Annotated in this window: 101 protein-coding genes, 10 tRNA genes and 1 other RNA gene (2 of these 112 cut by a window edge); 56 read left to right on the top strand and 56 right to left on the bottom strand. The window is 52.3% G+C overall.

What is annotated here, in order from left to right; genetic code table 11:
* Positions 1-2,566 carry the 3' portion of a two-component sensor histidine kinase BarA gene (gene barA, locus L6J37_RS07565; RefSeq protein WP_218384241.1) on the top strand. 203 nt of this gene lie to the left of the window's left edge, so the window shows 2,566 of its 2,769 coding nt (coding positions 204-2,769); its start codon lies off the left edge, out of view; the stop codon is at positions 2,564-2,566.
* Between the two features lie 193 nt (positions 2,567-2,759).
* On the opposite strand, the gene acpS is transcribed toward barA, so the two are convergent.
* The 11 genes from acpS to rpoE all read right to left on the bottom strand — a co-directional run bounded on the left by acpS (position 2,760) and on the right by rpoE (position 11,784).
* Positions 2,760-3,143 (bottom strand): holo-ACP synthase, encoded by a 384-nt coding sequence (gene acpS, locus L6J37_RS07560; protein ID WP_218384243.1) that lies wholly within the window; start codon positions 3,141-3,143, stop codon positions 2,760-2,762.
* Between the two features lies 1 nt (position 3,144).
* On the bottom strand, positions 3,145-3,876 hold the full coding sequence (gene pdxJ / locus L6J37_RS07555; protein ID WP_192015728.1) for a pyridoxine 5'-phosphate synthase: 732 nt from the start codon (positions 3,874-3,876) through the stop codon (positions 3,145-3,147).
* Positions 3,873-4,583: a DNA repair protein RecO gene (gene recO, locus L6J37_RS07550; RefSeq protein ID WP_192015729.1), complete on the bottom strand. Its 711-nt coding sequence runs from the start codon at positions 4,581-4,583 to the stop codon at positions 3,873-3,875. Before recO ends, pdxJ begins: the two co-directional genes overlap by 4 nt.
* 8 nt (positions 4,584-4,591) lie before the next feature.
* Positions 4,592-5,497: a GTPase Era gene (era, locus tag L6J37_RS07545; protein WP_192015730.1), complete on the bottom strand. Its 906-nt coding sequence runs from the start codon at positions 5,495-5,497 to the stop codon at positions 4,592-4,594.
* Entirely contained in the window at positions 5,494-6,168 is a 675-nt protein-coding gene (rnc, locus tag L6J37_RS07540) for a ribonuclease III (protein WP_027253570.1), read from the bottom strand. The genes era and rnc overlap by 4 nt, the downstream gene beginning before the upstream one ends.
* Before the next feature lie 10 nt (positions 6,169-6,178).
* Positions 6,179-7,078, bottom strand: coding sequence for a signal peptidase I (lepB, locus tag L6J37_RS07535; protein WP_027253571.1), 900 nt, complete (start codon positions 7,076-7,078; stop codon positions 6,179-6,181).
* Between the two features lie 99 nt (positions 7,079-7,177).
* On the bottom strand, positions 7,178-8,974 hold the full coding sequence (gene lepA, locus L6J37_RS07530; protein WP_192015731.1) for a translation elongation factor 4: 1,797 nt from the start codon (positions 8,972-8,974) through the stop codon (positions 7,178-7,180).
* A gap of 73 nt (positions 8,975-9,047) precedes the next feature.
* On the bottom strand, positions 9,048-9,560 hold the full coding sequence (locus L6J37_RS07525) for a SoxR reducing system RseC family protein (protein WP_192015732.1): 513 nt from the start codon (positions 9,558-9,560) through the stop codon (positions 9,048-9,050).
* Entirely contained in the window at positions 9,557-10,528 is a 972-nt protein-coding gene (gene rseB, locus L6J37_RS07520; RefSeq protein WP_192015733.1) for a sigma-E factor regulatory protein RseB, read from the bottom strand. The genes L6J37_RS07525 and rseB overlap by 4 nt, the downstream gene beginning before the upstream one ends.
* 14 nt (positions 10,529-10,542) lie before the next feature.
* Complete coding sequence (locus L6J37_RS07515) at positions 10,543-11,181, bottom strand: sigma-E factor negative regulatory protein (RefSeq protein WP_192015734.1); 639 nt, start codon at positions 11,179-11,181, stop codon at positions 10,543-10,545.
* Between the two features lie 24 nt (positions 11,182-11,205).
* Entirely contained in the window at positions 11,206-11,784 is a 579-nt protein-coding gene (gene rpoE, locus L6J37_RS07510; RefSeq protein WP_027253576.1) for an RNA polymerase sigma factor RpoE, read from the bottom strand.
* Between the two features lie 317 nt (positions 11,785-12,101).
* Here rpoE and nadB point away from each other — a divergent pair, with 317 nt between their 5' ends.
* On the top strand, positions 12,102-13,721 hold the full coding sequence (nadB, locus tag L6J37_RS07505; RefSeq protein ID WP_192015735.1) for an L-aspartate oxidase: 1,620 nt from the start codon (positions 12,102-12,104) through the stop codon (positions 13,719-13,721).
* A gap of 73 nt (positions 13,722-13,794) precedes the next feature.
* On the opposite strand, the gene L6J37_RS07500 is transcribed toward nadB, so the two are convergent.
* The 3 genes from L6J37_RS07500 to L6J37_RS07490 all read right to left on the bottom strand — a co-directional run bounded on the left by L6J37_RS07500 (position 13,795) and on the right by L6J37_RS07490 (position 16,478).
* Positions 13,795-15,621, bottom strand: a complete 1,827-nt coding sequence (locus L6J37_RS07500) for a methyl-accepting chemotaxis protein (RefSeq protein ID WP_218384248.1) — start codon at positions 15,619-15,621, stop codon at positions 13,795-13,797.
* Positions 15,622-15,835: 214 nt separating this feature from the next.
* Positions 15,836-16,246 carry a protein YgfX gene (locus tag L6J37_RS07495; protein WP_218384249.1) on the bottom strand — a complete coding sequence of 137 codons (411 nt, stop codon included), beginning with the start codon at positions 16,244-16,246 and terminating at the stop codon, positions 15,836-15,838.
* Positions 16,218-16,478 carry an FAD assembly factor SdhE gene (locus L6J37_RS07490; protein ID WP_120513499.1) on the bottom strand — a complete coding sequence of 87 codons (261 nt, stop codon included), beginning with the start codon at positions 16,476-16,478 and terminating at the stop codon, positions 16,218-16,220. The genes L6J37_RS07495 and L6J37_RS07490 overlap by 29 nt, the downstream gene beginning before the upstream one ends.
* 243 nt (positions 16,479-16,721) lie before the next feature.
* Here L6J37_RS07490 and ygfZ point away from each other — a divergent pair, with 243 nt between their 5' ends.
* The 3 genes from ygfZ (at position 16,722) to L6J37_RS07475 (ending at position 18,836) form a co-directional block, all read left to right on the top strand.
* Positions 16,722-17,705: a tRNA-modifying protein YgfZ gene (gene ygfZ, locus L6J37_RS07485; RefSeq protein WP_218384250.1), complete on the top strand. Its 984-nt coding sequence runs from the start codon at positions 16,722-16,724 to the stop codon at positions 17,703-17,705.
* On the top strand, positions 17,705-18,169 hold the full coding sequence (locus tag L6J37_RS07480; RefSeq protein ID WP_237794682.1) for an aminoacyl-tRNA deacylase: 465 nt from the start codon (positions 17,705-17,707) through the stop codon (positions 18,167-18,169). Before ygfZ ends, L6J37_RS07480 begins: the two co-directional genes overlap by 1 nt.
* A gap of 463 nt (positions 18,170-18,632) precedes the next feature.
* Positions 18,633-18,836 carry a DUF1107 domain-containing protein gene (locus L6J37_RS07475; RefSeq protein ID WP_027253583.1) on the top strand — a complete coding sequence of 68 codons (204 nt, stop codon included), beginning with the start codon at positions 18,633-18,635 and terminating at the stop codon, positions 18,834-18,836.
* Positions 18,837-18,888: 52 nt separating this feature from the next.
* On the opposite strand, the gene gcvH (L6J37_RS07470) is transcribed toward L6J37_RS07475, so the two are convergent.
* The 5 genes from gcvH (L6J37_RS07470) to L6J37_RS07450 form a co-directional block, all read right to left on the bottom strand.
* Entirely contained in the window at positions 18,889-19,275 is a 387-nt protein-coding gene (gene gcvH / locus L6J37_RS07470) for a glycine cleavage system protein GcvH (protein ID WP_330872759.1), read from the bottom strand.
* A 292-nt stretch (positions 19,276-19,567) separates the two neighbouring features.
* The gene (gene gcvH, locus L6J37_RS07465; RefSeq protein ID WP_311568064.1) at positions 19,568-19,951 is read right to left on the bottom strand and encodes a glycine cleavage system protein GcvH; all 384 of its coding nucleotides are present in this window, start codon (positions 19,949-19,951) and stop codon (positions 19,568-19,570) included.
* A gap of 202 nt (positions 19,952-20,153) precedes the next feature.
* On the bottom strand, positions 20,154-21,365 hold the full coding sequence (locus L6J37_RS07460; protein WP_218384255.1) for an FAD-dependent 2-octaprenylphenol hydroxylase: 1,212 nt from the start codon (positions 21,363-21,365) through the stop codon (positions 20,154-20,156).
* 2 nt (positions 21,366-21,367) lie between these two features.
* Positions 21,368-22,555 carry a 2-octaprenyl-6-methoxyphenyl hydroxylase gene (ubiH, locus tag L6J37_RS07455; protein ID WP_237794680.1) on the bottom strand — a complete coding sequence of 396 codons (1,188 nt, stop codon included), beginning with the start codon at positions 22,553-22,555 and terminating at the stop codon, positions 21,368-21,370.
* A 26-nt stretch (positions 22,556-22,581) separates the two neighbouring features.
* A complete protein-coding gene (locus L6J37_RS07450; RefSeq protein ID WP_192015744.1) occupies positions 22,582-23,157 on the bottom strand; it encodes a UPF0149 family protein in 576 nt (191 codons plus the stop codon).
* Between the two features lie 291 nt (positions 23,158-23,448).
* On the opposite strand from L6J37_RS07450, the gene L6J37_RS07445 reads away from it, so the two are divergent.
* The 5 genes from L6J37_RS07445 (at position 23,449) to serA (ending at position 26,892) form a co-directional block, all read left to right on the top strand.
* A complete protein-coding gene (locus L6J37_RS07445) occupies positions 23,449-23,751 on the top strand; it encodes a cell division protein ZapA (protein ID WP_192015745.1) in 303 nt (100 codons plus the stop codon).
* Between the two features lie 7 nt (positions 23,752-23,758).
* A non-coding RNA gene (gene ssrS, locus L6J37_RS07440) (6S RNA) lies at positions 23,759-23,940 on the top strand.
* 69 nt (positions 23,941-24,009) lie between these two features.
* Positions 24,010-24,633 carry a 5-formyltetrahydrofolate cyclo-ligase gene (locus L6J37_RS07435; protein ID WP_218384257.1) on the top strand — a complete coding sequence of 208 codons (624 nt, stop codon included), beginning with the start codon at positions 24,010-24,012 and terminating at the stop codon, positions 24,631-24,633.
* Positions 24,634-24,750: 117 nt separating this feature from the next.
* Complete coding sequence (gene rpiA, locus L6J37_RS07430) at positions 24,751-25,410, top strand: ribose-5-phosphate isomerase RpiA (RefSeq protein ID WP_192015747.1); 660 nt, start codon at positions 24,751-24,753, stop codon at positions 25,408-25,410.
* A gap of 252 nt (positions 25,411-25,662) precedes the next feature.
* A complete protein-coding gene (serA, locus tag L6J37_RS07425) occupies positions 25,663-26,892 on the top strand; it encodes a phosphoglycerate dehydrogenase (protein ID WP_192015748.1) in 1,230 nt (409 codons plus the stop codon).
* Between the two features lie 67 nt (positions 26,893-26,959).
* Here the strand turns inward: serA and L6J37_RS07420 are convergent, their stop codons facing one another.
* Together L6J37_RS07420 and L6J37_RS07415 are read right to left on the bottom strand one after the other, a co-directional pair.
* Positions 26,960-27,655 (bottom strand): oxidative stress defense protein, encoded by a 696-nt coding sequence (locus tag L6J37_RS07420; RefSeq protein WP_218384258.1) that lies wholly within the window; start codon positions 27,653-27,655, stop codon positions 26,960-26,962.
* A 153-nt stretch (positions 27,656-27,808) separates the two neighbouring features.
* Entirely contained in the window at positions 27,809-28,705 is an 897-nt protein-coding gene (locus L6J37_RS07415) for a LysR family transcriptional regulator ArgP (protein WP_237794678.1), read from the bottom strand.
* 129 nt (positions 28,706-28,834) lie between these two features.
* Between L6J37_RS07415 and L6J37_RS07410 the strand changes: the two genes are divergently transcribed.
* The gene (locus L6J37_RS07410; RefSeq protein WP_192015751.1) at positions 28,835-29,467 is read left to right on the top strand and encodes a LysE/ArgO family amino acid transporter; all 633 of its coding nucleotides are present in this window, start codon (positions 28,835-28,837) and stop codon (positions 29,465-29,467) included.
* A 71-nt stretch (positions 29,468-29,538) separates the two neighbouring features.
* Here L6J37_RS07410 and mscS read toward each other — a convergent pair whose 3' ends face one another.
* The 4 genes from mscS to epd all read right to left on the bottom strand — a co-directional run bounded on the left by mscS (position 29,539) and on the right by epd (position 34,183).
* Entirely contained in the window at positions 29,539-30,423 is an 885-nt protein-coding gene (mscS, locus tag L6J37_RS07405) for a small-conductance mechanosensitive channel MscS (protein WP_237794676.1), read from the bottom strand.
* Positions 30,424-30,686: 263 nt separating this feature from the next.
* A complete protein-coding gene (gene fbaA / locus L6J37_RS07400) occupies positions 30,687-31,763 on the bottom strand; it encodes a class II fructose-bisphosphate aldolase (RefSeq protein ID WP_237794674.1) in 1,077 nt (358 codons plus the stop codon).
* 138 nt (positions 31,764-31,901) lie between these two features.
* A complete protein-coding gene (locus tag L6J37_RS07395) occupies positions 31,902-33,065 on the bottom strand; it encodes a phosphoglycerate kinase (RefSeq protein WP_237794672.1) in 1,164 nt (387 codons plus the stop codon).
* A 44-nt stretch (positions 33,066-33,109) separates the two neighbouring features.
* Complete coding sequence (epd, locus tag L6J37_RS07390; RefSeq protein ID WP_192015901.1) at positions 33,110-34,183, bottom strand: erythrose-4-phosphate dehydrogenase; 1,074 nt, start codon at positions 34,181-34,183, stop codon at positions 33,110-33,112.
* A gap of 642 nt (positions 34,184-34,825) precedes the next feature.
* Here epd and metK point away from each other — a divergent pair.
* The 3 genes from metK to L6J37_RS07375 all read left to right on the top strand — a co-directional run bounded on the left by metK (position 34,826) and on the right by L6J37_RS07375 (position 37,682).
* A complete protein-coding gene (gene metK, locus L6J37_RS07385) occupies positions 34,826-35,980 on the top strand; it encodes a methionine adenosyltransferase (protein ID WP_218384261.1) in 1,155 nt (384 codons plus the stop codon).
* 382 nt (positions 35,981-36,362) lie between these two features.
* The gene (locus L6J37_RS07380) at positions 36,363-36,860 is read left to right on the top strand and encodes a SprT family zinc-dependent metalloprotease (RefSeq protein ID WP_192015902.1); all 498 of its coding nucleotides are present in this window, start codon (positions 36,363-36,365) and stop codon (positions 36,858-36,860) included.
* A gap of 114 nt (positions 36,861-36,974) precedes the next feature.
* Positions 36,975-37,682, top strand: a complete 708-nt coding sequence (locus tag L6J37_RS07375) for an endonuclease (RefSeq protein WP_375713917.1) — start codon at positions 36,975-36,977, stop codon at positions 37,680-37,682.
* Positions 37,683-37,727: 45 nt separating this feature from the next.
* Here the strand turns inward: L6J37_RS07375 and L6J37_RS07370 are convergent, their stop codons facing one another.
* Positions 37,728-39,041 carry a hypothetical protein gene (locus L6J37_RS07370; RefSeq protein WP_218384267.1) on the bottom strand — a complete coding sequence of 438 codons (1,314 nt, stop codon included), beginning with the start codon at positions 39,039-39,041 and terminating at the stop codon, positions 37,728-37,730.
* 250 nt (positions 39,042-39,291) lie between these two features.
* On the opposite strand from L6J37_RS07370, the gene rsmE reads away from it, so the two are divergent.
* The 4 genes from rsmE (at position 39,292) to ruvX (ending at position 42,130) form a co-directional block, all read left to right on the top strand.
* A complete protein-coding gene (gene rsmE, locus L6J37_RS07365; RefSeq protein ID WP_218384269.1) occupies positions 39,292-40,023 on the top strand; it encodes a 16S rRNA (uracil(1498)-N(3))-methyltransferase in 732 nt (243 codons plus the stop codon).
* Positions 40,024-40,038: 15 nt separating this feature from the next.
* On the top strand, positions 40,039-40,989 hold the full coding sequence (gene gshB / locus L6J37_RS07360) for a glutathione synthase (RefSeq protein ID WP_192015758.1): 951 nt from the start codon (positions 40,039-40,041) through the stop codon (positions 40,987-40,989).
* 152 nt (positions 40,990-41,141) lie between these two features.
* Complete coding sequence (locus L6J37_RS07355) at positions 41,142-41,705, top strand: YqgE/AlgH family protein (protein WP_027253605.1); 564 nt, start codon at positions 41,142-41,144, stop codon at positions 41,703-41,705.
* A complete protein-coding gene (gene ruvX / locus L6J37_RS07350) occupies positions 41,702-42,130 on the top strand; it encodes a Holliday junction resolvase RuvX (protein ID WP_027253606.1) in 429 nt (142 codons plus the stop codon). Before L6J37_RS07355 ends, ruvX begins: the two co-directional genes overlap by 4 nt.
* 138 nt (positions 42,131-42,268) lie before the next feature.
* Here the strand turns inward: ruvX and L6J37_RS07345 are convergent, their stop codons facing one another.
* From L6J37_RS07345 to L6J37_RS07335, 3 genes are all read right to left on the bottom strand, one after another.
* Entirely contained in the window at positions 42,269-43,585 is a 1,317-nt protein-coding gene (locus L6J37_RS07345; protein WP_192015759.1) for a YjiH family protein, read from the bottom strand.
* Positions 43,586-43,776: 191 nt separating this feature from the next.
* Complete coding sequence (locus L6J37_RS07340; protein WP_192015760.1) at positions 43,777-44,883, bottom strand: PilT/PilU family type 4a pilus ATPase; 1,107 nt, start codon at positions 44,881-44,883, stop codon at positions 43,777-43,779.
* A 16-nt stretch (positions 44,884-44,899) separates the two neighbouring features.
* Positions 44,900-45,934, bottom strand: a complete 1,035-nt coding sequence (locus L6J37_RS07335; protein ID WP_192015761.1) for a type IV pilus twitching motility protein PilT — start codon at positions 45,932-45,934, stop codon at positions 44,900-44,902.
* Positions 45,935-45,957: 23 nt separating this feature from the next.
* Here L6J37_RS07335 and L6J37_RS07330 point away from each other — a divergent pair, with 23 nt between their 5' ends.
* From L6J37_RS07330 to hemW, 7 genes are all read left to right on the top strand, one after another.
* On the top strand, positions 45,958-46,659 hold the full coding sequence (locus L6J37_RS07330; RefSeq protein ID WP_237794670.1) for a YggS family pyridoxal phosphate-dependent enzyme: 702 nt from the start codon (positions 45,958-45,960) through the stop codon (positions 46,657-46,659).
* Positions 46,660-46,705: 46 nt separating this feature from the next.
* The gene (gene proC, locus L6J37_RS07325) at positions 46,706-47,524 is read left to right on the top strand and encodes a pyrroline-5-carboxylate reductase (RefSeq protein ID WP_192015763.1); all 819 of its coding nucleotides are present in this window, start codon (positions 46,706-46,708) and stop codon (positions 47,522-47,524) included.
* A 9-nt stretch (positions 47,525-47,533) separates the two neighbouring features.
* Positions 47,534-48,091 carry a YggT family protein gene (locus L6J37_RS07320; protein ID WP_192015764.1) on the top strand — a complete coding sequence of 186 codons (558 nt, stop codon included), beginning with the start codon at positions 47,534-47,536 and terminating at the stop codon, positions 48,089-48,091.
* Between the two features lie 2 nt (positions 48,092-48,093).
* Positions 48,094-48,381, top strand: coding sequence for a DUF167 family protein YggU (yggU, locus tag L6J37_RS07315; RefSeq protein ID WP_192015903.1), 288 nt, complete (start codon positions 48,094-48,096; stop codon positions 48,379-48,381).
* A 124-nt stretch (positions 48,382-48,505) separates the two neighbouring features.
* Positions 48,506-48,934 carry a DUF4426 domain-containing protein gene (locus L6J37_RS07310; protein ID WP_192015765.1) on the top strand — a complete coding sequence of 143 codons (429 nt, stop codon included), beginning with the start codon at positions 48,506-48,508 and terminating at the stop codon, positions 48,932-48,934.
* A 104-nt stretch (positions 48,935-49,038) separates the two neighbouring features.
* Positions 49,039-49,632 (top strand): XTP/dITP diphosphatase, encoded by a 594-nt coding sequence (locus L6J37_RS07305; RefSeq protein WP_237794667.1) that lies wholly within the window; start codon positions 49,039-49,041, stop codon positions 49,630-49,632.
* Complete coding sequence (hemW, locus tag L6J37_RS07300) at positions 49,632-50,792, top strand: radical SAM family heme chaperone HemW (protein ID WP_237794665.1); 1,161 nt, start codon at positions 49,632-49,634, stop codon at positions 50,790-50,792. The genes L6J37_RS07305 and hemW overlap by 1 nt, the downstream gene beginning before the upstream one ends.
* A 69-nt stretch (positions 50,793-50,861) precedes the next feature.
* Here hemW and glsB read toward each other — a convergent pair whose 3' ends face one another.
* Complete coding sequence (gene glsB, locus L6J37_RS07295) at positions 50,862-51,782, bottom strand: glutaminase B (RefSeq protein ID WP_192015768.1); 921 nt, start codon at positions 51,780-51,782, stop codon at positions 50,862-50,864.
* A 116-nt stretch (positions 51,783-51,898) separates the two neighbouring features.
* Positions 51,899-52,636 (bottom strand): tRNA (guanosine(46)-N7)-methyltransferase TrmB, encoded by a 738-nt coding sequence (gene trmB, locus L6J37_RS07290; RefSeq protein WP_192015769.1) that lies wholly within the window; start codon positions 52,634-52,636, stop codon positions 51,899-51,901.
* A 174-nt stretch (positions 52,637-52,810) separates the two neighbouring features.
* Here trmB and mutY point away from each other — a divergent pair, with 174 nt between their 5' ends.
* The 12 genes from mutY to L6J37_RS07230 all read left to right on the top strand — a co-directional run bounded on the left by mutY (position 52,811) and on the right by L6J37_RS07230 (position 60,171).
* Entirely contained in the window at positions 52,811-53,872 is a 1,062-nt protein-coding gene (mutY, locus tag L6J37_RS07285) for an A/G-specific adenine glycosylase (protein ID WP_192015770.1), read from the top strand.
* A 77-nt stretch (positions 53,873-53,949) separates the two neighbouring features.
* Complete coding sequence (locus L6J37_RS07280; protein WP_027253620.1) at positions 53,950-54,222, top strand: oxidative damage protection protein; 273 nt, start codon at positions 53,950-53,952, stop codon at positions 54,220-54,222.
* A gap of 130 nt (positions 54,223-54,352) precedes the next feature.
* Positions 54,353-55,489, top strand: coding sequence for a membrane-bound lytic murein transglycosylase MltC (mltC, locus tag L6J37_RS07275; RefSeq protein WP_237794663.1), 1,137 nt, complete (start codon positions 54,353-54,355; stop codon positions 55,487-55,489).
* A 151-nt stretch (positions 55,490-55,640) separates the two neighbouring features.
* Positions 55,641-55,716 (top strand) — tRNA-Phe (locus L6J37_RS07270).
* Positions 55,717-55,759: 43 nt separating this feature from the next.
* Positions 55,760-55,835: transfer RNA gene (locus tag L6J37_RS07265), tRNA-Asn, on the top strand.
* A gap of 9 nt (positions 55,836-55,844) precedes the next feature.
* A tRNA-Thr gene (locus L6J37_RS07260) sits at positions 55,845-55,920 on the top strand.
* Between the two features lie 33 nt (positions 55,921-55,953).
* A tRNA-Phe gene (locus tag L6J37_RS07255) sits at positions 55,954-56,029 on the top strand.
* Between the two features lie 149 nt (positions 56,030-56,178).
* Positions 56,179-56,254 (top strand) — tRNA-Asn (locus L6J37_RS07250).
* Between the two features lie 33 nt (positions 56,255-56,287).
* Positions 56,288-56,363: transfer RNA gene (locus L6J37_RS07245), tRNA-Phe, on the top strand.
* A 107-nt stretch (positions 56,364-56,470) separates the two neighbouring features.
* Positions 56,471-56,546, top strand: a tRNA-Asn gene (locus tag L6J37_RS07240).
* A 557-nt stretch (positions 56,547-57,103) separates the two neighbouring features.
* Complete coding sequence (locus tag L6J37_RS07235) at positions 57,104-58,270, top strand: lytic polysaccharide monooxygenase (protein ID WP_218384284.1); 1,167 nt, start codon at positions 57,104-57,106, stop codon at positions 58,268-58,270.
* Between the two features lie 275 nt (positions 58,271-58,545).
* On the top strand, positions 58,546-60,171 hold the full coding sequence (locus L6J37_RS07230; RefSeq protein WP_218384287.1) for a methyl-accepting chemotaxis protein: 1,626 nt from the start codon (positions 58,546-58,548) through the stop codon (positions 60,169-60,171).
* Positions 60,172-60,242: 71 nt separating this feature from the next.
* Here the strand turns inward: L6J37_RS07230 and L6J37_RS07225 are convergent, their stop codons facing one another.
* The 5 genes from L6J37_RS07225 to L6J37_RS07205 form a co-directional block, all read right to left on the bottom strand.
* Positions 60,243-60,806: an Lcl C-terminal domain-containing protein gene (locus tag L6J37_RS07225; RefSeq protein WP_192015774.1), complete on the bottom strand. Its 564-nt coding sequence runs from the start codon at positions 60,804-60,806 to the stop codon at positions 60,243-60,245.
* An 11-nt stretch (positions 60,807-60,817) separates the two neighbouring features.
* Positions 60,818-62,266, bottom strand: a complete 1,449-nt coding sequence (locus L6J37_RS07220; protein WP_237794661.1) for an Lcl C-terminal domain-containing protein — start codon at positions 62,264-62,266, stop codon at positions 60,818-60,820.
* Positions 62,267-62,273: 7 nt separating this feature from the next.
* A complete protein-coding gene (locus L6J37_RS07215; protein WP_237794659.1) occupies positions 62,274-64,577 on the bottom strand; it encodes a proprotein convertase P-domain-containing protein in 2,304 nt (767 codons plus the stop codon).
* 11 nt (positions 64,578-64,588) lie between these two features.
* Positions 64,589-66,748, bottom strand: a complete 2,160-nt coding sequence (locus tag L6J37_RS07210; protein ID WP_237794657.1) for a TonB-dependent hemoglobin/transferrin/lactoferrin family receptor — start codon at positions 66,746-66,748, stop codon at positions 64,589-64,591.
* 132 nt (positions 66,749-66,880) lie between these two features.
* Complete coding sequence (locus L6J37_RS07205; protein WP_192015778.1) at positions 66,881-68,941, bottom strand: prolyl oligopeptidase family serine peptidase; 2,061 nt, start codon at positions 68,939-68,941, stop codon at positions 66,881-66,883.
* Between the two features lie 417 nt (positions 68,942-69,358).
* Between L6J37_RS07205 and L6J37_RS07200 the strand changes: the two genes are divergently transcribed.
* The 4 genes from L6J37_RS07200 to L6J37_RS07185 all read left to right on the top strand — a co-directional run bounded on the left by L6J37_RS07200 (position 69,359) and on the right by L6J37_RS07185 (position 71,296).
* Positions 69,359-69,434: transfer RNA gene (locus L6J37_RS07200), tRNA-Phe, on the top strand.
* Between the two features lie 49 nt (positions 69,435-69,483).
* A tRNA-Asn gene (locus L6J37_RS07195) sits at positions 69,484-69,559 on the top strand.
* A 156-nt stretch (positions 69,560-69,715) separates the two neighbouring features.
* Positions 69,716-69,791: transfer RNA gene (locus tag L6J37_RS07190), tRNA-Thr, on the top strand.
* A gap of 236 nt (positions 69,792-70,027) precedes the next feature.
* On the top strand, positions 70,028-71,296 hold the full coding sequence (locus L6J37_RS07185) for an HD-GYP domain-containing protein (protein ID WP_218384299.1): 1,269 nt from the start codon (positions 70,028-70,030) through the stop codon (positions 71,294-71,296).
* A gap of 33 nt (positions 71,297-71,329) precedes the next feature.
* Here the strand turns inward: L6J37_RS07185 and mrcB are convergent, their stop codons facing one another.
* Both mrcB and hrpB read right to left on the bottom strand, forming a co-directional pair.
* Positions 71,330-73,759 carry a penicillin-binding protein 1B gene (gene mrcB / locus L6J37_RS07180; protein ID WP_237794655.1) on the bottom strand — a complete coding sequence of 810 codons (2,430 nt, stop codon included), beginning with the start codon at positions 73,757-73,759 and terminating at the stop codon, positions 71,330-71,332.
* A gap of 61 nt (positions 73,760-73,820) precedes the next feature.
* On the bottom strand, positions 73,821-76,313 hold the full coding sequence (gene hrpB, locus L6J37_RS07175; protein WP_237794653.1) for an ATP-dependent helicase HrpB: 2,493 nt from the start codon (positions 76,311-76,313) through the stop codon (positions 73,821-73,823).
* Positions 76,314-76,440: 127 nt separating this feature from the next.
* Here hrpB and thpR point away from each other — a divergent pair, with 127 nt between their 5' ends.
* The 8 genes from thpR (at position 76,441) to panC (ending at position 82,964) form a co-directional block, all read left to right on the top strand.
* Positions 76,441-77,046, top strand: a complete 606-nt coding sequence (gene thpR, locus L6J37_RS07170; protein ID WP_237794651.1) for an RNA 2',3'-cyclic phosphodiesterase — start codon at positions 76,441-76,443, stop codon at positions 77,044-77,046.
* Positions 77,043-77,750, top strand: coding sequence for a DNA/RNA nuclease SfsA (gene sfsA / locus L6J37_RS07165; protein WP_237794649.1), 708 nt, complete (start codon positions 77,043-77,045; stop codon positions 77,748-77,750). Before thpR ends, sfsA begins: the two co-directional genes overlap by 4 nt.
* Positions 77,751-77,887: 137 nt before the next feature.
* Positions 77,888-78,337 (top strand): RNA polymerase-binding protein DksA, encoded by a 450-nt coding sequence (gene dksA, locus L6J37_RS07160; RefSeq protein WP_027253634.1) that lies wholly within the window; start codon positions 77,888-77,890, stop codon positions 78,335-78,337.
* A gap of 82 nt (positions 78,338-78,419) precedes the next feature.
* Complete coding sequence (gluQRS, locus tag L6J37_RS07155) at positions 78,420-79,328, top strand: tRNA glutamyl-Q(34) synthetase GluQRS (RefSeq protein ID WP_192015784.1); 909 nt, start codon at positions 78,420-78,422, stop codon at positions 79,326-79,328.
* An 81-nt stretch (positions 79,329-79,409) separates the two neighbouring features.
* A complete protein-coding gene (gene pcnB, locus L6J37_RS07150) occupies positions 79,410-80,774 on the top strand; it encodes a polynucleotide adenylyltransferase PcnB (RefSeq protein WP_218384307.1) in 1,365 nt (454 codons plus the stop codon).
* Positions 80,771-81,256: a 2-amino-4-hydroxy-6-hydroxymethyldihydropteridine diphosphokinase gene (folK, locus tag L6J37_RS07145; RefSeq protein ID WP_237794648.1), complete on the top strand. Its 486-nt coding sequence runs from the start codon at positions 80,771-80,773 to the stop codon at positions 81,254-81,256. The genes pcnB and folK overlap by 4 nt, the downstream gene beginning before the upstream one ends.
* Positions 81,257-81,281: 25 nt before the next feature.
* Positions 81,282-82,076, top strand: coding sequence for a 3-methyl-2-oxobutanoate hydroxymethyltransferase (gene panB / locus L6J37_RS07140; RefSeq protein WP_192015786.1), 795 nt, complete (start codon positions 81,282-81,284; stop codon positions 82,074-82,076).
* Between the two features lie 12 nt (positions 82,077-82,088).
* Positions 82,089-82,964, top strand: coding sequence for a pantoate--beta-alanine ligase (gene panC, locus L6J37_RS07135; protein ID WP_192015787.1), 876 nt, complete (start codon positions 82,089-82,091; stop codon positions 82,962-82,964).
* Positions 82,965-83,064: 100 nt separating this feature from the next.
* On the opposite strand, the gene L6J37_RS07130 is transcribed toward panC, so the two are convergent.
* Both L6J37_RS07130 and L6J37_RS07125 read right to left on the bottom strand, forming a co-directional pair.
* Positions 83,065-83,835, bottom strand: coding sequence for an ABC transporter permease (locus L6J37_RS07130; RefSeq protein WP_192015788.1), 771 nt, complete (start codon positions 83,833-83,835; stop codon positions 83,065-83,067).
* On the bottom strand, positions 83,832-84,755 hold the full coding sequence (locus tag L6J37_RS07125; protein ID WP_192015789.1) for an ABC transporter ATP-binding protein: 924 nt from the start codon (positions 84,753-84,755) through the stop codon (positions 83,832-83,834). Before L6J37_RS07125 ends, L6J37_RS07130 begins: the two co-directional genes overlap by 4 nt.
* Positions 84,756-84,928: 173 nt before the next feature.
* On the opposite strand from L6J37_RS07125, the gene can reads away from it, so the two are divergent.
* Positions 84,929-85,579 (top strand): carbonate dehydratase, encoded by a 651-nt coding sequence (gene can, locus L6J37_RS07120; protein ID WP_192015790.1) that lies wholly within the window; start codon positions 84,929-84,931, stop codon positions 85,577-85,579.
* Between the two features lie 66 nt (positions 85,580-85,645).
* Here can and hpt read toward each other — a convergent pair whose 3' ends face one another.
* Entirely contained in the window at positions 85,646-86,179 is a 534-nt protein-coding gene (gene hpt / locus L6J37_RS07115) for a hypoxanthine phosphoribosyltransferase (protein WP_192015791.1), read from the bottom strand.
* 208 nt (positions 86,180-86,387) lie between these two features.
* On the opposite strand from hpt, the gene L6J37_RS07110 reads away from it, so the two are divergent.
* Positions 86,388-86,996: a TetR/AcrR family transcriptional regulator gene (locus L6J37_RS07110; protein ID WP_192015792.1), complete on the top strand. Its 609-nt coding sequence runs from the start codon at positions 86,388-86,390 to the stop codon at positions 86,994-86,996.
* A gap of 9 nt (positions 86,997-87,005) precedes the next feature.
* On the opposite strand, the gene L6J37_RS07105 is transcribed toward L6J37_RS07110, so the two are convergent.
* From L6J37_RS07105 to L6J37_RS07070, 8 genes are all read right to left on the bottom strand, one after another.
* Complete coding sequence (locus L6J37_RS07105) at positions 87,006-88,043, bottom strand: ABC transporter ATP-binding protein (RefSeq protein WP_192015793.1); 1,038 nt, start codon at positions 88,041-88,043, stop codon at positions 87,006-87,008.
* On the bottom strand, positions 88,043-89,671 hold the full coding sequence (locus tag L6J37_RS07100) for an ABC transporter permease (RefSeq protein WP_237794647.1): 1,629 nt from the start codon (positions 89,669-89,671) through the stop codon (positions 88,043-88,045). The genes L6J37_RS07105 and L6J37_RS07100 overlap by 1 nt, the downstream gene beginning before the upstream one ends.
* A gap of 153 nt (positions 89,672-89,824) precedes the next feature.
* Positions 89,825-90,838 carry a Fe(3+) ABC transporter substrate-binding protein gene (locus L6J37_RS07095; protein WP_237794646.1) on the bottom strand — a complete coding sequence of 338 codons (1,014 nt, stop codon included), beginning with the start codon at positions 90,836-90,838 and terminating at the stop codon, positions 89,825-89,827.
* A 165-nt stretch (positions 90,839-91,003) separates the two neighbouring features.
* The gene (locus L6J37_RS07090; protein WP_237794645.1) at positions 91,004-92,233 is read right to left on the bottom strand and encodes an ammonium transporter; all 1,230 of its coding nucleotides are present in this window, start codon (positions 92,231-92,233) and stop codon (positions 91,004-91,006) included.
* A gap of 29 nt (positions 92,234-92,262) precedes the next feature.
* Positions 92,263-92,601, bottom strand: a complete 339-nt coding sequence (locus tag L6J37_RS07085) for a P-II family nitrogen regulator (protein WP_120513354.1) — start codon at positions 92,599-92,601, stop codon at positions 92,263-92,265.
* Between the two features lie 193 nt (positions 92,602-92,794).
* On the bottom strand, positions 92,795-93,163 hold the full coding sequence (locus tag L6J37_RS07080) for a YacL family protein (RefSeq protein WP_192015797.1): 369 nt from the start codon (positions 93,161-93,163) through the stop codon (positions 92,795-92,797).
* 332 nt (positions 93,164-93,495) lie between these two features.
* On the bottom strand, positions 93,496-96,093 hold the full coding sequence (gene acnB / locus L6J37_RS07075; RefSeq protein WP_237794709.1) for a bifunctional aconitate hydratase 2/2-methylisocitrate dehydratase: 2,598 nt from the start codon (positions 96,091-96,093) through the stop codon (positions 93,496-93,498).
* 215 nt (positions 96,094-96,308) lie between these two features.
* Complete coding sequence (locus L6J37_RS07070; RefSeq protein ID WP_237794644.1) at positions 96,309-98,567, bottom strand: patatin-like phospholipase family protein; 2,259 nt, start codon at positions 98,565-98,567, stop codon at positions 96,309-96,311.
* A gap of 115 nt (positions 98,568-98,682) precedes the next feature.
* Here L6J37_RS07070 and L6J37_RS07065 point away from each other — a divergent pair, with 115 nt between their 5' ends.
* A complete protein-coding gene (locus tag L6J37_RS07065) occupies positions 98,683-100,596 on the top strand; it encodes a methyl-accepting chemotaxis protein (RefSeq protein ID WP_192015799.1) in 1,914 nt (637 codons plus the stop codon).
* A gap of 211 nt (positions 100,597-100,807) precedes the next feature.
* Here L6J37_RS07065 and lpdA read toward each other — a convergent pair whose 3' ends face one another.
* From lpdA to ampD, 5 genes are all read right to left on the bottom strand, one after another.
* Positions 100,808-102,232 carry a dihydrolipoyl dehydrogenase gene (gene lpdA, locus L6J37_RS07060; RefSeq protein ID WP_192015800.1) on the bottom strand — a complete coding sequence of 475 codons (1,425 nt, stop codon included), beginning with the start codon at positions 102,230-102,232 and terminating at the stop codon, positions 100,808-100,810.
* Between the two features lie 187 nt (positions 102,233-102,419).
* A complete protein-coding gene (gene aceF, locus L6J37_RS07055; protein WP_218384314.1) occupies positions 102,420-104,318 on the bottom strand; it encodes a pyruvate dehydrogenase complex dihydrolipoyllysine-residue acetyltransferase in 1,899 nt (632 codons plus the stop codon).
* A 13-nt stretch (positions 104,319-104,331) separates the two neighbouring features.
* On the bottom strand, positions 104,332-106,995 hold the full coding sequence (gene aceE, locus L6J37_RS07050) for a pyruvate dehydrogenase (acetyl-transferring), homodimeric type (protein WP_192015802.1): 2,664 nt from the start codon (positions 106,993-106,995) through the stop codon (positions 104,332-104,334).
* A gap of 101 nt (positions 106,996-107,096) precedes the next feature.
* Positions 107,097-107,870 carry a pyruvate dehydrogenase complex transcriptional repressor PdhR gene (gene pdhR / locus L6J37_RS07045; protein ID WP_027253657.1) on the bottom strand — a complete coding sequence of 258 codons (774 nt, stop codon included), beginning with the start codon at positions 107,868-107,870 and terminating at the stop codon, positions 107,097-107,099.
* Positions 107,871-108,191: 321 nt separating this feature from the next.
* Complete coding sequence (gene ampD / locus L6J37_RS07040) at positions 108,192-108,746, bottom strand: 1,6-anhydro-N-acetylmuramyl-L-alanine amidase AmpD (protein ID WP_192015803.1); 555 nt, start codon at positions 108,744-108,746, stop codon at positions 108,192-108,194.
* A gap of 148 nt (positions 108,747-108,894) precedes the next feature.
* Here ampD and nadC point away from each other — a divergent pair, with 148 nt between their 5' ends.
* Positions 108,895-109,791 (top strand): carboxylating nicotinate-nucleotide diphosphorylase, encoded by an 897-nt coding sequence (nadC, locus tag L6J37_RS07035; RefSeq protein ID WP_218384320.1) that lies wholly within the window; start codon positions 108,895-108,897, stop codon positions 109,789-109,791.
* 69 nt (positions 109,792-109,860) lie between these two features.
* Here the strand turns inward: nadC and glpQ are convergent, their stop codons facing one another.
* Together glpQ and glpT are read right to left on the bottom strand one after the other, a co-directional pair.
* Complete coding sequence (gene glpQ / locus L6J37_RS07030; protein WP_237794642.1) at positions 109,861-110,919, bottom strand: glycerophosphodiester phosphodiesterase; 1,059 nt, start codon at positions 110,917-110,919, stop codon at positions 109,861-109,863.
* A gap of 95 nt (positions 110,920-111,014) precedes the next feature.
* The gene (glpT, locus tag L6J37_RS07025; RefSeq protein WP_218384322.1) at positions 111,015-112,376 is read right to left on the bottom strand and encodes a glycerol-3-phosphate transporter; all 1,362 of its coding nucleotides are present in this window, start codon (positions 112,374-112,376) and stop codon (positions 111,015-111,017) included.
* A 421-nt stretch (positions 112,377-112,797) separates the two neighbouring features.
* Here glpT and L6J37_RS07020 point away from each other — a divergent pair, with 421 nt between their 5' ends.
* The 3 genes in view from L6J37_RS07020 to L6J37_RS07010 are tightly spaced (at most 1 nt apart) and all read left to right on the top strand, a layout consistent with a single transcriptional unit that may run on beyond the window.
* Entirely contained in the window at positions 112,798-113,292 is a 495-nt protein-coding gene (locus tag L6J37_RS07020; protein WP_304622553.1) for a pilin, read from the top strand.
* Position 113,293: 1 nt separating this feature from the next.
* On the top strand, positions 113,294-114,994 hold the full coding sequence (locus L6J37_RS07015) for a GspE/PulE family protein (protein WP_237794641.1): 1,701 nt from the start codon (positions 113,294-113,296) through the stop codon (positions 114,992-114,994).
* Positions 114,994-115,343, top strand: the 5' end (the start) of a protein-coding gene (locus L6J37_RS07010) for a type II secretion system F family protein (RefSeq protein ID WP_237794640.1). Its footprint extends 886 nt past the window's final position; 350 of the gene's 1,236 nt are visible here — the first part of the coding sequence; it begins with the start codon at positions 114,994-114,996; the stop codon falls past the right edge of the window. The genes L6J37_RS07015 and L6J37_RS07010 overlap by 1 nt, the downstream gene beginning before the upstream one ends.

The following is a 115,343-nucleotide window of genomic DNA, read 5'->3' as shown; positions in this document are numbered from 1 at the left end:
CAGACGCATCATCAGTTATGCCCATCGCAAGCATTCCGATATTGTACGCAGTATCGCGGTATTTGACGGCAATAATGAGCTGTTTGTGACCTCAAATTTCCATCGGAATTTTGAGGCGCTGATGTTTCCCGATGATCAGCCGATCCCCTTCCTTCCTGACATCATCATCAATGACAGCACCATGATCATGCGGGCCCCTATACTGACAGAAGCACAGCAAAGTAACCTGTCCGCACCCGGGTTTCAGGCCAGGGCGCTGGGTTACATCGCCATTGAAATGGACATGAGCCCCCTGCGGCTGCAGCAGTATCAGGAAGTCTTTACTGCGCTGATGGTCTTGCTGCTGGGCCTGATCCTGTCGGGATTGTTTGCCTATCGCCTGATGCGGGATGTCACCCGCCCGATTTCGCACATGATCAGCGTCGTAGACAGAATTCGCCGCGGGCATCTCGATATCCGGATTGAAGGTGAATTGCTGGGTGAGCTGGATAACCTGAAAAACGGTATCAATGCCATGGCCATTTCGCTGTCTGACTACCATATCGAAATGCAGCAAAGCATCGATCAGGCCACGTCCGATCTGCGTGAAACCCTTGAGCAGCTGGAAATACAGAACGTTGAGCTGGATATTGCCAAGAAACGCGCTCAGGAAGCTGCCCGGGTCAAATCCGAATTTCTGGCCAATATGTCCCACGAACTGCGCACACCGCTGAACGGCGTCATCGGCTTTACCCGCCAGATGCTCAAAACCCGGCTCAGTGCCAGCCAGCACGATTACCTGCTAACGATAGAAAAATCCGCCAACAATCTGCTGACCATCATCAATGACATCCTGGACTTTTCCAAACTGGAAGCCGGTAAGCTGCTGCTGGAAAACATTCCGTTCGACTTCACCGACTCGCTGGATGAAGTCATGCGTTTGCTGGCACCCAGCGCCCACGAGAAAGGCCTGGAGCTGACACTGCGGGTTGATCAGCGTATTCCTACCGGTCTGATTGGCGATCCGCTGCGTATTCAGCAAGTGCTGACTAATCTGATCGGTAACTCTGTGAAATTTACCGAGCGCGGCAACATAGACATAGCCGTGGAGCTCAAAGCCGATCGCGATGAGAGCCTCGAATTGCAATTCATGGTCCGTGATACCGGGATTGGGATTTCGGAGCGCCAGCAAGCACAATTATTCCAGGCCTTCAGCCAGGCTGATGCCAGCATTTCACGCCGCTATGGCGGAACCGGGCTGGGGCTGGTGATCACCCAGAAACTGGTTACTCAGATGGGCGGCGAGATCAGCCTGACCAGTCGCCTGCACCAGGGCTCGACGTTCTGGTTCACCCTCAAACTGACCAAAACTGACCTGCCGGTATCTCAGCCTATCGATACCAGTGAACTGAAAAACCGCCACCTGCTGCTGATCGAACCCAACCTGCAGGCAGCCAACGTGCTGCAGCAACGCCTGCTGCAAGCCGGGCTGGATGTGACCTACCGGGCCGACATGCCGGAGGACGATGTCGAACATCACGACTTTGCCCTGCTCTGCCTGTCACCGGGCGAACAGCCACCGCTGGCAACGATTCTGGATAAAGTCTTTAAAGCCGAGCAACTGGCCGACAAAGTTTTAGTGTGCTTGCCCACCACAGAGCTGGCCTTGTCGGAACGCTTACTCAGTGCCGGTGTGACGGCTTGTCTGGGTAAACCGCTGGCCCGGCGTAAACTGTTTGATGCCTTGATTGGCCAGACAGATCATCAGGAAGAGCCCGAACCACTGCCACTGGCTGTCACGAACGATGCCCTGCTGCCGCTCACCGTTATGGCGGTTGATGACAACCCGGCCAACCTGAAACTGATCGCCGCCCTGCTCAGTGAACGGGTAGAAACCGTGATTACCGCCACCGGCGGCCGTAAAGCCGTGGATTACGCGCAGCAGAAAGCCTTTGATTTAGTCTTCATGGATATTCAGATGCCTGAGATGGACGGCGTCAGAGCCTGTGAGGCGATTCATGAAACCACGCTGAACAGCCATACGCCCGTCATCGCGGTCACAGCCCATGCGATGGCTGGCGAACGTGAACGCTTGCTTCGTGCTGGTATGGACGATTACCTGACCAAGCCCATTGAAGAACAGATTTTGCAGCAGATGCTGGCCAAATGGATTCCGCAGCCGCAGAGCAACAGTTCAGCACCTGCCGTGGCTTCCGCAGCGCCATCCGTTAAACCTGATACAGTGAATAATAACGTCAGCTGGGACTGGGATCTGGCGCTGAAACAAGCCGCAGGCAAAGAAGACCTGGCCCGTGACATGTTGCAGATGCTGCTCGATTTTATGCCCGAAGTGGAAATGCTGGTCAATGAAGTGCTGGACGGCAAAGACATTGACCTGTGGCCGTCCATCCACAAACTGCATGGCAGTTGCGCCTACAGTGGCGTGCCAAGGCTGAAAAACCTCTGCTACACCCTGGAAACCCAGCTCAAAGCCGGGAGTTCAGCCACCGAGCTGGAACCGGAACTGTTCGAGCTAATCGACGAAATGAACAATGTGGTCAGGGCATCGCAGGCTTACCGGCAGTAACACCCATCAAGCAGAAAGGATGACCTTTCTGCTTTGTTTCATGCTTTTGGCAGCCGGCAGGTGAGTGACATGCCAATACCAGCCACCACCTTTGAGGCTCTTACGTCAAATCTTGTTCACTCCTCCCATTTTTTCGTCAAAAAAAGGGAAACAACGTTTCCCTTTCTTTATCTCCGGCAGACTGATTGCGCTTTCAGCCCGACTCCAGGATCACGGTTGCCACTGCATAGTGTTTTTCATCGGCAATGGTCAGGTGAATATGGCGGACCGCCATCTGCGCGGCCAGCTCGGCCGCTTTACCGGCCAATGCCAACTCTGGCTTGCCGCGTTCGTTATTGGTGACGGTAAAATCCTGAAACGAGACACCGCAGGCTATGCCTGTTCCCAGCGCTTTGGCGGCCGCTTCTTTTACGGCAAAACGCTTAGCCAGATAGCGACCTGCCTGCTTATGCTGACTGAAAATGGTTAACTCTTCAGGTGTCAGTACCCGCCGGGCAAACGTCTCGCCGGCACGGGCGAGTACATGTTCGACACGGGCAATTTCAGCAATGTCTGTCCCCAATCCGACAATAGCCATGTTACCAGCGTGCTTCCAGCATCACGGCTTTCATGTCTGCCACGGCTTTATGCAGGCCGTCAAACACGGCACGGCCGATAATGGCATGACCAATATTGAGCTCGTAAATCTCAGGTAGGGCCGCAATGGGTTTGACATTGTGATAGGTCAGCCCGTGGCCTGCATTGACTTTGATACCCTGATCATGGGCATAACTGGCCGCAGCAGCAATTTTCTTCAGCTCGGCCTGTTGCTCTGTGTCCGTTGCTGCATCGGCGTAATGGCCGGTATGCAGCTCGATATAAGGCGCACCACAAGCCACAGCGGCATCGATTTGCGCGCGATCCGCATCAATGAACAGAGAAACCAAAATACCCGCCGAGCTCAGTTTCTCGGTCGCTGCTTTCACTTTGTCCAGTTGACCCACCACATCCAGGCCGCCTTCAGTGGTCAGCTCTTCTCGTTTTTCCGGCACCAGGCAGACGAACTCAGGTTGGGTATCCAGCGCTATCTGCACCATCTCATCGGTCACTGCCATTTCCAGATTCATACGCGTCTGAATGGTGTCGCGCAGAATGCGGACATCGCGGTCAGTAATATGACGACGGTCTTCGCGTAAATGAATGGTAATACCATCAGCGCCTGCGCGTTCTGCCACTTCGGCCGCATGCACCGGATCCGGGTACCGGGTGCCGCGGGCATTACGTAAAGTCGCAACGTGGTCGATATTGACGCCGAGCAGTATATTCTTCATGTAGCGGTACTCCTTCCTCTAGGGACAAACAATTCCCTGCTTTTTAATGGTTTGCTGCCAAGATACGGTTTCAGGGCCATGCGTGTAAAGCGCTTTGCTGCCCTGAGCTGATCCTGGGATTCAAAATGCCGGGCGGCAATGGCTTTCAGTTGCCGTCCGGTAAACGTCAGCTGGCCGGCAACCATAGAAGCAATAAAACCTCTTTGCTCCCGGTAGTTATACGTCATTTCATCGTCAACCGGCAGCCCGCTGCCGGCACAATGAAGAAAGTCCACACCGTAACCCAAGTGATCCAGCAGCGCCAGTTCAAAGCGGCGTAGTGCGGGTTCGGGATTTTCCGCCTGAGCAAGCTCTCTCAGCACATTGAGATAATCAAGAAACAAGGCAGGATAAGGCGTCTGAACTTCCAGTACCCGAGCCAGAATCTCGTTCACATACAAGGCGGAATACAGGATATAGCTGCGCATGGGCAGCCCGATACTGATAGGTTCGGCGTGAGTCAGAACCGGCATAGTGCCGCGGCCAGTCCATTTGATGAATAGGGGGGTAAATGGCTGAAGCGCTCCTTTGAGATTGGAGCGCTTACGACGGGCACCTTTCGCTATTAGGGTGATCCGACCGGACTCTTCACTGAAGACATCCAGGATCAGGCTCGTCTCGCTGTAGTGACGAGAGTGCAGAACAAAACAGCGCTGCAACCCTTCCATCGCTGTCCTTAAAGATCGTCGATATAGCCAAGACTACGCAGGGCGCGTTCGTCATCAGCCCAACCGGATTTCACTTTCACCCACAGTTCAAGGTACACCTTGCGCTCGAACAAATCTTCCATGTCGAGACGGGCTTCGCGGCCAATGGTTTTGATTTTCTCGCCACCTTTGCCTATCACCATCTTCTTCTGGCCTTTACGCTCAACCAGAATCAGACCGTTGATATCAAAGCCATCGGTTTCCGGATTATAGTCAAAACGCTCTATATCAACGGTCACAGAGTACGGCAATTCTTCGCCGGTAAAACGCATCAGCTTTTCACGGATAATTTCCGAGGCCATAAAACGCTGAGAGCGATCTGTCACGTACTCTTCCGGGAAGTAATACTCCCCTTCCGGCAAACAACCGCGGACTATCTTTTCAACATCCTCAATACCGGTACCATGCTTGGCAGCAATCGGCACGATAGCTTTGAAGTCCATTTTTTTCGCCAGCTCCTGCATATGCGGGAACAGATCGTACTTCATTTTAACGTTATCGACTTTGTTGACCAGCAGCACCACAGGCAGGCCGCTTTTCGCCAGCTTGTTAAGCACCATTTCATCGTCCGGTGTCCACATGGTGCCGTCCACCAGAAACAGCACCAGTTCAACATCGGTCAGCGAGCTGCTGGCCGCACGGTTCATCAGGCGGTTAATGGTGCGCTTTTCCTCGATATGCAGCCCGGGGGTATCCACATACACAGCCTGATAACCGTCTCGGGTATCCACGCCCATGATACGGTGGCGGGTGGTCTGCGGTTTACGCGAGGTGATCGACAACTTCTGCCCGACCAGACGGTTAAGCAGTGTTGATTTACCGACATTCGGACGGCCAACGATGGCAATAAAGCCACAATGTGTTTTATCTGTCATGATTCTAACTGCTTCAATGCCAGTTCTGCCGCAGCCTGCTCAGCCTTGCGCCGACTACCGCCTTTACCAACCACAGGGTTATCCAGCCCCGAGACGTCGCACTGTACAGTGAATTCCTGATTGTGTGCTTCACCCTGTACCTTAGTTACAGTATATGCCGGAAGCGGCAAACGACGCCCCTGAAGGCATTCCTGCAGACGGGTTTTCGGGTCTTTCTGGTTTATACCGGGTTGTATGGTGTCCAGACGACTCTGATACCAGCTCAAAACGATATGGCGGACACATTCGATATCACTGTCGAGGTAAATTGCCCCAATAATGGCTTCGACACAGTCAGCCAGAATGGAATCGCGGCGATAACCGCCGCTTTTCAGTTCGCCCGGCCCCAGCAACAGATGGTCACCCAGCTCGAATTCGCGGCCTAATTCGGCCAGCGTTTTACCCCGGACCAGAGTGGCGCGCATCCGGCTCATATCGCCTTCGTCAACTTTAGGGAAGCGATGGTATAGCTCATCGGCAATCACAAAGCTCAGGATAGAGTCACCCAGGAACTCCAGACGCTCGTTGTGCGTCCCGTTGGCGCTTCTGTGTGTCAGCGCCAGGGTCAGTAATTCGCTGTTCTTAAATTCGTGTCCCAGCTTACGCTGGAGTCTTTGTACAGGAGATGTCATTTTTTCCCGATCAGTCTATGCCTCCGATGCGGCTGAAGCGCACACCGGTAGGAATCCAAGAGGGAAGTACACTATCGGCACTTCGTTCAAATTCAAAGCTGATCCAGATCCCGACCGCCTTGCCAACCAGATTTGCTTCCGGCACGAATCCCCAGTAGCGGCTGTCCGCACTGTTATCACGATTGTCACCCATCACAAAGTAGTGACCTTCAGGTACCACCCACTCAGCCAGCCCGGGACGCGGTTGATAATCAAACGTCTGATTCGGTCTTAGCGGATGGATCAGAATGTCATGTTTCGCCTCACCAAGCTGCTCAGTAAACTGGATCAGCCGGGTTCGGTTCTGAACAAAATCACTGTCGTGCATCTGACTCATCATGACAGGTTTACATTCTGTGGTGCCTTTAGGTGCAATACAGATCTGCTTATTGTCACTATAGCGAACTAAATCGCCCGGCAATCCCACAACGCGCTTAATGTAATCAACATTAGGGTTTACCGGGTATTTAAAGACAGCAATGTCTCCACGTTCAGGTTCGCCGGTTTCCACCAGTTTATGACGAAATACAGGATCGCGCAGACCATAAGCAAATTTTTCAACCAGGATGAAATCGCCAACCAGCAATGTCGGCATCATCGATCCGGATGGGATCTGGAACGGCTCATATATAAACGAGCGAAACACCATGATAAGCGCTATCACAGGGAACATAGAGCTGGTCGATTCAACCCAGCCAGGCTGTGGCGCAACAGCTTCCAAGGTTTTAGCATCCACCTGGCCACCGGCATTGGCCGCCGCAGCGTCGATTTTCAACTGACGCTTAGGTGCCCAGAGGAACCGGTCCAGTGCCCAGATAATTCCGGTCACTATGGTTGCCAGCACTAAAATTAACGAAAACAGATTTGCCATTGCTGTTCCTAATGTCCCTATGATGAATTTTTCATGGTCTCTCAGGGTCTGAAGACCCTAACCATTCCGCCGCATAATGCGGCGGAAGGCGGACTCGAATTATTTGTCTTTACCTACATGCAGTATGGCGAGGAAGGCTTCCTGCGGCAGTTCGACATTGCCGATCTGCTTCATGCGCTTTTTACCTTCTTTCTGCTTCTGCAGCAGTTTTTTCTTACGGCTCACGTCACCACCATAACACTTGGCGATAACGTTTTTGCGTAACTGTTTCACGGTCGAGCGAGCGATAATGTGGTTACCGATCGCTGCCTGAATCGCGATATCAAACATCTGGCGGGGAATGAACTCCCTCATTTTCTCAACCACATCACGACCACGCGATTGCGCATGGTCTTTATGGGTAATGATAGCCAGCGCATCAACACGGTCACCGTTTAACAGGATATCGACCCGAACCATGTCAGATTCCTGATAACGCTGGAAGCCATAATCCAGAGAGGCATAACCGCGCGATGTTGACTTCAGACGGTCGAAGAAATCCAGTACCACTTCTGACATCGGAATGTCATAAGTCAGCGCAACCTGGTTACCGTGGTAAACCATATCGACCTGAGAGCCGCGTTTTTCAACACACAGGGTAATCACATTACCCAGGTATTCGCTTGGCACCAGAATGTTACAGCGGGCAATCGGCTCGCCAATGATTTCAATATCATTAATAGGCGGCAGTTTGGCCGGGCTGTCAACATACAGCATGTCGCCATTACTCTTCTTCACCTCATACACTACAGTCGGTGCAGTGGTGATCAGATCCAGATCGTATTCACGCTCCAGACGCTCCTGAATGATTTCCATGTGTAACATGCCAAGGAAACCACAGCGGAAGCCAAAGCCCAGAGCGGCAGAGCTTTCCGGTTCATAGAACAGTGAAGCATCATTCAGGCTCAGTTTGCCCAGTGCATCACGGAAGTTCTCATAATCGTCAGACGATACCGGGAACAGGCCTGCATACACCTGAGGTTTCACTTTTTTAAAGCCTGGCAGCGCCTTTTCACAGCCGTTCTTCGCCAGTGTCAGGGTATCGCCCACCGGCGCGCCCAGGATATCTTTAATACCGCAGACCACCCAGCCCACTTCGCCCGTTCTCAGTATGTCTTTATCCACCTGTTTCGGAGTAAAGATACCGATACGGTCAACGTTCCAGGTCTGTCCTGTGCTCATGACCTTGATCTTATCGTTCTTCTTCAGGGCGCCGTTTTTAATGCGGACCAAAGAAACAACGCCCAGGTAATTATCGAACCAGGAGTCGATGATCAGCGCCTGTGGCGGCGCATCCGGGTCGCCTTCTGGCGCAGGAATCGAACGCACGATGTTTTCCAGCACCTCGTCAACGCCCAGGCCAGTTTTGGCTGAACAACGGGTGGCTTCTATCGCGTCGATACCGACGATTTCTTCAATTTCTTCCGCGACACGTTCAGGATCAGCCGCTGGCAGATCGATTTTGTTCAGGATCGGCACAACTTCCAGATCCATTTCAATCGCGGTATAACAGTTAGCCAGTGTCTGGGCTTCCACACCCTGACCGGCATCGACCACCAGCAACGCACCTTCACAGGCCGCCAGCGAACGGGAGACTTCATAGGAAAAGTCTACGTGTCCCGGTGTGTCGATAAAGTTCAGTTGATAGGTTTCACCATCTTTTGCCGTGTAATTGAGCGTCACGCTCTGGGCCTTGATGGTGATGCCACGTTCACGTTCCAGATCCATTGAATCAAGCACTTGCGCAGCCATTTCACGATCGGAAAGGCCACCGCAGACTTGAATCAAGCGGTCAGATAACGTCGACTTACCGTGGTCGATATGTGCAATAATCGAAAAGTTACGAATGTGCTTCATGAATTGGCGTGACTAACTCGTGATTAAAAAATGAATGGGATCTTACGATCAAGTTGGCAGATTCTACCGAATTTCAACGGCTGCTGCTATCTTTCGATAGTGCATTTGTTTCCAGCCCCTCCACGACAGGCTTTCCGAGCACCCGAATCAGGCTGGGTTGATAATCCCCCAGGGCCGATAATCTTCTGGCGCGATATCGCGCAATCAGCAGTCCTACCACGCCACCGGCAAGGGCACAGGCAATTACGCCCCCTTCGCCACCGCCAGCCAGCTCAACAAACCACCACTGGCCGAGCAAGGTCCCCAACAGCAGACACACTAACGGCAGCACGTAAACCAGCAATGCAGATTGCAGCACGCTGCGTTCAGATAACCCGATTTCAACCAGCTGACCGATGTGAATAGGATCATTAATATGGGTTGTCGATAACGTCAGTTGATGCTGGCGACCAGGTAATACTTTGCTGACTACGCCTGTGCCACAGCTATTTTGTGAGGCACAGGATCCGCAGCTGGTTTGCTGCTGGCAACTGACGATGATCTGCTTTTTATCAACAGCCACCACTGTGGCCAGTGAATGCATCATGGCTGGCTAACTCCCTGAAAAGAGACCGACTCAGCCACCCGGCGCGCCGTTGCCGGCGGTATGTCACCGACAACAGTGATCTCTTTGTCTTTCAGTAACTGGCTGTGCAGCGTACGTCGTCCCTGGCGAACCAGTTGTTCCCGCACACTGAAGCCATCTGCAGCCGAGACATAAATAGAAAAACTAAACAGGCCGTCCGTATACATCTGGCTTTCAACCGGACGCTCAGTCAGCATCAGGCGGTGTCGGTTGTGTGAAATACTTTCAAAGCCCAGCGGCAACCAGTCGACCTGCCAGGACAAGTCCACCTGTGGCTGTGGCGGTAGCTGAACCACTTCCGGCAGTTTCACTGATTTCAGACTTTCCAGAATATCGGCCACTTTGTCATTCACGACAAAAGACACTGCGCGGTATTGTTCTAAAGGCTCACCATCCCGATCCAGCAAATCAGCCCGCAAGACTAAATGAGAGCGGGTGTCCATCCACAACAGGTAGGAATAGCGGGCGCCGTCTTTGGGCGCGATACGTACCACATCACAGGCGGTTCCCGCCTCACGGGATCGTCCCATGGGGATGAAGTCATAAAACTGGGCCAGCTCTGCGACATTGGTACGCATAATAGGCGGTAAAGGGGCCACCATGCGATTGCTGTCGATGGTAAACGGGTCCAGCCCTGGCTCAAAGTAACTGACTTCTTTGCCACGCTGAATAACCTCACGCGGCGGACCGCTGAGGTACACCAGATGTGCAAATGTCTCGCCATCTTCTACTGCATGGCGATAACGTAAGGGTTCAATACTGTTTTTCTTGATGAGGATGTAAGACACCTCATAGCTCAACTGCCTGGTTGCCTGATCCATTTGATGCAACAAAGCCTCTGCAGAAGTCATAGCGTCTTCTTCCGCAGAGGCTTGCCAAGGCATAGCCAAGCTGACCAGTGTCAGAGCACCGACCAGAATTTTCTTCATATCACCGCCACGAATCAGTGTGATTCCAACAGGGTTCTATCCAGACTGCCGTCTTCCGCATTCAGGCGCAGTTGCAACTCATAGTCCTGTAACATCGCATTAATACGACGTCTTTGTTCCATCAGTTGTGCTTCGCTTGGCGATTCAGTCCGGGTACGAACAGAATCCCGCGTCAGGCTGACTGGTTCAGCAGTTCCGGCAAAAGGAATGGTCTGTAAAACAGGCACCTGAGTATTAGCATCACTCGCTAACCCAGCCTCTTCACCACCGTTATATTGTTGTACGCCGACAATCACTGCCAAAGAAACACAGGCAGCTAATGCCACCTGACCAAATTGTGTCAGCCAGGCTGGCATAGTACGACGTGCCTGATGGGGCGTTGGTTGCTCCACATGCGGCAGAGACACCACATTCGCCGACGCCGCGACACTGTCTGCAAGGCTGTGCGCGGGTTCATTATCGAGCGCCATCGCCACGTTTCCGGCGATATCCCACTTGGGGTGCCCCGGCGCTTCACCGTGCATCACATCGCTCATCAATTGATAAGCTTGCCAGCTTTGCTTTGCATTATCATCCACCAGAAGCTGGTTTATGATACTTTGATCAACGTCTTCACCATCAAGCAAAGCCGAAATCTTTTCTTTATCAGCCATCTTTGTCACCGTTTGGCCCAAATATTAGCGCTGCATTAGGGGGGCAATACGTTTTTCTACCGCCTCCCGAGCCCGGAAAATACGGGAACGTACCGTACCCACCGGACAGCCCATGACTTCCGCAATTTCCTCGTAACTCAATCCTTCAAGTTCGCGAAGCGTAATTGCGGTTTTCAAATCATCCGGGAGGCTTTCTATGGTACTGAATACCACCCGCTTCAATTCATCTGACAACATTTGGTTCTCAGGGTTCGAAATTTCTTTTAATGCACTGCCATTTTCATAGTACTCGGCATCTTCCGCATCAACGTCTGTTGCAGGCGGACGGCGCCCCTGAGCCACCAAGTAATTTTTTGCCGTATTCACGGCTATACGATATAGCCAAGTATAAAATGCACTTTCCCCACGAAAAGACGGTAGCGCACGGTAAGCTTTGATAAAGGCTTCCTGCGCCACATCCGGCACATCACCGGAATTGCCAACATAACGGGCAATAAGGTTGCAAACCTTGTTCTGGTACTTTACGACCAGTAAATTAAAGGCTTGCTTGTCCCCTCGCTGTACTCGCTCAATCAGTGCCTGGTCAGTTAACTGCTCGCTCATTCGAGCGTGTACTCCTCTGTCTGTGACAAGGTCATCTCTGCTCTGAACCGTACCGGATGCAGCCAATTTACCCATCCTGTGTTCAGAACTATTTATATTCTATGGACATAGAAGCCTAAAGAATTACTGACCCCAAAAAAAGCGCAAAGTTCCCGCACACCTTACTGGCACATTCGCCCGGGTGCAACTGCCATTCATTCTGGCAGATGTACGCCGCCAGGGGCAATTTGCCTTACCTAGCTTTACAGATCAAAAAAGCCCCACATAAAGGGTTTTTTGGTAATATGGCGAGCTTACCACAGGGATATGAGATCAATATGAACGAGAACCGAGAACACAGTTGTGACGTCCTGGTCATCGGTAGCGGCGCAGCAGGCCTCTCTCTGGCCTTGCGTCTGGCTCCGATGTGTAAAGTGCTCGTCCTGAGTAAAGGCCCGCGGAGTGAAGGGGCGACTTACTATGCTCAGGGCGGTATCGCTGCTGTTTTTGATGAAACAGACAGTGTGGACTCTCATGTTGAAGATACTCAGATTGCCGGTGCCCATCTTTGTGATGAAGAAGTGGTTCGCTTCATTGCTGAAAATGCCCGCGATTGCGTGCAATGGCTGATAGACGCCGGGGTGCCCTTTGATCAGGAAGACAACAGCACCGATGATCATCCTCGCTACCACCTGACACGCGAAGGCGGCCACAGTCACCGCCGGATTCTGCACGCAGCAGATGCGACTGGCATGGCCATGCAAATGTCGCTGCAGGACAATGTTCACAACCACCCGAATATTGAAGTACTGGAACGCCATAATGCGCTGGATCTGATCACCAGTCATAAAATAGGTGAGGCCGATGCGCCCAACCGGGTTCTCGGTGCTTACATCTGGAACCGCCAGCGTGAGTCTGTCGAAACCGTGCGGGCCAAATTCGTAGTGCTGGCCACCGGAGGGGCTTCTAAGGTGTATCAGTATACCTCGAACCCGGATGTCTCATCCGGTGATGGCATCGCCATGGCCTGGCGGGCAGGCTGCCGTGTCGCTAATCTGGAATTCAATCAGTTTCATCCCACCTGCCTTTTCCATCCAGAAGCGCGTAATTTCCTGCTGACCGAAGCCCTGCGCGGCGAAGGGGCATATCTGCGCCGTCCGGACGGCTCCCGCTTTATGCAAGAGTTTGACGAGCGTGCCGAGCTGGCCCCGCGGGACGTCGTTGCCCGCGCAATCGACTATGAGATGAAGCGACTGGGTGCAGACTGCATGTATCTGGATATCAGCCATAAACCCGCTGATTTTGTGACCAAGCATTTTCCGACCATCTACGAAAAACTGCTCGGCTACGGTATCGACATTACCAAAGATGCCATTCCCGTTGTCCCGGCCGCCCACTATACCTGTGGTGGAGTCATGGTCGACCGGCAGGGACAAACAGACCTGAACGGCTTATATGCCATTGGCGAAGTCAGCTATACCGGCCTGCACGGTGCCAACCGCATGGCGTCGAACTCGCTGCTGGAGTGCGTGGTCTATGCCTGGTCTGCGGCCGAGCACATCAGTCAGCACCTCAATGAAGTGAGCTTATCGTCATCTATCCCGCTGTGGGATGAAAGTAAAGTCTCCAATTCAGATGAGGAAGTTGTCATCCAGCACAACTGGCATGAATTGCGTCTGTTCATGTGGGACTATGTCGGCATAGTGCGCACCACCAAACGCCTGGAGCGGGCCATGCGCCGGATCCAGCTGCTGAAGCAGGAAATTGATGAGTACTACAGTAACTTCAGAGTGTCCAACAATCTGCTGGAGCTGCGGAACCTGCTGCAGGTCGCCGAACTGATGGTGCGCTGTGCGCTGGAGCGAAAAGAAAGCCGGGGGCTGCATTACACCCTGGATTATCCGGATATGCTGGAGACGCTGTCACCCACCATACTGGATCCGCGTAATCCGCAATAAAAACAATAGCAACGGGAGCCACCCGGGCTCCCGTCAGTAATGTCAGTGATGTCTTCCTACCTCAGCGGTCAGCTCATACTTTGTAGGCTTTGATCGCCTGCGATAAGGTGTGGGCCTGCACGGAAACAGAGTGGGCTGCCTGCGCATTTTCCTGCACCACCACCACATTGCTATTGGTGACATCGCGAATCGACACGACCCGCGCACCAATATCTTCAGACACCTGGCTCTGCTGCTCCACCGCCGCAGCGATTTGGGTGCTGGAATCCAGTATCCGCTGCATATCGGCAATCACGGTTCGGATCTTTGCCTCCGCACTTTGCGCCTGGGCCACACTGTCATCCCCTTGCACCCGACAGTGCTCAATATGGCTGACCACTTGTTCCGTCTGCTGCTGCAGTGAGCTGATAATGCTGGTGATTTCTTGCGTTGACTGTTGGGTGCGCATGGCCAGAGAGCGTACCTCATCGGCCACGACCGCAAATCCCCGCCCTTGTTCACCGGCCCGGGCGGCCTCGATGGCAGCATTCAATGCCAGCAGATTGGTTTGCTCAGCAATGTTTTTAATCACTACAACCACAGAGCCGATACTGTCTGACAAACCGGAAAGACTGGACACTTCCTGGCTGCTCTGAGCCAGCCCTGCGGACAGCTGATCAATCCGTGCACGCGTTTCGACAACTTCCGATAACCCTTGTGTGGCTTGATCATGGCTGCGGCCCGTCTGTGAAGCCGCTTCATGGGTAATATGAGCCACTTCGCTGATGGTCGCTTGCATTTCTGTACTGGCCGCCGCCACAGAATCGCTGTCCAGCAGTTGGGCCGCCAGTGCCTGCTCTGCGTCCTGACTGCGGCGCTGAAGCTGAGAAGAAGCAGCACCGAGTTCAGACACGGCGGACTGCACATCCCCCACCAGCTTGCGCAAATTGCTCAGCAGATAGTTGAAGTGCGTCCCCATTGCAGCAAGCTCATCTTTACCTGAAGTATCGGCATGCAGGGTGAGATCATGACTGGCGGCGATACGGTTCATTAAGTGGCTCAAACGCTCAACCGGGGCCAGAATAGAGGCGCTGATTTTCCATGACAGCAAGATCAGCCCTGCAATGATGACAACGACAAGAAGCCAGGCCAGGCGGCTGATTGAAACCTTTACCTGATCTGCTTCTTTGTCTATCTGCTGCTGCATTTGGCCAAATTCGGCCTCAACCTGATGAGACAAGGCGCGGATCTGCCCTCTCAGTCCATCTTTATGGCTCAGGCCTACTCGGGTTTTCTGCGCCACCATCTGGTTGAATCTCTGATTAAACTCGCGGTAATCCCGACCTAACTGCGTATCCAGCTGATCACCGTATTGCGTGACAAACGCCTGATAGTCTGCCAGCAAAGCTTTGTCATCAGTCGCTGCAAATAACTTTGCCGTCAGTATCAAGCGATAAACATCCAATGTCTGCGTACTTTCAGATGCCAATGTCATCAGCTGCTCACCGCTTTGATACAATGACTGATAAATCCCTTGTGAGGGTGTCAGTCCCAGAGTCTGGTAGCCTGAGACCATTGCCTGCATACCCGCATGATAGTCGTGCATCTTACCTTGCAGAGTTGTCACTTGCGGCAGATCAATTGACAAGGCTGCCACATCTTGCTGCAACCGTGCTAATTGCGCCTGAAATTTATCGTAATTGCCATTGAAGGTCTGCAGGTACTTAAGATCCATACGTGCCAGAAAATCTTTTTCATTACGCCTTAGGTTAAGCAATGTCACTTCCAGTTGGTCAAGCTGACTGCCAGCCACTTCTATATTCACAAGCTTTTGATTGGTATAACTATTTACACCAAACAATAAAAAAATCGCTGTGACACTTAACCCTGCCAGCCCTAGCAGCTTATGCCTAACTTTCATTACACAAAATTCCTTAAAGGTATAAAATATTGGTATTTTATACACTTAATAGCCAAGAAGACATTATAAATTCCCAAGCAATCAATTACATCAACAATAAAGCAGAACTTTACTCTGCTCTGCTTTATGATCGCAATATTGTGATAACGGGCAGGACAAGAATGACACTGCTTCCAGAAGCCGGTGATAAAGGCAGCAGACTCAACCCTTGGCGTCAGCAGGTACGACAGAAAAGGCTCAGCAGACGGAAATCTTTGTCAGAACAGGCATCACGGCTGACGGCAAGCCAGTAATGCTGGTGGGCGCGTTTCAGCTCAATAACCAGTAATCGGGAGGTCAGCACACGGGTATGAAACAATTGCCAGCGGCAGCGCTGCCACTCAATTTGTCGATCATCAAATAAAATCAGCGTGCCATGAAGGGAGGCGAGCTGGATTCTGGCGCAAAGATACTCGCCCCACAGCCATTCACAAAACAGCCACCATAATGGCACGGGCAGAACCTCAGCAAACATCAGAAAAGACAACAGGCTTGCCACTGCCAGATATGCTCCGGTTAAAGCGGCAAGCAGGATAGAAGAAGGGTAAAGCGTCAGGTTAGCGAAGCTTGCTCTTGTTGTGGGCAACAATCTTGTCCACCATTGCAGCATGCGCAGGGTTAGTGCTGCGTCCGTGCTCCATCAGCCAGTTGAACAGGTCCGGGTCATCGCATGTCAGTAAAGACACAAAATCCTGGCGATCCTGCGGGTTTAAATCATCAAAGCACTCTTCAAAGAACGGCATGATAATGACGTCCAGCTCCAGCATGCCACGACGGCAGGCCCATCTAATTCGTGCTTTATCGTCTGCACCTATCATATCCAACCTCAACTCCTGGTGGTGTTCATTCTGCGGCAATACTACCAGCCAGTTTTCCTGCCGACTATCTGCAGTCACATATGGCACAACAAAATGAGAGCTGGTCGTGATAATACCCGACACAAAAACTCAGGTACTTTTGCATGCAGGCTGACAAAGCTCAGCCAGAGCGATAACATAGCGCTTATTCGAAGCTTTTCTGAAAGCTGAAGCCAGCTTTCCTTATCAACGACGGATTCGACTATGAGCACCTGGTCAGATACTTTGCAATTCGACACACTTTCACTTTCCGCTGACGCTCCTCTGCCATCACTTGCCCTGGTAAATCTCACCCAATGGGGACTGGTGACTCTGGTTGGTCAGGACAGCATTTCCTACTTACAGGGACAAGTCACCTGCGATGTCGTGTCTCTGAATGCCAGGCAGTCCACGCTTGGCGCGCACTGTGACGCCAAAGGTAAGATGCGCACCATCTTTCGCCTCTTTCATCACAGGGACGGTCTGGGCTGGCTGCAGCGTAAAAGCGTCATGGACACCCAATTGCCGGAACTGAAAAAGTACGCCATCTTTTCAAAAACCACTATAGAAGCCAGTACCGACGTCTTGCTGGGCCTGACAGGTGAGCAGGCACAAGCCACCATAGACAATGTGCTGGGTGGTGAAGGAGAGGTACGGGCATTCGACAAGGGGACCGCGGTAAAAATTGATGCGCAGCGCTGGCTCCTGGCGGTTGATAGCGCCGCAGCCGGTGAGATCGCAGAGAAAATCGCCGCCAAGGCCGTATTGTCAGACGACTCACTCTGGGATCTTTACGATATTCGCCAGGCCCTGCCCCGTATTGACACCGAAACCGGGCTGGAATTCATTCCACAATCCATGAACTTGCAGGCACTTAACGGCATCAACTTCAAAAAAGGCTGCTATACCGGTCAGGAAACGGTCGCCAGGGCCAAATGGCGCGGCATCAACAAACGGGCCATGTACATAGTCTCTGGCCAGGCCGAAAACTGCCCGAAAGCCGGCGATGTGCTGGAGCGCAGTGTCGGTGACAACTGGCGCAAAGGCGGCACAATCATTGCTGGCTATCAGTTCAGTGATCATCAGTCTCTGGCATTGGTCGTACTGCCCAATGATCTGGAGCCAGACACGGCTTTTCGTCTGGCTGCCGAACCTGAAAACCAGTGGCAACAACTGCCACTGCCGTATTCGCTGGATGAAGAGGCGTAATGCTGGATACTCCCATCACGCGTTATCTGCAGCAGGAAGGGGTTAACTTCCTGCTGCTCCCTCATAACAAGCCCGCCCGCACCATACAAGAAGCTGCCGAAGAGCGAGGCGTAGAGCCACATCAGATGGTCAAGTCGATACTTCTGCGGGATATGGGCGGGTTACACGTTCTGGCGTGTGTGCCCGGCACCAGGCAGGTTGATCCTAAAAAAGTCCGCACATTATTTGGCTGCCGCAGGATGACGTGCGCCGACGCCCAAGACGTTGAAGAAGTCACAGGTCTGACTATCGGCACTGTGGCCCCTATCGGGCTCAGACAGCCGCTGCCTGTGGTTTTTGACCTGTCACTCTCTCACTATCAGACAGTGAATATCAGCAGTGGTGATCGCATGGCAGGGATTGAGCTGGCGATGCAAGATCTTGTTCAGTTGTGCGCCCCCCTGTATGGCAATATCTGTCGCTAGCCAAAAACGGGCCTCCCTCCCATTTTTTGCGTAATCATTCACCCTTTTCGCAATTTAACGCACAGATCAGAGCAGTGGCACAGGTTAGCAGAAAACACTTTTTTATGGTCTTCACCTCATCCAGCTGTACAAAAAAACACCAATACATTCCTGCAGCAAATACCGTGACAGACAACTGGCCAAACCCAACCAGATAACTATAAGCAACTGATAAAAATAAGAAAAAAAGAAATGTAGCGGAATTGACCCATACCGGAATCCCGCCAGTTTTAATTGAGTATTCACACATCAATTCAGAATAATACTCTGCGCAATGATAAATCTGTAAAAATTAATTACACTAAGCCATCATTCTACATAAACATTATGCTGAGAGTATCACAAATATTTCATAGTCAATTCTCTATAATGGCCGCGAAATAAACACAACAACAATAGAAATAAGGCAAGGTTGCTCATCATTATGCGCATGTTTAAACAATATTTACCGAAACTGGTAGCCAAACACGTCAGCAGGCTATTCAGTGGCCGCTTATACATTGACGGTCGTGGCGGGTATGAATTTGACAATGGGCTGCTCAAACTGCCCGTGAAAGCAGAACAACGTCATTTCAAAACCGTGAAAGAAGTGAATATGGAGATCCGTCGGCTCAAAGAAGCGGCTTAATACAATCAAGGCCGGTTAACTACCGGCCTAATAGATGATTCCTGCTTGAGCGCTAATCCTCTTCTTCACGCGCTAACTCCGCATAAGCTTTCGCATCAAGCAAATCATCCAGAGCAGATTCATCATTGGCCTTTATCTTAATCAGCCAGCCATCTCCGTATGGAGAGTCATTCAACAAATAAGGAGCCCCCTCCAGCTCTTCATTGATTGCCACCACTACCCCGGATACTGGTACATATACCTCTGATACCGCTTTGACTGATTCTGCAGACCCAAACTCCTCGCCCGCTTCAAATGCGTTGTCAATTTCCGGTAATTCAACGTACACCATCTCCCCTAACAATTGCTGTGCGTGATCCGTGATTCCGATGGTATAAACACCATTACCTTCAGCACGTACCCATTCGTGTGATTCGGTATACTTCAATTCAGGTGGAATATGAATCATAACGTTATCCTTATTAAAGTCTAAAGTGCCCGTTTGGTGATATACCAAAACAAAAGCGCAACTTGGTTAGTATTACCTCAAGGGCACTCAGCCCTTCCTAAGATTACTTTAGGATAAAAAAATCAGATTGAAAGTCATTGAGCCAACAAAAAAAGCCGCCTCTTTCGAAACGGCTCTTCATAATTTACATTCAGTTAAAAAACCTGATGCTGTCGCAGCATGGTTGGCAACTATCCAGCATCACAGGCAGAACACATCGCCTGATTATTATGTTTCGCTGATATCAGTCTTCTTCAGAGGTAAACTCCTGATACCCTTCGGCATCCAGCAATTCATCCAGCTCACCTTCATCATCGGCTTTTATCTGAATCAGCCAGCCATCTCCGTACGGATCGTTATTCACCAGCTCAGGAGACAATTCGAGGTCTTCATTGATAGCCACCACAACCCCGGATATAGGTGCATACACATCTGACGCCGCTTTAACCGATTCCGCCACCGCAAACTCATCGCCAGCCTCAGTGACTCTTTCCACTTCCGGTAAATCAACAAACACCATATCCCCCAGCATTTGCTGCGCGTAATCTGTGATGCCGACAGTATAGATTCCGTCCCCTTCGGGACGTACCCATTCATGAGTATTAGTGAATTTCAATTCAGAAGGAATATGGGCCATAAGTAGATCCTTACCAAAACGGCGACGCCGATATGTTCACAAAAAGAGGTCTAACCTTCCCTTACAAAGGCTTCGTCTTGCCTAACTGTTATTACTTTAGGAGAAAAAAAACAGATTGAAAGTAAATGGACTCACAAAAAAAGCCGCCTCTCGCGAGACGGCTTTTCAGAATTAGCATTCAGTTAAAAGAACCTTACTCAACTCTGGCTAACGCAGGCAGCTCTCCGCTCAACCCCAGGGCCCGGCGCATAAACTGATCTTTAACCCCAGGCGCATGGTTGACCAGCAACAGCCCCACATCACGGATCAACTTTTTCGCCGGATGACTGCCATCAAACAGCTCCCGGAACGCTTGCATAGCCGCAATCATTTTCGCCGCTTCCGCTTTTCGCCAGCGTTCAAAATAACGCAGATGCTGGCGGGCCCCTATGTCCTTGTCCTGACGCCACAACAGACTCAGAGTTTCCGCCAGGCTGGCAGCATCCAGCAACCCCAGATTCACTCCTTGCCCCGCCAGCGGATGAATCGTATGCGCGGCATCACCAATCAGCGCCACACGCTCACGCACAAAATCACGGGCATAACGCATTTTCAGAGGCACAGCCTGACGTTCGCCTTCCAGACGGCACAATCCCAGCCGGCAATCAAACGCCGCAGACAACTGATTGCTGAAGCTGTCGGCATCCAGGGCCATCAAGTCTTCCGCCTTCTGCGGCGAGACAGACCACACAATCGAACACAGATCCGGTTCTGACAAGGGCAGAAATGCCAGTGGGCCATCAGGGGTAAAAATTTGTCTGGCGGTGCGCGTGTGGGACTCAGAACAACGAATGTTGGCAACAATGGCGTGATGACCATAATCCCAGTGAGTCAGCGGGATATCCATCTGTCTGCGCACCCATGAATTGGCGCCATCCGCCCCCACTACCAGCTTGGCCGTCAGGCTCTGACCGTTGTCCAGCGTCAGCCAGGCTTCGCGCTCACCAAAAGCCAGCTGCTGGCAGCGCACCGGGGCAATCATGGTCACATTAGGCTGAGTTTTCACTTTGTCCAGCAGTGCCAGCTGAATCACGCGATTCTCGACGATATGGCCAAGATCAGGCTGCGCCAGAGAGGCAGCATCAAAACTGATATGCGCAAAGCTGTCCTGCTCCCAGACATCCATCTGCTGATAAGGGCTGACTCTGCGCTCAGCCATGCCTGGCCAGGCTCCGACCCGCTGCAAAATCCGTTCACTGGCACGGCTCAATGCAGAGACACGGACATCCGGTAACGGGGCCAGTTCAGGGTCAGGCAACTGGCCTTCAATGACGGCAATACGAAGATCAGTATCGGCCAGGGCTGCAGCCAGAGTTAACCCCACCATACCGCCACCGATAATAGCTATATCCACACTTTGCATCATGATTATCTGTCTACCTGTCCCATCGCCCGCTTCATCAGCGGCGCTTTAATTGTATCCATTACACTCATCGCCATCAGGCCGGCATTGCGCCCGGCGACCAAAGGCCAGTGCTCATTTGCAAACAGTTTCACCAGGCATGTGGTCATCGCCACCGTTGCGGCCTGGTCTGGCTCGCGACGTTGCCGAAAGCGGCTCAGTATCGCCGTTGATCCCGGGTCTTCACCGGCCTGATAGCCAGCCACCACTTCCTCAGCCAGGGTCACGACATCACGCAAGCCCAGATTGAACCCCTGCCCGGCTATCGGATGCAGTGTCTGAGCAGCATTGCCGACCACAGCAAAACGGTGAGAAACCCGTCGCTCAGCCTGTCGCAGACTCAGCGGATACACAAATCGCTGGCCGGTTTTTACCATCTTGCCCATACGCCAGCCAAAGCTGGACTGTAACTGCGCCAGAAACGTTTCGTCGTCCCATCCCATCACTTCCTGCTGCTGTTCCGGCGATATGCACCATACCAGCGAGCTTCGTCCCTGACTCATCGGCAACAAAGCCAGGGGACCGAAAGGCGTGAATCGCTCAAAGGCTTCGCCCTGATGAGATAAAGCGGTAGAGATATTGGCAATCACAGCGACCTGTTCAAAGTCCAGGCTCTGATGACCTATGCCCAGTTGCGCGCAGCAGCCGGACACCCCGCCATCGGCCGCCACCAGTAAGCTGGCCTGCAAAGATTCACCGTTAGTGAGCTGCAGGCTGACCACATCCTGTTCGCGATGCAGCGTATGGATTCTGGCCGGGCAAAACAGATCAATCGCCGCCCTTTCCGACAACTGCTCAAGGAATACAGAGCCCGCCTGCGCCAGTTCAATGACATAGCCCAGCGCACTGATCCCATACTCACTGGCAGACATACGGGCTAAGCCGGGATGGCCGCGATCAGACACATGAATACGAGAGATAGCCGTGGCTTCGCCCGCCAGAAATGACCAGAGGCCGAGTTGCTCCATCAAGCGGACGGAGCCTAAAGACATAGCAATACTGCGGGCATCATAGCCGGGATGGCCTGCCTGTTCAGGAGAAACCGCTTCAACAACGGCAATGCGCAAATTACCCTTACTCAGGGTATCCAATGCAAGGGCCAGGCTGGCACCCGTCATGGCTCCCCCTGCAATGACAACATCATACTGCTTCACGTCTGTTTTACCTCAAACCTGCCCTGTCAGTGCAGCGTAGGCGCATCGCCCTGACCCGACTGATGTCGTGACACCAGCTCGAAATAACAGGTCAGCGTGCACATTCGGACATGCTCTATGACCTGCTCAAACAACGTCGCCTGCTCTTCCAGATCATCCTCATCGTCGATCCCCAGCTGCGCGATATCCTGCAGATCGCCCAAGGCTTCCTGCACTGAAGCTGGCAATTTTTCTTGATTCAGTCCCATCAGACCCAATCCGGACAAGAAACAGTTAACCCATTCACTCAAAGCTTCAGCCCGCACCATCAAATCCACATCATCATCTGGCAGCAACAAAGACGCGTCAAACCCCGTACCAGCCAATTCCTTAGAAGTAATATCCACCAGATTTTGTGTCAGCGTTCTGGCGTCACCGTCCAGAGATTCGCCATTGTTGGCGTAATCCGAGATCGGACCAATCCAATGCTCGCCGACAGCGGGTAAACCGCCGCACAGCATACCCGTCAGTAATCCGTGTAATTCTGAGGGCGTAACCGCCAGAGACTGACTTTTCAGCGCGGTTTCCACCGCTTCATAAGCCGGCAATTTTACTTCGCTCATGGGCTTTTTCACCTTAATAAGATTGGTGTCAGATGGGTTTGTGATATGCTACCACTTAGGCTGGATTCAGGCTAACCTAAAGCAAAAGGCGATTGATTGAGTCGATATTTTTACTGGCATTCATCGGCTCAACGGCAAAAATAACACCGAACTGATGAAGATTTGTCATCTCGCTTGCAGGTCGCTCATGCAGTCAGGTCGCATGCTTGCAAGTTAAATAGGCTTTTTCTATATTAGCGGCCGATCTTCGCTTCACGAATTCACAGTGACTGACACGGATACAAAACAGCTATGAGCTCGCAGGCAGTTGAAATTGAAATTTTAGGCCGGACCATTAAGGTAAATTGCCCCGTTGGCCAGGAAACAGCGCTACGTGCAGCCGCGGCGGATTTTGACAGTCGCCTGAATGAACTGTCGCAGCGAACCAAAATCTCCAACCCGGAGCAGTTACTGATGTTTACCGGGCTGAACATCTGCAGTGAACTGCATAACGAACGAAAAGAATTTAACAACAATGCCGATTCTTTGTCCGAGCGCATCGGTCAAATTACAGAAACTCTGACTGAGGCATTGCAAAATCAACCGCAACGTTGATAATGGATTGACCCTGGGGTGTGCGTCAGCGAATCGACGTCCCCGAGCCGATAAGCAAAAAACCAGGATTTGCTTTTATTAGCTATTGAGCATGCTCAGCACGACTGAGAAGCCTACGGTTAATGTTGCCGATCCACCTTGAACGTCTGGTTCAAGGGCTACAATTCGCAACGGCACCTTGGGGCACCCCCTCTTTTTCTATTCTGCTCACAGCCAGCAGTTCTCTCTTTGAGCAGGCGACGACAGGCATAGAATGTTATGGATGCATCTCTCCCGCAAGGCTTTACCGGCCAAACAACCCAAACCACACGCCAACAGCTTCGTCAGCAGGTGCGCCTTAAACGCCAGGCACTGACCCCACACCAGCAGGAACAGGCCAGTAAGGCTGTGCTGAGCCGCTTTTGTCAGCTCAGCGAGGTTCGCCAGTCGCAACATGTGGCTTTATACCTCAACAATGACGGTGAGTTAGATACCGAACCGCTAATCGAATGGCTGTGGCACCAGAACAAAAACGTTTATCTACCCGTGTTACATCCCTTCAGCAAAGGCCACTTGTTATTTCTGCATTACCGGCCTGAGACGAAAATGCATTGTAACCGCTATGGCATTGCCGAGCCTGTGCTGGATGTTCGTCTTGTTAAACCCGTTCACGAATTGGATCTGATCTGTACCCCTCTTGTCGCCTTTGATGAACAGGGACAACGGTTAGGCATGGGGGGCGGGTACTATGACCGCACATTAAGCCAGTGGCACCATAACAGCGCAGGCCCTCGTCCCCTCGGACTGGCCCACGACTGCCAGCAGGTCCGGCATCTGCCGGCAGAAGCCTGGGATGTACCACTGCCAGCTATTATCACCCCCTCGGCACACCACCACTGGTAAACATCCAGCTGTCAGTTGCCTAAACAGGGATCTTCATCATGATTTTAACCTGCCAGAGTATCAATGGTCGGCTATAATCAGCGCTCCGCAATCCATAGGCCATCACGAGGAAAAAGCATGACACAGGATGAAATGAAAAAAGCGGCTGGCTGGGCAGCCCTGGACTACGTGACCAAAGACAGCATTGTAGGCGTTGGTACCGGCTCTACCGTCAATCACTTCATCGATGCGCTGGCAACCCGCAAAGAAGAAATCAAAGGTGCTGTGTCCAGCTCTGTTGCATCAACACAGCGACTGGAAGAGTTAGATATTCCGGTATTTGATGCCAATGAAGTGTCTGCGCTGGATATCTACGTGGATGGTGCAGACGAAATCAACCCTGACTTTGACATGATCAAAGGTGGCGGTGCGGCACTGACACGCGAGAAGATTGTTGCGGCCATTGCCAAAAAATTCATCTGTATTGTCGACAACACCAAAGAAGTCGATGTGCTGGGTGCCTTCCCGCTGCCGGTTGAAGTTATTCCGATGGCACGCTCCTACATAGGCCGTGAGTTAGTCAAGCTGGGCGGCGATCCTGTATACCGTGAAGGTGTCATCACTGATAACGGCAATATCATCTTAGATGTGCACAATCTGCAAATCACCGATGCAAAAGATCTGGAAAATAAGATTAATGCGCTGCCAGGCGTGGTCACTGTCGGTCTTTTTGCCCGACGCGGTGCGGATGTCCTGCTGGTAGGCTCTCCTGATGGCGTGAAAACTGTCACTAAATAACAGTATCAGCGCTATTCATAAGGCTTGATGACTAAACGGCATAATATATGCCGTTTTTTATTATCCATTTCGTAATATTCTCGCCACTTCACCGAAATTTTTGATACTTTAATGTGAACGCAATCGTTTAAGCTCACCAGACGGCAACACAGGATGTACGCCTGTCACCGTGTGACATCACAATGTGCTGTTGCATGAACACGTTATCCTGCCCGCTGTATGGAATACCTGTTGTTTTTAAGGAAAAGGACCATGGCAAAAGTTTCGCTGGATAAAGACAAGATTAAAATTCTGCTGCTGGAAGGCGTTCACCCCTCTGCACTTGAAGTGCTCAAACAAGCCGGCTACGAGAATATCGAGTATCACAAAGGCTCGCTGGCGGGGAATGAACTGCTCGACGCAATCAAAGATGCCCACTTTGTAGGTATTCGTTCCCGTACCCAGCTGACTGAAGAAGTCTTTGACGCGGCCAAGAAGCTGATTGCTGTAGGCTGTTTCTGCATTGGTACCAATCAGGTTGATCTTGCTGAAGCCAACCGCCGTGGTATTCCTGTATTTAACGCCCCCTTCTCCAATACCCGCAGTGTGGCTGAGCTGGTACTGGGTGAAATATTGCTGCTGCTGCGTGGTATCCCGGAAAAAAATGCCAAAGCCCACCGGGGTGAATGGCAAAAAACGGCTGACTCCTCCTATGAAGCCCGTGGTAAGAAACTGGGTATCATAGGCTATGGTCACATAGGGACTCAGCTCAGTATTCTGGCTGAAAACCTGGGTATGGATGTGTATTTCTATGACATCGAAAACAAACTGACCTTAGGCAACGCAACCCAGGTTGATTCCCTGAGTGAGCTGCTCAATAAATCCGATGTTATCAGTCTGCACGTTCCTGAAACGCTGGATACTCAGAACCTGATGGGTGCCGAAGAATTCGCGCGCATGAAGCCGGGTTCCATCTTTATCAATGCCGCGCGCGGCACAGTCGTCGACATAGATGCACTGTGCAGTGCACTGGAAAGCAAACATCTGGCAGGTGCTGCGATTGATGTCTTCCCGGTCGAGCCTAAAACCAATAAAGATCAGTTCGAGTCACCGCTGACGCGCTTTGATAACGTGATTCTGACTCCACACATCGGTGGTTCGACTCAGGAAGCTCAGCAAAACATCGGTATCGAAGTGGCGGGCAAAATAGTGAAATACTCAGACAACGGTTCAACTGTGTCGGCCGTTGGCTTCCCTGAGGTGTCATTACCTGAGCACCGTGGCTGTTCGCGCCTGCTGCACATTCACGAAAACCGCCCGGGCATTCTGAATCAGATCACCACAATTTTCGCCGCTGAAGGTATCAACATTGCCGCTCAGTATCTGCAAACCAGCCCTGAGCTGGGTTATGTGGTGATTGACGTTGAGACCGAGCGATCTGAAGAAGCACTGAATAAGCTGAAGGCCATTGACGGCACAGTCCGTGCCCGTATTCTGCATTAATTCTGGCACGCCCCTTAAACCAAGAAGCTCACCCTGGGGTGAGCTTCTTTCTGTCTGACGCATAGCGTTATTTTTCCAGGCGGAAAACCACTTCCACTCTGTCACGGAAAGTAATTTCGGCGTCCTGATAGGTGGCCTGAGTTTCCATCGCTGCATCCATTTTCATTCGCCCCATCACCGGTCGCGGCATAGGATCGAAATAGCGGATATTCCACACGCCATCGATGTCGGTATCAAAACCTTGTGCCAGTGACTTGGCCTTACTTTGCGCATCTTTGATGGCGGCCTGGCGAGCTTGCTCCATGTACTTATCGGCATCGCTGACTTTCAGCTCTATGTTCTGAATCCGGTTGATTCCATCCCCCAGCGCACTGTCCAGGTAGGTATTGAGTTGTTCTAAATCACGAACAGTCACAGTCACCTGACGTGAAGCCTGATAACCCACCAGTTCAGGTGGCGCATCGTTGCTGCTGTGATACTGCGGATGCAGATAAATATTGGCACTTTCAATATCCGCACGTTTTACGCCGCTTTTTTGCAAGCGCTCCATAAAGGCCGTGACGGCTTTATCCGCGGCCTGTTTCGCTTCCTGAGCGGTTTTACGATTTTCTTCAACCGCCACTGTAAACACAGCCATGTCCGGTTGAGCAGTTATTTCACCCACACCAATGGTTTCCAGACGGGGAAAACTGTCTTCTGCCATTGCCAACGGACTGATCAGAGTCGCTCCACTCAAACAAACAGCAAGTAAGGTTTTTTTCATAACACCATCCAAATCATAACGTTAGGTTTCAGCTCATTGGCCTTATGCTGTTTTTGACACCGGACAGAGAAAAATTATCCCTGGATCGCAAAAAATTTTGCACATCATTTTATTAAAATGACATTTATCAATTCCAGAATACGCTGACTCCCCTCACTGGGGCAGACGGTTTCTGGCATGATCAAGCAACTGAGCTGTCACTTCACTAAAGACACCACTTTCCAGCGCCCAGTGATGCCAGTAAATTCTGCGTGTCAGCATGATACCCGGGGTCAGGTTGACCAACTCGCCGCTTGCCAGTTCTGACTCTATCTGAATTTTAGGGATCAGGCAGTATGCCGCTCCCTGTAGCGCCAGTTTGACGAAAGCCTCTGAGGAGCGCACCCTGTGGGTCAGCACGCTGCCACGAGGCAGATTAAAATGCTGCTGAATGAAGACTTCATGCATATCGTCATACTGGTCAAATGCCACAGCAGGGGCGCGCATCAGTGCTTCGCGGGTGACTCCATCAGCAAAATACTTCGTCTGAAAGTCCGGGCTGGCGACACACAAATAATCCATCCGGCCAAGGTAATCAGACACACAGCCAGGCATTGCCGTGGCCTCCATGCTGATAGCACCGAGCACTTCCCCGCTGCGCAACCTGTCGAGGGTTCTGCTTTCATCTTCCAGCATCAGGTTAATCTCGATGCGACGCTGTTTGAGCAGCGGGCTGAGTGCCGGCAGCAACCAGGTGGCCAGACTGTCAGCATTTGTAGCGATGGACATTTGTAATGGCTGGCTTTGCTCACCAGGGCGGATATCCGGCAGTAACTCCTGCTCCAGCAGGCGAACACGGCGGTACAGACCCAGCAATTTTTGTCCTGCCGGTGTGGGCCTTGGTGGCTGCTCACGCACCAGCAATGGCTGAGCCATGTGTTTTTCCAGCTGCTTTATCCGCTGCGAAACCGCAGACTGAGTGATGCATAGCATTTCTGCCGCCCGTTCAAATCCTCGCTGCGACACGACTGCGTCCAACGCCTGTACCCAGCGATAATCCAGTCCTTCCATGCCTACCCTCAATATTAGTAAGTCTAATAAATCATAAAAATTATTAGATTTACTAAATCATAGCGAGTGATTTAAGCTTTAGCCAGATGTAGCCGTCACTTTCACCACAGAATAAGGACAATATCACTCATGAGTCTATGGCCGTTACTGCAAGGCTTTGGCCTTGGCGCCAGCATGATTATTCCGATTGGCGCTCAAAATGCGTATGTACTCAATCAAGGCATTAAACGTAATCATCATTTAACCACTGCCACTGTATGCTGCCTGCTTGATGTGTTGTTCATCAGTCTGGGCGTATTTGGTGGCGGCGCGCTGCTTTCCAGCAACGAAAGCGTGCTGCTGGCTGTGACCTTGGGTGGGATCGCTTTTCTGCTGTTTTACGGTAGCCTGTCTCTGAAAAGTGCCTTTAGTCAGGCCTCTGAAGAAGAAGCACAAAGACAAACACTGGCTCGCGGCAGACGGGCCGTAGTTGCTGGCGCGCTGGCTGTTACTGTACTCAATCCGCACCTGTACCTGGATACCGTTGTTATTCTGGGTTCGATTGGCGGGCAGTTTGAGGGCCAGGACCGCATTGCTTTTGCCATAGGTACGATATTGGCATCATTCGTTTGGTTCTATACCTTGTCGATTGCCGCAGCGAAGATGGCGCCAACCTTGTCCCGGCCCAAAGTCAAACGTGGCATCGATATTGCCGTTGCCGCCATGATGTTCATTATTGCGGCCCATCTGGCTCAAGGCCTGCTGACACAGTATATTTTCTAACATCAGCAGATACGTGCCAAAAACAACAATGGAGCCAAACGGCTCCATTGTTGTTGCAATTTAGCTGAACATTATTCTTCAACTTTGTTGAGGTACACATCCATTTGCGGAAAGGGAATCTCAATACCTTCTTTATCCAGCTCTTCTTTGATCGCCTGAAGCAAATCAAAATAGATGGCCCAGTAATCGGCGGTTTTCACCCAGGGACGAACTACAAAATTCACCGAAGAGTCAGCCAGAGCCACTACACCAATAGTTGGCGCAGGCGTTTTCAGTAAGCGAGGCTCTGCATCCAAAACGCGCTTGAGCACTTCTTTGGTTTTCTTCAGATCCGATTTGTACGAAACCCCGATGACATAATCAATACGACGGGTTTCATGCCTGGAGTAGTTGGTGATAGCTCCACCAATCACAGCCGCATTAGGGACAACCACCATTTTATTGTCCGGGGTATTCAGTACGGTCTGAAAAACCTGAATAGATTCGACAGAACCGGCCACCCCGGCCACTTCAACATAATCGCCTGATTTAAAAGGACGGAAGGCAACAATCAGCACACCGGCAGCGAAGTTGGACAGTGAGCCCTGCAAGGCCAGGCCGATAGCCAGGCCGGCGGCACCGATGACAGCTACCACAGAGGCCGTTTGCACACCCACTCGGCTTAATGCCGCAATCAGCACTATCACAAACAACAGGTAGCGGACCATTGACTGCAGGAATTTGACAACCGCTTCATCCATTTGCTTGCGGCGCAGCATTTTGCCGAAGCCGCTCGCCACCCCTTTCGATACCAGATTACCAATAAACAGAATTAATAAGGCAGAAATCAGGTTAACGCCATACTGGATTAACAGCTCCTGATTATCGACAACCCAGTTACCCGCTTGTTTTACACCATCAGCCAGCTCATTATTGGCAATGGTATCAACCATTTTATCCGTTACACTCTCAGTCATAGCGCTCTCTCTACATTGGGGATGATGCGGTAATGCTCAAGTCCCGTGATACATAACAAACAGAACGAAATTACCCTAACAATAACCACTTATCTGAACTCAGATAAGTATGATACGACATGCGCAATCATTGCTGTCATAGCGGTCACAAGCAAGACTTTTTTATGCGGCTTAAGGTAACTTTATTCAGCTCTTGCTATTAAACCAAATAAAAAAGCCCGCAAAGCGGGCTTTTTACAATCTAATCTGCTCAGAGTGACAAATTACAGCACGTCTACTGCATTCAGATCAGAGAAAGCTTGTTCCAGGCGCTTAACCATAGAATCCTGACCTTTACGCAGCCATACGCGTGGATCATAGTATTTCTTGTTAGGCGCATCTTCACCGGTTGGGTTACCGATCTGGCCCTGCAGGTAAGCTTCGTTTTCCAGGTAGTACTCACGGATACCGTTCCAGGTTGCCCACTGAGTATCAGTATCGATGTTCATTTTGATCACACCGTAGCCGATAGATTCGCGGATTTCTTCCAGAGAAGAACCTGAACCACCGTGGAATACGAAGTTCAGCGCATTAGACTCAATACCGAACTTCTCAGAACAATACGCTTGAGAATCACGCAGGATGGTTGGCGTAAGAACCACGTTTCCTGGCTTATAAACACCGTGTACGTTACCAAATGACGCTGCGATAGTGAAACGTGGGCTGATAGCATTCAGTTTCTCATAAGCGTACGCCACATCTTCTGGCTGAGTGTACAGAGAAGATTGGTCCAGGTGAGAGTTATCTACACCGTCTTCTTCACCACCGGTACAACCCAGTTCAATTTCCAGCGTCATGTTCATCTTGCTCATGCGCTCAAGGTACTTGGCACAGATTTCGATGTTTTCTTCCAGCGATTCTTCAGACAGGTCAATCATGTGCGAAGAAAACAGAGGCTTGCCTGTTTCCGCAAAGTGCTTTTCACCGGCGTCCAGCAGACCATCGATCCATGGCAGCAGTTTTTTCGCCGCATGGTCAGTGTGCAGGATCACTGGCACACCGTAAGTTTCAGCCACAGCGTGAACATATTTTGCACCCGCAATCGCACCCAGGATCGGGCCGTTCTGACCTTCCAGCTTCAGGCCTTTACCGGCAAAGAAACCTGCACCGCCGTTTGAGAACTGAACAACAACAGGGGCTTTCACTTTCGCGGCAGTTTCAAGCACTGCGTTGATAGAGTCCGTGTTAACTACGTTAACCGCTGGCAGAGCAAATTGGTTTTCTTTTGCTACTGCAAATACTTTCTGTACGTCGTCGCCAGAAATCACACCAGGTTTTACGAAGTCGAAGATCTTAGACATAACAATAGTCCTATTAGCTTTTAGCTTTGTTGTCTGGGTTTAAAGATAAACTCATTGCTAATGTGTGCGGCCAAACGGTTAATGTTCACACCACACACAGCATATTCCAGGCGCCGAGCCAGCCCAGCGCCGCTGTTATCAGGCTTTCGCTCGTTCTTCCAGCATAGCAACTGCCGGCAGTTTTTTGCCTTCCACAAACTCCAGGAACGCACCGCCACCGGTTGAGATGTAAGACACTTTATCTTTGATACCGTACTTATCAATGGCTGCCAGCGTATCGCCGCCACCGGCAATAGAGAAACCTTCAGAATCGGCAATCGCTTGCGCTACGACTTCAGTACCTTTACCAAATTGCTCAATCTCGAACACGCCGACCGGGCCGTTCCACAAAATAGTTTTGGCTTCTTTGATAATGCGAGCCAGCTCAGCAGCAGAATCCGGACCGATATCCAGCACCATGTCGTCTTCTGCAATATCAGAAGCAGACTTAATGGTGGCTTCAGCCGTGTCAGAGAATTCTTTGGCGCAGACTACGTCAGTCGCAACCGGCACATTGGTTTGCTCCATCAGCGCTTTCGCTGTGTCAAGCAGTTCGGCTTCGTACAGAGATTTACCGACGCCATGACCTTCAGCCGCAATAAAGGTGTTTGCGATACCGCCACCCACCACAACCTGATCGGCAATCTTCGCCAGTGACTCCAGCACGGTCAGTTTGGTCGACACTTTAGATCCGCCAACAATCGCCACCATAGGACGAGCCGGATTACCCAGCGCCTTACCCAAAGCGTCCAGTTCCGCAGCCAGCAGCGGGCCTGCACAAGCCACAGGGGCAAACATGCCCACACCGTGAGTAGATGCCTGGGCACGGTGCGCCGTACCGAATGCATCCATCACAAACACGTCACACAGTGCCGCGTATTGCTTGGACAGTGCTTCGTCATTCTTCTTCTCGCCCACGTTAAAGCGAACGTTTTCCAGTACTACCAGCTCGCCTGCATTCAGATCCAGACCATCCAGGTAATCTTTCGCCAGCGTCACATCACAGTCGAGCGCGTCTTGCAGATAGTTCACTACAGGCTGCAGAGAGAACTCGTCAGCGTATTCACCTTCGGTCGGGCGACCCAGGTGAGAGGTAACCATTACCTTTGCGCCTGCTGCCAGGCATTGCTTAATCGTAGGCAGAGATGCCAGGATACGTGCATCAGAAGTTACTTTACCTGCTTTTACTGGCACGTTCAGATCGGCACGGATCAGCACGCGTTTACCGGCCAGATCCAGCTCAGTCATCTTGATTACAGACATGGTTTGTCCTCTCAATAGTCTTACTGTGTAAATGATAAATATGTTCAGCCCTGCGATTTTGCCTGGCTGGGAAATTCAGAAACGTCTTTCAGCTGACCACTGACCTGATGCATCACCAGTGCTGTATCCAGCATTCGGTTTGCAAATCCCCATTCGTTGTCGCACCAAATCAGCAATTTCAGCAGATGCTGATTGCTGACACGCGTCTGGGTGCCATCAACAATGGCGCTGTGGGGATCATGATTGAAGTCAACAGAAACAAGTGGCGCTGTGGTGTAATCGACAATATCCGTCAATGTACACCTGGCAGCCTCGGCCAGGGCTTGATTTACATCATTAACCGAGACATTAGTCTTCACCGTAACGCTCAGATCCATCGCGGTGACGTTAATTGTAGGAACCCTGACTGAAATCGCCTCAAATTTATCCGCAAATTTAGGGAAAATACGGCCTATACCTAAGTGTAATTTTGTGTCTACCGGAATGATCGACTGGCTCGCGGCACGTGTCCGGCGCAGGTCAGTATGGTAGGCATCGATCACCTGCTGGTCATTCATGGCTGAATGAATCGTTGTGATAGTGCCGGATTCAATGCCGAAAGCTTCATCAAGCACTTTAATCACAGGAACAATGCAGTTGGTGGTACAGGAACCGTTGGAAACAATGCGATCTTGAGGTGACAGGCTGTCTTGGTTAACACCGAAGATGATGGTGTTATCTATGTCGTTAGCTGCAGGATGGGAAAACAGGACTTTCTTGGCACCGGCCTGAATATGGGCTTCACCGTCGGCTCTTGAGCCGTACACCCCGGTACAGTCCAGAACGATATCCACTTCCAGATCCCGCCACGGGAGCAACTGGATATCATTGAGATGAAGAATACGAATCGCGTCTTCACTCTGACCATCGGCAATGAACAGATGTTCCTGATCATGGCTGACCTTGCGACCAAAGCGACCATGACTGGAATCATACTGAAGCAGATGTGCCATAGCTTCAGGCTGAGCCAGTTCATTCACTGCCACGACTTTTATCTGGTGGTGTTTGCCGCTTTCATACAAGGCCCGCAGTACACTGCGGCCGATACGGCCAAATCCATTAATTGCGACTCGTAATATCATATCCGTGCTACGTAAGTGAAAAGCCGCTCTAGTGTATACCAAGCGTTAACGAGATTCATCCTAATTGTGACCCGCCTCACTCCCCAGAACGATTGTCTGCGAGCGTAGCGCAATGCCAGTAAATACGCCCGCTGTAACTACATCCTTCCTTATAACAGATATATAAATAGTGCTTTATCGGAATAAATAAAGCTCCCGTCTGGCGTATTTTTTTCATTGTTCGAAATAATTTTTCTGCAACCTATCAATAACAATTGGTCCGAGCAGTAAATCACCGACGTTCAATCAGGCAATCGCGGTTTTGATCGCAATACGCGCCGATCCATCAAGAGGCCGGAACGCATTTCGCAAAGAGAAGAAGGGGCTGTCAACTCACAAAGAAGGTAAATAGTCTGAATTTTTAGTTAAAACCAATATTATTAACTAGTAAGATTACAAACCACATGATGAAGATAATCGTTTGGCTGAAAATTATCTTATTTCCACACATATCTAGTTGTTGATTTTGATCCCATACAAGTTATTATAGCCGTCTAGACGGAGGTAGCTCTATACATACAGACTGATGATTAATCACTCAGACTGCTGAAAATCACACCTCCAATCACCTTTAAAGTTTTTCTAATAGTGAGAATACTCATGGCGAAACACCTGTTTACTTCTGAGTCGGTATCGGAAGGCCATCCAGATAAAATTGCAGACCAGATCTCAGATGCAGTCCTGGATGCGATCTTAGAACAAGACCCGAAAGCACGTGTTGCGTGTGAGACTTACGTAAAAACCGGCATGGTCATGGTCGGTGGTGAAATCACTACCACAGCTTGGGTGGATATCGAAGAGCTGACCCGTCAGACGGTGCGTGAAATTGGTTACGTCCATTCAGACATGGGCTTTGATGCCAACTCTTGTGCCGTACTGAGCGCAATTGGTAAGCAGTCTCCTGATATTAACCAGGGTGTTGACCGCAGCGACCCGAAAGATCTGGGTGCAGGCGATCAGGGGATTATGTTCGGTTACGCCACCAACGAAACTGAAGTGCTGATGCCGGCCCCTGTCACTTATGCTCACCGTCTGGTTGAGCGTCAGGCTAAAGTCCGTAAAAACGGTACGCTGCCATGGCTGCGCCCGGATGCCAAAAGCCAGGTCACCTTTGCTTATGACCAGGGCAAAATCGTGGGTATCGATGCCGTTGTTCTGTCGACTCAGCACTGTGACAGCATTGAACTTCCTGTGCTGCAAGAAGCTGTGATGGAAGAAATCATCAAACCGGTTCTGCCGGCAGAGTGGTTGAACAAAGACACCAAGTACTTCATCAACCCAACCGGCCGCTTTGTGATCGGTGGTCCAATGGGCGACTGTGGTCTGACTGGCCGTAAAATTATCGTCGATACCTACGGCGGTGCAGCGCGTCACGGCGGTGGTGCCTTCTCTGGTAAAGATCCATCAAAAGTGGATCGCAGTGCGGCCTACGCCGCCCGTTATGTGGCGAAGAACATAGTCGCAGCTGGCCTGGCTGACCGTTGTGAAATCCAGCTGTCGTACGCTATCGGTATTGCCGATCCAACATCCATCATGGTGGAAACTTTTGGTACAGAGAAGGTCTCTCACGACCTGATCGTTGAAGCCGTTCGTCACCACTTCGACCTGCGCCCATACGGCCTGATCGAAATGTTGGATCTGCTGCAGCCTATCTACAAGAAAACAGCGGCATACGGTCACTTTGGTCGCGAAGAATTCCCTTGGGAAAAAACCGACAAAGCAGAGCTGCTGCGCGATTACGCCAACATCAAGTAATTGAATCTGCAAGGCTGTGATTCTTACTCGTGAAAAAGGAAGCTTCGGCTTCCTTTTTCATTGCTTTTCTTTCTCACTCCCCTCCCCTGTACAGCTTTTTCAGCTTTTGACCACCTATGATCTAAAAGCAGACCAAGCTGCTCACCCCTCTCGTAAAAACAGATAACAATATAAAAATAAACATATTTTAGTGTTATTTACTTCCCATGATCCAATCGCCCGAAAAGCTGATCATCTGTACCTGTACAGCTTCCGGAGGTTTTGAACACCTATGTTCTAAAAACTGTCACTGCTGTACAAAACGCATTTCAGGCCATCGAAGGTAGAAAATCAGCGCCAGACCTTACATACTGACCCCCTTGTTTGTTCACCTTTCAGCATCATGGACTCACTACAGCAAGCCATTATTGAACGTACCCTCTCCTGCCTTCGCCGGGCTGAAAACAAGCTTGGCAAACAGTTTCCTGATCCGGCAATCCGCTTTACCCAGCGCGGTAAAATTGCTGGCAGTGCCCGGATGCAAAGCTGGGAGATCCGCTATAACCCGGTATTACTGGCAGAAAACCCGCACGCTTTTCTGGCCGAAGTGGTTCCCCATGAACTCGCCCATCTGCTCACTTTTGCCTGTCACGGCAAAGTGCGTCCACATGGCCCTGAATGGCAAAAAATGATGACTGAGGTGTTCAATGTGCCAGCGCGCACCACCCACAGCTTCGATATCTCTTCTGTAAGCGGGCGTACTTTCCCCTACCGCTGCCAGTGCCGGGAGCATCAGATCACTGTCAGGCGGCATAATAAGATTCTGCGTCAGCAAGCCATCTATCACTGCATGCAATGCCACCAGCCTTTGATGCCTGTTACTGGAAATGCGTCGCAGTGAAATTGAAAATTTGATTTTTTACACACAGATAACGTGAAACACTTCTAAAAAATTCCGGTACTGATAACATCATCATCCATACATTCAGTCACCGGAAATCCCATGTTAATCAAGCTGAAATGGCTAATGACTGCCGTACTGCTAAGCGTCAGTGCCCTGCCCTCTCCCGTATTGGCAGACCCACCGCACAACTTCTCCAAAGCAAAAAAACTGCTGGTCAACATTTATCAGGATCACAACGAGAGCTTTTACTGCGGCTGCCGGATTGAATGGCAAGGGAAAAAGGGAATCCCGGATCTGAACAGCTGCGGCTATCAGGTTCGCAAGCAGGAGACGCGTGCCAGCCGGATTGAGTGGGAGCACGTGGTGCCGGCCTGGCAGTTTGGCCATCAGCTGCAATGCTGGCAGGATGGCGGGCGTAAAAACTGCCGCAAAGACCCGGCCTTCAGCCGGATGGAAGCCGACATGCATAACCTGACCCCGGCCATTGGCGAGGTGAACGGCGATCGCTCGAACTATCGCTTTGCCCCCTGGCGTGAACATGACGGTGCTTTCTACGGCCAGTGCGAAGTGAAAGTTGATTTCAAAAACCGCCGGGTGGATCCGCCACCCCGTGCCCGAGGAGCCATTGCCCGCACCTATCTTTACATGGAGCAGGAATACCGCTTCCGTCTGGCGAAAAGTCAGCGCCAGCTGATGCAGGCCTGGCATAAGACTTACCCGGTCAGCCCCTGGGAGTGCGAAAGGGATCGACGTATTGCCAACATCCAGCACAAGCACAACGGTTTTGTGCTGGAAGCCTGTCAGCAGGCAGGACTTTAATATAATAACGGCTGAGATCAGGGCTCTCAGCCGTTTTCTATTTTGTTAGTGACGCAGCATCTCATCCAGGTAACGCTGGCTGTTATCGGCAACCGGCGCCTGGCGATTGAAACGCTCAAATCGGGCCGACATCACAGCAGTCCGCGCCTGGCACCATCCATAGCCGTACGGCAGATCCACCGGCATTGAACTGGCTATTGATGCAAATTCAGCGCTCAGATCCTGCTGTAAGATACTCTCCGATACCAGCCTGGCGCGCGGCACAACCTCTTTCTGCGCCAGCCGGTTGCGCTGCCCCCAGCCAATAATCAAATCATCACAACTGTAATTTTCAACCTTGGGTGAGGACGTAAACGCCACATCAGAGACCGCCTCATATTCCCGCCACATCATATAAGCTTCAAACAGCATGGCGACATCTTCCGCGCCAGTGTAATAGCCGTAAAAATCGGCGCCACCATCAGGCTCGAATGCCGATCCTGCCTGCTCAGGCGACATGGTCGTTGACGCCGAGGCGCCGCCAAAATAGCTCTCAGCCATCAACTGTAAACTGTCTGCTGAAAGCGCATGGGCTTGTTGCAATGATGTCTGAATCCAGTTGCCTTTAATCTGCTTGATGTTTTTACCTATGCTGGTTGACACATCCAGCACACTGAGTTGATCCGGCGGCAGGAAGTCGTTGGCATGAGCCAGCTCATGGACCAGCAGATTAAACAGTCCCGGCGCTATTTCTGATTTGCTCCGCCAGTAATTGTCGTACTCATCGAAGGTATTGCTGTAAGTAACATAATCACCATTGCTGTACACATAACGTTGTAAAGCCAGAAACGGCAGGACATCTGCAAACCCGGAGCGGTAATCTTGCTGCTGATAAATGTCATTCCATTCCGCCTGATTGCGCCACAGATACCGCGGATCGATATATATCCCTGCAGTATCTGTGTGATAGAAAGACGGGCGGATATCAAGGCTGAGTACAATGACATTGAGTGGCTTAAACAGATTCAGCACATCCTGCGGTAAGTCACGCACCACATCCATAAAGCTGTCCCCCATCCAGCCATGGGATACCAGCAATCGCTGGGCAATGTCGTCCGGCGTCAGATCGCCCTGAATGTCATAGCCGAGCGGTGCGATATCCTGCAACTGGCAGGACTGCCTCTGTTTATAGATGACAGCACAATCTTCGGCTGCCAACCCGTACTGACTGGAGCTCAGGTACGGCTGCAGACTGGCCAGCAAAGGATCGCCATCCACATTCAGGCTGCGCTCGCCAGACTTACCGTCGCCGCCACAGCCCGCCGCCAGCACCGCCGCCATAAGGAGCGCCAGTCTGTGCGTTCCTTGTGTTATTGTCATTTTTGTTATGTCCCCTATGCAACAAATCCGACATTTTAGGTGATACGGGGTTCAATCCCACTGACTTTTTGCCGGAGTTATGAGCCGCATCAATGTCGGCTCGTGCAGCTTTTGCGCGAGATAACACTTCAGCGCGCTTCCGCTGTGTTTCATCGCGCAGTATTCGGCACTGTGCAATGTTCGGTACATTACCGCCAAGCTTGATATACTGACGCCAGGAATAACCATCAAAGCCAACGAATTTAATACTATGAGAGTGCCACGTATTTTCCATCCTGAGACCCTACCGGCAAGCGGTAGAGTGCCATTAAGTGACGACGCCGCCAACCATGTCGGCCGCGTGATGCGGATGCAGCCAGGCCAGGAAATTCTGTTGTTCGACGGCAGCAATGCTGAATTCCCTGCTGTCATTACCGAAGCCGGTAAAAAACATGTCGAAGTAGAGATTTCTGCCCGTATTGAGCACAGTGTGGAGTCCCCTTTGGATCTGCACTTGGGCCAGGTGATTTCCCGCGGCGATAAGATGGAATTCACGATTCAGAAATCTGTCGAGCTGGGCGTCAACAGCATTACGCCGCTGATCTCAGAGCGCTGTGGTGTCAAACTGACTCAGGACAGGTTCGATAAGAAACTGTCACAGTGGCAAAAAATCGCCATCAGCGCCTGCGAGCAATGCGGCCGCAATGTGGTGCCGGAAATCCGTCCTGTGATGAAACTGGAAGACTGGTGCGCGGAAGAATTTGACGGCCTGAAGTTGAATTTGCACCCAAGAGCCCAATATTCCATAAATACCCTGCCCGCACCTGTCACCCGGGTCCGTCTGCTGATCGGGCCGGAAGGCGGTCTGTCGGAGCAGGAAATCAGTATGACTGAAACGTTCCGGTTCAGCGAAGTGCTGCTGGGTCCCCGGGTTCTCAGAACTGAAACTGCCGCTATGACGGCGATAACTGCGCTACAGGTCCGCTTTGGCGATCTTGGCTAACCAAGGAGAAAAGACATGATCAAATTGGGTATTGTGATGGATCCCATCCAGTCCATTACCATCAAAAAGGATTCCAGCTTTGCGATGATGCTTGAAGCGCAGCGTCGCGGCTGGGAAATCCATTATATGGAAATGGCTGATCTGTCTCTGGAGCAAGGCAAAGCAATCGCCCGGACCCGGATCGTCAAATTGCAGGAAGATCCGAACGACTGGTTCAGCTTCCACGGTGAGCAGGAAATCGAACTGAGCGAGCTCGATGCCGTGCTGATGCGCAAAGATCCGCCGTTCGATACTGAATACATCTACGCCACCTATATTCTGGAGCGCGCGGAAGAACAGGGCACCCTGATCGTCAATAAACCCCAGAGCCTGCGTGACTGTAATGAAAAACTCTACACCGCCTGGTTCCCCGAGCTGACACCCACCACAATAGTGACCCGCCGGGCAGATAAGATCCGCGCTTTCCAGCAGGAACACGGCGATATCATTCTCAAACCGCTGGACGGTATGGGCGGCTCGTCGATCTTCCGTGTCAAAGCCGGGGATCCTAACCTGTCGGTGATTATTGAAACCCTGACCAATCACGGTGAATACTACTGTATGGCGCAAACGTTCGTGCCGGACATCAGTAACGGCGACAAACGCATTCTGGTAGTTGACGGCGAGCCTATGCCTTACTGTCTGGCCCGTATTCCGGCCGAAGGGGAAACCCGTGGCAATCTGGCCGCCGGTGGCCGCGGCGAACCCCGCCCGCTGAGCGAGACTGATCGCAAAATTGCTGAAGCTGTCGCACCGGCACTGAAAGAAAAAGGGCTGATTTTTGTTGGCCTGGATGTGATTGGCGACAAGCTGACTGAAATCAATGTCACCAGCCCAACCTGTATTCGCGAAATTGAAGCGGCGTATGATATTTCTATTACAGGCAAACTGATGGATGCCATAGAACGCCGCCTGAAAACCGCTTGATACTGATACCACCCGGACGTGTTGTCTGCTGAAGTTGACAACACGTCACGTTTTCATTTTTAACAGCATCTCTCTCAGACTTACCATTTAGGCCAATTAGTCCTCATACTGTAATTATGAGAGCCTGTCTGAGAGTGTGTAAGGACTGAACGATGAATCTCACCAATCACTTTCTGGTGGCCATGCCCAGTCTGCAAGATCCGCACTTCAAACGCAGTGTGGTGTATGTGTGCGAGCATAACGACGAAGGCGCGATGGGCATTGTCATTAATTTGCCAATTGATGTGTCTGTCGGCAGCATGCTGGAGCAGATCAAAGTGGAGCGAGACTTGCCACTTGCGCATCCTGCCAGCCTGGAGAAGCCTGTCATGATAGGCGGCCCGGTGGCCGGTGACCGGGGATTTATCCTGCACAACAGCAAAGAAGAATACAGCTCCAGCCTTGATCTGACCGAAGAGATCAAGATGACCACATCAACCGATATCCTGCCTTTGCTGGGCACCAAGGATGAGCCGAGTCAATTTCTGGTTGCCCTTGGCTACGCCGGCTGGACCGCCGGCCAGCTGGAACAGGAACTGGCCGACAATAGCTGGCTGACCATGGAAGCGGATCCCAAGGTCGTGTTTGAAACTCCCATCAATGAACGCTGGGACAAAGCCGTCGCCAAACTGGGTATCCATTCCGCTAACTTATCCACTGAAATAGGACATTCATGAGCACCTCTCGTACAGTACTTGCCTTCGACTTTGGCACCAAAAGCATTGGCGCCGCCATCGGTCAGGAACTGACGGGGACAGCCAATCCCCTTTCGGCACTCAAAGCCAACGACGGTATTCCCAGCTGGGAAGCGATTGAAAAATTACTGAAAGAATGGCAACCCGACCTGATTGTGGTCGGCCTGCCGCTGGATGTTTACGGCCAGGAGCTGGAAAGTATCACCCCGCGCGCCCGCAAATTTGCCAACCGCCTGCACGGCCGGTTCGGGTGCCAGGTCGAATTACATGATGAGCGTTTGAGTACGGTCGAAGCGCGCTCGGATCTCTTTGCCCGTGGTGGCTATCGCTCACTCAGCAAAGGCAATGTCGACTCTCAGTCTGCCGTGGTTATCCTCGAAAGCTGGTTCGAACAGCAATACGGTTGATCGCTCGGTACAGCGTTTTTAGTTTTGAGATCATGGCTGACCCAAAACCCTGAACGCTGCCGACAAAAAAAGCCCTGAAAGCAAACGCTTCAGGGCTTTTTTGTCACTCAGAGTTATCAGGCCAGAGTGATGGCAAGCTTACATGTGCCCGGCCACAAACATCGCAAACGGAATCGCCAGCAGCAAACTCAGCGCGGTACGGATAAACCAGATCACCACCAGCCGCCCGACACTGAGCGGAATGGAGGTCGACAGAATGCAGGGAATGGAGGCGGAAAAGAACAGCACGCTGGACACACAAATCACGCCCGCCGCCATACGCACCACAAACTCCGCCTCGCGCAGCAGCAGAGCAGGCAGGAACATTTCCGCCAGACCTGATGCCGAGGCCTGGGCCAGTTCTTTCGCGCCATCAATGCCCCACACCGCGGTAAACGGGTAGAACAGATAACCCAGCCACTCAAACACAGGGGTGTATTTCGCCACCAGCAAGCCAATCAGGCCCACAGACATGATGGAGGGCAGGATGGAGATGGTCATCACCAGGCCGTCTTTAATGGTAGATAAGATATTGCCGCCCAAAGCCGGCGCCTGACGGGCCACACTCATGCCGGTCTGATAAGCCGTCTGCAACCGTCCTTCGCTGCCGGCATCAGGTTCAGGATCCGCCACGGATTCATCCATCTGACGTAACGGCGGCAGACGGACAGTAATCGCGGTGACAATGAAAGTGATCACCAGAGTGCCCCAGAAATACAGGTTCCATACCGACATCAGATCCAGGGTTTTCGCCACTATGATCATAAAAGTGGCCGACACGGTCGAGAAGCCGGTGGCGATGATCGCCGCCTCTTTCGCTGAATATTGCCCTGATTTGTATACTCTATTGGTGATCAGCAACCCCAGAGAATAACTGCCGACGAATGAGGCAACCGCATCAATCGCAGAGCGCCCCGGCGTACGCCAGATCGGTCGCATCACAGGCTGCACCAGGATACCAATCAGTTCCAGCAAACCATAGCTCACCAGAAACGACAGGAAAACAGCCCCTACTGGAACGATAAGCCCGACCGAGATCACCAGCTTCTCGAACAGAAACGGCAGCATGTCTTTGCTGTGCAGGAACTCTGGTCCTGCACCTGTTACCGCCATCAGTGCCGCGCCAGCGCCCATGACTTTGAGTACAGAAAAAACTTTATCTGTCAGGCTTTTTGACCATTGACCGGTGACAAAAGGATAGACCGCACCTATCACTATCATGGCAAAGGCATACCAGGCAACACCGCTCCCCAGCCAGACTTTGATTTGACTAACCAAATGATCCAGCGGGATCGTCGATTTTCCATTCACAGAAATTGGAACGAAAAAGAAAAATATCCCGACAGCACTGAGAAACAGTAATCGGAAACGTGCCAGTGCATCCGATGCACTGACACGAGACTGAGATTGTTCCATGTTATTCACTCCCTCTACACGTTATTTGTATATACATATAGAGAGCGAGCAAACAGAGCGCAAGGTGGTTATTTTGAAACCACTAAGGGGATCACAAAGATTTAACTCAAGAGTAACAATATCCCAGACCGTACAGCATGATCCGCTCTGGGATCATGGGTGGGCAAAAGCTCCCCGGGCTGTAACTGTTGTCACTCAAACCGGATCGTGACCCCGTCCAGCCCGCCACCTGAGCTCTGACCTGACTGGCCGGTTTTGATCATCAGGCGCAAGTCATTAGCCGAATCGGCATAACTGAGGGCATCGTTCTCACGGATTTTGCCTTGCCTGAACAGTGCATACAGCGATTGATCAAAAGTGATCATGCCATGCTCACGGCCTTTGCCCATGGTGGCTTTCAGTTCATGCAATTCTCCGCGCCGGATAAGATCCGACACTCTGGGCGTGTTGATCAGTAACTCAAATACCGCATGACGTCCCTCACCGGAAGGATCGGGAATCAGCTGTTGCGCCAGTATCCCTTTCAGGTTCAGCGACAAATCAAACAAAAACGACTCCCGGCGATCTTTCGGCACTAAATGCAGTATCCGTTCCAGCGCCTGATTGGCATTATTGGCATGCAGGGTCGCCATGCACAGATGACCGGTTTCGGCAAAATTGAGCGCATGCTCCATGGTTTCCTGATTGCGTATTTCACCAATCAGAATCATATCCGGTGCCTGACGCAAAGAATTTTTCAATGCCACTTCATAGCTTGCGGTATCTAAGCCAACCTCACGCTGAGTCACTATGCATTGCTGGTGCTGATGAATAAATTCTATCGGGTCTTCAACCGTCAGGATATGACCGCTGCTATGGCGGTTTCTGTGCCCTGTCAGCGCGGCCATGGAAGTTGACTTACCTGAGCCGGTCGCCCCGACCACCAGAATCAAACCCCGTTTCGCCAGTGCCATGGCTTTCATGGGTTCAGGCAGGCTGAGGGAATCCATGTCGGGAATAACGGTTTCAATACGGCGAATCACCATGCCCGGCTGCTCACGCTGCCAGAAGGCACTGATACGAAAACGGCGCTCACCGCGCACCAGCGCAAAATTCGCCTCTTTCAGTCCGGCAAAGCTCTGCCATTGTTCTGCAGACATTGCCTGCTGGCACAAAGCAGTCAGCTGTTCTGCCGACAAGGATTCACCGAGTGAACACAGCCGCCCGTTCACTTTCAGCTGACAGGGCGCCGCCACAGTGAGATACACGTCAGACGCCTGCTTGTCGGTCATCTGGCTGAGAATAAAATCCAAATTCATGGCTAGTTTTCCTGCCTCATAATCCCTGATTTCGCTCAACCACCCGGGCGGCTTCCTCTGGTTCAATCAACCCTTGGGCCATTAAGCGGTTAACAGCCTGCTCCATCGTTTGCATCCCCAAACCGGCCCCGGTCTGGATCATGGAATACATCTGGGCCACTTTATCTTCCCGGATCAGGTTTCGGATCGCCGGGGTTGCCAGCATGATTTCATGGGCCGCCATCCTGCCACCGCCAGGGCATTTCAGCAGAGTCTGTGCGATCACCGCCCGCAGTGATTCCGACAGCATGGAACGCACCATGGCTTTATCGTTACCGGGGAAGACATCAATAATCCTGTCAATCGCCTTGGCCGCCGAGCTGGTGTGCAGAGTTCCCAGTACCAGATGGCCGGTTTCGGCCGCCGTCAGCGCTAAACGTATGGTTTCCTGATCGCGCAATTCACCGACCATGATCACATCGGGATCTTCACGCAACGCTGAGCGCAGCGCATTCTGAAAGCTGTGGGTATCACGGTGCACTTCGCGCTGATTGATCAGGCAGCGTTTACTTTGATGAACAAACTCCACCGGATCCTCAATGGTCAGAATATGGCGATGGGTGTGGGTGTTAATATGATCAACCATAGCGGCAATGGTGGTCGACTTGCCTGAACCGGTTGCCCCTGTTACCAGCACCAGGCCACGCTGGCTCTGGGCAACCTGGTAAAACACCTCAGGCACCTGCAAGGTTTCCAGCGAGGGCACAGACTGGGGAATGGTACGGAACACCGCGGCACAACCCCGGGACTGCTGGAACGCATTGACACGAAACCGGCCGACATCGGGCAAGACAAAAGAAAAATCCACTTCCAGCCTTTCTTCATATTCACGCCGCTGACCGTCATTCATAATGTCGGTGATCAGCCGGTTCGCCTCTTCATGGCTCAGAGGCGGGATGCTGAGCGGCCTGACATCACCGTCTACCCGAATCATTGGCGATACCCCAGCGGAAAGGTGCAGATCGGAGGCGTTATGCTTTACACTAAAGTCCAGTAGTTCGGTGATATCCATACATTTTCCCTAAAGAATCAATTATGAGTAGTATCAAACAAAATATTACACAGGTCACCCGCGAGATCCGGCAGGCCTGCGAAAAATGCGGCCGCGATACAGATTCAGTGCAACTGCTGGCGGTCAGTAAAACCAAACCGGTCAGCGCTATTGCTGAAGCCATTGCAGCGGGACAGCAGGCCTTTGGCGAAAACTATGTCCAGGAAGGTGTTGAGAAAATTCAGTATTTTTCTCAGTCTGACCAACAATTAATCTGGCATTTTATCGGTCCTGTCCAGTCCAACAAAACGCGCCCGATAGCCGAACATTTCGACTGGGTGCATTCGGTCGACAGGCTCAAAATCGCCCGCCGGCTCAGCGAACAGCGCCCGGCAACACTGCCGCCGCTGAAAATACTGCTTCAGGTCAACACCAGTGGCGAGGCGTCCAAATCGGGGGTCGACTTTGATGAGCTGGCAGAGCTGGCGGCTGAAGTGGCCGCCTTGCCCAATATAGAGCTGCGCGGGCTGATGTCTATTCCGGAAAAAGCTGACGATTATACCAGTCAGCTCTGCGCCTTTTCCGCACTGGCAAAGGCCAGAGACACTTTGCAGCAACGCCTGCCCCACACCAGATTGGATACCCTGTCGATGGGCATGAGCGGCGACATGGAAGCAGCCGTGGCCGCAGGCAGCACTATGGTGCGTATCGGGACCGCTATCTTTGGCGCCAGGGATTACAGTTAAATTCGCTTGAAGCATCAGGCGCTCATTACGTTTAGAAGGATTTCTCATGGAACAACGTTCAATTGCTTTTATCGGCGCTGGCAACATGGCCCGCTCCATCATCGCCGGCCTGGTTGCCAGCGGTTATCCGGCAGATAAAATCACCGCCACTGCGCCCAGTGCCGAACGCCGTGAACCATTGGCTCGTGAGTACGGTATTCATACCGACAGCGATAACCTGCGCGCCGCCCAGCAGGCCGAGGTCATCGTACTGGCGGTCAAACCTCAGTTAATGGCCAGTGTCTGTGAGCCGCTGCAAGCCATCGATTTTGACGGCAAACTGGTGATCTCCATCGCGGCAGGGATCTCAGTAGCGCGCCTGCAGGCCATGCTGGCAGCCAAAGTCAGCCTGGTGCGGGTGATGCCCAATACCCCTTCGCTGATTGGTAAAGGGATGAGCGGTATGTACGCCAATGCCAGTGTCAGCAGCCAGGATCGTAATTTCTCTGACAGCCTGATGGCGGCGGTAGGCAAAACCTGCTGGGTATCAGAAGAGTCAGGGATCAATGGTGTGATTGCCGCTGCCGGCAGTGCCCCTGCTTACTTCTTTCTGTTCATGGAAGCCATGCAGAACGAAGCTATTCGTCAGGGCTTTGACAAAGAGACCGCGCGTGAACTGGTTCAGCAGGCCGCACTGGGCGCAGCCGGCATGGTGATCGCCAGCCCGGACACAGAGCTGTCAACCCTGCGTGAACAGGTCACTTCAAAAGGCGGAACCACAGCAGAGGCAATCCGCACATTTAATGAAGCGCAACTTAGTGATATCGTAGCCAAAGCCATGCAGGCCGCTGTCAGCCGCGCACAGGAAATGGAAAAATTATTTTAAGGTAACAATATGAATGCTATTGCTTTTTTAGTCAGCACCCTCTTTGACCTCTATATCATGGTGGTGCTGCTGCGACTGTGGCTGCAATGGGCCAAAGCGGATTTCTATAATCCCTTCTCCCAGTTTGTGGTGAAAGTCACCCAGCCTGTCCTCGGCCCGCTGCGTCGTGTTATCCCTTCAATCGGCTCGCTTGATCTGGCCACAGTGCTGTTTGCCTACCTGCTCACGGTAGGAAAGTTTATCGCGCTGCAATTAGTGCTGACCAATGGCGGAATGGCATTCAGCCCGGATCTGTTCTGGATAGCCGGATTATCCTTGCTTAAAGCGGCCGGTGGCCTGCTGTTCTGGGTGCTGCTGATCCGCGCCATCCTGAGCTGGGTCAGCCAGGGACGCAGCCCGATCGAATACGTGATGCATCAGCTGACCGAGCCGATGACAGCGCCAATCCGCCGCATCATTCCGGCCATTGGCGGCCTGGATCTGAGCGTGCTGGTGCTTTTTGTTGGCCTGCACTTCGCCAATATCCTGATGGGCGATCTGATTGGCCCTATCTGGTTCCAGCTGTGAGCCTGACACCTGTCTGTATCGATAAAGCGGATCTGATGATCCGCTTTTATGTACAACCCAAGGCCAGCCGGGATCAATTTGTCGGCCTTCATGGTAACGAGATCAAAATCGCCATCACGGCTCCGCCGGTTGACGGCAAAGCGAACGGCCACCTGGTCAAGTTTCTGGCCAAGCAATTCAGAGTAGCCAAAGGACAAATCATCATAGAAAAAGGAGAAACGGGCCGGCATAAACTCGTCCGGATACAAGCGCCACAAGTCATACCCCCGCTCGTCAGCGCCTTGCTGTAATTCTGATACCCGCAAAGACGCCGTCCGCGGACCACTCTATACTTTAAACAATTACTGCATATCCCTTTTGAATGTAAGGTCTTACTCCGTGTGACATACTTCGACAGGACAGAAGGACGACACCATGAAACAGTTACTGATTGCTATTATTGCAACCATAGGTTTTGCCCTGCCAGCACAGGCAGAACAACTTAAAAACATCGGCGAGCTGGAAGTTCACTATTCAACCTTTCCGTCTACCTTCCTGACGGCGGATATCGCTAAAAACTACCGCATTCAGCGCAGCCGTTATTCGGCCCTGATTAATGTCACAGTGCTGGATACCAGCACCGAAGGTAAACCCGCGGTGGCAGCACAGGTGAAAGGGACGGCGCGCAATCTGGTCGGCAATGAGAAAAACCTCACTTTCCGTGAAGTGCGCGAAGGCGATGCTATTTACTACATTGCCGAGCTGAGCCATGCCAATGAAGAACGCTTCCGTTTTAATATTGATGTCTCCCGCCAGTCCACCAGCGGTAATATTCAGTTCGAACAGACCTATTTCGCGGAATAAGCCACTCCAGCGAAAAAGAGGGCAGCACTCTTCTTTTCTGTCTTTGGCATTTGCTCTGGCTGTGGGTATCATAGCGCCCCCAGCCTTACAGACCAGGAGTCTTCATGAGCAAATTAGTACTTGCGACCGGCAACCAGGGTAAAGTCGGTGAAATGGCCAACCTGCTTGCCGATTTCGGTTTCGAGGTCATCGCCCAGACGGATCTTGACGTCTCTGATGTCGCCGAAACCGGCACGACATTTATAGAAAATGCCATTATCAAAGCGCGTCACGCCGCCAGAGAAACCGGCCTGCCCGCGATTGCTGATGATTCCGGTCTGGAAGTGGATGCCCTCAAAGGCGCACCCGGTATTTACTCTGCCCGTTATGCCGGAGCAGGCGCCAGCGATCAGGCGAATCTGGAAAAGTTGCTGGATGCCATGAAAGAAGTGCCGGAGGCAGAGCGCACAGCCCGCTTCCACTGTGTACTTGTCATGATGCGCCATGCCGATGACCCGACACCTCTGGTTTGCCACGGAAAATGGGAAGGACGTATTCTCCGCCAGGCCAGAGGCGATAATGGCTTTGGCTATGATCCTGTTTTCTGGGTACCGGAAGCCGACTGCGCCTCAGCCGAGCTGTCCCCTGAACGTAAAAAGCAATTGTCACACCGCGGCAAAGCCTTGCAACACCTCTTTGCTGCCCTGAAGGACGCCTGATGTTAGTACCGCCACCACTGAGCCTGTATGTACACATTCCCTGGTGTGTCCAGAAATGTCCCTACTGCGATTTCAACTCCCATGCACTGAAGCACGATATCCCCGAGCTGGATTACATCGACGCTCTGCTTGAGGATCTGGCTATCGATCTTGATCGCTATCAGCTGGCCGATGGCAGCCGGGCTCTGCACTCCATTTTTATCGGTGGCGGCACCCCGAGCCTGATTTCCGCGCCGGAGATCGGACGGCTGCTGGCAGGCATTGAAGCCAGAATCCCGTTCAGTGACAAGATTGAAATCACCATGGAAGCCAATCCCGGCACAGTGGAAGCCGGCCGGTTTCAGGCCTACCGCGAGGTGGGCGTCAACCGGATTTCCATCGGTGTGCAGAGTTTTCAGGATGACAAACTCAAACGCTTAGGCCGGATTCACGGCAAAGGTGAAGCTGTGCGCGCTGCCGCACTGGCCGAAGAAGCCGGGCTGAACAGCTTCAATCTGGATCTGATGCATGGCCTGCCGGATCAATCCGTTGAAGATGCCATGTCGGACCTCAGGCAAGCAATCGCCTTGAACCCGCCGCATCTGTCCTGGTATCAGCTGACTATTGAGCCCAATACACTGTTTTATTCCAAGCCACCAACCCTGCCGGATGACGATGATCTGTGGGATATTTTCGAACAGGGCCATGTACTGCTGGCCGAGGCCGGTTATCAGCAGTATGAGATTTCCGGTTACAGCAAGCCCGGCATGCAGTGCCAGCACAACCTCAATTACTGGCGTTTTGGTGATTACCTTGGCATTGGCTGCGGTGCCCACGGCAAGGTGAGCTTTGCTGACGGCCGCATCACCCGTACCGTGAAAGTCAAACACCCGCGCGGTTACCTTAATCGTCAGAAAGCCTATTTGGATCAGGAAACCCAGGTGAGTGATGAAGAGCGTCCGTTTGAGTTTTTCATGAACCGCTTCCGGTTGCTGGAAGCCTGTCCGAAGCAGGACTATGTTGAGCGGACCGGCCTGTCGCTGGACAGTATTCGCCAGCCGATCAGCTGGGCACTGGACAAGCAATACCTGCTGGATCAAGGCGACAGCTGGCAAATCACCGAACAGGGAAAACTCTTTTTGAATGATTTACTGGCCGCTTTTGTCGAGGAAGACAAGTAACAGGCTTATTGTTCGCTGGCAGCCTGCTGCCAGCGATTGTCACTTGCAGACACAGAAGATAGGGTAAGGTCAGAAAATAGAGCGGCCAATCCGCTCTGCCAGCAGCTCCAGTGCGGCGGTGCCGGCCACTGAATTGCCCGATACATCCAACTCGGGCGACCAGACCGCAATTGACATTTCCCCCGGCACAATAGCGACAATACCGCCTCCGACTCCAGATTTACCCGGCATGCCGACACGATAGGCAAACTCACCGGCACCATCATACAGACCGCAGGTTGCCAGCAGCGCATTGATTTGTTTGCTTTGCGTGGGCGAAATCAGCGGGGTGTCTGTGCCCAGAGGCATGCCTTTGTTAGCCAGATAGCTGAAGGTCCGGGCCAGATCAACACAGCTCATTTTGAGCGCACAGTAGCCGAAATAATTGCCCAGTACAGGCACAACGTCGTTGTTGAAATTACCGAATGCCCGCATCAGATAGGCAATTGCCGCATTGCGATCACTGTGCTGCATTTCCGATGCGGCCACGTCTTTGTCGTAGGCAACATCCGGGTTACACGCCAGACTGCGCACCAGCTCCAGCATCCGGTACTGCGGCGCCGACAGACGGCTGTGCAGCAGATCCGACACCACCAGCGCACCGGCATTAATGAAAGGATTACGCGGAATCCCCTGCTCCAGTTCCAGCTGGATCATCGAATTAAACGCATGTCCCGACGGCTCTTTCCCGACCCGGGACCAGATTTCATCCGCCTCATACAGTGTCATGGCCAGAGTCAGGCTCAGCACTTTGGAGATCGACTGGATTGAGAAGCCTTCTTCGCTGTCGCCGGCCTGAATAATTTCACCGTCGTTATAGCAAACTGCGATGCCAAGCCTGTTGGCAGGAACCTGTGCCAGCGCAGGGATATAGTCGGCGACTTTGCCCTGGCCGATTAAGGGTCTGACTTCATCCAGAATGTCATTCAGCAACTGCTTATTTGGCTTCATTCACTGTCTCCAGAGGACAAAAAAGCCAACTCAGAGGCTGGCTTTTCAGGCTAATAATGTTTTCAGGTCAACATCTTACTCTATGTTGCCCCTGAATGGCTTTGAACCATAGCACATTATTCTGTTCGCGCGAACTTCATATCCCACACACCGTGACCCAGTCGATGCCCGCGGGCCTCAAACTTAGTCAGCGGACGCTCCTCAGGTCGGGGGATATAATCGCCATCCTGCGCGGTATTCTCATAGCCAGGCGCCGCTTTCATTACATCCACCATATGTTCGGCGTAATTTTCCCAGTCTGTTGCCATATGGAAAATACCACCGATTTTCAGCTTTTTACGCACCATTTCCACAAAAGCAGGCTGCACAATACGGCGCTTATGGTGACGGGCTTTGTGCCACGGATCAGGGAAGAACAACTGTACTGTATCCAGGCTGCCATCCGGGATCATATGCTCAAACACTTCAACGGCGTCATGACACATCACACGCAGATTCGTCAGGCTTTCCGCTTCCGCGGCCATCAGACAGGCGCCGACGCCAGGGCTGTGCACTTCAATACCGATGAAGTTTTTCTCCGGCGCATTTTTTGCCATCTCAACCAGAGAGGCCCCCATACCAAAGCCAATTTCCAGCACCACATGGCCTTCTCGGCCATAAACCTCAGTCCAGTTCAGTGGTTGCTTGTCGAAATCGATCCCCATGTTCGCCCAGTTATTTTCCAGCGCCAGTTGCTGGCCCTTGGTTAAACGACCTTCACGACGCACAAAGCTGCGGATCTTGCGTACCAGCTTACCGTCTTCTGTGTATTCAGTCAGGGTGACGTCAGCATTTGTTCTGGATTCTTGGCTCATGGGTCCTTACCTAAAATTTGAAGTGTTTGGCACTAATGGATCCGGCATTATCCAAAGTTCACGGCTGAGTGCAAGTGCCCTGACAGATTGAAGCCGACAGCGCTTTGTGTTGCAATCAGCACCGCAGACGCAAACTTGCCTGCACCAACTCTATAATAAAGTGAGCAATCCCCTGTGAGCACTAGTTTTTCTGACGCCATTCTGGTCTGGTACGACAAATATGGCCGCAAAACCCTGCCCTGGCAGCACGATAAAACGCCCTATAAAGTCTGGTTGTCTGAAATCATGCTGCAACAGACCCAAGTCGCCACTGTCATTCCCTACTTTGAACGTTTCATGGCGCGCTTCCCTACCGTCAGTGATCTCGCTGAAGCCGATCAGGACGAAGTTCTGCACCTGTGGACGGGTCTGGGTTATTACGCCCGCGCCCGAAACCTGCACAAAGCCGCAAAGCAGATTGTGTCTGAACACAATGGTAAATTCCCGGAAAATATTGAACAGGTAATGGCCTTGCCAGGCGTGGGCCGTTCCACAGCAGGGGCCGTGCTTTCTTTGTCACTCAAACAGCATCACCCGATTTTAGACGGCAACGTTAAGCGGACGCTGGCCCGTTGTTATGCCATAGAAGGCTGGCCGGGGAAAAAGCCGGTGGAAAACGCCTTATGGGCAATCGCCGAGAAGAACACCCCGGCTGAGGGCGTAGAGCGCTACAACCAAGCCATGATGGATATGGGGGCCATGATATGTACCCGCAGCAAACCCAAGTGCGAACTCTGCCCGGTGACCGAGATATGCCAGGCGAAAGCACAAAGCCGTCAAGCCGATTTTCCGGGTAAGAAGCCCAGAAAAACCCTGCCGGAAAAGCAGACCTGGTTTGCCATTTTTCAGCATGGCAGTGAAGTCTGGCTGGAACAGCGGCCTCCTGTCGGCATCTGGGGCGGATTATGGTGCTTCCCGCAACACGACAGCGAAAATATCCAGCCACTGCTCACCCAGCGCCTTGGCGCATCGGCATCTGACGAACTGAAGGCTGAGCACCTCAACGCTTTCCGCCATACCTTCAGTCACTATCACCTCGACATAGTGCCGCTGCGATACCAGCTCACTCAATTACCATCCATGATCAACGAAAGTCACCACGGGCAATGGTATAACCTGCTCAATCCACCACAGGTAGGATTAGCCGCCCCCGTGGTACAAATTCTGGAAAGCCTGCGTTACGAGCTTGAATCGTGACGGTATAACCGAGAAACTAGTGGTAAGAAACCAGTGACCAGTTTTGATAGCTGGCAAATAAGATAACTGAGGATCCCATGAGCCGTACTGTATTTTGTGCCCGACTGAAGAAAGACGCTGAAGGTCTGGATTTCCAACTGTATCCAGGTGAACTGGGTAAACGTATTTTCGATAACATCTCTAAAGAAGCCTGGGCTGAATGGCAAAGCAAACAGACCATGCTGATCAACGAAAAGAAACTCAACATGATGGATCCGGAGCACCGCAAGCTTCTGGAAGCAGAAATGGTGAAATTCCTGTTCGAAGGTCAGGATGTTGTCATCGACGGCTATACGCCACCGAGCGAGTAACACTGAACGCAAGTTTCATGTGCACGAATGTCACGTTCTCAGGCGCCAATGCCTGAAAAACGTACCGTGAACAACAATAAAATGACATTATTTGCCAAAAGCAAGTGATGTCATTTTTTATATGAATAACATGAAAAAAACACTCCTTATTGCCACAGTGGCACTAAGCCTGAGTGGTTGCAGCCGTGAAGTGGTTGAAAATATCTACGGTGTTAATTACGCACCGACCAACCGGTTTGCGAAAAATCTGGCGCCATTACCCGGACAATTTACCAAAGATACCGCGGCCCTTGATCGTCTGATCCACAGTTTCAGCGGCCAGGTGAAGCAGCGCTGGGGGGATGACAACGTCCTGATTGCCAGTAAGCGCCACTACGTTAAATATACCGATGGCTACCAGAGCCGGGCCCATGTCGACTTCGATAAAGGGGTAGTGACCATTGAAACGGTAGCGACCACCAATCCCAAGCAGCATCTGATCAATGCGATCGCAACCACACTGCTCACTCCCTCTGATCCCGCTGAGGTTGATCTGTATTCTGCTCAGGATTTCGCCCTGAGCGGCAGCCCGTTCTTACTCGGTCAGGTTCTGGATCAGGATGGAAAGTCCATTGAATGGTCCTGGCGGGCTAAACGTTATGCCGAATATTTAGTCAACAACAAGCTCAAGAAGAAGCAGGTTCGCTTTCAGCAGGCGTACTACGTCGATATTCCCATGGTGGCTGACCACGTCAGTAAGCGAAGCTACAAGTACGCCAACATAGTGCGCGATGCCTCTCGCCGTTATGGCATTAAAGAAGATCTCATTTACGCCATCATTAAAACAGAAAGCAGCTTCAATCCTTATGCCGTCAGCCCGGCTAATGCCTATGGTCTGATGCAGGTTGTGCCAAAAACCGCCGGGGCAGATGTCTTTAAGCTGGTAAAAAAGCAAGCCGGGCAGCCTTCCCCGCAATATCTGTTTGATCCGGCGAAAAATATCGATACCGGCACCGCCTATTTTTACCTGTTGCAAAACCGCTATCTGAAAGAGGTCCGCAACCCGCTGTCGCTGCACTACAGCATGATCTCAGCCTATAATGGCGGAACCGGTGGCGTGTTGAGCGCGTTCAACCGTAACCGTAAACGGGCGATGCAGGATTTAAACCAACTGCAGCCGAACCAGGTTTATTGGGCATTAACAAACAAGCATCCCAAAGCAGAAGCTCGTCGTTATTTAGAGAAAGTGACTCGCTACCAGAAAGAGTTTCATAACGGAAAAATCTGATACAGAGTAATAACTTTCCGCTCAATGACCGGAATAACGCCGACTCCTGAACCTCAGCGAACAAAAAGCGAGCAAGCAATCGACATTCGCACTTTTTTATGGAAAAAGGTATTGACGATGAGGGCCAAAACCCGTTTAATAGCGCTCCGTTGCCTCGATAGCTCAGTCGGTAGAGCAGAGGATTGAAAATCCTCGTGTCGGTGGTTCGATTCCGCCTCGAGGCACCATTATTCTTTATGGTGTTCTGGTAACGTCATAATGCAGGACAATTCCCCCTTAGTTCAGTCGGTAGAACGGCGGACTGTTAATCCGTATGTCGCTGGTTCAAGTCCAGCAGGGGGAGCCAAATTCGTGTGCCGACTTAGCTCAGTAGGTAGAGCAACTGACTTGTAATCAGTAGGTCACCAGTTCGATTCCGGTAGTCGGCACCATTTATTTAGAGTAAAGCAGTAATGCTTTACCCTGCCTCGATAGCTCAGTCGGTAGAGCAGAGGATTGAAAATCCTCGTGTCGGTGGTTCGATTCCGCCTCGAGGCACCATTTTTAAAAATTATGGTGCTACTAAGCAGTAACGATATCTGTTTGTCGCGATGCGACAACGTGTCGGTCCCTGGCCGGGCGCGGTAGATTCCGCCTCGAGGCACCATATTTTATTATGGTGTTTTGTTGACACTATAAAGCAAGACAATTCCCCCTTAGTTCAGTCGGTAGAACGGCGGACTGTTAATCCGTATGTCGCTGGTTCAAGTCCAGCAGGGGGAGCCAAACAGCAAAGCGAAGATTAATCATCTTTGTTCTGCCTCGATAGCTCAGTCGGTAGAGCAGAGGATTGAAAATCCTCGTGTCGGTGGTTCGATTCCGCCTCGAGGCACCATATTAAAAAGTGCTTGGGTAATGCCTGTAAGATTATGTTTTCGCTTTGCGAAAATGTGTCGGTCCCTGGCCGGGCGCGGTAGATTCCGCCTCGAGGCACCATACAATTCCCCCTTAGTTCAGTCGGTAGAACGGCGGACTGTTAATCCGTATGTCGCTGGTTCAAGTCCAGCAGGGGGAGCCAATTAAATACATTGCTAACGGCAGTGTATGTCCTCCAACCTGGTGAGCACTTTGTGCTCAATGTCGCTGGCCTGGCCGGCCGCGTTAAGTCCAGCAGGGGGAGCCACTTTAGAAGCCCTGGTCGAAAGACCGGGGTTTTTCTTTATCTGTCACTGTGAACACTACAGACAAAATCATTCCTCCTTTAGCCTTCTGTGAACTGACATACTGAATGCTGCGCATTCATTGTCGCTGGCCTGTCCATGCGCATCTGGTCGGCCACGTTAACACCAGCAGATACATCTATCACTAAGCCGCCCGGACGCGCTGTATAACCTCCCTGCCCGCTTTTCATTTACCCGACTGAATGACTGTTATGGTCTCTATCAATGAGTCAAAGCAGCCGCAGCGTGTAAGAAACCAGCTTTTAGTCCCAAGTATTTAATACGCGATGCAAATTATCATACAAGCTTTTGAGTCACTTCCCTTATTTACATTCCATGAATTGCCTGTTGAGCACTCTTCGTCCAAACCCTTAGATGCAATTACGCACTTTTCGACTTGTTTTAAGGAGAGAAAATGTTAGTTCAATACGCTTCATGGAGGAAAGGGCTGCTGTGCCTTGGTATCACTTCGGTGATCAGCTCACTGTCAGCCACAGCTCACGCGCATGGATACATGGACTATCCACCGGCCAGGCAGGAAATCTGCGATCGTGACGGTGGCTACTGGGATACAACAGACGGTTCAACAATTCCAAACGCCGCCTGCCGCGCCGCCTTTTTACAATCAGGCTGGTATCCTTTTATCCAAAAGCCTGAGTTTGCCCGGCTGGTGTCAGATTACAATAATCAGGCTGCTGTCGAACAAGCCATTCCAGATGGCTCACTGTGTTCAGGTGCCGATAACAAAAAGTCCGGCATCGATCTCCCTTCCCCTTACTGGCAGAAAACCCTGGTGGATCTCACTGACAATGGCCAGCTGACACTGCTTTACCGTGCTGAAACACCGCACAGCCCCAGCTTCTGGAAGTTCTATCTGAGCAAGCCTGGTTTTGACAGCGCGGCGCAATCTCTCGCCTGGGCGGATCTGGATCTGGTGGCAGAAGTGGGTAATATACCGACCACTACAATTAATGGCCTGAAGTATTACCAGATGACGATCACCCTGCCGACTGATCGTACCGGAGATGCGGTACTGTTCACACGCTGGCAGCGCGTAGACCCGGCAGGAGAAGGTTTCTATAACTGTAGTGATATCCGCTTTGCAGGTACAGGCACCGGACAACCGGGTAACTGGACCAGCGCGGGCGCTTATGTCAAAGCAACAGACACTGCACAGCCCGGAGAGTCAGCCTGGTTCCGTATTTTTGACCACAATGGTCAGGAAACCGTATCAGAGCAGTTAGCCATTACTACCGCCAACCAGTCTCAGGCTGTGTGGGCAGAAACTCTGGCTACCACAATCAATCAGGCTTATCCGCAAACGGTGCAGGTTGGCAAACAAGACACTAACGGTGCCATTACTTTTGATACTCAGGATCTCTTTGGTAACCAGGTTTTCCTGAACAATCAGGAACACACCTACCAGCTTGATATAAAAGTGATACCGGCCGCCCCTGACTGGATCGCAACCAAAGCCTATGTAGCTGGCGACAAAGTCATCTATCAGGGCCTGCTCTACACGGCTAAATGGTGGACAAAAGGAGACCAGCCCGGTCAGTCCGATGTCTGGCAGCTAAACTAACCGGAGTATGGGTGGTATGCACTATACAATACCACCCATTTCCTGCTCTGCGATACCCGCCGGCACAGGCTCTCCCGCTATTGTTATATCAATCAGTAACCATAATTCATTCAAAAGGTAAATAGCGAAAACTTTTCCTCTTAAGCCAGATCATGTTTTGCCACTTTCCTTCTCTGAACGCCTGGCAACCTGAATTACTATTTTTTCACGATGAAAAATAACTCCTCCTCACCACATGTCAGGAGGCCTCTTATGCATTACCAAGAGACCAGGGAATGAAACTCAGGACACAAACATATTGGCTATCCGGCATCATACTGTTCGCATTGTTATTTATTATGATAACTGGCCTGTGGACGCTGCGAATGGCCAGCAATCAGGATAATGAATCCAGAGTCACGCAGTTATTTAACAGCACTTACAATATCCTGACTGAAATTGAGAAGATGTCTAAGGAAGGCATTCTCGATGAGCCTCAGGCCAAAGCACTGGCGACCCGCCTGTTGCAAAAAAATATCTATAAAGACAATGAATATGTCTATGTGGCTGACAGCAAGCTGATGTTTATTGCTGCGCCGCTGGATCCTCAGCTGCACGGCACCAGCTTCCATGACTTCAAAGACGGCAAAGGTAACAGTGTCGGTAACATTCTCAAGCAGGCTGTGGCAACAGGCGGGGGCAAGCTCGCTCATTATACCTGGACCCAGAAACAACCCGACGGCAGCATTGAAGAAAAATTATCTATCGCCCGCCAGACGCCATACTGGGGCTGGTATGTAGGTACCGGCATCGGCTTCAACGAAGTCAATCAGCGTTTCTGGTCAGCCGCTAGCTGGAAGCTCATCTTATGTCTGTTCATCACGATAACCATTCTCAGCGTCCTGATTTTTGCCAGTAAACGCATTATTAACCTGCTGGGCGGCGAACCCGACGATGTGCAAGCCGCAGTCCAGGCTGTGGCCGATGGCAAGATCACCACGCATTTTGCACACCGGGCAGAGCCGGGCAGCATCTACTATGCCGTCCAGACTATGAGCCTGTCTCTGGCGGAATTAATCAACAATCTGAAGCAATCCATGTCGGCACTGCACAGCGAAATAGATCAGGTTTCGTCGCGTTCCGGTATTATTACCGGCCTGACAGACAGCCAGCAGCAGTCTACCGTCATGATAGCCACCGCGATGACGGAAATGGCCTCTTCAGCGAATAATGTCGCCGAGTCGGCCAGCGAAACAGCCAGCAATACCGAGCGTGCCGATCAGCAAAGCCAGGTCACTCAGAACCTGATCCTCTCTACTGTCGATAATATTCAGGGACTGGCCGATCAATTAGGCATCGCCAGCCAGGCCGTTTCTCATCTGGATACCGAAGTGAACAGTATCGCCAGAGTGCTGGAGGTCATCGGTGATATCGCTGAGCAGACAAACCTGCTGGCCTTGAATGCCGCCATCGAAGCGGCCAGAGCCGGAGAGCAGGGACGCGGTTTTGCGGTCGTGGCCGATGAGGTTCGAAATCTGGCCGGTCGCACGCAAAACAGCACCAAGGAAATTCAGCAAATGATCAGCCGCCTGCAAAGCGGCTCGCGCAATGCCATTCAAACCATGGAAACCTGTGCCGAGACCAGCCAGTCCACGGTGCTGCAATCCCAGGAAGCCTCAGATGCACTGAACCAGATAGTCGCAGCCCTGGAAAGCATTACCGAAATGAGTCACCAGATTGCCGCCGCAGCCGCCGAGCAGACGCAGGTTAGTGACGATATCTCAGCGCGCATCAATATGATTGAAGAAAACGGCAACCAGCTGTCTGACGTGGTTAATCAAAGCCATAGCAGTACCCGCTCGCTCACCAGTCTGTATCAGGAACTGGAGCAGTGGACACAGAAGTTTAGTTTAAAATCCTGACCCGCCAGCCCTGAACACACCGAACCCCACCTACAGTGGGGTTTGGATGTTTTGCGACATCACAGAGTGAATTACTGCGCGTTATCACTCACCAGCAAGACCCCGAACTCAAAATCCTGATAGCCGTAATGCACCACAGTGCCATCGCTGATACCAAAGGTCAGTATGGTCTGGCTTTGCGCATGGGGTGTCGACGACCAGACAGTCGCAGTCATGGCCCACTGCTCATCTTCAGTACGGATCAGTCCCGGAAACGCCTTCAGATTCACCGCAGGAGCCAGACAGGCCACTTCGCGCAGACTGGCCAGCTCTTTGATGTTGGGCATCCGCCAGCCTGACACGCCATCAATCACAGCGCCTTTCTCATTAAGATCAATCTGGAACAAAGCTTTCTTCCAGCTGTAGGCTTCCGGTGTGCCCTCACAGGTTTGCGTTTGCTGATCCCAGCGGGTCCCCAGCAGGCAGCGGCGCCAAACCAGATTGGTTTGCAAATCCGTCACTGTGCCAGTGCCATTCTCTTTAAAGCGGATATCCGGCGCACTGCCCGGGATATCCTGATAGCAGGACTGAAATGCTGCCATCGCATTGGCGGAGCACAGAGTACACAACAGCGCACCAACAATTTTTTTCAACATGGTTTGATTCCTTATTCTGCGACCATACGAACGGCCATCACATTCGGTGACAGACACTCTTCACCCGGCACACAGAGTGCCTGATATGCCGTTAACTCACCCAGTCCTGTTCCACCGTCAGCACCGCTCATCTGAGTCAGGTAAGTAATCGCTTTGCCGGCGGTGTAACCCGGATCAGTCCGCAGCAGAGTCGAAGACCAGTAGAAACCATAGGGCAGATCGTCGCTGCCGATAGTCTGATCGTTGAAGAACCGCACCTTCAGACCATAGGTGTTGCCTGCCGCATCCGTCGCCGTTTCACCGAAATCCAGCAGATCATACTGCTCATTCATGGTCGGCAACCGCCAGCTGGTTTGGCCGCAGTAGCCGGAGGTATTCAGTTTCTCGCTGTACGCCTGCGTGGTACAGGCTGCCAGATGATCTGCGCTGCACGAAGCCAGTGCAATTTCATTGGCATGGGGAGTAATAGTCTCGGTTTCCAGTGCAAACACACGATGCTTGTCACGGAACGAGGTTTTGTCATCGGCTTTGACTTCCCAGATCAGCCCGGTTCGCTCATCTTTGACACAGTGCCAGCGGGCACTGTCTGGCGGCAGCGGCTGCCCCTTCTCGTCCAGCTTGGTGAATTTAAAACCGCCGTCAGTCACATCCAGGCCGAAGCTGGCATCCTGACCCGGTGTACCGCTGTCAGGCTGATCGGACATTTGCCCGCTCGACAGATTGAGGTGCTGCACCATGCCGGTATCATTGAGCGCTTTGCCGGACATCCGGCCCAGCGCCACTATTTCCTGGATCTGGCTGGCACTCAGCGTGCCGGCCAGCAGATCCGGGCCGTAAGTCACCAGGCCTTTGGCTGCCCCGGCAACCGCGGCAGCATAATCGTCACTGCCGGCACCCAGTTGCCCGAACAGCGCCACCATCTGAGTGTCCAGCTCAGCCAGAGCCACAACATCACTGCTGGCCAGCAGATCCGTCGGCGGGGTTATCCCCAGAGCTTTGAGCTTATGGCTGACCGCTGCAACGGCGGCATCCAGACTGGCGCCAGCCAGCATTTCACCCATGACCAGCGTAGTCACTCCATTGATCAGGATGAAAGCATTCTCACGGGCTGCCGGTGCCGCCAGACTCAGAGGTGACGATACCGAGGAGCGGGCCGAGACCGCCGGACCGGTCTGAACCAGCAAAGGGGAAGTTTTCACCCGGATATCAGCGCTGGTCAGGGTGAAGTTATACTGATTGGAGCTGACCGAAGGTTCATCGGATCCGCACGCCCAGTCGCGGTTGATATCGGCACACACCGTCATCGGCAGGCCAAGATTTGACGACGATACGCGCCCGCTGACGTCATAAAGCGGCAAACCCTGATCATCGGCCTTGCTGCTGCCAGAACCTGAGCCATTACATCCGCTCAGGGCCATGGTCAGCGCAACCGGCAATGCTGCTAGTTGTAAAGATTTCATCTGACTCTCACTTATTATCGACATTCGATTGACGGCGTCTCAGCAACGCCATCACAGCACCAAACAACAGACTGAACAGCCCAAGCGAGCCACCACCGGACGCACTTGGCTTGTCAGGCTGCGTTGTGTTGTCTGCGGTTGGTTTATCCTCCGGTTTCGCTGCGCTGTCGGTTTCACCGCAGTCAAACCCAGTTACTGCCCCGATTCCCCAGGATCTGAGCTGGCCGCTCTGTCCCGTGACTCTGTCAGTCACTTCCAGCACCCAGTTACCCGCCATAGGTTCGCCCTGCAACTGCGCCAGTGCCGGCGTATTGCTGAGCGTGAAGGTGTAGCTTTTGTCCGTCAGCGGATAAGCCTGGTAGTCCAGCAGAGAAAAACTCCGGCCTGAAGGCGTACGGATCACCACCTTCAGATCGGAAAAACGGGTATGAGAAACAGACAGCTGAATACCGAAATCATGAGAGACACTGGCGGCGTCTTCAGGCACGCTGAGCGCGAACAGCGCTTCTCCCAGCAGTATCTTACCGCCTCCGTTGATCTGACGGGCATCCGGCAGCGCCTGATTCAGTTGCTGCAGGGGTTGCGACAAGACAGGCACGCCATAGCTGAAACTCAGCTGCTGCTGGCTGCTTTGCGTTTGTTGTGCCGGATCGGCGGTGACACTGATGTCCGCCGTCAGCGCAATGCTTTCCCCGCACTGCAGCGCCTGCGGGATACGGATCGGCTCATTGACCCGGCTGATCGCACCGGCAGCCAGGTGATCAGCAGCAACTACCTGATGCCAGTTCAGTGCAGGTATCGCCAGTTCAGCACGAAACGCCGCCAGTGTCTGCTCGCTGGCGTTAACCAGAGCAACAGACAGCTGAGTCTGATTATTGTCTGTCACCGCCAGCGCCGAAGCGGCCTGATCCAGCACCACGGCATCGCGCAAAATGCCATGATGCCTGAATCTGCCGGCCAGCCAGCTGGCATAGCTTTTCTGCGGATAGAGGCGCTGCGCTGCGTCAACAGTGGACCGGGCCAGATCGTTCATCTTCATGCCAAAGCCCATCCCGGCCATCCCTTCGAGCACCACGCGGTTAAATTCATCAAACGCCGCTTCGCCATAGACGGCTTCGGCCTGTTTCAGAGTCTGAAACAAAGGCGTCGACCACAGCTGATCCCCCAGGGTGCCGAACACAGAAACATGCGCCCGGTATTCCATTTCAGGGTAATAGCGCGCTTCCTGATCATTGAGCGAGCGCCGCGATTTCAGCGCACCGACCGCGCCGTCCCAGTTGGCAAACACATCCAGCTCAAAGCGTTCGCTGCGATCCCGCTGCCCCCAGAAGCTGTAAGCTCCGGCCCAGTAATCGCCAAAACCTTCACCTATGGCTTCGCTGTCTCCGCCTTTCCAGTCCGGAACCAGTTGATAGTTAATGGCATGCCCGAATTCATGCAGCACCACGTCGGCATCCTCACTGTCCGGGACACCACCAACTCCCATCGCCAGGATCCCGGCATCTGTCAGGTAAGTGGAGTTATTGGTACTCTGGCCCTGCGCATCGATTTTCAGCGGGGCGTGAAACACGGCCAACTCACCGCGAAAACCCAGGCTTTCGAGGTACTGCAGCGAATGATCCAGGTGGTAAAACGCATTGACATCCCGAAACGCCGCGTCCTGGCGAGTAAAAGCAAAACCTTCGCTATCAGCCACTGACACCAGCCCCTGCTGCGGCCCGAGCGCCAGATCTGTGATGTCGGTAATATCGACCGCCATCACCCTGTCGTTGGCCAGATACAGCTGACCATCCTTGCGGGTCACCTCGACACCTGTGACCCTTTGATAGGCTTCTGCCGGAATCACAACCTCATCGACATTGGCATGGCCGGCTTCAAGCGCCCGCCCCGTTGCGGTGCGCGGATCCGGATCAAACACTGTCATGGCCGTCTGAACCCTCTCGCCCTCCGGCGGCGTCAGCAAGGTGTGCGGCCGGGGTGGCAGCGGCTGGTTCAGAGCGCAGTTTGCCGTTTCATCCAGCAAGGTGTTGAAAACACGGTACAACTGGCCGTGCTGATCTGTGGTCACCACAATCGCACCTTCACAGGGCCGGTCCAGAGCGTCTTGCTGAACAAAATTGTAATGGCTGCCCAGCAGGCTCTGGCGGGTGTAACGCAGCGCCAGCGACTCTGTGTGCAGATAGCGAGACTGCACATACGCCAGCGCCGCATCACTGTCATGAATCGCAACAGTATCAATCGGATAGAGCAGATGCTGAGCCTGAGCCTGGCTGCAGAGCAGCGCGGCCGTCGTCAGAAAATATCGTCTCATTGCGGCTTTCCTTAAAAGCTGTACTTGGCGTTGACGCTGAAATAGCGGCCCGGCTCAGTTGAAAAGGTGGTTTGGGCTTCGCTCACACCCGCCACGTCCTGATACCGGGTGTACTGATGATCGAACAGGTTATGCACCGAGGCATTGATGCGGAAATCCTGGGTCAGATTAAATCCCGCCCCCGCATCAAACGTCATCCAGCCTGACGTGGTGGCACAGCGCTGGCTGATCCCCAGCTCATCCTGACAGCTAGGCACTTTGTCCATCGCACCGGCATAATTGACCCGTACGAAGCTCTGCCAGTTGTCCTGCAGATACAGCAGCATGCTGTTGCCTTCCAGCGGCGTCAGGGTGCGGATCGGCTCGCCGTGCTCATCCTCGCCGTCAACGATGCCCAGCTTGCTGACAAGGTTCAGGCGCTCGCTGAACCAGTAGCTGACGCTCATCTCGGCACCGTAGGTTTTCACGCCGTCCAGATTCTGATACTGCACTTCGGCGTACTTAGCGGCTTCGTTCCAGCCAATGGTTTTTTCGCTGATAAAATTGTCGAACACCGAATAGAACACCGCGCCGTACACAGCGAGCTGGCCGTCATCGTATTTGGCTCCCAGTTCCAGGTTGTCACTGGTTTCCGCCTCCAGATCGGCATTCGGCCGGATCACAAAATTGCCCAGATCGCTCGACAAGTGCGGGACAAAACCGTAGGCCTTGGCATAGGAGGGCGCGAGAAAACCATGGCTGTAACTCAGGTAGGAATTCAGGGCTGGCGTCCATTGGTAGGCCAGCGACAGACTGGGTGACAGCTCACCGCTGCTCAGATCATGCAGTGGATAACCGCCAATGGTTTCCTCCACCTCAGACGACATCTGCTGATAATCAAAACGCAGGCCCGGCGCCAGGTTCCATTTACCCCAGCGAATATCATCATGCAGATACACCCCCAGATTGTGGGTTCGGGCCGAGGCAAAAGGCGCAGAGTCTTGCTGCGTGTCCCCGCTCCAGTCGGCAATACGCTTGCTGACCGGACGCTCATGCAACATAGATTCCAGCTCCATCCCCCAGGCGATGGCGTGTTCAACCTCGCCATGAGCAGCCCGCTGCTGCAAATCGGCTGACAAGCCGATCAGATGATCATTAAATGCACGGCTTTCAGACTGACGCCGTTTGAACACCAGCCCTTCCTGTGTCCGCTGCATCGCAATATCTTTATCGCTCAAGGTATCTGTCTGGCGGTAGTACAGATTGATATCGGCCTGCTCGGCCAGCAGGGCTTCCCCTTCCCATTCAGCCCCTGCGCGGACAGACAAGGTGCTCGTCTCCCCTTCTTCCAGAAACGAGCTGGCTTGCCAGCCGCCGCCGTCCGGCTGAGTCGGGGGTATTCCCTGCTCCCGCCTCACCTGCTGCTGGTAATAATCTGCCTTGCCCTTGAGCGTCCAGCTGTCATTCAAAAACCATTCACTGGTCAGAGCCGCATTGAAGCCGTCAATATTCCTGAGATAGAGCGACTGATCATGGTTTTTGCTCTCACTGCCCTGCCAGTAACTGACCCGCACCAGATGCGCCGTGTCGCCCAGCCGTGCCGCCGTGGTCAGTGTCGAAGTGTACTTATCACTGATCCCCGAATAACCGCCTTCCAGACCGGCATAGTGATCCTCGCTGCCCAGATAATCACTCGCTGTTTTCGAGGTCAGCACCACCACGCCGCCAATGGCACCGGAGCCGTACAGCGACGAGTCCGCCCCTTTGACCACTTCAATCTGCTTAACATCGCCCAGATCGAAACTGTTATGGCCGGCCACATCGTTCAGATCGCTGGCCCCATAGCCGTCCGCAACTTTGACGCCGTCTTTGATCACCGCAATCCGGTTACCGCTCATACCACGGATCGTGATGGTTTGCGGACGTCCGGCACCACCGCTGACACTGACACCGGGTTCATGAGACAGTACGTCATACAGCTCGGTCGATCCCTCACGTGCAATATCCTCGCTGGTGATCACCGCCACTGAGCCATTGGTTTCAGACAGCGGCTGCTCGATGCGGGTCGCCGTGACTACCACAGTCGTCATTTTTTCGGCTTCCGCCTGCTGGACGGCCAGGCTGTGAAAACTCATCAGGCCTGCGCTACTGGACAGGGCACACAAAGCCAGGGGGACAGGCTTCAACTGCATGTTGCACACTCCGGTTGTTATAAAAAATTGTTATGAAAATTTGTTATTAAAATGAACGGTTAAGTTTTTATCAGGTAATAGCAGCCCCTCCGGCTTCCAGCGAAGCCAGACAGGCTGTAATAGCAAAACAGTTTAAGGTGACTGTGTTGCTGTGGGTGCCAGATGCAGCAGGAAGGCATACTCTCTGGCCTGCTGCCGCATCGCCTGCCGGGCATCCTGGCGGTGACCGCCTGACAGGTCGGTCTGCAGCAGATAAGGGCCCTGGCTGAGGCTGTTGTCGCGGATTGCCATCACCCAGCGGGCAGGTTCCCAGTAAGGCACCTGAGTGTCGTACAGTCCGGCGGTCACCAGCATGGGCGGGTAAGCCTGCGGCGAAATGTTGTCATTCGGGCTGTATGTTTTCATCACCGCCAGTTGCGCCGGATCACGGGGGTCGCCCCATTCGGCATACTCCTGCCGGGTCAGCGGCAGGCTTGGATCCGACATGGTGGCTATCACATCAACAAAAGGAACCTGCAGTACGGCACCGGCAAACAATTCCGGCTGCCGGTTCAGCGCACCGGCGATCAGGGTACCGCCTGCACTGCCGCCCAAAGCCAGAATGGGCCTGTCGCGACCCTGGCGGTAGGCTTTGATCACTTGCGCCACGGCCAGATAATCGTCGAAGCTGTGGGGTTTACTGTGCCCTTTGCCCTGCGCATACCATTGCGGGCCAAGATACCCACCGCCTCTGACATGGGCGATCGCATATATCACTCCGCGATCCAGCAGGCTGATGATTTGTGGCATGAAATAAGGACGCACCGGAGTGCCATAAGCACCGTAGCCATAAAGAAAAACCGGGGATTTTTCATTGATCCGGTCAGTACGGTAAGCCAGTGTCACAGGAACGGAAACGCCGCCGTGACGCACCTGAATCTGTTCAGTCTGATACGCGGCCGTATCTATACCGCGATAACGATCTTCCGTCAGAGTCGCAATGCGCATTCGGGTAAGATCCAGCGCCAGCCACCGCGGTGGCTGGGTCAGCGACATGCTGCGGATCATCACAGAGCGGCCATAGCGGTTGCTGTTACCAGACAGCCAGGCCACACCGCCTGCCGGAGTGATGATGGTGTCAAACAGGCTCTGGCCCTGATAATCAAGGACGATCACCCGACTGGTACTCTTCTCGGTTACTTCCAGCACTATGTGTTCGGGAAATAGCAACCAGTTCTTGATGTGCTGGTTGGCTGCCGGCTGCCAGAATGGCTGCCAGTTCGTGGCATCACCCTCGTTCAATGCTGCGCGAAAAAGACGAAGGTCACCGTCACGGTTGCTGGCCAGAAACAGGGAGGCGTGGCGCACATCGGCATAATATTCGATACCAGATTCGCGAGGCCGCAGTGTAGCCAGACGCATGCCGCTGTTACTGTCCACCAGCATCTGTTCACTGCTGTCATGGTTATTCGACTGAATGATCACATACTGATCATCTGTCGCTGCATAGACAGATACCAGCCACGCCGGATTGTGCTCCCGAAACAGCATCGCTTTGTGTGCCTGCGGCAGCGACCAGCGCACCACTTGATACGGACGGTAAGTCCCGCCTTCATTTTCGACGAAATACAGGCTCTGGCTGTCAGCACTCCACACAAGATCCGTCGCGGCGTACTCTGAAAGCGTTGCAACAGTCTGCCCGCTGGACTGCTCAATAACGCTCAGCCGGTAATTACGATCGCCCCGGCGATCTTCAGTGACGGCCACATAACGGTGATCCGGACTCACCTGCCAGCTGCCGAGCTGATAGTAGTCCGCCTGTTGGCTGCGCGGTGTCAGATCAACAGCTGTGCTCACTTCACCTGTCCGGGCATCCTGACGCAGCAACAACCGGGACTGATCCGCTGTGCTGAGACGATAATTGTATGACCCGGCAAGCTGCCATGGCCGATCGGCCACGCTGGCCTGACGGGCCTGCCACTCATCCAGCAATGACTGTTCCACCGAGGCCTGTTGCTGTAATGCCTGCTCTGTCTGCTGATTTTGGTCCCGCAGAAAAGCCAGTACCTGTGCCGATTGACGGGAATCATCCCGCAGCCAGCCGTAAGACGGGGCCGGTTCGGAGCTCGCCTTCACATCAACAGCGAATACCAGCCAAGCCGAAAGCAGGCTCGCTATACCGCACAAAGTGATACCCACCAAGCAACTTTTCATCTCGACACCACAACCTACTTACAACTTCATCTGGGAAAGTCATTTTCCGCCCATTAAACAGGGCGCACATCATGCACACAAACAGTAATGAGATCAATTATCAGTTTCATTTGTATTTATAAAAACAGACAGGGAGTGATTCAGATCACACTAAATCATCTAGGCAACAAGATGCTGACCAAAAAACATACCGAATAAAGAAGAACAAACAGAAGAAAGCGCGGGATAATAAAAATTGAACCATAGTAATCGCCGGGTGAGTCCCAGCATGACGATGTATAAATCTGGTGATTTTCATTATTCAGCGGGCAGGGAAGATTAAAATCCACGCAATCCGTACAAAAAAAGGGATCTTGTTCGTTTTTTTTCAAAAAACCATTGACGGAAAAACGCAAAACCTTTTTAATGCGCCCCGTTGCCTCGATAGCTCAGTCGGTAGAGCAGAGGATTGAAAATCCTCGTGTCGGTGGTTCGATTCCGCCTCGAGGCACCATTATTAAATATTATGGTGTTCATTTGGCAACATCTTGATAAGAAACAATTCCCCCTTAGTTCAGTTGGTAGAACGGCGGACTGTTAATCCGTATGTCGCTGGTTCAAGTCCAGCAGGGGGAGCCAATTAAATACATTGTTTAATTGCAGTGTATCTCCTCCAAACTGGTAAGCACTGTGTGCTTAAATGTCGCTGGCCTGGCCGGCCACACCTAGTCGGCCACATTAAGTCCAGCAGGGGGAGCCAGTTTTGTTATTTGAAAATAACTTAACAATAATAAAGCCGACTTAGCTCAGTAGGTAGAGCAACTGACTTGTAATCAGTAGGTCACCAGTTCGATTCCGGTAGTCGGCACCATCTTTTAAACCTCGCAATTGCGAGGTTTTTTTTATCTATTCCTCTTGCACATTTTTCACGACATTAAGCCCATTTTTTATTAACGGTATTCTTAATAATCGATTTCAGAACGCTATTGTGATACACATTTCACACAGCACGGAATAACCTCTCCCTTACCCGACTGTCAAAACATGACAGGCACAGGACACACCGTGCATTGCCTGCCTGAAATAGTAAATGCATAGAAAAAGGTAATGACAAGCATAGAACTTCCTACCGAGTGTTTAACTCCAGGTCTGTATATCAAACTGCCGTTACAGTGGACGGAGCATCCGTTCATGCTTAATCACTTCAAGATTAAAGATAACCAGCAGATCCGTCTGATAAAAAACCTCGGGCTTAAATTTGTCATTCTCTATCCGGATAAAAGTGATACCCACCCTCTTCCGAAAAATACGCTCAATACCGAACAGGATGACATCTCAGAGCAAGAAGCCCGCTTTATCCATAAACAAGCCGATAAGTTGTGGAAAGAAAAGCAACGGCGAATTGAGTATCTGAAGAATTACAAACGCAACCTCAACCGTTGCGAGAAAAGCTTTCAGCGTTCTTTGTCCAAGTTACGCGCTATTTCGCAAAAAATAAAAAACCGTCCTGTGACGGCGTTTGCCGATGCAAAAGAACTTGTCAACGATATGGTAGAAGCCTTACTGGACAACGACAATCTGGTACTGCACCTGATGAGCGATGCGAAAGAATCGGAAGATATTTACTACCATTCGCTGAATGTGGCCGTACTTTCCATGTTGCTGGCCAAGTCAAACGGTATGCCAGCCAGCGATATCAAAACCATTGCCCTTGGCGCCCTGTTTCACGACATAGGTAAACAAAAAATACCGACGCACATTCTGCGCAAAATAACTGCTCTGACAGAGCCAGAAACGAATTTCCTCAAACTGCACCCGAAGTACAGCCTTGAACTGGCAGAGCTGGGTGAAAACTTCCCGGATGCTGCCAAACCTATTCTCAGTCAGCACCATGAGCTGATGGACGGCAGTGGCTATCCGCTGGGCTTACAGGGCCATCAAATAAATCGCTTTGCACAATTGGTTGCTGTCGTTAACGCCTACGACAACTTGTGCCATCCTATGGATCCCGGCAAAGCCAAAATCCCCTACAGTGCGCTTTCCTATCTGTTTAAACACAAGAAGGGGCAATACAGTGAGGAATTCATCGCGTTAATGGTGCGTATGATGGGCGTCTATCCGCCGGGCAGTGTCGTGCAGCTTTCCAATCAGCAGGTCGGCATGGTCATTTCCATCAATGCCAAACGCCTGCTTTACCCCAACATTTTGATTTACGATCCGAGCGTGCCATCCAATGAAGCACCAGTGCTTGATCTGGAACAAAGTGAACTGACGATAGAACGGGCGCTGCATCCGCAGAAACTGCCCGAACCTATACGCCAGTACCTCAATCCCAGAGCCCGTATTTCTTACTACTTCGAACCGGAAAACGGATAAGGGCTGACAATACAGCCCTTCCGCCGATGCGCTTTACCAGCTGAACATGTCTTTGATCCAGCCTTCAGGTTTACCCTTCCGGCAATGTGCAGACAACGAACCGGTCGGATCCCAGGCAGGCAGTGACTGCTCGCCCTGGCAATCCAGGCCCAGAGTGCCGTTCTGCAATCTGTGATACTTAAGCGTACTGAGTTTCTGCGGCCAGCTAAGCTGCAGCCGCTCAGGCTGGCGCCGCTCCAGATAGCCACTGTAGAGGCGTAATGCGCCGCTGGATCCGGTCAGCTTCACCGGTTTATTGTCATCCCTGCCAATCCACACTGTGACCACTTCCCTGCCGTCGGCCCCGACAAACCAGCTGTCGCGGGTATCATCTGTGGTACCGGTTTTGCCAGCCAGTGCTGCCCAGCCAAATCTGGGTTGCAGATAACGCCCTGTCCCCTGACTGACAACCCGCTTCATCGCATACGTCGTCAGCCAGGCCGCCTGCTCAGGCACCACCTGACGGCCGGAAGGAAGATGACGGTAAAGCACCTTGCCCTGACGCTCGACCACAGCGCGCAAAGCCGTCTGGTCGGCGCGGCGTCCCCCGCTGGTCAGGCTCTGGTACATCTGACTGACGTCAAATGGCGACAGGGTAAAGGCGCCCAGCAAAATTGAAGGCAGGCGTGGCACGGCTTCTTTGGCGACGCCAAGTTCAGCCAGAGTGGCTATCACATTGTCCAGCCCGACCTGCAGGCCCAGATTCACCGTAGGGACATTCAGCGAACGCGATAAGGCGTCATACAAAGGCACCTGGCCGCGATATTTACGATCATAGTTTTGCGGGCGCCACTCACTGCCCTGATTGCCTTTGAGCAAAATCGGCTTGTCGTCCAGTGTCGTTGCCAGACTGAACTTATCAGGCTGGCGCAGGGCGCTCAGATAAACGGCAGGTTTCACCAGCGAACCAATCTGCCGGCGACTGTCGAGTGCCCGGTTGAATCCGGCATAACCCGGACGGCTGCCGCCTATCATGGCCCGGATCTCACCACTGTGACGGTCCACCGCCACCATAGCCGTTTCAATCGGACTTCCGGCTTTTTTCTCCAGTAGCGGGATCCACTGAGCAACCGCATTTTCTGCTTCTTGCTGCGACACAGGATCCAGAGTGCTGAAGATCCGCAAACCGACCCCGGGAGTGAAACGGTTACCGACTTTCTCTTTCAGTTCCCGTTGCAGAAGCTGGAAGTACGCAGGCTGGCGGCTGGCGATCACCGGCTGCTTTTGCACATCCAGCTTTCTTGACGCGGCCTGCTCATACTCAGCGCCAGTCAGGATATTTTGATCCAGCATCAGTCTGAGCACCAGATCCCGCCTGTCTCTGGCGCGATCATTATGTCGCCACGGGTTGTAGTACGACGGGCCTTTGACCATGCCCACCAGCATCGCCAGCTGATCAATGCGCAGTTCCTGCAAAGGCCGGCCAAAGTACAAGCGTGCGCCCAGGCCAAAACCATGAATTTCCCGGCTGCCGCTCTGGCCGAGATACACCTCATTCAGATACGCTTCCAGGATACGATCTTTGCTGTAGCGATAATCGATAATGATCGCAATATAGGCTTCCTGGATCTTGCGCCACAGCGAGCGTTCGCGGGTCAGGAAGATATTTTTTGCCAGCTGCTGAGTTAAGGTACTGCCGCCCTGCACGGTACGTCCGGCTTTAAGGTTCACCAGCGCCGCACGCAGGATAGCCAGTGGTGACACCCCGCCGTGGTGATAGAAATCCCGATCTTCAGTCGCCAGCAGGGCATCAATCAGCACTTCAGGAAACTCTTCCCGTGGCGTGAAGATCCGCTGCTCCCCTTCTTTAGTGCCCAGCATCCCCAGCATTTTGGGTTCGACACGAAGATACCCCAGCGTCTTTTCCCGCCCGAGATCGTCAATCTTGCTCAGCCCGCTGTCACCGAATGTCAGCATTACGTGGCGCTGACTTTCATAACCGTCATCGAATTCAAACGGACGGCGCACCATCTCGATGCGGGTCGACGAGGCAGAATACTCCCCGGCACGCTGCGGGGTACGGACTTTGTGATACTGCAAGGCGTCCAGCTCACGTTTCACTTCGCTCAGGGTGATGGCCTGACCGGGTTGCAAATCCAGCACCCGGCCGTACACAACGGCGGGTAAGTCCCAGAGCTGGCCTTCAAATTTGTCCCGTACCAGGGTGTCCAGATAGATACCCACTACCACCACCACGGCCAGAACCGCCAGCCCCAGCTTAAGGCCGGAGAACAGAACCCAGCGCCCTATGCGGGCGAGGCGGCTTTTCGGTGGGGTGCGTTTAGGCGGTGTCTTAGCCGCTTTTTTGCGCGGCTGAGTTTTGGCTTTTTTGCTGGCCGGAGCGGCTTTCCTGGTGGCTCTTGGCTGTTTTTCCGTTGGCTTTTTGGGCGCGGCCAGGCGGTGCTTGGACTCTTTGATCATCATGATGTCTTAGTGATGTCTTCGCTATCAGGCTGTCAGTTTCAGCGCAGCACATGCTGGCCGACTACATATATTTCTTGGTTTTTCGTGTCGGGGCATGACTGGCGGGATCATCAGGCCAAACATGCTTAGGGTAACGGCCCTTCATTTCTTTTTGTACCTCTTTGTAGGCACCTTGCCAGAATGCGGCCAGATCCGAAGTGACCTGTAACGGACGCTGGGCCGGGGAAAGCAGCTCAAGTATCAGCGCAACCTTTCCCTGGGCTATTCTGGGTGAGACCTGCTCACCGAACATTTCCTGCATACGTACCGCCAGTACAGGGGCCTGCCCAGGCTGATACCGTATCGGGTAACGTGACCCGGTCGGCACCTGATAATGGGTTGGCAGTGCCGCATCCAGAGCTTTGGCCTGCTCCCAGCCCAGATACGCTTCCAGAGCGGCGGTCAGATCCAGTTTCACCAGCGCCTTCATGCTATGGATCCCTGTCATGAAAGGCAGCAGCCAGTCTTCCAGAGCCAGCAGCAAACTTTCTTCATCCATGGCCGGCAGTGCCATCTCCGGCAGCCAGCTGGCCGCGCAACGGGCGCGAGTCAGCAGGCCTTCGCTGCGCGCGTTCCAGGGCAGTACCTTCAGCCCCTGACGGCGAATGGCATTCAGCAAGGCTTCCCCGGCACGGGCCGGATCCGGCTCTGCCAGCGCGGTACGTTTGATAATCAGCTTGCCACAGCAATATTGCTTCTCAGCGACCAGACGGCCTTTTTTGTCATCCCAGTCGAGCCATTCCTTCTCATGGAACAATTGCGGCATCGCCTGCTGCAATTGCCCGATATCGGCCGCCACAGCGGAAAATACCCGGCTGTCACCCTGCCTGGTTTTCACCACATCAGCCACCACCAGCGCAGACTCCCCTGCCAGCGGATGGTCATCATCGATAACCACGCCCTGACCGTTAGCCAGCTGAAAGCGGCCATCCTGCCCCCGGGACACGGCAACACGATCGGGAAAGCCCGCCGCCATCAGCACAGGCAGCCAGCGACTGTCAGTTCGCCATCCGAGCGTCTTATCCTGATCCGTCGTCCCGAGTTTTGAAAAATGCTGTCTGGCTCGCTGCCTGTAGTACGCACTGCGGGGAAGCTGATCCGACTCCAGCAGGTGCAGCTGAAATGCCAGATCTGGATTGTTCATCCCTCTGACCGGCTCTTCTAACAGCGCCACCAGCATAGCGGCGGTCACGCGCGCACTCACCTCAAGCGAGCTGGCATGCGCCAGAATCGCCGCCAGCCTGGGCTCAGTACCCAGTTGCTGGATGGCCTGTCCTTTGCCGGTGAGCTGATGGCGTGTGTCCATCGCCCCCAGCGCGATCAGTAATGCCTGAGCCTGCTGCAGCGCGCCCTCAGGCGGCACATCCAGCCAACGCAGTTCACCGGCGGAAGCACATCCCCACTGGGCCAGCTCCATCGCCAGATGGCTCAGATCGGTACGCAGGATTTCCGGCTCGGGCACGGCGGGCTGACGGGCCAGTAATTCTTCGCTGTACAGCCGCAGGCAAATACCTGGCTCAAGCCGCCCGGCACGTCCGGCTCGCTGTTCCGCCGAGGAACGGGCAATACGCACTAACTCCAGACGGCTGATACCGGTTCTGGCGTCCCAGCGGGCAATCCGCTCTAAACCGCAATCCACCACCAAACGAATACCTTCAATGGTCAGGCTGGTTTCTGCGATATTGGTTGCCAGTACAATTTTCCGTTTGCCCTTGATGGCAGGCTGTATGGCCTGCTGCTGGGCTTTACTGTCCATTTGGCCATACAGTGGCGCAATAATAACATCCGGGCTGACAGCCGCTTGCAACCACTCGGCAAGCCGGCGAATTTCTCCGGCACCGGGCAGAAAGACCAGCACAGAGCCTGGCTCAGCCGTCATCAGCCGGAGGATCTCGCGCCCGGTCCATTCAATCGAAACACCATTGCCCTGCTGGACGCTGGTGGCCTGAGTCTGGTATCTGTAGTCCACCGGATAGCTGCGACCGGCTGATACCAGGTATTCGGCATCAGGCAGTAAAGATTGCAAAGCCTGATGATCCAGGGTGGCCGACATCACCAGTAATTTCAGATCGTCACGTAAGGCTTCCTGCACTTCCAGCGCCAGTGCTAACGCTGTATCGGCATGCAGACTTCGTTCATGAAACTCGTCGAAAATCAGCAGTTCTATACCGGATAACTCAGGATCTTGCTGCAACATCCGAGTCATTACCCCTTCAGTCACTATCTCCAGCCGGGTCCTGCCACTGACCCGAGTTTCGCCCCGCACCCTGAGCCCTATGGTCTGTCCGACTTCCTCGCCCAGCTGAGCCGCCAGATAGGAGGCAATATTACGGGCAGCCAGCCGGCGCGGCTCCAGCAGGACAATTTTACCGGCCACTGCGCCCGCAGCCAGCAGTGACAGCGGCAACCGGGTAGATTTACCCGCACCTGGCGGTGCCTTGAGGATGATCTGTTCACTGCGCTCAAGCGCCTGGTGCAAATCAGGCAGCACCGCATCAATGGGGAGTTGTGACAATATCTTTACCTTGTGTCATCTTCTATGAAGGCGCCTGTGTTGCAGATAATACAGAACGCTCAGAAACAATCGGACTTATTGTACTCAAACAGGGATAACGGTGCTATCCAACCGGCAGGAGGTCACTATGTCACATCACTTCAGGCAGCCTGATGTTCCACCGCAGCCAGACAGCCAACGGATGTTTTTTGCGCTGCCGCTGACGGAACCCCCCGCGGCGAATCTGGCGCCGTACCAAGGCTTGTGTCAGCTGAAAGACGCCTTACCCGGCAAAGGGCGTACCATACCGGATGCCAACCTGCATATGACGCTGGCCTTCCTCGGGCAGATCACCGATGAGCAAACCCGCCAGCTCGTCGCTGCTGTCAACCAGCTCACCATCCCGGCTTTCTCGATGCATTTCAACCTGCTGCGTTACTGGAAACGCAGTCGCGTACTCTGGCTGGGCGGCGATATCTGCCCCGAGCCTTTAGGCCGGCTCGCCGAGCAACTGAACCAGCTGGCCCTTGATCTTGGGCTGATACAGGATGCCAGACGCTATACCCCGCACATCACGCTCAGGAAAAACCTGCGTCAGCGCCCTGTTATTCCTGACGAACAACCGGATTTTCTTTTTCACTTTCAGCGCTTTGGTCTGTATATTTCTAAGCCCGACGGGCCAGGCGTCCGTTACCGGCTCGCGAACCAGTGGCCACTTATTCAACCGGAGATCGCCGTACAGGACAGCGAATGAATTACACACCTTCCCTGCAGTCAGCCACACTCATTAAACGCTATAAACGCTTTCTGGCCGATATCACGTTGCCCGATGGCACCACCACGACCATTCACTGTGCCAACACGGGTGCCATGACAGGGTGCGCCGATCCCGGCTCCACCATCTGGTATTCCACCTCGGACAACCCTAAGCGGAAATACGCCCACAGCTGGGAATTAACACAAACGCAGGACGGACACTGGATTTGCATCAATACTGCCAGAGCGAATCAAATTGTGGTCGAAGCACTCAAAAATAACCACATTCCGGAATTATCCGGCTATGCTTCATTGCGCACAGAAGTGAAGTATGGTACTGAAAACAGCCGGGTAGATATTGTTCTGGATGATCCCTCGCTGCCATCTTGTTTCATTGAAGTAAAAAGTGTCACTTTGCTGGAAGATGATGGCCGCGGGTATTTCCCGGATGCTGTTACCACCCGGGGACAAAAACATTTAAGGGAGCTAGCAGAGGTCGCCGCCACGGGTCAGCGCGCTGTGTTATTTTTCGCAGTCCTGCACTCTGGGATTGAAAATGTCGCCGCGGCACGCCATATAGACCCGGTCTATGATGAGTTACTGGAACAGGCAGAAAAAGCAGGGGTGGAAGTCCTCTGTTACCGTGCAGAAATCAGCCCGACGGCTCTGACTTTGAGCCAGCGGATAGAATTTGCTCAGTAACGCGGAAAAATGATGCTTTCTTCACAATGGTATAAAATTGAAGATATGCAGTAATTGCCACGTTATATCCTTTCTGCTATAGATACCCGCCAAAATTAACCAGTGACGGTTATTCGGTATATGTTAGGAGATGCTATATGCCAGAGAGCAAGGTTAAAAAATCGTTAGGCATCCTGGCTATTGCTGGGGTTGACCCGTATCAGGAAAAAGCCGGCGAAGAATATATGGGTGAAGCGCAGTTAGAGCACTTCCGCAAAATTCTCGGAGCCTGGCGCAACCAATTGCGTGAAGAAGTTGACCGTACCGTTAACCATATGCAGGATGAAGCGGCTAACTTTCCGGATCCGGTTGACCGTGCAGCACAGGAAGAAGAATTCAGCCTGGAACTGCGTAACCGAGATCGTGAGCGTAAACTGATCAAGAAAATCGAAAAAACGCTGCAACGTATCGAAGATGACGATTTTGGTTTCTGTGATTCATGTGGCGTGGAAATTGGTATTCGCCGCCTGGAAGCCCGTCCGACAGCCGACCTGTGCATCGACTGTAAGACACTGGCAGAGATCAAAGAAAAGCAAATGGCTGGCTAAACTGCCCTTTGTAACCATAATCTGACAAAAGGGAGCCAAGGCTCCCTTTTTTATTGTTATTGACTGTCTGCTATCCAACACCATGACAAGATTATCTCCGTATACTGGACGATTCGCCCCCTCACCTTCCGGTCCGCTGCACTTCGGCTCACTGGTGGCAGCATTGGGCAGCTATTTGCAGGCGCGCTCCCGGCAAGGTCAATGGCTGGTCAGAATCGAAGATCTGGATCCCCCGCGTGAAATGCCCGGTGCCGCAGACGACATACTGCGCACCTTGGACGCCTTTGGCATGACCTGGGATGGCAGTGTCATTTACCAGAGTCAGCGCCACGCCCTATACCAGGCTCAGATAGAACACTGGCTGGCTCAGGGCGACGCCTATTATTGTCGTTGCAGCCGCAAAGCGATCAAAGAAGCCGGTGGCTTTTATCCCGGCACTTGCCGCAATGCCGGCCTGGATGCCGCTCACAGTGCGGTAAGGTTGAAAGTCGACCAGGCCATCACAGGTTTTCATGACCAGCTGCACGGCTGGATCGCAATACCCGAAGCGCTGGCCAGCGAAGATTTCATCATCCGCCGCCGTGACGGCCTGTATGCCTACAACCTGGCGGTCGTGCTGGATGATATAGCGCAAGGCGTCACAGAGGTCGTCAGAGGAGCCGATCTGATTGAACCGACAGGACGCCAGATAGGCCTGTATCACCGATTAGGACAACCCGAGGTAAGCTATTTACATCTGCCGCTTGCCGTAACGGAAAACGGCAATAAACTGTCCAAACAAAATCACGCGCCGGCTATCGACACGCGTCGGCCAGGCCCGCAGCTGTGGCACGCTATGAGGTTTCTGGGGATGTGCCCGCCGGCAGAATTGCAGTGCGCTGATCGCGACGACATTCTCCGTTGGGGGATCGCGCATTGGGATGTCGCGAACCTGCCGCCAACAACAGCGATCACGCTGAACCTAGCATCTAGAGGTGACTTGGGTATATGATATGCGGCTGTTCAGTCCGGCCTTATCACAATTACGAGGTGTGTTATCTTTAGTCGAGTCGCCAGCTTTTGCCGTAAAGTATTGACCCGAGAGCAAAAAGCTCTGGGTAACAAGGAGCCAAGCTTGCAAGTTTATCAACGCCAGGAGCACGGTATCTCCCGCAAAGACATCAGCGAAAATGCGCTGAAGGTACTCTACCGCCTCAATAAAGCCGGTTTTGACGCCTATTTGGTCGGCGGTGGTGTTCGGGATTTGCTGCTGGACAAAGAACCCAAAGATTTTGATATTGCGACCAATGCAACGCCGGAAGAAATTAAGGCGCTGTTCCGCAATTGCCGCCTGATCGGCCGCCGCTTCCGTCTCGCCCATATACTTTTTGGCCGTGACGTGATTGAAGTGGCCACTTTCCGCGGCCACCATGATGCAGGCGCCGTTAAGCTGCCAGCCGGCAAGCAGGCCATTGCCTCACGCAACCATGAAGGCATGCTGCTGCGTGACAATGTCTATGGCACCATTGATGAAGACGCAGAACGCCGTGACTTCTCGATTAACGCCCTGTATTACAGCATCAAAGATTTCACAGTCAGTGATTACGCGAACGGTGTGGTTGATCTGCAAAACCGCCTGGTCCGCCTGATCGGCGATCCAGAAACCCGCTATCGTGAAGATCCGGTGCGGATGCTGCGTGCCGTACGCTTTGCCGTCAAGCTGGATATGCAGATTGAAGCCCGCACTGCAGCCCCGATTCTGGAACTGTCGACCCTGCTGAAAGACATTCCTGCCGCACGTCTGTTTGAAGAGAGCCTCAAACTGCTGCAGGCCGGTAAAGGGCTTGAGACTTACAAAATGCTGCGCGAATACAATCTGTTCCAGCAGCTGTTCCCGATTCTGGCCGAGCATTTTACCGAAGATCACAGCAGCCTGACCGAGAAGATGCTTGAGCACATCCTGGCTGCCACTGACGTCAGAATCGCAGAAGGTAAGCGCGTCAATCCAGCCTTTATGTTTGCGGCCATGCTCTGGTATCCGATGAATGTCCGGGCAGAAGAAATTGCCAGCACCAGTGGTCTGAGCGACTACGATGCTTTCATGATAGCGGCCAATGACATTTTGGATGAGCAGGTGAAAAACATTGCCATCCCTCGCCGCCTGACCACGACTGTGCGTGATATCTGGCAGCAACAGCACCGCTTCAGCCGCCGTTTCGGTAAACGCGCCTTTGCCATGCTGGAACACCCTAAATTCCGGGCAGCCTACGATTTTCTCGAAATGCGTGGCCAGTTTGAAGGGAAAGATGTGGCTGAACTGGCAACCTGGTGGCACAAGTTCCAGTTTGCTGAACGTGATGAACGCAATAAAATGGTTCAGGAACTGGGTGGCGGTAATCAGCGTCGTCGCCGTCGTCCGCAACGACGAAAGAAACCACAGGCAAAATCGGCCTCATGATTCGTGCCTATATTGCCATCGGCAGCAATTTGAATGATCCGGTGAACCAGGCTTACCAGGCACTGACGGCGTTACGTCAGGCCTGTGACCTAAGCGTGGTCGCTGAGTCCTCGCTGTACTGCAGCACCCCTATGGGGCCGCAGGATCAGCCCGATTACATCAATGCTGTGGTTGCCGTTGATACTGAACTGACACCACTGGCGCTGCTCGATCTGACGCAGAAGATTGAACAGTTGCATGGAAGAGTCCGCAAAGCAGAACGCTGGGGGCCGCGCACTCTGGATTTGGATATCCTGCTTTATGGCAATTTGCAGCATCACTGTGAACGTTTAACTATTCCGCACTATGGCATGAAAGCCCGTGAGTTTGTGCTTTATCCACTGGCTGAAATTGCCCCTGAACTCGTCCTGCCTGACGGTACAGCGCTGACTGACCTGCTACCCGAGGTGGACCGAAACGGCCTGCGTGTGTGGCCATCCTGACACATCCGGGAGAAGGGAGATAACAATGAAGAAAATCACTATTAACGACCTGATGAAGTGGAAGCAGGAAGGTCGTAAGTTTGCCTCACTCACCTCTTATGATGCGAGTTTTGCCCAGTTGTTTGAGCAACAGGAAGTGCCTGTCCTTCTGGTCGGTGACTCCCTGGGTATGGTACTGCAAGGCCAGACAGATACCCTGCCTGTGACTATTGATGAAATGGCTTACCACACCCGCTGTGTGCGTGCCGGCAGCCCCAATGCTCTGCTTCTGGCGGACTTGCCTTTCATGACCTATGGCACCCCTGAGCAGGCCTGTGACAATGCCGCCAAGCTGATGCGCGCCGGTGCCAACATGGTAAAACTGGAAGGGGGCAACTGGCTGGCCGACACAGTCAGAACATTGACCGAACGTGCCATACCTGTGTGCGCCCATCTGGGCCTGACACCTCAATCGGTCAATATCTTTGGTGGCTACAAAGTTCAGGGACGCGATAAAGAACGCGCTGACCAGATGCTTGCCGACGCCATTGCGCTGCAAAAGGCAGGCGCACAAATTGTCGTGCTGGAGTGTGTCCCTGCCTCACTGGCCAAACGCATCACCGAAGCCTTAGATATTCCTGTTATCGGCATCGGAGCCGGTAACGTGACTGACGGCCAGATTTTAGTCATGCACGACATGTTAGGCATTTCTGCCAATTATATGCCGCGTTTTTCTAAAAACTATCTTGCTCAGACTGGCGATATCCGCAAAGCGGTTTCACAGTATCTGAAAGAAGTGGAAACGGGAACATTCCCGGGTCCAGAGCATACCTTTGAGTAAGGAAAACCCACCATGCAGACTTTTGCTGACATTTCCCCTGTTCGTGAACAGGTTCGGGCCTGGCGCCGTGAAGGCCGCCGTATCGCCTTTGTTCCGACCATGGGAAATCTGCATCAGGGGCACCTGACTCTGGTTCGCAAAGCACGCGAACAAGCCGATATCATTATTGTCAGTATTTTCGTTAACCCAATGCAGTTCGATAAAGCTGACGATCTGAATAGCTATCCTCGTACTCTGGAAGAGGATCTGGCCAAATTAAATGGTGAAGGCGTCGAACTGGTTTTCACACCGACCCCGGATATCATTTACCCCAATGGCATGGACCGACAAACCTTTGTCGAAGTGCCGGGCCTGTCTCACATGCTGGAAGGGGCGTTGCGCCCAAGTCATTTTCGTGGCGTCGCCACCATAGTGGCCAAGCTGTTTAATATTGTGCAGCCAGATGTGGCCTGCTTTGGTGAAAAAGACTATCAGCAACTGGCGTTGATCCGTCAAATGGTCAACGATCTCGCGATGCCGATTGAGATCATTGGTGTACCGACAGTGCGTGAAATGGATGGCCTGGCTATGAGCTCTCGTAATGGATACCTCACCGTAGATGAGCGTCAGCGCGCACCGGTACTGGCCAAAACCATGCGCTGGATCAGCAGCCAGATCCGCGGCGGACGCCGTGACTTTGATGAAGTGGTGCTGGATGCCAATGATCAATTGCGTGCTGCCGGTCTGGAACCGGATGAAATTTACATCCGTGATGCCCGTACGCTGCAGGTTGTCGGCGAAGAGACCACACAGGCGGTGATCCTGATGTCTGCTTTCCTGGGGAAAGCGCGTCTGATTGATAATCAGGTCATTGAGCTGGCCTCTGTCTCAGCAGACACCACTCACTAACAAAACCAGACAGACATCTGCGATAAGCATCTGACTAAAACGCCCAGTTACTTACCGGTAACCGGGCGTTTTTATTGGGCATTAAACCCGCTGTATCGACTCAGGAGCGTAAGCCTATCCCTTTTGATATCAGATAGTGGGCCAGGCCGTACAAAGCAAGCACAAAGGCCAGAAGCACGCTAAACGCTGTGCCTATACCGACATCGGATACCCCGAGGAAGCCATAACGAAAAGCATTGACCATGTAGACGATAGGGTTGAGTTTGGACACCCACTGCCAGAATTCAGGCAACAAATTGAGGGAATAAAACACCCCGCCTAAGTAGGTCAAAGGCGTCAGTACGAAAGTGGGAATAATGCTGATGTCATCAAAGGTTTTGGCAAACACCGCGTTGATCAGCCCCCCCAGAGAGAAAACGATGGAGGTCATGATGACAGTGGCAATAATCACCCCCAGGTGCGCTATCTGCAAATCGACAAACAGCAGTGACACAGCCGTCACTATCACCCCGACACCCAGTCCGCGCAGTACACCACCGCCAATATAGCCAGCGATAATGACAAAGTTGGGCACAGGCGCAACCAGCAATTCTTCAATATTGTGCTGAAACTTAGCACTAAAGAAAGAAGACGCCACATTTGAATATGAGTTAGTGATCACTGACATCATGATCAAACCGGGCACTATGTATTCCATATAGGTAAAACCGCCCATCTCACCGATCCGACTGCCGATCAGGCTACCGAAAATGATGAAGTATAACGTCATGGTGATGGCTGGCGGCACCAGTGTCTGTACCCAGATACGGGCAAAACGGTTCACTTCTTTACTGATTAAACTTTGAAAAGCAATCCAATACTGGTATCTCATGCAGACTGCTCTCCTTGGCTCTGAGCTACAAGCGTCACGAACAACTCCTCAAGACGGTTGGCTTTATTACGCATAGACAGTACCTCTATCCCCTGAGCACTCAGCTGGCTGAATACAGAGTTCAGACCTGTTCCCTTGTGAATGTCGATTTCCAGCGTGTGGTTATCCGGCATTTTCCATGCCACACCATCAAGTTCAGGTTTACTGCCATTGAGGACAACATCAAGAATGAAGGTTTCCACCTCCAGCTTGGCCAGCAGAGATTTCATGCTGGTGTGTTCAATCAGCTCACCATGATTAATGATGCCGATATTACGGCACAGCATTTCGGCTTCTTCCAGGTAATGCGTAGTCAAAATGATAGTGACACCCTGACGGTTAATTTCTCGTAAAAAAGTCCACATCGAACGACGCAGCTCGATATCCACCCCTGCAGTCGGTTCATCGAGAATTAACAGCCTGGGTTCGTGCATCAGGGCACGGGCAATCATCAGGCGACGCTTCATACCGCCAGACAAACTACGGGCACGCTCATTGCGCTTGTTCCACAAATCCAGCTGTGTCAGGTACTTCTTTGCCCGCTCTTTGGCCAGCGCCTTGGGGACGCCATAAAAACCGGCCTGATTAATCACTATCTGCTCGACAGTCTCGAACTGATTGAAGTTAAACTCCTGCGGCACCAGACCGAGCTGATTTTTCGCTTCAACCAACTGCTTATCGATGTCATAGCCAAACACTTTCACCTGACCGGAGGTTTTATTGACCAGGGAGCTGATCACACCAATCGTGGTCGATTTACCGGCCCCATTAGGCCCCAGCAGAGCGAAAAAGTCCCCTTCTTCGACTGTCAGGCTCATATCCTTAAGGGCCTGCACCCCTGGATAAGCCTTGTTTAAATCAGTAATTTCTAATGCATTCATACAATACGCTTTTTTATTTGGTATAAAGAGTAAAAAAATCAACAAATCGGATTTGCAAGCCGCCTCGCAAGTGTATAGTAATGACCTGTTTATCTTTGGCTTTGCAAGCGCATCATAGCAGCCATAGCCTGACCAAAGATAAACAACCCAATGTAGCAAACTAAGGTGTTGTCATGGCAGAAATTAAACAGCTATTTGCAAATAACTTTTCCTGGTCGGAAAAGATTAAAGCAGAAAACCCGGAATTCTTTTCACATCTAGCGAAAGCACAGCACCCAGAATATCTCTGGATCGGCTGCTCCGACAGCCGGGTTCCGGCAGAACGCCTGACTGGCCTGGACTCTGGCGAGCTTTTCGTGCACCGAAACGTGGCTAACCAGGTCATCCATACTGATCTGAACTGCCTGTCAGTGGTGCAGTATGCTGTCGATGTGCTCAAGGTCAAACACATCATTATCTGCGGCCACTATGGTTGCGGCGGTGTGGCAGCCTCCATTGATAATCCGCCCTTAGGGCTCATCAATAACTGGCTGCTTCATATTCGCGATCTGTACCTTAAGCACCGCAGCGATCTGGGGACTCTGCCCCGTGAGGCCTGGGCCGATAAGCTATGTGAAATCAACGTGGCTTCGCAAGTATACAACCTGGGCAACTCGACCATCATGCAACAAGCCTGGGAACGCGGCCAGAAAGTTAAAATTCATGGCTGGGTGTACGGTATTGGTGACGGCAAACTGACGGATTTGGGCGTTACCGCCACCAGCCGGGAGTCTCTGGAAGTTTCCTACCAAAGTGCAATGGCAACGATTTTGCCCAAAGAATAACCCATAAAGTAAAAGCGACCATCTGGTCGCTTTTACTTGCATCACGCAGCTAAAAACCGAGAGTTATCAGTCTTCCAGCGGAATCACTTTTCCGATAAATCGCAGATGGCGGTATTTCTGCGCATAATCTATGCCGACACCGACCACAAATTCATCGGGAATTTCAAAACCAATCCACTCGGCATCCACGGCGACTTCACGGCGCTCAGGCTTGTCCAGCAAAGTACAGATACGGATGGAATTCGGATTACGCAGGGCCAGTATTTCCCGGACTTTATTCAGCGTGTTGCCGGTATCAATAATATCTTCAACCAGCAGCACGTCTTTGCCTTCGATTTCATCATCCAGATCTTTCAGAATACGGACATCACGGCTGCTTTCCATCGCGTTTCCGTAACTGGAAGCCGTCATAAAATCCACTTCGTGCGGCAGATCAACCGCACGGGCCAGGTCAGCCATAAAGACAAAGGAACCTCGCAGCAATCCCACCATGACAAGGTTTTCTGAGCCCTGATAATAGGCGGTGATCTGCTCTCCGAGCTCTTTAATCCTTGCCTGAACATCCTGCTCAGAAATCATGACTTCAATGGTATGCTTCATTTATCTCTCCATATGCGCATTTGGCATGCACATGGGTCTCAGTGATTACTAAAAAGCTATTCTACCATCCTTGAACAAGAAAAGTTATTGCTTCAATTATTCGAGCCATATGACACAACGGGTATAAATCAGATTGAACCAAATCCATTGCTGAGGTAGAGTTATTAAGCAAAGTGCATATAAATCGATTGGCTAGGGAATTTGTAGCATGGACACCATAGTTAAAAAAACGAGGACGCGTCTCTCACCTGAGAAACGAAAACAACAACTTCTCAAGTGCGCGCTGGAAGTGTTTGCCCGCCGAGGTATCGGACGAGCAGGACATGCCGACATTGCTGATATGGCTAATGTCTCAGTGGCAACGGTTTTCAATTATTTTCCTACCCGTGAGGCACTTGTTGAGCAAGTTCTGTCACAGGTGGAAAGAAATTTTAATGAACTGCTGAATCTGTGCCTGGGAGAAGAGCACGATACCCTTCATAGTCACCTGAGCTGCATCACAGGCTATATGATTGATGCGGTTATCGAACAGCAGGACTGGTTAAAGGTATGGTTTGAATGGAGTACTTCTGTCAGAACTGAAACCTGGCCGCAGTTTCTTGATGCAAACCGTCCGAACCTGAAACAACTGACCAATATCTTTGAGCAGGGTAAACAGGATGGTCAGCTAAGTACGGAGATCACCTCTTATGATCTGACCTGGCTGCTTCATGGTTTATGTTACGTGCTGTATTTACGCGCCAACATTGAGCCAGATAAAAACAGCATGCAAACACAGGCCGACGCTTACATCAGCCTAATGTTCCCGCAGGTATAACTGCTGCCGTTAACTGGCAGCAGCAAGTACTCTGGGCTGGTACAAGTCCAACTCTACGGATACGCGTTGACCAGTTTGCAGGATCATAGGGGTATTCACTATCAAGTGGTGCCCCTCGTAGTCTACCGTATAGCGGCAGCTGTCGCCCATGAACTGCTGTTCCAGAATAATCCCATCACCGTCTTCGGTCGGTGCCAGCTTTAGGTTCTGTGGCCTGACAAGCCACTCAACATGCCTGCCTTCGCCAAATGTGACGGCTTTTGCCAGATCAACACAGCCAAAGGGTGTCAGCAAGCCATCCTGCCCGATAGTGGCCGGCAAATAAGACCCCGCCCCCAGAAAATCAGCGACAAAACGGCTACAAGGTTGATAGTAAAGCTCCGCTGCGGTACCAAACTGTTCTATCACGCCATTGTGCATCACTGCCAGCTTGTCCGCGAAAGCAAAGGCTTCCTCCCGGCTATGAGTCACAAAGATAGCCGTTACCCCTTGCGCCTTGAAGATTCGTCGTATTTCCCGAATCAGCCCATGGCGAACCTGAGTGTCGATATTCGAAAACGGTTCATCCAGCAATATCAGATCAGGCTCGCAAGCCAGAGCCCGCGCAATCGCAACACGCTGTTGCTGACCGCCAGATAGCTGGTGCGGATAACGCTGGCCAAGGTTTTCCAGCCTGACCAGCGACAGCATTTCTTCCACTTTGGTCTGCGCATTGTTTTTTTCCCAGTCTCGCAGGCCAAAGGCTATATTTTCCGCCACAGTCAGATGGGGGAACAGCGCATAATCCTGGAATATCATCCCTATATTGCGATTCTCCGGCGGCACCCAGTTCACTTTATCCACCACAGTACGGCCATTAATCCGCAACTCACCCTGCTCTTGCGGTAATAAGCCGGCAATGGCTTTAAGCAGGGTTGTTTTCCCGCAGCCGCTAGCTCCTAACAAACAGATGATTTCATTGTCTTCCACCACCAGAGACAGATTTTCCAGTACAGCATGACCGTTATAACGACAGGTCAGATTATGGACAGATAACGCATGACTCATCAGTGTGATTGCTCCAATGAACGGTTTACAACAACCAAAGGCACCAAGCCGACAAGCACCAGCAGAATGGCTGGCATTGCGGCCAGCTCCAGCTGCTCATCAGAGGCATAGTTGAAGACATAGGTTGCCAGAGTTTCAAAGTTAAATGGCCGCAGTAACAGCGCGGCGTTCAGCTCCTTCATGGACTCGATGAAGACCAGCAGACCCGCTATCAGGCAGCCCCGCCGGATGAGCGGCAAATGTACACGCCTCAGCATAGACATGGGCGCGCACCCCATGGTCTTGGCAGCCATGTCCAGTGACGGAGGTATTTTGGCCAGGCTGCTTTCAATACTGCCAACGGCTACTGCACCAAAACGCACCACAAAGGCAAAAATCATCGCAAACACAGAGCCGGAGAAAAAGAGTCCGGGCCGTCCCCATCCCATGAACTGAGTGAAGTCATTAAGCCAGTGATCGGCTGTGGTCAGTGGGATCATCACGCCGATTGCCAGCACAGTACCCGGCACGGCATAGCCCATCACACTTAAACGCATCGGCACGATGCTGGTACGGCGGCCATCCAGACGATGATAAAAATTGACCAGCAGTGCGACAGCAACAGCCAGTAAAGCAGCACTCACAGCAACCATCAGGCTGTTCATGCTGAACTGTCTGAACTCAGAGTTCCAGCTCTGGGCAAAATACTGCCAGGCATAATAGAGCAGCTGCAGCAGCGGCAGGATGAAAGCCAGTCCAATCAGCCCCCAACACCAGCTCAGTGCCAGCACCTTCTTCCAGCCGGACAAACGGTAACGGACATCTTCATTCGGCTCACTGTGCTGCTGAAACAGTTTTTGCCGGCGACGACTGAATCGCTCTGCGCTGATCAGCAAAAAAATAGCCAGCAGCATCATGGCTGAAATTTTTGCCGCCGCGTTAAGATTGGAATAGCCCAGCCAGGTGTCGTATACCGCTGTTGTCAGCGAATGGACGGCAAAGTAACTGACAGTGCCGAAATCGCCCAGGGTTTCCATAGCAATCAAAGACAGGCCGACGGCAATGGAAGGCCGAGCCAGAGGCAAAGAAATGCGCCGGAAGCTTTCCAGCGGCGAACAGCGCAGCAAACGCGCAGATTGCAGTAAACTGGCACTCTGCTCCATAAAAGCCGTGCGGGCCAGCAGGTAGATATAAGGATATAGCACCAAAGCCAGTACCAGACACGCACCGCCTAAGGTTCGGATATCCGGAAACCAGTAATCCTGATAACTCTGCCAGCCAAACCAATCGCGCAGCAGAATTTGTACCGGTCCGGCATAGTCGAACCAGTCAGTGTAGATGTAGCCTATGATGTAGCCCGGCATCGCCAGTGGCAGTACTAAGGCCCATTGCAGCCATTTTTCACCGGGCAGCCGGCACATGGCCATAAACCAGGCGGCGGGCAAGCCAAACAAAGCCGCCAGTAACGCGGTGCCGGTGACCAGCACCAGTGTATTGAGGGTATAGGTCCCCATCACTGTGCTCATCAGGTGCGCAAACACCTGATCCGATTCCCCCAGTGCCGTATAGAAAATGGCTAAAATGGGTAAAACCAGTAAAACACCAAACGTCCAGCCGCTGGTTTTCCAAATAGGGTATCTGTCTTTCATTGCCGACAACTTAGTATCCTTGAGCTGACACGAGAGAAGCCTTGCCCAACGAAGGGGCAACACATGCGTCCAAGCGGTTCGCGAAAAAAAACGCCCCCAAAGATACCAGACAATCGATAAAAAGGGGCCTACCGACCCCTGTTTTTCTTCTACTTACAGATCAAACTGTACTTCATCCAGCAATTTGGTTGCTGCATTGTGATAATCAGCGATCTTTTCCAGAGGCAGAGTATCAGCACTGAAATCTCCCCAGGACGCCACCAGCTCAGAGCGCTCGACACCCGCTTTAACCGGGTATTCAAAGTTCACATCAGCGTACATGTGCTGGGCTTTGTCTGATGTCAGGAATTCCATCAGTTTCTGAGCATTGGCTTTATTAGGCGCATGCTTAGCCATCGCCATACCACTGATATTGACATGGGTACCGTTAGCCTGCTGACCCGGGAAATTGATGTAAACCGCTTCTGCCCACGCTTTCTGGTTTTCATCGCTTAACATTTTACCCAGATAGTAACTATTGCCGATTGCCAGATCACACAGGCCTTCTTTAACCGCTTTCACCTGGCCTCGGTCGTTACCCTGAGGTTTACGAGCCAGGTTCGCTTTTACCCCTTCAAGCCAGGTTTTGGTTTCTGCTTCCCCATAATGCGCAATCATCGAAGAAACCAGAGAAATATTGTAAGGGTGCTTACCTGAACGGGTGCAGATTTTGCCTTTCCACTCAGGTTTCGCCAGATCCAGATAATCAAAACTTGCTGGCAGACGACCGACTCGCTCTCTGGACGAGTACACACTGCGGGTACGTAACGTCAAGCCAAACCACTCATCGTCAGAGTCGCGGTACTGAGCCGGGACATTCTTGTCGATCACTTCACTGTCAACGGCCTGAACCAGGCCTTTATCACTCAATTCTGCCAGACGGCTGATGTCAACGGTCAGAACCACATCGGCCGGGCTGTATTCGCCTTCCTGAGCCAGTTTTTCAGCAATGCCATCTTTGGCAAATTTTACGTTGACCTTAATGCCAGTTTCATCTGTGAATTCTTTCAGCATCGGCTCAATTAAAAACGGCTGGCGCAGAGAGTAGACGTTGACTTCTTCGGCAGCCAGAACCATTTGAGGTGCCGACAACCCCAGTAATACAGCAGAAGCTAACAGTTTTTTCATTGAGCATTCCCTTAATACAAAAATGAATGATAACGTTTATCAGTATCGCTCAATTATACTGTAGCTGCTTCAGTCAACAATGTGTTGAAACAAATGAACACAAAAAAACGCTGCCTGCTGGCAGCGTTTTTGATAATTATGTGAATTAGCTCAACTTTAAAGCAATTACTTCACGCTGACAAACTCAGGGTAAGCATCTATGCCACAGTCGTGTAAATCCATACCGGCCATTTCTTCCTCTTCGCTAACACGGATCCCCATGGTAGCTTTCAGGATGGCCCATACGGCCAGACTCGCACCAAATACCCAGGCGAAGATAACAACCGCACCCAGTAACTGAGCACCAAAGCTGGCATCTGTGTTGCTGAACGGTACCACCATCAGGCCGAAGAAACCGCACACGCCATGCACTGAAATCGCACCGACAGGATCATCGATTTTCAGCTTATCCAGACCGATGATACTAAAGACAACCAGTGCACCGGCAATCACACCGATAATAACCGCTGACATAGGTGATGGAGACAGCGGATCAGCGGTGATCGCCACCAGGCCCGCCAGTGCACCATTGAGAATCATGGTCAAATCAGCTTTACCCCAGGTGGTTTTACACACTGCCAATGCGGCGATAGCACCTGCAGCCGCTGCAGCATTGGTGTTGAGGAAGATTTTACCCACAGCCGTCGCATTCTCGAAGTCGGAAATCATCAGTTGCGAACCGCCGTTGAAACCGAACCAGCCAAACCACAGGATAAAAGTACCCAGGGTCGCCAGCGGCATGTTTGAACCGGGAATTGGCAGGATTTCTCCATTTTTGCCGTATTTGCCTTTACGGGCTCCCAGCAGCAACACACCAGCCAGTGCCGCAGACGCACCCGCCATATGCACAATTCCTGAGCCGGCAAAGTCACTAAAGCCAGCGGCTGACAGGAAGCCGCCGCCCCAAGTCCAGTAGCCTTCAACCGGGTAGATAACAGCTGTCAGAACGACTGAGAATACCAGGAATGCCCACAACTTCATGCGTTCGGCCACAGCCCCTGAGACCACAGACATGGCTGTCGCGACAAAGACCACCTGGAAGAAGAAGTCAGATTCCAGCGAGTGGTCAGCCCCTTCCGCCTGAGTACCGAATAAGGTACCAAATGAAGGTAGCCAGCCACCTTCGCCGTTATCCACATACATGATGTTATAACCCACAATCAGGTACATGGTGCAGGCAATGGCGTACAGACAAAAGTTTTTAGTTAAAATTTCTGTGGTGTTTTTTGAGCGCACCAGACCGGCTTCCAGCATGGCAAAACCCGCTGCCATCCACATGACCAGGGCGCCTGAGATCAGGAAAAAGAATGTGTCGAGCGCGTAACGCAGCTCTGTCACCGTTGTTGATAATTCCATGGTTGTCGTCCTCTTATCACATCTCGTTGTTATAATGCTTCTGCGTCTGTCTCACCGGTACGGATACGTACCGCATGGTCCAGATCGTAAACAAAAATCTTACCGTCACCGATTTTGCCGGTGTGTGCTGCCTTGGTAATCGCCTCAAGAATGATTTCCAGGTTCTCCGCCTGAGTGGCGATTTCCAGCTTGACCTTAGGCAGAAAATCAACCTGATATTCCGCACCGCGGTATAGTTCAGTGTGCCCTTTCTGACGGCCAAATCCCTTGACCTCAGAAACGGTCATCCCCTCAACCCCAACGTCCGCCAGCGCTTCACGCACATCATCCAACTTAAAAGGTTTGATTATTGCATTGATGAGTTTCATTAACCTTGCTCCTTAAACCTGTGCATCCCTAACATACACAGATTAATAAACAAGCTTCGTGCCAACTTTAAAAAACTTTAATAAACATTAACTTAATTAACAAACATAAAAATTGCACAAAAAAACCGCACCATAGTGGTGCGGTTAATTCCCCGAAAAGAAGCAAAGCAGGAATTTACACTGAATCTGACGCCTATCGTCCGCGAGTGAATGCACGCCAAGCATGCAAGACTTGCTCAAGATCCTCAAATCCACACAAGGAAACCGCTTCATCGTCATAATGGCTCATGTCTTCATCAAGCTGCTCTTCATCTTGAAAAAACAAATAATTAGCCTGAACAATGGCTTCGTTATCCTCCAGGATCAGTGTCATTTCTTCCCCGCTTAACCGCCACTCGCTCGTCGTACCCTTTAATGCACCAAGTTGATTCAGAATCAAGGCTATCTTTGCCTCATCAGCCTGCACTTCTTCCACCAGCCAGCGGCCAAGCGCTTCATGTCCCATAGAAAAAACCACATGATAGCTGCCATCCAGCATGTTTTTCTTAAATTCGTAGTCCATACCTGCCCTTTATTATTGTGATTAGTGATTGGTGTCTGCCGTCAGGCGCCATCTTACTTAACTATTGTCCGCATACTGCATTCAGTGAAGGAAGACGGAATAATTCCGCCGCGCACCTTGTCAGGAACCCGGTAAAAATGCAACCTGAAGCCGCTATGAACTGCCTATAAGGCGTGTGTGGGAAGTCTCACAACCTTGCCGAGCCACAGGCTTAGAAGGCACACGGCGAAACGTAGCGCAACACAAAAGACATAAGGATAAAAAGACAAAAAAAGACAGGGAGCCACTGGCTCCCTGTCTTATTCACAAGCATCTATTCTGGTCGGGTATGATTACACCGCAGCCTGGATAATCACTTCATCCGCACGCTTAGTGTACTGACCCATACGGTGGAAGTTCAGATAACGGTAAGTATCTGCTGCCGTTGCATTAATCTGCTTGGCGTACTCCATGTACTCTTCCACAGTCGGGATACGACCCAGGATAGCACCCACCGCTGCCAGCTCAGCTGAAGAAAGGTACACATTGGCACCTGTCCCCAGACGGTTCGGGAAGTTACGGGTAGAGGTCGACATCACAGTTGCTTTATCAGCCACACGCGCCTGGTTACCCATACACAGCGAACATCCCGGCGTTTCAATACGAACACCGGCACGACCGAAGATACCGTAATAACCTTCCTCAGTCAGTTGATCACGGTCCATCTTAGTGGGTGGTGCCACCCACAAACGCGTGTTCAGCTGGCCACCAAATTTATCCAGCAGCTTACCGGCGGCACGGAAATGGCCGATGTTAGTCATACAGGAGCCGATGAAGACCTCGTCGATTTCCGTACCCTGCACTTCAGACAGCAGGCGTGCATCGTCCGGATCGTTAGGCGCACACAGAATTGGCTCTTTGATCTCAGCCAGATCGATTTCGATCACGTGAGCATATTCGGCGTCTTTGTCTGCTTCCATCAGAGACGGATTATCCAGCCATTCCTGCATCGCAGTAATACGGCGTTCAATGGTTCGACGATCACCATAACCTTCGGCGATCATCCACTTCAGCATCACAATGTTGGATTCAAGATACTCAGCCACAGACTCCTGCGACAGTTTTACTGTACAACCCGCCGCACTGCGCTCTGCCGAGGCATCAGACAGCTCAAAAGCCTGCTCAACCGTCAGGTGCTCAACACCTTCAATTTCCAGCACGCGGCCGGAGAATTCGTTGATCTTACCGGCTTTCTCTACGGTCAGCAGACCATGTTTGATACCGTAGTAAGGGATGGCATGCACCAGATCACGCAGCGTGATACCTTCTTGCATTTCGCCCTTAAAGCGCACCAGGATAGACTCTGGCATATCCAGCGGCATCACACCGGTTGCCGCAGCGAACGCCACCAGACCAGAACCGGCCGGGAACGAAATTCCCAGAGGGAAACGGGTGTGCGAGTCACCGCCGGTACCGACAGTATCAGGCAGCAGCATGCGGTTCAGCCAGGAGTGGATCACACCGTCGCCAGGACGCAGCGATACACCGCCACGGTTCATGATGAAGTCAGGCAGCGTATGGTGGGTGTTGACATCAACTGGCTTAGGATAAGCCGAGGTGTGACAGAATGACTGCATGGTCAGCTCAGCAGAGAAGCCCAGGCAGGCCAAGTCTTTCAGCTCATCACGGGTCATAGGACCTGTGGTGTCCTGAGAGCCCACTGTGGTCATCTTAGGTTCGCAGTAGGTGCCCGGACGGATACCTTCAACGCCACAGGCTTTACCAACCATTTTCTGAGCCAGGGTAAACCCTTTACCAGAATCTGCCACTGGCTGCGGGCGACGGAATACCGTCGACGCTTCCAGGCCCAGACACTCACGGGCACGGTCAGTCAGACCACGGCCGATGATCAGCGGAATACGGCCGCCGGCACGCACTTCATCAATCAGCACGTCGGTTTTCAGCGAGAAGGTAGAGACCACTTCATCACTGCCGTGACGACGCACTTCACCTTTGAATGGGTAAACGTCGATCACATCACCCATGTTCAGCGCCGTCACATCCACTTCAATCGGCAGTGCACCGGCATCTTCCATAGTATTAAAGAAGATAGGCGCAATCTTACCGCCCAGTACATAACCGCCAGCGCGCTTATTGGGGACATTCGGAATATCATCGCCCATGAACCAGAGTACGGAGTTAGTCGCCGATTTACGGGATGAACCCGTACCGACCACATCACCGACGTAAACCAGCTGATGCCCTTTCTCTTTCAGGGCTTCAATTTGTTTCACCGGACCAACTGAACCGGCTTGATCCGGTTCAATGCCGTCACGTTCATTTTTCAGCATCGCCAGCGCGTGCAGAGGAATATCCGGACGAGACCAGGCATCAGGCGCCGGCGACAGGTCATCGGTATTGGTTTCACCGGTGACTTTAAAAACAGTCAGGGTAATTTTTTCAGCCAGTTCAGGCTTAGACAGGAACCACTCGGCATCCGCCCAGGATTGCAGCACTTGCTTGGCGAATTCATTGCCGGCTTTTGCTTTTTCTTCGACATCATAGAAAGCATCGAACATCAGCAGCGTATGAGACAGGGCTTTCACCGCAATCTGTGCCAGTTCGGCATTGTCTAACAGGCTGATCAGGGGCTCAATGTTATAACCACCTTGCATGGTGCCCAGCAGTTCAGCCGCTTTTTCTTTGCTGACAATGGGAGAAGTCGCTTCACCTGTGGTAATCGCGGCCAGAAAGCCCGCTTTCACGTATGCAGCTTCATCAACACCTGGCGGGATGCGGTTTTCCAGCAGGTCGACCAGGAAGGCTTCTTCGCCTGCAGGTGGATTTTTCAGAAGTTCAACCAGAGCAGCAGTTTGCTCGGCATCCAGAGGCTTAGGGACAATCCCTTCAGCAGCACGCTCTTCGACGTGTTTACGGTAGGCTTCAAGCACGACATATTCCTCATTTTTCGGTTTAGCCAACCGGCTAAACATCCTTGGAAGTGATTGCCCTCTCCGGTTATCACGCACGCATTATGCTTGACTTGATTCAGACCTTTTTGACGTGCAGGAGAGACCAAAACCGGTTACGGAGCATACCATTTTTAACTAAACATTAAAATCAGGCGGACTTTTACAACATTCACAAAACAGGAAAAATCCCAGTATTACAGGGCTCCTCCAAAAAACAGATAGAAAGAACTTAAATCTTCTTCCGTCCTGCCATAAGCCAGAATGAATGGCCCAAATGGCGTAGTAATACCAGTGAATATGCTACCTGCATAGTATCCCGGTATTTCTGAGACAGAAAGATTGGGATTATTGAACACGCCGCCCCATTCGACAGAGCCCCCCAGATACACCGCTGAGTTAAACAGGCCAAAGTCGTTATCCAGCAGATGGTATCGGTACACCAGGGCAGAAAATACTTTATTGTTACCCGACAAACTGTTTTTCGGTATGCCGGATAGATTCAGGAAACCACCCAGCTCTTTGGGATCTAGTCGTAAATCCTCATCGGAATGCACGTTGCCGTATTCCGCCTTGCCCATCAAGGTATGGCGGCCAAAAGTGTACGCTCCCTTCCAGCCCAAATCGAAATGCAAAGATGTGTCTGCACTGTGTTCACCCTGAAAACGCACACTGTCATCCGAAGAGGCAATCTCGGCGAGAAAAAAGTGGCCGTTGTTCGGCAGGGTGAAATCGTCCAGGGTATCAAGGTTGTACTTCAGATAAAGACGCCGGCTGCTGCGATCCTGATCGCCCAAATTCAGAATACCGGGAAATTGTGTCTCTCCATTGCCAAACAGATAACCCAGCCTGAACTCTTGCCAAAGGGCAGGCTGCCACCCCAGTGAGCTGTCGATACTCACATCAATGAAGCGCGCAGCAAGAAAATCATCAATGTTCTTCAGGCTCGGTTCTTCCCCCGAAACAGCGACATGGGTATTGGTTACATCGTAGTCGATACCCATCACGGCGAACCATTCCTGATCGCTGGTAAAAGGCACATACAGTTCGCTGGCGATACGCTTATCAGAGCCATATTCGAGCTCGTTGCGCCATTCAGCCCCTTTCTCTGACAGGCCGGTCGCCGTTAACCCCAACCCAATGGAGAAGTCGGTATTATTGGCAAAATCATCTTCTAAGGCGAAGCGCATGTCGATAAAGTTGGGCCCCCAGCTTTTGGCCTTCACTTCAAAAATCAATATATGGCGATTGCCTAAACGCTCAAACCTGTAATCTACCCGTTCAAACCTGTCCAGCGCATACAGATCGCGCACACTTTGCTCCAGCTGCTCGGTATTTACCTTCATGCCGGGTTTCAGTTGCAGCCGCTCTAACAGGACTTCATCGGCATAAGGACTGTTGTTGAGCAATTCAATTTCGTCGATCCGGCCTTCTTCCAAAAATTCCAGCTCGCGCCGGGCAGTCTGTTTGTAATCAATATATGTCTGATAAATACTGGCGTTGCCGAGTTCTGACAGCTGGAAGCGCACAGCCTGAACACTGTGATAACCGCTGTCAAAGGCTTCCGGCATGCGGTGAAAGTCTGTGGTGCTGATGCCCCGGACATCAGGACGCAGCAACAGGTCGGTATCGGACAACTGTGCTTCCTGCCGGGCAGAATTATCCCGCACCATAAAATCGGTCAGCTGATCCATGACCACCAGGTAGTCGCTCAGCTCATCGGCAGTTTTGAAATCGTTACTGATATCAACCGCGATCACCAGATCGGCGCCCATCTCCTTCACCACAGAAATGGGCAGATTATTGGTGATGCCGCCATCCACCAGTAATTTGCCTTCCAGCATCACAGGTGGCAGCAAACCGGGAACAGACATACTCGCCTGCATCGCCTCGGCCAGATCGCCGCCGGACAACACAACGGGTTTAAGATTTTCAATATCAGTGGCAACCGCACGGTATGGTACAGGCAAGGCATCAAAGCTGACCATCCAGGGCAAATTGCCGGATGTGGTACGCAGTATCTCGCCCATGGTTTGTCCCTGTACAAACCCTTTCGGCACTTTGATCTCCCAGAATTTAAACCCCAGATCCATGACTATCTGGAACCTGTCCTCTTGCTGCTTTTCACGAACCCGCCGCTCACTGCGCTGCACCCTGTCTTCATAACCCGACTCCCAGTCCACGGTATTGAGGATGGCTTCAACCTCATCGGCGCTCATTCCCGATGCATACAAGCCCCCGACATAAGCGCCCATGCTGGTCCCCACAATGTAATCCACCGGGATCTGCAGCTCTTCCAGCGCCTTCAGCACCCCGACATGGGCCGCCCCTTTGGCACCGCCACCGCCGAGGACAAGTCCGACCTTCAGGCGATCAGCATTTTTTTGCTCCGCTTTCACTAAAGCTGAAGTAAATACGGCCGATATCACAATAAATAATGCAAAAAAACGAAACATCCCTTTAAAAACACCATGTTGATCACTGAGCCGATGTGGGTGACACCGGCTAAAAAAGACAATTAATTCGCACACTTATACCGCAGAAATCCCGGTAGCAACAGAGAATTGATGCATGAACCTCAAGCAGCTTTCCATCAGGCAAAAACTTACACTGGCAATGAGCATAGCCGTCATTGCCTCAAGCGCATTAGTCAGTTACCTCAGTCTCAGCACCTCGCAGGACATTATTCAGTCGCGACTGCTCAGCAATGAACTGCCTACCCGGCTGGCCCAGTTCAGCGGACAAGTGGAATCAGAAGTCAGGCTGCTGCAAAACGCCACTGAACAGCTGGCAAACAATACGGCCATGCTAAACCTGCTGGCGCAGCCTGTCAGCGCCGACGACGAACAGCAGCTTATTGACCAGCTCAACAGCCTCAAGCGCCAGTATGGTCTGAACGATGCCTCTATTGCCAACCGGGAAACCGGGGATTACTGGAACCAGAACGGATTCCTGCGCCGCCTGAATCGTACTCAGGATAGCTGGTTCTACAACTTCCGTGATAGCAACAAGTCAAGAATGACCCAGGTGTTCAGGGAAGCGAACGGTGAGCTGAAACTTTTTGTCAATTACCAGCAGCTGAACGGCACAGGAATGTCCGGCTTTTCCCGCTCATTCAATGATATGGCTAATCTGCTCTCGCAGTTCAAACTGGAGCAAACCGGCTTTGTGGTACTGACGGATGCACGCGGCGTGGTGCAGCTTGATCCGAACAACCGCAACCCGGAAAAAACGCCTTTTACCGATCGCTTTGGTTCCGACAGCCGGGTGTTACTGGAAAAGAGCCCTTTCAATCTGTTTACCGCCCATTACCAGGGTCAGAAGCTGCTGCTGGCTTCCAGCTATATTCCGGCGATGGACTGGTTTGTGATTGCTCAGGTGCCTGAACAAGAAGTGTTTGCCCAGTTAAATGAGACTCGCAATTATGTGATGCTTCTGGCTGTCCTGACCACCCTGGCATTTATTGGCCTGGCGGTATACCTGAGCCAGACCATCACCCGGCCGATCCGCCAGGCCGCTGATACCTTCCGCGAACTGGGCGAAGGTGATGGCGATCTGAGCCGACGCATTCCTGTGTCAGGTAAAGACGAAATTGCTGAACTGGCCAATGGTTTCAATGCCTTTGCCAGCAAGATCCATGCACTGGTTGTCGACGTCGCTGCCACGGGCACAGAGCTCCGTGAGGCCGCCGAGCAAGTCTCTGCTCAGGCACAAGCCACACTGGATCACAGCCAGAATCAGCGTGATCGTACCCTGCAGGTGGTCACAGCCATTAATCAGATGGGCGCCACCGTCAATGAGATTGCCGGTAATGCGGCTTATGCGGCGGAATCCGCTTCGCAGGCCACCTCGGCCACCAGCAATGGTCAGCAAGTGGTCCAGAGCGCCCAGGACAGCATTGAACAGTTGGCCGGCGATATGCACAACATGGCAAAAGTGGTCGCGACACTGGCAGATAATACCGTCGCCATTGGCGGTATTCTGGAAGTGATTCGCGGCGTCTCCGAGCAGACCAACCTGCTGGCACTCAATGCCGCGATTGAAGCTGCGCGGGCCGGCGAACAAGGACGGGGCTTTGCCGTGGTCGCCGACGAGGTACGTAACCTGGCCAGCCGCACTGCGGCCTCAACTGATGAAATCCAGACCATGATTAACCGCCTGCAGCAGGAAGCGCAACACGCCGTCCAGGCGATGCAGAACAGCCAGCAATTAACCGAAGCCGGCACCCAGGCCGCTGATGATGCCACCAAAGCACTGCTGCTCATCAACGATCAGATCCTGCAGATTTCCGATTTGAACACCCAGGTCGCCACCGCAACCGAGGAGCAGTCCACCGTTGTGTCTGATATCAACATCAATATCGAAGATATCAACGAGAATACCCAGCGTACCTCAGACACGGCGAATGAGATGGTCACGTCCAGTCAGAATCTGCACGCTTTGTCGCTCCGTCTGGAGCGTATGGTCAGCAGCTTTAAACAGTAATCAGATCTGCATGCCTTCAAGCGCCGTGTCCAGAACACTCCCTTCTCACCTCCCCCTCTACGAGGGGGAGAAACAAAAACAGCGAGCCTGAATTCCTTTTCCTGGCGTTTCCCTCTACGAGGAGGGAGGAACCGAATGCCATTACTCTGGTTCGAAACGTAAAAAAGCGCCTCAAGGGCGCTTTTTTCATGCAGTCAGAAAAGGTAAAAAATTACTTTTTCTTCTTCGCTTTGGCGTTTGGCAGGTCAGTGATCGAACCTTCGAACACTTCCGCAGCCAGACCCACAGACTCGTGCAGAGTCGGGTGAGCATGGATAGTCAGTGCGATGTCTTCGGCATCACAACCCATCTCGATAGCCAGACCGATTTCGCCCAGCAGTTCACCGCCGTTAGTACCTACGATAGCACCACCGATAACACGGTTAGTGTCTTTGTCGAAGATCATCTTGGTCATGCCGTCAGCACAGTCAGACGCGATCGCACGGCCAGAAGCGGCCCATGGGAAAGTAGCAACTTCGTAGTTGATGCCTTCTGCTTTCGCTTCTTTCTCTGTCTTACCCACCCAGGCAACTTCAGGCTCAGTATAAGCAATTGAAGGAATCACTTTCGGGTCGAAGTAATGCTTCTTACCGGCAATCACTTCTGCCGCTACGTGACCTTCGTGCACACCTTTGTGTGCCAGCATTGGCTGACCCACCACATCGCCAATCGCGAAGATGTGTGGCACGTTGGTACGCATTTGCTTGTCGGTGTTGATGAAACCACGCTCATCAACCGCCACGCCCGCTTTCTCAGCGTCGATCAGCTTACCGTTTGGTGTACGGCCGATCGCCACCAGAACCGCGTCGTAACGAACAGGCTCAGCCGGTGCTTTCTTGCCTTCCATTGACACGTAAATGCCGTCTTCCTTCGCTTCAACCGCAGTCACTTTGGTTTCCAGCATCAGGTTGAACTTCTTGCTGATACGCTTGGTGAAGACTTTGATGATGTCTTTGTCTGCCGCAGGGATCACCTGATCAAACATTTCAACGACGTCGATCTGAGAGCCCAGTGCGTCATACACAGTACCCATTTCCAGACCAATGATGCCGCCGCCCATGACCAGCAGTTTTTCTGGTACTTCTTTCAGTTCCAGCGCGTCTGTTGAGTCCCAGATACGCGGATCTTCATGCGGGATGAAAGGTAGTTCAATCGGACGGGAACCGGCTGCGATGATAGCGTTGTCAAATTTCACCGTAGTGGCTTCTTCGCCTTCTACAACGATAGTGTTCGGATCGGTAAATTTACCGTAGCCGTTCACGACAGTCACTTTACGCATTTTCGCCATACCACCCAGACCACCGGTCAGTTGGTTGATGACTTTATCTTTCCAGATGCGGATCTTGTTGATATCGGTTTGTGGCTCACCAAATACCACGCCGTGATCGGCCATGGCTTTAGCTTCTTCGATGACTTTCGCCACGTGCAGCAGTGCTTTCGATGGGATACAACCCACGTTCAGACACACGCCACCCAGAGTGCTGTATTTTTCAATCAGAACCGTTTCCAGACCTAAGTCTGCGCAACGGAAAGCGGCAGAGTAACCGGCAGGACCTGAGCCTAGAACTACGACCTGGGCTTTAATTTCTTTACTCATTATTGACCTCGTTGTAAGTCATCTATCCCTAACTGGCTGTAAGGCAGAATGCGTTATTTTTTTATTTTCAGACCGCGCAACAGTTTACAGACCTGTTATCACCCTGAAAAGGAAAATGGCATTCCCTGTGAGCCAGGCAACAATTCCTTGCCCGTTCATACGGGCAAGGAATCTCGGGTCACACCTTTTACAGCACCAGACGACGAATGTCGGACAGCATGCCGTTCAGGTAAGTAATGAAGCGTGCACCTTCAGCACCGTCGATCACACGGTGATCGTAAGACAGTGACAGCGGCAGCATCAGGCGAGGTTCGAAGTCCTTGCCGTTCCATACTGGTTTCATCTCAGACTTAGACACACCCAGGATGCCCACTTCAGGGGCATTCACGATTGGAGTGAATGCCGTACCACCCAGGCCACCCAGGCTTGAGATAGTGAAGCAGCCGCCCTGCATGTCAGCAGCCGTCAGTTTACCGGCACGGGCTTTCTTAGAGACCACCATCAGCTCTTCAGACAGCTCGTAGATGCCTTTCTTGTTCACGTCTTTGAACACAGGCACAACCAGACCGTTTGGTGTATCTACCGCAATACCGATGTTAACGTATTTCTTCAGGATCAGGCTCTCACCGTCGTCAGACAGAGAAGAGTTGAACGCCGGGAAGGCTTCCAGAGACTTGGCAACAGCTTTCATGATGAACACCAGCGGGGTGATCTTCATGCCTGTGTCTTTCTTCGCTTCAATCGCATTCTGCTCTTTACGGAAAGCTTCCAGCGCTGTGATGTCTGCGTCATCCCACTGAGTAACATGCGGGATCATCACCCAGTTACGGTGCAGGTTGGCGCCAGAGATCTTCTTGATGCGAGACAGCGGCTTCACTTCCGTTTCGCCGAACTTGCTGAAATCTACTTTCGGCCAAGGCAGCAGACCCAGTGCCGCACCGTCACCTTTACCGGATGCAGAAGCTGCTGTACCAGACTCAAGGCGTTTCAGCGCGTCTTTCACATAGCTCTGAACGTCTTCTTTCAGAACGCGGTTCTTGCGGCCGGTACCTTTGACTTTCGCCAGGTTAACACCAAACTCGCGAGCCAGACGACGAACAACCGGAGAAGCGTGTGCGTATTCGTTGTTTTCAACGAAATCGCCACTCGCTGCAGGAGCTTCAGCTTTCGCAGCCGGAGCCGCCGCTGGTGCTGCTGCTGCCGGAGCAGGTGCTGCGGCCTGAGGTGCTGCAGCCGGAGCGGCACCAGCCACTTCGAATACCATGATCAGAGAGCCGGTCGAGACTTTGTCGCCGCTCGCGATCTTGATTTCTTTCACTTTGCCCGCGAATGGTGCAGGCACTTCCATTGAAGCTTTGTCGCCTTCCACTGTGATCAGAGATTGCTCTTCTTCCACCATGTCGCCAACGGCAACCATGATTTCAGTCACTTCAACTTCGTCACCACCGATATCCGGTACGTTCACTTCTTTGTCAGCCGCCGCGGCTGGTGCTGCTGCCGGAGCAGGAGCTGCTTCAGCCGCTGGAGCCGGTGCTGCTGCACCAGAACCGGCCACTTCAAAGACCATGATCAGAGAACCCGTCGACACTTTGTCACCGGATACGATCTTGATTTCTTTTACCGTGCCCGCGAATGGCGCCGGTACTTCCATCGAAGCCTTGTCGCCTTCAACCGTGATCAGAGACTGCTCTTCTTCAACGCTGTCGCCAACCGCCACCATGATTTCAGTGACTTCAACTTCGTCGCCACCGATATCCGGCACGTGAACTTCTTTCAGTTCAGCGGCGGCTGGAGCGGCAGGGGCTGCAGCAGGCGCGGCTTCTGCAGCTGGAGCAGGTGCCGCTTGCGCCGCACCCTCCGCTTCGAAGATCATGATCAAAGAACCGGTAGACACTTTGTCGCCTTCCGCTACTTTGATTTCTTTTACGATACCCGCCTGAGAAGCCGGTACTTCCATGGAAGCCTTGTCGCCTTCAACAGTGATCAGAGATTGCTCTTCTTCCACCTTGTCGCCAACGCTGACCAGGATTTCAGTAACCTCAACCTCATCAGCACCGATGTCAGGTACATTAATTTCGATTGCCATTATTTATTGCCTCTTACGCGAATAGCGGGTTGATCTTGTCGGCATCGATGTTGAATTTCTTGATTGCTTCCGCAACGGCAGATTTCTCAACATCACCACGCTTGGCCAGCTCGTTCAGAGCTGCAACAACCACGTAGCCAGCGTTCACTTCGAAGTGACGACGCAGGTTCTCACGGCTGTCAGAACGGCCAAAGCCATCAGTACCCAGCACTTTATAAGATTCAGCCGGGATGAAGGCACGCACCTGATCCGCATAGTTCTTCATGTAGTCAGTTGCTGCAATGGCAGGTTCAGTACCCATCACTTCCGCGATGTAAGTGACTTTCTGCTCAGCTTCCGGGTGCAGCATGTTGTAACGCTCTGCGTCCTGACCGTCACGGGCCAGTTCGTTGAATGAGGTTACAGAGAAGACGTCAGACGCGATGCCGTAATCGTCGCTCAGGATTTGAGCGGCTTTACGTACTTCAGTCATGATGGTGCCTGAGCTCATCAGCTGAACTTTCGCTTTATCGCCCGCGTAAGTTTCCAGCTTGTAGATACCCTTACGGATACCTTCTTCAGCGCCTTCCGGCATCGCTGGCATTGCGTAGTTTTCGTTCATCAGCGTCAGGTAGTAGAACACATTTTCCTGATCGCCATACATGCGACGGATACCGTCTTGCATGATAACGGCCACTTCGTACGCGAACGTCGGGTCGTAAGAGATACAGTTCGGGATAGTGTTGGCCAGAATGTGGCTGTGACCATCTTCGTGCTGCAGACCTTCACCGTTCAGGGTTGTACGACCGGCTGTTGCACCCAGCAGGAAGCCACGTGCTTGCTGGTCACCCGCCATCCACGCCATGTCGCCAACACGCTGGAAGCCGAACATAGAGTAGTAGATGTAGAAAGGAACCATTGGCAGGTCGTTGGTGCTGTACGAGGTCGCCGCAGCTACCCACGAAGACATAGCGCCCAGCTCGTTAATACCTTCCTGCAGTACCTGACCTGCGGTGTCTTCTTTGTAGTAAGACACAACGCCACGGTCTTCAGGGGTATAAGTCTGACCGCTTGGGTTGTAGATACCGATTTGACGGAACAGGCCTTCCATACCGAAAGTACGCGCTTCGTCAGCAATAATAGGAACGATGTTCTTACCGATGTTCTTGTTCTTCAGCAGCACGTTCAGTGCACGCACAAAGCCCATAGTGGTTGAGATATCACGCTTCTGCTCTTCCAGCAGCGGTTTGAACTCTGCCAGCTCAGGCACAATGAACTCTTGGGTGAAGTTCGGCAGACGCTTAGGTGTGTAACCGTGCAGTGCTTTACGACGAGCGTGCAGGTATTCGTGCTCTTTCGAACCTTCTTCCAGTTTCAGGTAAGGCAGGTTCTTCACGTCATCTTCAGACACCAGATCTTGCAGACCCAGGCGATCGCGCAGGTGCAGAACATGGGTCATGTCCATTTTCTTCACCTGGTGCGCAATGTTCTTACCTTCGGCCGCTTCACCCATGCCGTAACCTTTAACGGTTTTAGCCAGGATAACAGTTGGCTTGCCTTTGGTGTCTTGCGCGTTTTTGAATGCCGCGTACAGTTTTGATGACTCGTGACCGCCACGCTTCAGCGCAAAGATTTCGTCGTCAGTCATGTCAGCAACCAGGGCTGCTGTTTCAGGGTATTTACCGAAGAAGTGCTCACGCACGTAAGCGCCGTCTTTGGATTTGAACGTCTGGTAGTCACCGTCAATGGTTTCGTTCATCAGCTGCAGCAGTTTACCTGTGGTATCTTTTGCCAGCAGAGAATCCCAGTTGTTACCCCAGATTACTTTAACTACGTTCCAGCCTGCACCTTTGAACAGACCTTCCAGTTCCTGGATGATGCTGCCGTTACCCATAACCGGGCCGTCAAGACGCTGCAGGTTACAGTTAACCAGGAAGCACAGGTTGTCCAGTTTCTCACGGGCTGCAAAAGAAATCGCACCGCGTGATTCTGGCTCATCCATCTCGCCATCACCCAGGAATGCATACACACGCTGAGCAGAGGTATCTTTCATACCGCGGCCATTCAGGTACTTCAGGAAACGCGCCTGATAGATAGAGGCGATTGGACCCAGACCCATAGACACGGTTGGGAATTGCCAGAATTCAGGCATCAGTTTAGGGTGCGGATAAGAAGAAATACCTTTACCGTCGACTTCCTGACGGAAGTTATCCAGTTGCTCTTCAGTCAGACGACCTTCAACGAAGGCACGAGAGTAGATACCCGGAGAGATGTGGCCCTGATAGTACACCAGGTCGCCGCCGTCTGTTTCGTTAGCTGCACGGAAGAAGTGGTTAAAGCACACTTCGTAGAAAGCCGCAGAAGATTGGAACGAAGCCATGTGGCCACCCAGTTCCAGATCTTTCTTAGAGGCACGCAGTACGATCATTACGGCGTTCCAGCGGATAATTGCACGGATACGACGTTCCAGAGTGGTATCACCAGGATACGCAGGCTCTTGTGCTGCAGGAATGGTATTGATGTAGTTAGTGGTAATGCCCGTTGGCATGTCTACTCCACCCAGACGCGCTTTTTCCAGCACTTGCTCCAGCAGGTACTGTGCGCGCTCTACACCTTCTTCACGAACGACGGACTCCAGGGCTGCTAGCCATTCTTGAGTCTCCAGTGCGTCCACGTCATGCTTCATGACTTCAGACATGCGATCTATCCTTTCGTTGATATTCTACAAAACCAGGGTTTTATCGCCCCTAACAATGTCGCGACTGTTTGATACCGACCTCGGCTTATATGAGGGAAGTATTAATCCAGCCCGTCCTTGCGTTGTTGAATCCTGCGAAGAGAGCGTTCACGTCTGCTATCTTCAAGCGTTAAATCCAACAATGTTTCCTCGATATAAGCCAAATGTGCATGCGATGCTTCACGCGCCATTTCCGGCTGCCCGGAAACGATCGCATGCACAATATCGGCTCGGTGTTTGCTCACCTTCTCCACCACCTCTGGGCGACGGTTCAGGAGTTCAAAGTTTTGTAATACGTTTTGTTCCAGCAAGGGGGCGAGACTGCGGATGATATGCAGCAGTACCAGATTATGAGCGGATTCGGTCACCGCAATCAGATACTGCATCACAGCGGCAGCTTCAGACTTGAGATCACCCTGTTGCTGGGCTTCCTGTATCCGGCTGTGACAGGCGCGGATACGGTCGAAATCGTCTTCATTGCCGCGAAGAGCGGCATAGTAAGCAGCCAGCCCTTCAAGGGCATGGCGGGATTCGAGTAAATCGAGCTGTGTTTCAGGATGGGCTGCCAGTAAGTCCAGCAGGGGATCAGAAAAGCTTTGCCATAACTGATCCGACACAAAGGTGCCCCCGCCCTGACGACGGGTCAGCAGATGTTTGGCTTCTAAGCGTTGAATCGCTTCGCGTACCGAAGGACGCGAAACGTCAAACTGCCGCGCTAACTCTCGTTCAGGCGGCAGTTGGTCTCCGGGGGACCATATCCCCTCCAGGATCAGTCGCTCAAGTTCTTGCTCTATGACGTCTGAGAGCTTGGCTTGGCGAATACGCTTATAAGTCATTTATTAGTATCTGCTTCTTGTATTTTTTTATCTTACAGTTCGACCCTACGACCGGTTAATTGGTCATACCAATTTAACTATATACAGAAATTTTACAGAAATAATTGAGGATGTCTACCGACAACTTGATTCATGTCATGGTACTTCGAGCAATAAATCCCCGCAATTCGGACCATGAAAGCCAAAAATTATCGCAACTTTAGACCATAATCCCGCATGTTGCGAACAAGATTCCTACAGAAAGTTAATGGTCAGACCAATTTGTTAACATTTTCGTCACATACAAAAATGTCACTTTTTGTAAAACAGCTCAAATTTTTTTTAATCACTTAACCCGCTTTTATAACACCGCCAGTCAAAGGCCAGTCCAGGGTCGGTCTTGCGGCCGGGAGCAATAAATTCATGCCCGGTGATGCGGGCGCGGGACAGTTGCGGATAACGGGCTAACAAAATGCGGGTGAGTCGGCGCAGAGCGTCATACTGCTCCGGGGTATATGGCAGGGTATCTGTGCCTTCCAGTTCAATGCCGATAGAAAAATCATTGCATTTCTCTCTGCCGGCAAATTCAGACACACCGGCATGCCAGGCTCTGGCATTGAAAGGCACAAACTGAATCACTTCGCCATCGCGGCGGATCAGGCAATGGGCGGATACCCGTAACTGATGAATTTCCCGAAAATACGGGTGCCCGTCCGGATCCAGTTGTCCGGTAAAAAGCTGCTCTATATAAGGACCGCCAAACTGCCCTGGCGGCAGGCTGATATTGTGTATCACCAGCAAAGAGATATCGGTTTCATCCTGCCGGCGGTCACAGAACGGAGAAGGCACCCGTTTCACTTTGTCCAGCCAGTGTTGGTCGTTAATTCTGAAATTCATGCCTGCTGCCTGTTTGCTTGATTTACCTGACACTAAGGATAAAACCTGTAGACGCTCTCACTCAACCCGAGAATGCCTTCCCCTTGCCAGCATCTCACAGTATGATCGGCTTCATTTCGACAGCCTCAGCCAACACGGTATATAAGTTATGAGCCCTACGGAACAAAAACATGATACGCAGTCTCGCCTGGCCTACCTGCGCCAGCAGCTTCCCGAAGATATCCGCCGCAATGTGGCCGATGCGCTGCGCGAAGATTTGGGCGGCGAGATTGATGCGGCCCGCGACATTACTGCCAGCCTGATCCCGGCGGACAGCCAGGGAACGGCCACCATTATTACCCGTGAATCCGGGGTGTTCTGCGGCCAGCTCTGGGCCGACGAAGTGTTCCGTCAACTGGGTGAGCAAGTAACCATAGACTGGCAGGTCAGCGACGGCGATCCGGTTGAGCCCAATCAGGTGCTGTGCGTGCTGCAGGGCCCATCGCGTATTCTGCTGACTGGCGAGCGCAATGCAATGAACTTCATCCAGACCTTATCCGGCTGCGCCACTAAGGTGGCACATTACGCCGATCTGCTGGAAGGCACTCCAACCCGTCTGCTCGATACCCGTAAGACCATACCCGGCCTGCGCAACGCACTGAAGTACGCTGTTGCGTGTGGCGGCGGCTTCAACCACCGTATCGGAGTATTCGATGCCTATCTGATCAAAGAAAACCACATCATTGCCTGTGGCGGGATCAGACAAGCCGTTGAGGCGGCCAGGCAGCTCAATCCGGGCAAGCCGGTGGAAGTGGAAACCGAGAGTCTGGATGAACTGAAACAGGCCATTGATGCCGGTGCTGACATCGTGATGCTGGACAACTTCACCACGGATATGATGCGCGCAGCGGTTGCGTTAAATCAGGGACAGGTCGCTCTGGAAGTGTCGGGCAATGTCACCGATGAAACACTGCGCGACTTTGCTGAAACCGGTGTCGATTATATCTCGGTCGGCGCGCTGACCAAGCATGTGCGTGCCATGGACTTGTCAATGCGCTTTAAATAAGCTCAGATGATTCAGAAACAGAAAGGGAGCGCCAGAGCGCTCCCTTTTCTTATTAAGGATGAGTCCCTGTTAGCCGCGGTTCAGGAAAGACACTGCTTTGTCCGGGAAGTCAGTGAATACGCCATCCACTTTCACTTTGTTATAAAACACGTCCAGCATGTCATCGAAGTTATCCGCATAAGGGGCAATACGGCCTTCATCGGCACGGAAAGTGTAGGGGTGAACCACCAAACCGGCAGACTTAGCTTCTTTCATCAGCGGCAGGATGATCAGCTTATCCTGGGTTGATTTATCATCCACCAGCATAGGTTTCCATGGCCCTATACCATCGGCATACTGAGCCACTTTTGCCATGCCGCCTTTTTCAAACATCCAGTCATAGTTGTACGGCGTTGCATCCTTGCCTTGATACACCATGGTCTCGTTCCAGTCGGTGTAGGCCATCAGCTGTACCAGATTGAGATCCATCTTCATGGCCGGCATCAGTTCATCATTGATGCGTTTGAGTTCAATCGGATCAAAACACTGCACAAAAGCTTTGTCGTCTTTGCTGTCGTAGCCGTAGGCTTTCAGCACTTTCAGTAAGGCCTTGGAGATATCCTTGCCTTCGTGGCGGTGGAACCAGGGGGCTTTGATCTCAGGGTAGATCCCTATGTTGTAACCCAACGTGCTGTTCAGGCCTTGGATCAGCTCAATTTCTTCCGCCAGTGTCGGCACAGTAAAGGACGACTTCCACAACGGGAAACGGTCAGGAAAACCCGCCACCTTGTTGCCGTCTTTATCTATATTAAAGCCTTCGGTCAGACGCAGACCTTGAATTTCAGCCAGGGTAAAATCGATCGCGTAGTAACGGCCGTCGGCACGGGCACGATCAGGATAACGCTCCGCCACGTCTGTCACACGATCAAGATAATGATCATGCAAAACAACCAGTTGGTCGTCTTTGGTCATCACCACGTCTTGCTCGATATAGTCCGGCTTCATGGCATAGGCCATTGCTTTGGCTTCCAGCGTGTGCTCAGGCAGGTAGCCCGACGCGCCACGGTGTGCAATCACCAGCGGATCCGCCAGAGAGAAGGAAGAGTAAGTCAGTGCAGCCAGGGTTAAGCCAATAACGTTCAGTTTCATTTTATTATCCATATGTTGGTACATAGACACCCGAAAAGAGTCAGGCCGCCACAGTTATGAAACGGCCCGAATAATATAAAGATTAAAGCATGAATTTAAGCAAGTGCTTGTTCGCGTGCTTTTTGTTTATGGTGCGCCCGCTCACCGACAAAGGCATACATCAGGAAGATGATGGATGCGATACAAGAGCCCACCAGCACGATGAAACCGCCATCCCAGCCAAAGTGATCCACTGTGTAACCCAGTACCGCATTCGCCGCGACAGCGCCACCCAGGTAACCAAACAGGCCGGTCAGACCCGCCGCTGTGCCCGCCGCTTTCTTCGGCGCCAGTTCAAGCGCATACAGACCAATCAGCATCACAGGACCATAAATCAGGAAACCGATCGCAATCAGTGCCAGCATATCAACAGTTGGATTGCCTGCCGGGTTAAACCAGTAAACCAGTACTGCCACAGTAACCAGCACCATGAACAGAATACCGGCAGGCGCACGGCGCCCTTTGAACAGTTTGTCAGAAATCCAGCCGCACAGCAGCGTGCCCGGAATACCGGCCCACTCATACAGGAAATACGCCCAGGATGATTTATCCACAGTGAATTCCTTGGCTTCTTTCAGGTACACAGGTGCCCAGTCGAGTACGCCGTAACGGATCAGGTACACAAAGGCATTGGCAATCGCGATAGACCACAGCAGCTTGTTGGAAAATACGTACTTAAAGAAAATTTCTTTGGCCGACATCTCTTTTTCATGAGACTTGTCGTAATCGTCCGGGTAATCGTTTTTGTATTCTTCAATCGCCGGCAGGCCGCAAGACTGAGGCGTATCACGCACCGTCAGCCAGATGAAAACAGCCACCAGGGCAGCAAAAAAGGCAGGTACATAAAAGGCCGCGCGCCAGTCATCCTGGAAAGCCCATAACCCCAGCAAAAACAGCGGGCCAATCAGGCCGCCGCCCACGTTATGAGCGACATTCCAAACCGAGACAATTTCGCCCCGCTCTTTACGGGACCACCAGTGCACCATAGTCCGGCCGCACGCTGGCCAGCCCATACCCTGGAACCAGCCGTTCAGGAACAGCAGGATAAACATGGCGGTAATGCTGCTCGTTGCCCAGGGCATGAAACCGAAGCAAAACATCACCAGCGACGACATCAGCAGGCCGGCACTTAAGAAATAGCGCGGATCGGAGCGGTCAGACACGCTGCCCATCAGAAACTTCGACAGGCCATAGGAAATAGAGACAGCGGCCAGCGCGACACCCAGATCACCACGGCTAAAGCCCTGCTCAATCAGGTATGGCATCGCCAGACTGAAATTCTTACGTACCAGGTAATAACCTGCATACCCGAAAAAAATTCCAATAAAAAGCTGCCACCGCAGCCGTTTGTAGGTGCTGTCAACCTTGTCTGCCGGTAGCAGAGGCTGATGCGCTTTGGGAGTGAAAATTCCAAACATTCAGAGGGAACCTCGTTGTTATGATTATTGCGATGGTTTTTTAATGAGCGAGTGAGCGTATTCATCAAACCGATGAAAGTAAATCTTTTCGTTTGTGCTCATTTGCTATCTGTGATCTGAGTATTGTCTTGATAGACACCCAACAAAAATAGTGGTTTTTAAGTAATTTACTGCAATTGCACTGTGTTTATGCTCATTTCGCACCATGAGCACATTCGAGCAAGTCAGTCTGACTAATGTCAATCCGGCCCTTGATACCGCCTGCCCGACACCGTTTTCTTCGAGCAGCCTCCAGCGATCGGTTGTAAGCCCTGGCTGTTACAACTAAGGGGTTGAATAGCACCGAGAAACCAAGATTCACTGCTATCCATATGAATAACATGACTTATTTTCATTCGCACAGTTTCTTCAGGCGGATAGCATGATGACCAGACACAGTGGATTTACATTGATTGAATTGATGATAGTGGTGGCTATCATCAGCATACTGGCGGCTTTTGCCATGCCGGCTTATCAGGGATACACCCAGCGTGCCCATGCAACTGAAATGCTGCATGCTTCCTCGGCGATGAAAACCGCGGTCAGTTTATGCCTGATGACAGGGCAAACATCAGGTACCGCCCAGCTGGTCGACTGTCACAGCGGCAGTAACGGTGTACCTGCCAGACAACTTTTCAGCAAAAGCAACGGTGACAGTTTTGAAATTTTCTCAACAGTGACGGCAAGCCTGTCAGGGACCACACCAACCATCACTGACGGCGCAGCCATAGTAGCGCGTATTCCGGAAGGACAGCGCAAAGGCAGCCTGCCGGCAAATGCGGAAATCCGGTTACAGCCACAGAGCGACGCCCACGGCATTGTCTGGCGCACACTTTGCAGCGGTGATAACCAGTCGCAATTTTGTCCGGGGCAATAATATGAGCAGCGCTCTGGTCAACACTTTGCTGCAATCCAGCCTAATCAATCCGGCTGAAGCCGATCGAATCCTGGCCGAAATGCGCCATCATCACCTGAACGATATCGCGGCCATCGTCAGCTCTGGGGTGTTCAGCGACTGGGATCTGGCCAAACAACTGGCCCATCTTGCTGCACTGCCTATGGACGATGTCCACCATTACGATTATCAGTCGGTCTGTAAAAAGCTGAGCCTCAGACCTCTGATAGAAAGACACAACGTGCTTCCCCTCGCACTGGATAAGGATGTGCTCACCTTAGGAATCGCCAACCCCTTTGATACCCGCAGTCAGGACGAATGCCGCTTTGCCTCCGGCTATCAGATTTCACCGGTGATTTTACCGCTCAGGCAACTGGAAAACGCCATCAGGCGGATTTACGGTGATCCGATTACCAGCACGCTGCACACTGCCAGCCTCAACGACAATGAGATAGCGCAGATCTCAGCCGCCCAGGCTCCGCCGAGCGAACAAGCAGCCGACAACGACGACGCCCCTGTCAGCCGTTATCTCAATCACCTGCTGCTGGATGCGGTACGGCGGCAGGCCTCTGATATTCACATCGAGCCGTTAGAAAAACAGTGCCGGATCCGGTTTCGCTGCGATGGCCTGCTTCTGATTCATGCCACTCCCCCTTCAGATTTGGCTGCCCGGCTGGCCGCCAGACTCAAAATACTGGCCAGACTCAACATAGCAGAGCGGCGCCTGCCTCAGGACGGCCGCTTCAGGCTGCCGCTCAATCAAGATCTGACCGTAGATATGCGGGTCTCGACGCTGCCGGCGCAGTGGGGAGAAAAAGTCGTCTTGCGCTTACTCGACAGCAACCATATTCCGCTGGCGCTGCACAGGCTGGGGTATACCGACGGCCAGCGTAATGTCTTTGAGCAGGCACTGACTAAGCCACAGGGCCTGATCCTGGTGACCGGCCCGACCGGCAGCGGAAAAACACTGTCGCTGTATGCCGCCCTGAACTTACTGAACAAGGAACACCGCAACATTTGTACCGCGGAAGATCCGGTTGAGATTCAATTACCCGGCATCAACCAGCTTCACATTCACCCCGCCATCGGGCTGGATTTTGCCACAGCACTGCGCACCTTTCTGCGCCAGGATCCCGATGTAATCATGATAGGTGAGATCCGGGATCAGGAAACCGCAACCATGGCGGTACGCGCCGCGCAGACCGGCCATCTGGTTCTGTCCACCCTGCACACCAACTCCGCGGCCGATACCCTGAACCGATTACAGCATCTGGGGATCGCGCCTTATGAACTCAGCGCCTCACTCAGTCTGATCATCGCCCAGCGGCTGGTCCGCTGCCTGTGCCCGCACTGTAAGCAACAGACTGACCTAGCGATCAGCCAACGCCAAAGACTGGCCATAGACGCATCAACGCCAGTGTTCGCCGCCAACCCTCAGGGGTGTGAGCACTGTAATCAGGGCTACTTAGGCAGAACCGGGGTGTTTGAACTGGTATCTTGCAAAGCCAGCCAGACAAACCCGTTAAGTGAAGCCGCGCTTTACGATTTTATGACTGAGCAGGCTGACGGCTTGTCACTGGAGCAGGCCGGGATCCGTTTGCTCTGTCAGGGCCTCACCAGCCTGAGCGAGCTGCAGCGGGTGCTGGCATGTGACAGTCTGCAGCCGGATGCCGGGAGCGCCTGATGGTACCGGCAGAACGATTAGGTTACTTTCGGTGGCGAGGACGCCAGAGCAATGGTCGCAGCGTCAGCGGCGTGCGTGTCGCTTTCCAGCCCGGAGAGATCGAAGACTCCCTTCGCATTCAATCGATTACGCCTCAGTCCATCCGCCGCATCAGACCCGGCTGGCTAATCTATCGCCGTCATCGTTTCCGGCAGCAGGATCTGACCAACATGTTCCGGCAGCTAGCCAGCTTACTGAGTGCTTCTCTGCCGCTGAGCGCAGCACTGGCCATTCTGACCAAAGAGCAGAGCCGGATGGAAGCCGCCGCCATACTGAACCGTATCCAGCAGCAGGTCACATCCGGCACCCC

Origin of the sequence: Photobacterium sp. WH77 (genome assembly GCF_022014395.1) — a bacterium.
GTDB classification, from domain to species: Bacteria; Pseudomonadota; Gammaproteobacteria; order Enterobacterales; family Vibrionaceae; genus Photobacterium; species Photobacterium arenosum.
The sequence above is the reverse complement of the archived record's forward strand: the minus strand, read 5'-3'. Positions and strand labels throughout refer to the sequence as shown.

Bases quoted from the DNA above. Each gene is read 5' to 3' on its own strand.
- acpS (WP_218384243.1), bottom strand. From the start codon at position 3,143: ATGGCTATTGTCGGATTGGGGACAGACATTGCTGAAATTGCCCGTGTC.
- pdxJ (WP_192015728.1), bottom strand. From the start codon at position 3,876: ATGAAGAATATACTGCTCGGCGTCAATATCGACCACGTTGCGACTTTA.
- recO (WP_192015729.1), bottom strand. From the start codon at position 4,583: ATGGAAGGGTTGCAGCGCTGTTTTGTTCTGCACTCTCGTCACTACAGC.
- era (WP_192015730.1), bottom strand. From the start codon at position 5,497: ATGACAGATAAAACACATTGTGGCTTTATTGCCATCGTTGGCCGTCCG.
- rnc (WP_027253570.1), bottom strand. From the start codon at position 6,168: ATGACATCTCCTGTACAAAGACTCCAGCGTAAGCTGGGACACGAATTT.
- lepB (WP_027253571.1), bottom strand. From the start codon at position 7,078: ATGGCAAATCTGTTTTCGTTAATTTTAGTGCTGGCAACCATAGTGACC.
- lepA (WP_192015731.1), bottom strand. From the start codon at position 8,974: ATGAAGCACATTCGTAACTTTTCGATTATTGCACATATCGACCACGGT.
- L6J37_RS07525 (WP_192015732.1), bottom strand. From the start codon at position 9,560: ATGATGCATTCACTGGCCACAGTGGTGGCTGTTGATAAAAAGCAGATC.
- rseB (WP_192015733.1), bottom strand. From the start codon at position 10,528: ATGAAGAAAATTCTGGTCGGTGCTCTGACACTGGTCAGCTTGGCTATG.
- L6J37_RS07515 (WP_192015734.1), bottom strand. From the start codon at position 11,181: ATGGCTGATAAAGAAAAGATTTCGGCTTTGCTTGATGGTGAAGACGTT.
- rpoE (WP_027253576.1), bottom strand. From the start codon at position 11,784: ATGAGCGAGCAGTTAACTGACCAGGCACTGATTGAGCGAGTACAGCGA.
- nadB (WP_192015735.1), top strand. From the start codon at position 12,102: ATGAACGAGAACCGAGAACACAGTTGTGACGTCCTGGTCATCGGTAGC.
- L6J37_RS07500 (WP_218384248.1), bottom strand. From the start codon at position 15,621: ATGAAAGTTAGGCATAAGCTGCTAGGGCTGGCAGGGTTAAGTGTCACA.
- L6J37_RS07490 (WP_120513499.1), bottom strand. From the start codon at position 16,478: ATGATAGGTGCAGACGATAAAGCACGAATTAGATGGGCCTGCCGTCGT.
- ygfZ (WP_218384250.1), top strand. From the start codon at position 16,722: ATGAGCACCTGGTCAGATACTTTGCAATTCGACACACTTTCACTTTCC.
- L6J37_RS07480 (WP_237794682.1), top strand. From the start codon at position 17,705: ATGCTGGATACTCCCATCACGCGTTATCTGCAGCAGGAAGGGGTTAAC.
- L6J37_RS07475 (WP_027253583.1), top strand. From the start codon at position 18,633: ATGCGCATGTTTAAACAATATTTACCGAAACTGGTAGCCAAACACGTC.
- L6J37_RS07460 (WP_218384255.1), bottom strand. From the start codon at position 21,365: ATGATGCAAAGTGTGGATATAGCTATTATCGGTGGCGGTATGGTGGGG.
- L6J37_RS07450 (WP_192015744.1), bottom strand. From the start codon at position 23,157: ATGAGCGAAGTAAAATTGCCGGCTTATGAAGCGGTGGAAACCGCGCTG.
- L6J37_RS07445 (WP_192015745.1), top strand. From the start codon at position 23,449: ATGAGCTCGCAGGCAGTTGAAATTGAAATTTTAGGCCGGACCATTAAG.
- L6J37_RS07435 (WP_218384257.1), top strand. From the start codon at position 24,010: ATGGATGCATCTCTCCCGCAAGGCTTTACCGGCCAAACAACCCAAACC.
- rpiA (WP_192015747.1), top strand. From the start codon at position 24,751: ATGACACAGGATGAAATGAAAAAAGCGGCTGGCTGGGCAGCCCTGGAC.
- serA (WP_192015748.1), top strand. From the start codon at position 25,663: ATGGCAAAAGTTTCGCTGGATAAAGACAAGATTAAAATTCTGCTGCTG.
- L6J37_RS07420 (WP_218384258.1), bottom strand. From the start codon at position 27,655: ATGAAAAAAACCTTACTTGCTGTTTGTTTGAGTGGAGCGACTCTGATC.
- L6J37_RS07415 (WP_237794678.1), bottom strand. From the start codon at position 28,705: ATGGAAGGACTGGATTATCGCTGGGTACAGGCGTTGGACGCAGTCGTG.
- L6J37_RS07410 (WP_192015751.1), top strand. From the start codon at position 28,835: ATGAGTCTATGGCCGTTACTGCAAGGCTTTGGCCTTGGCGCCAGCATG.
- mscS (WP_237794676.1), bottom strand. From the start codon at position 30,423: ATGACTGAGAGTGTAACGGATAAAATGGTTGATACCATTGCCAATAAT.
- fbaA (WP_237794674.1), bottom strand. From the start codon at position 31,763: ATGTCTAAGATCTTCGACTTCGTAAAACCTGGTGTGATTTCTGGCGAC.
- L6J37_RS07395 (WP_237794672.1), bottom strand. From the start codon at position 33,065: ATGTCTGTAATCAAGATGACTGAGCTGGATCTGGCCGGTAAACGCGTG.
- metK (WP_218384261.1), top strand. From the start codon at position 34,826: ATGGCGAAACACCTGTTTACTTCTGAGTCGGTATCGGAAGGCCATCCA.
- L6J37_RS07380 (WP_192015902.1), top strand. From the start codon at position 36,363: ATGGACTCACTACAGCAAGCCATTATTGAACGTACCCTCTCCTGCCTT.
- L6J37_RS07370 (WP_218384267.1), bottom strand. From the start codon at position 39,041: ATGACAATAACACAAGGAACGCACAGACTGGCGCTCCTTATGGCGGCG.
- rsmE (WP_218384269.1), top strand. From the start codon at position 39,292: ATGAGAGTGCCACGTATTTTCCATCCTGAGACCCTACCGGCAAGCGGT.
- gshB (WP_192015758.1), top strand. From the start codon at position 40,039: ATGATCAAATTGGGTATTGTGATGGATCCCATCCAGTCCATTACCATC.
- L6J37_RS07355 (WP_027253605.1), top strand. From the start codon at position 41,142: ATGAATCTCACCAATCACTTTCTGGTGGCCATGCCCAGTCTGCAAGAT.
- ruvX (WP_027253606.1), top strand. From the start codon at position 41,702: ATGAGCACCTCTCGTACAGTACTTGCCTTCGACTTTGGCACCAAAAGC.
- L6J37_RS07345 (WP_192015759.1), bottom strand. From the start codon at position 43,585: ATGGAACAATCTCAGTCTCGTGTCAGTGCATCGGATGCACTGGCACGT.
- L6J37_RS07340 (WP_192015760.1), bottom strand. From the start codon at position 44,883: ATGAATTTGGATTTTATTCTCAGCCAGATGACCGACAAGCAGGCGTCT.
- L6J37_RS07335 (WP_192015761.1), bottom strand. From the start codon at position 45,934: ATGGATATCACCGAACTACTGGACTTTAGTGTAAAGCATAACGCCTCC.
- L6J37_RS07330 (WP_237794670.1), top strand. From the start codon at position 45,958: ATGAGTAGTATCAAACAAAATATTACACAGGTCACCCGCGAGATCCGG.
- proC (WP_192015763.1), top strand. From the start codon at position 46,706: ATGGAACAACGTTCAATTGCTTTTATCGGCGCTGGCAACATGGCCCGC.
- L6J37_RS07320 (WP_192015764.1), top strand. From the start codon at position 47,534: ATGAATGCTATTGCTTTTTTAGTCAGCACCCTCTTTGACCTCTATATC.
- L6J37_RS07310 (WP_192015765.1), top strand. From the start codon at position 48,506: ATGAAACAGTTACTGATTGCTATTATTGCAACCATAGGTTTTGCCCTG.
- L6J37_RS07305 (WP_237794667.1), top strand. From the start codon at position 49,039: ATGAGCAAATTAGTACTTGCGACCGGCAACCAGGGTAAAGTCGGTGAA.
- hemW (WP_237794665.1), top strand. From the start codon at position 49,632: ATGTTAGTACCGCCACCACTGAGCCTGTATGTACACATTCCCTGGTGT.
- glsB (WP_192015768.1), bottom strand. From the start codon at position 51,782: ATGAAGCCAAATAAGCAGTTGCTGAATGACATTCTGGATGAAGTCAGA.
- trmB (WP_192015769.1), bottom strand. From the start codon at position 52,636: ATGAGCCAAGAATCCAGAACAAATGCTGACGTCACCCTGACTGAATAC.
- L6J37_RS07280 (WP_027253620.1), top strand. From the start codon at position 53,950: ATGAGCCGTACTGTATTTTGTGCCCGACTGAAGAAAGACGCTGAAGGT.
- mltC (WP_237794663.1), top strand. From the start codon at position 54,353: ATGAAAAAAACACTCCTTATTGCCACAGTGGCACTAAGCCTGAGTGGT.
- L6J37_RS07235 (WP_218384284.1), top strand. From the start codon at position 57,104: ATGTTAGTTCAATACGCTTCATGGAGGAAAGGGCTGCTGTGCCTTGGT.
- L6J37_RS07230 (WP_218384287.1), top strand. From the start codon at position 58,546: ATGAAACTCAGGACACAAACATATTGGCTATCCGGCATCATACTGTTC.
- L6J37_RS07225 (WP_192015774.1), bottom strand. From the start codon at position 60,806: ATGTTGAAAAAAATTGTTGGTGCGCTGTTGTGTACTCTGTGCTCCGCC.
- L6J37_RS07220 (WP_237794661.1), bottom strand. From the start codon at position 62,266: ATGAAATCTTTACAACTAGCAGCATTGCCGGTTGCGCTGACCATGGCC.
- L6J37_RS07215 (WP_237794659.1), bottom strand. From the start codon at position 64,577: ATGAGACGATATTTTCTGACGACGGCCGCGCTGCTCTGCAGCCAGGCT.
- L6J37_RS07210 (WP_237794657.1), bottom strand. From the start codon at position 66,748: ATGCAGTTGAAGCCTGTCCCCCTGGCTTTGTGTGCCCTGTCCAGTAGC.
- L6J37_RS07205 (WP_192015778.1), bottom strand. From the start codon at position 68,941: ATGAAAAGTTGCTTGGTGGGTATCACTTTGTGCGGTATAGCGAGCCTG.
- L6J37_RS07185 (WP_218384299.1), top strand. From the start codon at position 70,028: ATGACAAGCATAGAACTTCCTACCGAGTGTTTAACTCCAGGTCTGTAT.
- mrcB (WP_237794655.1), bottom strand. From the start codon at position 73,759: ATGATGATCAAAGAGTCCAAGCACCGCCTGGCCGCGCCCAAAAAGCCA.
- thpR (WP_237794651.1), top strand. From the start codon at position 76,441: ATGTCACATCACTTCAGGCAGCCTGATGTTCCACCGCAGCCAGACAGC.
- sfsA (WP_237794649.1), top strand. From the start codon at position 77,043: ATGAATTACACACCTTCCCTGCAGTCAGCCACACTCATTAAACGCTAT.
- dksA (WP_027253634.1), top strand. From the start codon at position 77,888: ATGCCAGAGAGCAAGGTTAAAAAATCGTTAGGCATCCTGGCTATTGCT.
- gluQRS (WP_192015784.1), top strand. From the start codon at position 78,420: ATGACAAGATTATCTCCGTATACTGGACGATTCGCCCCCTCACCTTCC.
- folK (WP_237794648.1), top strand. From the start codon at position 80,771: ATGATTCGTGCCTATATTGCCATCGGCAGCAATTTGAATGATCCGGTG.
- panB (WP_192015786.1), top strand. From the start codon at position 81,282: ATGAAGAAAATCACTATTAACGACCTGATGAAGTGGAAGCAGGAAGGT.
- panC (WP_192015787.1), top strand. From the start codon at position 82,089: ATGCAGACTTTTGCTGACATTTCCCCTGTTCGTGAACAGGTTCGGGCC.
- L6J37_RS07130 (WP_192015788.1), bottom strand. From the start codon at position 83,835: ATGAGATACCAGTATTGGATTGCTTTTCAAAGTTTAATCAGTAAAGAA.
- L6J37_RS07125 (WP_192015789.1), bottom strand. From the start codon at position 84,755: ATGAATGCATTAGAAATTACTGATTTAAACAAGGCTTATCCAGGGGTG.
- can (WP_192015790.1), top strand. From the start codon at position 84,929: ATGGCAGAAATTAAACAGCTATTTGCAAATAACTTTTCCTGGTCGGAA.
- hpt (WP_192015791.1), bottom strand. From the start codon at position 86,179: ATGAAGCATACCATTGAAGTCATGATTTCTGAGCAGGATGTTCAGGCA.
- L6J37_RS07110 (WP_192015792.1), top strand. From the start codon at position 86,388: ATGGACACCATAGTTAAAAAAACGAGGACGCGTCTCTCACCTGAGAAA.
- L6J37_RS07105 (WP_192015793.1), bottom strand. From the start codon at position 88,043: ATGAGTCATGCGTTATCTGTCCATAATCTGACCTGTCGTTATAACGGT.
- L6J37_RS07100 (WP_237794647.1), bottom strand. From the start codon at position 89,671: ATGAAAGACAGATACCCTATTTGGAAAACCAGCGGCTGGACGTTTGGT.
- L6J37_RS07095 (WP_237794646.1), bottom strand. From the start codon at position 90,838: ATGAAAAAACTGTTAGCTTCTGCTGTATTACTGGGGTTGTCGGCACCT.
- L6J37_RS07090 (WP_237794645.1), bottom strand. From the start codon at position 92,233: ATGGAATTATCAACAACGGTGACAGAGCTGCGTTACGCGCTCGACACA.
- L6J37_RS07085 (WP_120513354.1), bottom strand. From the start codon at position 92,601: ATGAAACTCATCAATGCAATAATCAAACCTTTTAAGTTGGATGATGTG.
- L6J37_RS07080 (WP_192015797.1), bottom strand. From the start codon at position 93,163: ATGGACTACGAATTTAAGAAAAACATGCTGGATGGCAGCTATCATGTG.
- L6J37_RS07070 (WP_237794644.1), bottom strand. From the start codon at position 98,567: ATGTTTCGTTTTTTTGCATTATTTATTGTGATATCGGCCGTATTTACT.
- L6J37_RS07065 (WP_192015799.1), top strand. From the start codon at position 98,683: ATGAACCTCAAGCAGCTTTCCATCAGGCAAAAACTTACACTGGCAATG.
- lpdA (WP_192015800.1), bottom strand. From the start codon at position 102,232: ATGAGTAAAGAAATTAAAGCCCAGGTCGTAGTTCTAGGCTCAGGTCCT.
- aceF (WP_218384314.1), bottom strand. From the start codon at position 104,318: ATGGCAATCGAAATTAATGTACCTGACATCGGTGCTGATGAGGTTGAG.
- aceE (WP_192015802.1), bottom strand. From the start codon at position 106,995: ATGTCTGAAGTCATGAAGCATGACGTGGACGCACTGGAGACTCAAGAA.
- pdhR (WP_027253657.1), bottom strand. From the start codon at position 107,870: ATGACTTATAAGCGTATTCGCCAAGCCAAGCTCTCAGACGTCATAGAG.
- ampD (WP_192015803.1), bottom strand. From the start codon at position 108,746: ATGAATTTCAGAATTAACGACCAACACTGGCTGGACAAAGTGAAACGG.
- nadC (WP_218384320.1), top strand. From the start codon at position 108,895: ATGAGCCCTACGGAACAAAAACATGATACGCAGTCTCGCCTGGCCTAC.
- glpQ (WP_237794642.1), bottom strand. From the start codon at position 110,919: ATGAAACTGAACGTTATTGGCTTAACCCTGGCTGCACTGACTTACTCT.
- glpT (WP_218384322.1), bottom strand. From the start codon at position 112,376: ATGTTTGGAATTTTCACTCCCAAAGCGCATCAGCCTCTGCTACCGGCA.
- L6J37_RS07020 (WP_304622553.1), top strand. From the start codon at position 112,798: ATGATGACCAGACACAGTGGATTTACATTGATTGAATTGATGATAGTG.
- L6J37_RS07015 (WP_237794641.1), top strand. From the start codon at position 113,294: ATGAGCAGCGCTCTGGTCAACACTTTGCTGCAATCCAGCCTAATCAAT.